This window comes from Mycobacterium sp. 4D054, from assembly GCF_052245755.1.
GTDB lineage: Bacteria > Actinomycetota > Actinomycetes > Mycobacteriales > Mycobacteriaceae > Mycobacterium.
In genome coordinates this window covers 1-111,731 of sequence record NZ_JBQQCF010000009.1, presented here as the reverse complement: position 1 = coordinate 111,731, position 111,731 = coordinate 1, and the positions used below count along the sequence as shown (strand labels likewise).

112 protein-coding genes, 5 tRNA genes and 2 pseudogenes (1 of these 119 running past the window's edge) are annotated in these 111,731 nt (G+C 67.5%); 63 read left to right on the top strand and 56 right to left on the bottom strand.

Annotated elements, in window-relative coordinates; genetic code table 11:
• The 9 genes and pseudogenes from ACTWP6_RS09525 to ACTWP6_RS09485 form a co-directional block, all read left to right on the top strand.
• A protein-coding gene (locus ACTWP6_RS09525; protein WP_443187479.1) for an MCE family protein crosses the window boundary here: on the top strand, positions 1-881 show its 3' portion. The gene continues 322 nt to the left of window position 1, outside the view; 881 of the gene's 1,203 nt are visible here — the last part of the coding sequence; its start codon lies beyond the left edge, outside the window; the stop codon is at positions 879-881.
• Complete coding sequence (locus ACTWP6_RS09520) at positions 881-1,909, top strand: MCE family protein (protein WP_443187478.1); 1,029 nt, start codon at positions 881-883, stop codon at positions 1,907-1,909. The genes ACTWP6_RS09525 and ACTWP6_RS09520 overlap by 1 nt, the downstream gene beginning before the upstream one ends.
• Entirely contained in the window at positions 1,902-2,960 is a 1,059-nt protein-coding gene (locus ACTWP6_RS09515; protein WP_260755444.1) for a virulence factor Mce family protein, read from the top strand. The genes ACTWP6_RS09520 and ACTWP6_RS09515 overlap by 8 nt, the downstream gene beginning before the upstream one ends.
• The gene (locus ACTWP6_RS09510) at positions 2,957-4,330 is read left to right on the top strand and encodes an MCE family protein (protein ID WP_260755443.1); all 1,374 of its coding nucleotides are present in this window, start codon (positions 2,957-2,959) and stop codon (positions 4,328-4,330) included. The genes ACTWP6_RS09515 and ACTWP6_RS09510 overlap by 4 nt, the downstream gene beginning before the upstream one ends.
• Complete coding sequence (locus tag ACTWP6_RS09505; RefSeq protein ID WP_260755442.1) at positions 4,327-5,481, top strand: MCE family protein; 1,155 nt, start codon at positions 4,327-4,329, stop codon at positions 5,479-5,481. The genes ACTWP6_RS09510 and ACTWP6_RS09505 overlap by 4 nt, the downstream gene beginning before the upstream one ends.
• Complete coding sequence (locus ACTWP6_RS09500; RefSeq protein WP_260755441.1) at positions 5,481-7,184, top strand: MCE family protein; 1,704 nt, start codon at positions 5,481-5,483, stop codon at positions 7,182-7,184. The genes ACTWP6_RS09505 and ACTWP6_RS09500 overlap by 1 nt, the downstream gene beginning before the upstream one ends.
• 3 nt (positions 7,185-7,187) lie before the next feature.
• Positions 7,188-7,865 (top strand): mammalian cell entry protein, encoded by a 678-nt coding sequence (locus ACTWP6_RS09495; protein ID WP_260755440.1) that lies wholly within the window; start codon positions 7,188-7,190, stop codon positions 7,863-7,865.
• Positions 7,865-8,359: a nuclear transport factor 2 family protein gene (locus ACTWP6_RS09490; protein ID WP_260755439.1), complete on the top strand. Its 495-nt coding sequence runs from the start codon at positions 7,865-7,867 to the stop codon at positions 8,357-8,359. Before ACTWP6_RS09495 ends, ACTWP6_RS09490 begins: the two co-directional genes overlap by 1 nt.
• A 121-nt stretch (positions 8,360-8,480) precedes the next feature.
• Positions 8,481-9,499: pseudogene (locus ACTWP6_RS09485) on the top strand (NAD-dependent epimerase/dehydratase family protein).
• On the opposite strand, the gene ACTWP6_RS09480 reads toward ACTWP6_RS09485, so the two are convergent.
• From ACTWP6_RS09480 to ACTWP6_RS09465, 4 genes are all read right to left on the bottom strand, one after another.
• On the bottom strand, positions 9,449-10,033 hold the full coding sequence (locus ACTWP6_RS09480) for a TetR/AcrR family transcriptional regulator (protein WP_260755438.1): 585 nt from the start codon (positions 10,031-10,033) through the stop codon (positions 9,449-9,451). The pseudogene ACTWP6_RS09485 and the gene ACTWP6_RS09480 overlap by 51 nt on opposite strands.
• Positions 10,030-10,884: an SDR family oxidoreductase gene (locus tag ACTWP6_RS09475; protein ID WP_260755437.1), complete on the bottom strand. Its 855-nt coding sequence runs from the start codon at positions 10,882-10,884 to the stop codon at positions 10,030-10,032. Before ACTWP6_RS09475 ends, ACTWP6_RS09480 begins: the two co-directional genes overlap by 4 nt.
• 67 nt (positions 10,885-10,951) lie before the next feature.
• A complete protein-coding gene (locus ACTWP6_RS09470) occupies positions 10,952-12,430 on the bottom strand; it encodes an alpha,alpha-trehalose-phosphate synthase (UDP-forming) (RefSeq protein ID WP_260755436.1) in 1,479 nt (492 codons plus the stop codon).
• On the bottom strand, positions 12,430-12,594 hold the full coding sequence (locus tag ACTWP6_RS09465) for a hypothetical protein (RefSeq protein WP_014817721.1): 165 nt from the start codon (positions 12,592-12,594) through the stop codon (positions 12,430-12,432). Before ACTWP6_RS09465 ends, ACTWP6_RS09470 begins: the two co-directional genes overlap by 1 nt.
• A 70-nt stretch (positions 12,595-12,664) precedes the next feature.
• Here ACTWP6_RS09465 and ACTWP6_RS09460 point away from each other — a divergent pair, with 70 nt between their 5' ends.
• Together ACTWP6_RS09460 and ACTWP6_RS09455 are read left to right on the top strand one after the other, a co-directional pair.
• On the top strand, positions 12,665-13,570 hold the full coding sequence (locus ACTWP6_RS09460) for an enoyl-CoA hydratase (protein ID WP_260755435.1): 906 nt from the start codon (positions 12,665-12,667) through the stop codon (positions 13,568-13,570).
• Positions 13,571-13,624: 54 nt separating this feature from the next.
• Entirely contained in the window at positions 13,625-14,470 is an 846-nt protein-coding gene (locus ACTWP6_RS09455) for an SDR family oxidoreductase (RefSeq protein WP_443187477.1), read from the top strand.
• Positions 14,471-14,475: 5 nt separating this feature from the next.
• On the opposite strand, the gene ACTWP6_RS09450 is transcribed toward ACTWP6_RS09455, so the two are convergent.
• The 6 genes from ACTWP6_RS09450 to ACTWP6_RS09425 all read right to left on the bottom strand — a co-directional run bounded on the left by ACTWP6_RS09450 (position 14,476) and on the right by ACTWP6_RS09425 (position 21,183).
• Positions 14,476-15,366, bottom strand: a complete 891-nt coding sequence (locus tag ACTWP6_RS09450) for an NAD(P)-dependent oxidoreductase (RefSeq protein WP_443187476.1) — start codon at positions 15,364-15,366, stop codon at positions 14,476-14,478.
• Positions 15,367-15,498: 132 nt separating this feature from the next.
• A complete protein-coding gene (locus ACTWP6_RS09445; protein ID WP_260755432.1) occupies positions 15,499-15,972 on the bottom strand; it encodes a (2Fe-2S)-binding protein in 474 nt (157 codons plus the stop codon).
• Positions 15,965-16,858, bottom strand: coding sequence for an FAD binding domain-containing protein (locus ACTWP6_RS09440; protein WP_443187475.1), 894 nt, complete (start codon positions 16,856-16,858; stop codon positions 15,965-15,967). Before ACTWP6_RS09440 ends, ACTWP6_RS09445 begins: the two co-directional genes overlap by 8 nt.
• The gene (locus tag ACTWP6_RS09435) at positions 16,855-17,550 is read right to left on the bottom strand and encodes an SRPBCC family protein (RefSeq protein WP_443187474.1); all 696 of its coding nucleotides are present in this window, start codon (positions 17,548-17,550) and stop codon (positions 16,855-16,857) included. Before ACTWP6_RS09435 ends, ACTWP6_RS09440 begins: the two co-directional genes overlap by 4 nt.
• 2 nt (positions 17,551-17,552) lie before the next feature.
• Entirely contained in the window at positions 17,553-19,943 is a 2,391-nt protein-coding gene (locus ACTWP6_RS09430; RefSeq protein WP_443187473.1) for a xanthine dehydrogenase family protein molybdopterin-binding subunit, read from the bottom strand.
• Positions 19,944-20,061: 118 nt separating this feature from the next.
• Positions 20,062-21,183 carry an XdhC family protein gene (locus tag ACTWP6_RS09425; RefSeq protein ID WP_443187472.1) on the bottom strand — a complete coding sequence of 374 codons (1,122 nt, stop codon included), beginning with the start codon at positions 21,181-21,183 and terminating at the stop codon, positions 20,062-20,064.
• A 28-nt stretch (positions 21,184-21,211) separates the two neighbouring features.
• Here ACTWP6_RS09425 and ACTWP6_RS09420 point away from each other — a divergent pair, with 28 nt between their 5' ends.
• A complete protein-coding gene (locus ACTWP6_RS09420; RefSeq protein WP_260755427.1) occupies positions 21,212-21,877 on the top strand; it encodes a M15 family metallopeptidase in 666 nt (221 codons plus the stop codon).
• A gap of 92 nt (positions 21,878-21,969) precedes the next feature.
• Here the strand turns inward: ACTWP6_RS09420 and ACTWP6_RS09415 are convergent, their stop codons facing one another.
• The 6 genes from ACTWP6_RS09415 to ACTWP6_RS09390 all read right to left on the bottom strand — a co-directional run bounded on the left by ACTWP6_RS09415 (position 21,970) and on the right by ACTWP6_RS09390 (position 28,414).
• Entirely contained in the window at positions 21,970-24,108 is a 2,139-nt protein-coding gene (locus tag ACTWP6_RS09415) for a DUF4185 domain-containing protein (protein ID WP_443187471.1), read from the bottom strand.
• Between the two features lie 177 nt (positions 24,109-24,285).
• Positions 24,286-24,642: a hypothetical protein gene (locus ACTWP6_RS09410; protein WP_260755425.1), complete on the bottom strand. Its 357-nt coding sequence runs from the start codon at positions 24,640-24,642 to the stop codon at positions 24,286-24,288.
• 61 nt (positions 24,643-24,703) lie between these two features.
• The gene (gene treS / locus ACTWP6_RS09405; protein WP_443187470.1) at positions 24,704-26,965 is read right to left on the bottom strand and encodes a maltose alpha-D-glucosyltransferase; all 2,262 of its coding nucleotides are present in this window, start codon (positions 26,963-26,965) and stop codon (positions 24,704-24,706) included.
• 127 nt (positions 26,966-27,092) lie between these two features.
• Complete coding sequence (locus ACTWP6_RS09400; RefSeq protein WP_443187469.1) at positions 27,093-27,500, bottom strand: HNH endonuclease; 408 nt, start codon at positions 27,498-27,500, stop codon at positions 27,093-27,095.
• 59 nt (positions 27,501-27,559) lie between these two features.
• Positions 27,560-27,634 (bottom strand) — tRNA-Thr (locus ACTWP6_RS09395).
• A 45-nt stretch (positions 27,635-27,679) separates the two neighbouring features.
• Positions 27,680-28,414 carry a hypothetical protein gene (locus ACTWP6_RS09390; RefSeq protein ID WP_443187468.1) on the bottom strand — a complete coding sequence of 245 codons (735 nt, stop codon included), beginning with the start codon at positions 28,412-28,414 and terminating at the stop codon, positions 27,680-27,682.
• 95 nt (positions 28,415-28,509) lie between these two features.
• On the opposite strand from ACTWP6_RS09390, the gene ACTWP6_RS09385 reads away from it, so the two are divergent.
• Positions 28,510-29,226 carry a response regulator transcription factor gene (locus ACTWP6_RS09385; RefSeq protein WP_260755421.1) on the top strand — a complete coding sequence of 239 codons (717 nt, stop codon included), beginning with the start codon at positions 28,510-28,512 and terminating at the stop codon, positions 29,224-29,226.
• 153 nt (positions 29,227-29,379) lie between these two features.
• Positions 29,380-30,846 (top strand): sensor histidine kinase, encoded by a 1,467-nt coding sequence (locus ACTWP6_RS09380; RefSeq protein WP_443187467.1) that lies wholly within the window; start codon positions 29,380-29,382, stop codon positions 30,844-30,846.
• Here ACTWP6_RS09380 and ACTWP6_RS09375 read toward each other — a convergent pair.
• Positions 30,829-31,233, bottom strand: coding sequence for an HIT family protein (locus tag ACTWP6_RS09375; RefSeq protein ID WP_443187466.1), 405 nt, complete (start codon positions 31,231-31,233; stop codon positions 30,829-30,831). The two genes, ACTWP6_RS09380 and ACTWP6_RS09375, sit on opposite strands and share 18 nt — an antisense overlap.
• A gap of 87 nt (positions 31,234-31,320) precedes the next feature.
• Here ACTWP6_RS09375 and ACTWP6_RS09370 point away from each other — a divergent pair, with 87 nt between their 5' ends.
• Positions 31,321-32,970, top strand: coding sequence for a long-chain-fatty-acid--CoA ligase (locus ACTWP6_RS09370; protein WP_443187465.1), 1,650 nt, complete (start codon positions 31,321-31,323; stop codon positions 32,968-32,970).
• Here ACTWP6_RS09370 and ACTWP6_RS09365 read toward each other — a convergent pair.
• Both ACTWP6_RS09365 and ACTWP6_RS09360 read right to left on the bottom strand, forming a co-directional pair.
• Positions 32,956-33,714: an SDR family NAD(P)-dependent oxidoreductase gene (locus ACTWP6_RS09365; protein ID WP_443187464.1), complete on the bottom strand. Its 759-nt coding sequence runs from the start codon at positions 33,712-33,714 to the stop codon at positions 32,956-32,958. The genes ACTWP6_RS09370 and ACTWP6_RS09365 overlap by 15 nt on opposite strands.
• Positions 33,711-35,003 (bottom strand): cytochrome P450, encoded by a 1,293-nt coding sequence (locus ACTWP6_RS09360; RefSeq protein WP_443187463.1) that lies wholly within the window; start codon positions 35,001-35,003, stop codon positions 33,711-33,713. The genes ACTWP6_RS09365 and ACTWP6_RS09360 overlap by 4 nt, the downstream gene beginning before the upstream one ends.
• A 112-nt stretch (positions 35,004-35,115) precedes the next feature.
• Between ACTWP6_RS09360 and ACTWP6_RS09355 the strand changes: the two genes are divergently transcribed.
• Both ACTWP6_RS09355 and ACTWP6_RS09350 read left to right on the top strand, forming a co-directional pair.
• On the top strand, positions 35,116-35,706 hold the full coding sequence (locus ACTWP6_RS09355) for a TetR/AcrR family transcriptional regulator (protein WP_443187506.1): 591 nt from the start codon (positions 35,116-35,118) through the stop codon (positions 35,704-35,706).
• 74 nt (positions 35,707-35,780) lie between these two features.
• On the top strand, positions 35,781-36,620 hold the full coding sequence (locus ACTWP6_RS09350; RefSeq protein WP_443187462.1) for a mycofactocin-coupled SDR family oxidoreductase: 840 nt from the start codon (positions 35,781-35,783) through the stop codon (positions 36,618-36,620).
• A gap of 53 nt (positions 36,621-36,673) precedes the next feature.
• Here the strand turns inward: ACTWP6_RS09350 and ACTWP6_RS09345 are convergent, their stop codons facing one another.
• The 9 genes from ACTWP6_RS09345 to ACTWP6_RS09305 all read right to left on the bottom strand — a co-directional run bounded on the left by ACTWP6_RS09345 (position 36,674) and on the right by ACTWP6_RS09305 (position 44,002).
• On the bottom strand, positions 36,674-37,519 hold the full coding sequence (locus ACTWP6_RS09345) for an SDR family NAD(P)-dependent oxidoreductase (RefSeq protein WP_443187505.1): 846 nt from the start codon (positions 37,517-37,519) through the stop codon (positions 36,674-36,676).
• A 4-nt stretch (positions 37,520-37,523) separates the two neighbouring features.
• The gene (locus tag ACTWP6_RS09340; protein WP_260755412.1) at positions 37,524-37,955 is read right to left on the bottom strand and encodes a nuclear transport factor 2 family protein; all 432 of its coding nucleotides are present in this window, start codon (positions 37,953-37,955) and stop codon (positions 37,524-37,526) included.
• Between the two features lie 38 nt (positions 37,956-37,993).
• A complete protein-coding gene (locus ACTWP6_RS09335; protein WP_443187461.1) occupies positions 37,994-39,127 on the bottom strand; it encodes an NDMA-dependent alcohol dehydrogenase in 1,134 nt (377 codons plus the stop codon).
• Between the two features lie 92 nt (positions 39,128-39,219).
• On the bottom strand, positions 39,220-39,759 hold the full coding sequence (locus ACTWP6_RS09330) for a nuclear transport factor 2 family protein (RefSeq protein ID WP_443187460.1): 540 nt from the start codon (positions 39,757-39,759) through the stop codon (positions 39,220-39,222).
• 2 nt (positions 39,760-39,761) lie between these two features.
• The gene (locus ACTWP6_RS09325) at positions 39,762-39,968 is read right to left on the bottom strand and encodes a ferredoxin (protein ID WP_260755409.1); all 207 of its coding nucleotides are present in this window, start codon (positions 39,966-39,968) and stop codon (positions 39,762-39,764) included.
• A 14-nt stretch (positions 39,969-39,982) separates the two neighbouring features.
• On the bottom strand, positions 39,983-41,341 hold the full coding sequence (locus ACTWP6_RS09320; RefSeq protein WP_260755408.1) for a cytochrome P450: 1,359 nt from the start codon (positions 41,339-41,341) through the stop codon (positions 39,983-39,985).
• A complete protein-coding gene (locus ACTWP6_RS09315) occupies positions 41,338-42,201 on the bottom strand; it encodes an SDR family oxidoreductase (RefSeq protein ID WP_443187459.1) in 864 nt (287 codons plus the stop codon). The genes ACTWP6_RS09320 and ACTWP6_RS09315 overlap by 4 nt, the downstream gene beginning before the upstream one ends.
• Positions 42,201-43,409 (bottom strand): cytochrome P450, encoded by a 1,209-nt coding sequence (locus ACTWP6_RS09310; RefSeq protein WP_443187458.1) that lies wholly within the window; start codon positions 43,407-43,409, stop codon positions 42,201-42,203. The genes ACTWP6_RS09315 and ACTWP6_RS09310 overlap by 1 nt, the downstream gene beginning before the upstream one ends.
• Positions 43,406-44,002, bottom strand: coding sequence for a TetR/AcrR family transcriptional regulator (locus tag ACTWP6_RS09305; protein WP_260755405.1), 597 nt, complete (start codon positions 44,000-44,002; stop codon positions 43,406-43,408). The genes ACTWP6_RS09310 and ACTWP6_RS09305 overlap by 4 nt, the downstream gene beginning before the upstream one ends.
• A gap of 175 nt (positions 44,003-44,177) precedes the next feature.
• On the opposite strand from ACTWP6_RS09305, the gene ACTWP6_RS09300 reads away from it, so the two are divergent.
• The 5 genes from ACTWP6_RS09300 (at position 44,178) to ACTWP6_RS09280 (ending at position 49,064) form a co-directional block, all read left to right on the top strand.
• Positions 44,178-45,644, top strand: coding sequence for an aldehyde dehydrogenase (locus tag ACTWP6_RS09300; RefSeq protein WP_443187457.1), 1,467 nt, complete (start codon positions 44,178-44,180; stop codon positions 45,642-45,644).
• A 31-nt stretch (positions 45,645-45,675) separates the two neighbouring features.
• Positions 45,676-46,437, top strand: coding sequence for an SDR family oxidoreductase (locus ACTWP6_RS09295; RefSeq protein WP_443187456.1), 762 nt, complete (start codon positions 45,676-45,678; stop codon positions 46,435-46,437).
• A gap of 95 nt (positions 46,438-46,532) precedes the next feature.
• Entirely contained in the window at positions 46,533-47,399 is an 867-nt protein-coding gene (locus ACTWP6_RS09290) for an NAD(P)-dependent oxidoreductase (RefSeq protein ID WP_443187455.1), read from the top strand.
• 5 nt (positions 47,400-47,404) lie between these two features.
• Positions 47,405-47,848: a carboxymuconolactone decarboxylase family protein gene (locus ACTWP6_RS09285; RefSeq protein ID WP_443187454.1), complete on the top strand. Its 444-nt coding sequence runs from the start codon at positions 47,405-47,407 to the stop codon at positions 47,846-47,848.
• Positions 47,838-49,064, top strand: a complete 1,227-nt coding sequence (locus tag ACTWP6_RS09280) for a hypothetical protein (RefSeq protein WP_443187453.1) — start codon at positions 47,838-47,840, stop codon at positions 49,062-49,064. Before ACTWP6_RS09285 ends, ACTWP6_RS09280 begins: the two co-directional genes overlap by 11 nt.
• A gap of 31 nt (positions 49,065-49,095) precedes the next feature.
• On the opposite strand, the gene ACTWP6_RS09275 is transcribed toward ACTWP6_RS09280, so the two are convergent.
• Positions 49,096-49,689 carry a TetR/AcrR family transcriptional regulator gene (locus tag ACTWP6_RS09275; protein ID WP_443187452.1) on the bottom strand — a complete coding sequence of 198 codons (594 nt, stop codon included), beginning with the start codon at positions 49,687-49,689 and terminating at the stop codon, positions 49,096-49,098.
• A 29-nt stretch (positions 49,690-49,718) separates the two neighbouring features.
• On the bottom strand, positions 49,719-50,966 hold the full coding sequence (locus tag ACTWP6_RS09270) for a cytochrome P450 (protein ID WP_443187451.1): 1,248 nt from the start codon (positions 50,964-50,966) through the stop codon (positions 49,719-49,721).
• A gap of 103 nt (positions 50,967-51,069) precedes the next feature.
• Between ACTWP6_RS09270 and purD the strand changes: the two genes are divergently transcribed.
• Complete coding sequence (gene purD / locus ACTWP6_RS09265; protein ID WP_260755398.1) at positions 51,070-52,338, top strand: phosphoribosylamine--glycine ligase; 1,269 nt, start codon at positions 51,070-51,072, stop codon at positions 52,336-52,338.
• Here purD and ACTWP6_RS09260 read toward each other — a convergent pair.
• Positions 52,335-53,159, bottom strand: coding sequence for an alpha/beta hydrolase (locus ACTWP6_RS09260; RefSeq protein ID WP_260755397.1), 825 nt, complete (start codon positions 53,157-53,159; stop codon positions 52,335-52,337). The genes purD and ACTWP6_RS09260 overlap by 4 nt on opposite strands.
• A gap of 96 nt (positions 53,160-53,255) precedes the next feature.
• Between ACTWP6_RS09260 and ACTWP6_RS09255 the strand changes: the two genes are divergently transcribed.
• The gene (locus ACTWP6_RS09255; protein WP_260757818.1) at positions 53,256-53,864 is read left to right on the top strand and encodes a TetR/AcrR family transcriptional regulator; all 609 of its coding nucleotides are present in this window, start codon (positions 53,256-53,258) and stop codon (positions 53,862-53,864) included.
• 144 nt (positions 53,865-54,008) lie between these two features.
• Positions 54,009-55,444: pseudogene (locus ACTWP6_RS09250) on the top strand (APC family permease).
• On the opposite strand, the gene relZ reads toward ACTWP6_RS09250, so the two are convergent.
• Positions 55,441-57,159 (bottom strand): bifunctional ribonuclease/(p)ppGpp synthase, encoded by a 1,719-nt coding sequence (relZ, locus tag ACTWP6_RS09245; RefSeq protein WP_443187450.1) that lies wholly within the window; start codon positions 57,157-57,159, stop codon positions 55,441-55,443. The pseudogene ACTWP6_RS09250 and the gene relZ overlap by 4 nt on opposite strands.
• A 54-nt stretch (positions 57,160-57,213) precedes the next feature.
• On the opposite strand from relZ, the gene purB reads away from it, so the two are divergent.
• Genes purB through ACTWP6_RS09230 form a run of 3 tightly spaced genes read left to right on the top strand, consistent with a single transcriptional unit; the run spans position 57,214 to position 60,445 of the window.
• Entirely contained in the window at positions 57,214-58,632 is a 1,419-nt protein-coding gene (gene purB, locus ACTWP6_RS09240) for an adenylosuccinate lyase (RefSeq protein ID WP_260755395.1), read from the top strand.
• Positions 58,629-59,861 carry a cytochrome P450 gene (locus ACTWP6_RS09235; protein WP_443187449.1) on the top strand — a complete coding sequence of 411 codons (1,233 nt, stop codon included), beginning with the start codon at positions 58,629-58,631 and terminating at the stop codon, positions 59,859-59,861. Before purB ends, ACTWP6_RS09235 begins: the two co-directional genes overlap by 4 nt.
• A gap of 11 nt (positions 59,862-59,872) precedes the next feature.
• Positions 59,873-60,445, top strand: coding sequence for a DUF1707 SHOCT-like domain-containing protein (locus tag ACTWP6_RS09230; RefSeq protein ID WP_260755393.1), 573 nt, complete (start codon positions 59,873-59,875; stop codon positions 60,443-60,445).
• Positions 60,446-60,511: 66 nt separating this feature from the next.
• On the opposite strand, the gene ACTWP6_RS09225 is transcribed toward ACTWP6_RS09230, so the two are convergent.
• A complete protein-coding gene (locus ACTWP6_RS09225) occupies positions 60,512-61,144 on the bottom strand; it encodes a hypothetical protein (protein ID WP_260755392.1) in 633 nt (210 codons plus the stop codon).
• Between the two features lie 54 nt (positions 61,145-61,198).
• Between ACTWP6_RS09225 and ACTWP6_RS09220 the strand changes: the two genes are divergently transcribed.
• The 6 genes from ACTWP6_RS09220 (at position 61,199) to ACTWP6_RS09195 (ending at position 67,747) form a co-directional block, all read left to right on the top strand.
• Positions 61,199-62,104 carry a phosphoribosylaminoimidazolesuccinocarboxamide synthase gene (locus ACTWP6_RS09220; RefSeq protein ID WP_443187448.1) on the top strand — a complete coding sequence of 302 codons (906 nt, stop codon included), beginning with the start codon at positions 61,199-61,201 and terminating at the stop codon, positions 62,102-62,104.
• A complete protein-coding gene (locus tag ACTWP6_RS09215; RefSeq protein ID WP_443187447.1) occupies positions 62,101-64,218 on the top strand; it encodes a S9 family peptidase in 2,118 nt (705 codons plus the stop codon). Before ACTWP6_RS09220 ends, ACTWP6_RS09215 begins: the two co-directional genes overlap by 4 nt.
• A complete protein-coding gene (locus tag ACTWP6_RS09210) occupies positions 64,215-64,796 on the top strand; it encodes a TetR/AcrR family transcriptional regulator (RefSeq protein ID WP_260755389.1) in 582 nt (193 codons plus the stop codon). The genes ACTWP6_RS09215 and ACTWP6_RS09210 overlap by 4 nt, the downstream gene beginning before the upstream one ends.
• Positions 64,797-64,806: 10 nt before the next feature.
• Positions 64,807-65,304 (top strand): glutathione peroxidase, encoded by a 498-nt coding sequence (locus tag ACTWP6_RS09205; protein WP_443187446.1) that lies wholly within the window; start codon positions 64,807-64,809, stop codon positions 65,302-65,304.
• 67 nt (positions 65,305-65,371) lie between these two features.
• Positions 65,372-66,076, top strand: coding sequence for a DUF2334 domain-containing protein (locus ACTWP6_RS09200; RefSeq protein WP_443187445.1), 705 nt, complete (start codon positions 65,372-65,374; stop codon positions 66,074-66,076).
• Between the two features lie 27 nt (positions 66,077-66,103).
• A complete protein-coding gene (locus ACTWP6_RS09195; RefSeq protein WP_443187444.1) occupies positions 66,104-67,747 on the top strand; it encodes an FAD-binding dehydrogenase in 1,644 nt (547 codons plus the stop codon).
• A gap of 81 nt (positions 67,748-67,828) precedes the next feature.
• Here the strand turns inward: ACTWP6_RS09195 and ACTWP6_RS09190 are convergent, their stop codons facing one another.
• Positions 67,829-68,482 carry an MBL fold metallo-hydrolase gene (locus ACTWP6_RS09190; protein ID WP_260755385.1) on the bottom strand — a complete coding sequence of 218 codons (654 nt, stop codon included), beginning with the start codon at positions 68,480-68,482 and terminating at the stop codon, positions 67,829-67,831.
• Between the two features lie 38 nt (positions 68,483-68,520).
• Here ACTWP6_RS09190 and ACTWP6_RS09185 point away from each other — a divergent pair, with 38 nt between their 5' ends.
• The 3 genes from ACTWP6_RS09185 to purQ are packed head-to-tail and all read left to right on the top strand — an operon-like array spanning position 68,521 to position 70,141.
• Entirely contained in the window at positions 68,521-69,192 is a 672-nt protein-coding gene (locus ACTWP6_RS09185; protein ID WP_396885331.1) for an ATPase, read from the top strand.
• A gap of 35 nt (positions 69,193-69,227) precedes the next feature.
• Positions 69,228-69,470, top strand: a complete 243-nt coding sequence (purS, locus tag ACTWP6_RS09180) for a phosphoribosylformylglycinamidine synthase subunit PurS (RefSeq protein WP_260755383.1) — start codon at positions 69,228-69,230, stop codon at positions 69,468-69,470.
• Positions 69,467-70,141: a phosphoribosylformylglycinamidine synthase subunit PurQ gene (purQ, locus tag ACTWP6_RS09175; RefSeq protein WP_260755382.1), complete on the top strand. Its 675-nt coding sequence runs from the start codon at positions 69,467-69,469 to the stop codon at positions 70,139-70,141. Before purS ends, purQ begins: the two co-directional genes overlap by 4 nt.
• A 126-nt stretch (positions 70,142-70,267) precedes the next feature.
• Here the strand turns inward: purQ and ACTWP6_RS09170 are convergent, their stop codons facing one another.
• Positions 70,268-71,068, bottom strand: coding sequence for a family 1 encapsulin nanocompartment shell protein (locus ACTWP6_RS09170; protein WP_260755381.1), 801 nt, complete (start codon positions 71,066-71,068; stop codon positions 70,268-70,270).
• Positions 71,065-72,090, bottom strand: coding sequence for a Dyp-type peroxidase (locus ACTWP6_RS09165; protein WP_443187443.1), 1,026 nt, complete (start codon positions 72,088-72,090; stop codon positions 71,065-71,067). The genes ACTWP6_RS09170 and ACTWP6_RS09165 overlap by 4 nt, the downstream gene beginning before the upstream one ends.
• A 50-nt stretch (positions 72,091-72,140) precedes the next feature.
• On the opposite strand from ACTWP6_RS09165, the gene ACTWP6_RS09160 reads away from it, so the two are divergent.
• From ACTWP6_RS09160 to purF, 7 genes are all read left to right on the top strand, one after another.
• Positions 72,141-73,403, top strand: a complete 1,263-nt coding sequence (locus ACTWP6_RS09160) for a M18 family aminopeptidase (protein ID WP_443187442.1) — start codon at positions 72,141-72,143, stop codon at positions 73,401-73,403.
• A 14-nt stretch (positions 73,404-73,417) separates the two neighbouring features.
• A complete protein-coding gene (locus ACTWP6_RS09155) occupies positions 73,418-73,759 on the top strand; it encodes a VOC family protein (RefSeq protein ID WP_443187441.1) in 342 nt (113 codons plus the stop codon).
• A gap of 31 nt (positions 73,760-73,790) precedes the next feature.
• Positions 73,791-76,112, top strand: a complete 2,322-nt coding sequence (gene purL / locus ACTWP6_RS09150; RefSeq protein ID WP_443187440.1) for a phosphoribosylformylglycinamidine synthase subunit PurL — start codon at positions 73,791-73,793, stop codon at positions 76,110-76,112.
• A gap of 16 nt (positions 76,113-76,128) precedes the next feature.
• Positions 76,129-77,850: an alpha/beta hydrolase gene (locus ACTWP6_RS09145; RefSeq protein WP_443187439.1), complete on the top strand. Its 1,722-nt coding sequence runs from the start codon at positions 76,129-76,131 to the stop codon at positions 77,848-77,850.
• Positions 77,850-78,473: an Rv0804 family intramembrane glutamic endopeptidase gene (locus ACTWP6_RS09140; protein WP_443187438.1), complete on the top strand. Its 624-nt coding sequence runs from the start codon at positions 77,850-77,852 to the stop codon at positions 78,471-78,473. Before ACTWP6_RS09145 ends, ACTWP6_RS09140 begins: the two co-directional genes overlap by 1 nt.
• A 58-nt stretch (positions 78,474-78,531) precedes the next feature.
• Positions 78,532-78,924 carry a sterol carrier family protein gene (locus ACTWP6_RS09135; protein ID WP_443187437.1) on the top strand — a complete coding sequence of 131 codons (393 nt, stop codon included), beginning with the start codon at positions 78,532-78,534 and terminating at the stop codon, positions 78,922-78,924.
• A gap of 123 nt (positions 78,925-79,047) precedes the next feature.
• The gene (purF, locus tag ACTWP6_RS09130; RefSeq protein ID WP_443187436.1) at positions 79,048-80,583 is read left to right on the top strand and encodes an amidophosphoribosyltransferase; all 1,536 of its coding nucleotides are present in this window, start codon (positions 79,048-79,050) and stop codon (positions 80,581-80,583) included.
• Positions 80,584-80,612: 29 nt separating this feature from the next.
• On the opposite strand, the gene ACTWP6_RS09125 is transcribed toward purF, so the two are convergent.
• Positions 80,613-81,593 carry an NAD(P)H-binding protein gene (locus ACTWP6_RS09125; protein WP_260755374.1) on the bottom strand — a complete coding sequence of 327 codons (981 nt, stop codon included), beginning with the start codon at positions 81,591-81,593 and terminating at the stop codon, positions 80,613-80,615.
• Between the two features lie 123 nt (positions 81,594-81,716).
• Between ACTWP6_RS09125 and purM the strand changes: the two genes are divergently transcribed.
• The gene (gene purM, locus ACTWP6_RS09120; protein ID WP_260755373.1) at positions 81,717-82,790 is read left to right on the top strand and encodes a phosphoribosylformylglycinamidine cyclo-ligase; all 1,074 of its coding nucleotides are present in this window, start codon (positions 81,717-81,719) and stop codon (positions 82,788-82,790) included.
• A 27-nt stretch (positions 82,791-82,817) separates the two neighbouring features.
• On the opposite strand, the gene ACTWP6_RS09115 is transcribed toward purM, so the two are convergent.
• Both ACTWP6_RS09115 and ygfZ read right to left on the bottom strand, forming a co-directional pair.
• Complete coding sequence (locus ACTWP6_RS09115; RefSeq protein WP_260755372.1) at positions 82,818-83,003, bottom strand: DUF3073 domain-containing protein; 186 nt, start codon at positions 83,001-83,003, stop codon at positions 82,818-82,820.
• A 172-nt stretch (positions 83,004-83,175) separates the two neighbouring features.
• Positions 83,176-84,276 carry a CAF17-like 4Fe-4S cluster assembly/insertion protein YgfZ gene (gene ygfZ, locus ACTWP6_RS09110; protein WP_443187435.1) on the bottom strand — a complete coding sequence of 367 codons (1,101 nt, stop codon included), beginning with the start codon at positions 84,274-84,276 and terminating at the stop codon, positions 83,176-83,178.
• Between the two features lie 51 nt (positions 84,277-84,327).
• Between ygfZ and ACTWP6_RS09105 the strand changes: the two genes are divergently transcribed.
• Entirely contained in the window at positions 84,328-85,209 is an 882-nt protein-coding gene (locus tag ACTWP6_RS09105; RefSeq protein WP_443187434.1) for an aminodeoxychorismate lyase, read from the top strand.
• 273 nt (positions 85,210-85,482) lie between these two features.
• On the top strand, positions 85,483-86,343 hold the full coding sequence (locus tag ACTWP6_RS09100) for an ABC transporter substrate-binding protein (protein WP_443187433.1): 861 nt from the start codon (positions 85,483-85,485) through the stop codon (positions 86,341-86,343).
• Positions 86,344-86,605: 262 nt separating this feature from the next.
• On the opposite strand, the gene ACTWP6_RS09095 is transcribed toward ACTWP6_RS09100, so the two are convergent.
• The 8 genes from ACTWP6_RS09095 to lmeA form a co-directional block, all read right to left on the bottom strand.
• On the bottom strand, positions 86,606-87,235 hold the full coding sequence (locus ACTWP6_RS09095; RefSeq protein ID WP_260755367.1) for an FABP family protein: 630 nt from the start codon (positions 87,233-87,235) through the stop codon (positions 86,606-86,608).
• Positions 87,236-87,415: 180 nt separating this feature from the next.
• Positions 87,416-87,736: a DUF732 domain-containing protein gene (locus ACTWP6_RS09090; RefSeq protein ID WP_443187432.1), complete on the bottom strand. Its 321-nt coding sequence runs from the start codon at positions 87,734-87,736 to the stop codon at positions 87,416-87,418.
• Positions 87,737-88,028: 292 nt separating this feature from the next.
• Positions 88,029-88,331, bottom strand: coding sequence for a DUF1416 domain-containing protein (locus tag ACTWP6_RS09085; RefSeq protein WP_260755365.1), 303 nt, complete (start codon positions 88,329-88,331; stop codon positions 88,029-88,031).
• 1 nt (position 88,332) lies between these two features.
• Positions 88,333-89,166 (bottom strand): sulfurtransferase, encoded by an 834-nt coding sequence (locus ACTWP6_RS09080; protein ID WP_260755364.1) that lies wholly within the window; start codon positions 89,164-89,166, stop codon positions 88,333-88,335.
• Between the two features lie 20 nt (positions 89,167-89,186).
• Positions 89,187-89,666: a DUF4395 domain-containing protein gene (locus tag ACTWP6_RS09075; protein ID WP_443187431.1), complete on the bottom strand. Its 480-nt coding sequence runs from the start codon at positions 89,664-89,666 to the stop codon at positions 89,187-89,189.
• Positions 89,667-89,755: 89 nt separating this feature from the next.
• A complete protein-coding gene (locus ACTWP6_RS09070) occupies positions 89,756-89,848 on the bottom strand; it encodes an Ms5788A family Cys-rich leader peptide (protein WP_396884651.1) in 93 nt (30 codons plus the stop codon).
• Positions 89,849-89,877: 29 nt separating this feature from the next.
• Positions 89,878-90,309, bottom strand: coding sequence for a thioredoxin family protein (locus ACTWP6_RS09065; RefSeq protein ID WP_443187430.1), 432 nt, complete (start codon positions 90,307-90,309; stop codon positions 89,878-89,880).
• Positions 90,306-91,100, bottom strand: coding sequence for a mannan chain length control protein LmeA (gene lmeA / locus ACTWP6_RS09060; RefSeq protein WP_443187429.1), 795 nt, complete (start codon positions 91,098-91,100; stop codon positions 90,306-90,308). Before lmeA ends, ACTWP6_RS09065 begins: the two co-directional genes overlap by 4 nt.
• A 181-nt stretch (positions 91,101-91,281) precedes the next feature.
• On the opposite strand from lmeA, the gene ACTWP6_RS09055 reads away from it, so the two are divergent.
• From ACTWP6_RS09055 to pstB, 6 genes are all read left to right on the top strand, one after another.
• Positions 91,282-92,079, top strand: a complete 798-nt coding sequence (locus tag ACTWP6_RS09055) for a winged helix-turn-helix transcriptional regulator (protein ID WP_260755360.1) — start codon at positions 91,282-91,284, stop codon at positions 92,077-92,079.
• A 32-nt stretch (positions 92,080-92,111) separates the two neighbouring features.
• The gene (mshD, locus tag ACTWP6_RS09050; RefSeq protein ID WP_443187504.1) at positions 92,112-92,993 is read left to right on the top strand and encodes a mycothiol synthase; all 882 of its coding nucleotides are present in this window, start codon (positions 92,112-92,114) and stop codon (positions 92,991-92,993) included.
• A 128-nt stretch (positions 92,994-93,121) separates the two neighbouring features.
• Entirely contained in the window at positions 93,122-94,261 is a 1,140-nt protein-coding gene (gene pstS, locus ACTWP6_RS09045) for a phosphate ABC transporter substrate-binding protein PstS (RefSeq protein ID WP_260755359.1), read from the top strand.
• A 48-nt stretch (positions 94,262-94,309) separates the two neighbouring features.
• Entirely contained in the window at positions 94,310-95,368 is a 1,059-nt protein-coding gene (gene pstC, locus ACTWP6_RS09040) for a phosphate ABC transporter permease subunit PstC (protein WP_260755358.1), read from the top strand.
• A complete protein-coding gene (gene pstA / locus ACTWP6_RS09035; protein WP_260755357.1) occupies positions 95,365-96,282 on the top strand; it encodes a phosphate ABC transporter permease PstA in 918 nt (305 codons plus the stop codon). The genes pstC and pstA overlap by 4 nt, the downstream gene beginning before the upstream one ends.
• A 23-nt stretch (positions 96,283-96,305) precedes the next feature.
• Positions 96,306-97,082 (top strand): phosphate ABC transporter ATP-binding protein PstB, encoded by a 777-nt coding sequence (pstB, locus tag ACTWP6_RS09030; protein ID WP_260755356.1) that lies wholly within the window; start codon positions 96,306-96,308, stop codon positions 97,080-97,082.
• A gap of 93 nt (positions 97,083-97,175) precedes the next feature.
• Here the strand turns inward: pstB and phoU are convergent, their stop codons facing one another.
• From phoU to ACTWP6_RS09005, 5 genes are all read right to left on the bottom strand, one after another.
• Positions 97,176-97,844, bottom strand: coding sequence for a phosphate signaling complex protein PhoU (gene phoU, locus ACTWP6_RS09025; protein ID WP_260755355.1), 669 nt, complete (start codon positions 97,842-97,844; stop codon positions 97,176-97,178).
• 86 nt (positions 97,845-97,930) lie between these two features.
• Positions 97,931-99,928 carry an LCP family protein gene (locus ACTWP6_RS09020; protein ID WP_443187428.1) on the bottom strand — a complete coding sequence of 666 codons (1,998 nt, stop codon included), beginning with the start codon at positions 99,926-99,928 and terminating at the stop codon, positions 97,931-97,933.
• Positions 99,929-100,149: 221 nt separating this feature from the next.
• Complete coding sequence (gene dusB, locus ACTWP6_RS09015) at positions 100,150-101,316, bottom strand: tRNA dihydrouridine synthase DusB (protein WP_443187503.1); 1,167 nt, start codon at positions 101,314-101,316, stop codon at positions 100,150-100,152.
• A gap of 32 nt (positions 101,317-101,348) precedes the next feature.
• Positions 101,349-102,356 carry an acyl-ACP desaturase gene (locus ACTWP6_RS09010; protein ID WP_260755352.1) on the bottom strand — a complete coding sequence of 336 codons (1,008 nt, stop codon included), beginning with the start codon at positions 102,354-102,356 and terminating at the stop codon, positions 101,349-101,351.
• A gap of 106 nt (positions 102,357-102,462) precedes the next feature.
• Positions 102,463-103,044 (bottom strand): TetR/AcrR family transcriptional regulator, encoded by a 582-nt coding sequence (locus ACTWP6_RS09005; RefSeq protein WP_260755351.1) that lies wholly within the window; start codon positions 103,042-103,044, stop codon positions 102,463-102,465.
• A 77-nt stretch (positions 103,045-103,121) separates the two neighbouring features.
• Here ACTWP6_RS09005 and ACTWP6_RS09000 point away from each other — a divergent pair, with 77 nt between their 5' ends.
• From ACTWP6_RS09000 to ACTWP6_RS08990, 3 genes are all read left to right on the top strand, one after another.
• The gene (locus tag ACTWP6_RS09000) at positions 103,122-104,189 is read left to right on the top strand and encodes an oxygenase MpaB family protein (RefSeq protein ID WP_443187427.1); all 1,068 of its coding nucleotides are present in this window, start codon (positions 103,122-103,124) and stop codon (positions 104,187-104,189) included.
• 155 nt (positions 104,190-104,344) lie between these two features.
• Positions 104,345-105,241, top strand: coding sequence for a serine/threonine-protein kinase (locus ACTWP6_RS08995; protein ID WP_443187426.1), 897 nt, complete (start codon positions 104,345-104,347; stop codon positions 105,239-105,241).
• A 123-nt stretch (positions 105,242-105,364) separates the two neighbouring features.
• On the top strand, positions 105,365-106,066 hold the full coding sequence (locus ACTWP6_RS08990; protein WP_443187425.1) for a hypothetical protein: 702 nt from the start codon (positions 105,365-105,367) through the stop codon (positions 106,064-106,066).
• A gap of 45 nt (positions 106,067-106,111) precedes the next feature.
• On the opposite strand, the gene ACTWP6_RS08985 is transcribed toward ACTWP6_RS08990, so the two are convergent.
• Positions 106,112-106,184: transfer RNA gene (locus ACTWP6_RS08985), tRNA-Lys, on the bottom strand.
• 123 nt (positions 106,185-106,307) lie between these two features.
• On the opposite strand from ACTWP6_RS08985, the gene ACTWP6_RS08980 reads away from it, so the two are divergent.
• The 5 genes from ACTWP6_RS08980 to ACTWP6_RS08960 all read left to right on the top strand — a co-directional run bounded on the left by ACTWP6_RS08980 (position 106,308) and on the right by ACTWP6_RS08960 (position 107,790).
• A tRNA-Glu gene (locus ACTWP6_RS08980) sits at positions 106,308-106,380 on the top strand.
• Between the two features lie 38 nt (positions 106,381-106,418).
• Positions 106,419-106,495 (top strand) — tRNA-Asp (locus ACTWP6_RS08975).
• A gap of 40 nt (positions 106,496-106,535) precedes the next feature.
• Positions 106,536-106,609 (top strand) — tRNA-Phe (locus ACTWP6_RS08970).
• Between the two features lie 49 nt (positions 106,610-106,658).
• A complete protein-coding gene (locus ACTWP6_RS08965; RefSeq protein ID WP_443187424.1) occupies positions 106,659-107,216 on the top strand; it encodes a chorismate mutase in 558 nt (185 codons plus the stop codon).
• Position 107,217: 1 nt separating this feature from the next.
• Entirely contained in the window at positions 107,218-107,790 is a 573-nt protein-coding gene (locus ACTWP6_RS08960) for a TetR/AcrR family transcriptional regulator (protein WP_260755346.1), read from the top strand.
• Positions 107,791-107,815: 25 nt separating this feature from the next.
• Here ACTWP6_RS08960 and ACTWP6_RS08955 read toward each other — a convergent pair whose 3' ends face one another.
• Entirely contained in the window at positions 107,816-108,610 is a 795-nt protein-coding gene (locus tag ACTWP6_RS08955) for an MBL fold metallo-hydrolase (RefSeq protein ID WP_260755345.1), read from the bottom strand.
• 77 nt (positions 108,611-108,687) lie between these two features.
• Here ACTWP6_RS08955 and ACTWP6_RS08950 point away from each other — a divergent pair, with 77 nt between their 5' ends.
• Complete coding sequence (locus ACTWP6_RS08950; RefSeq protein ID WP_443187423.1) at positions 108,688-109,293, top strand: TetR/AcrR family transcriptional regulator; 606 nt, start codon at positions 108,688-108,690, stop codon at positions 109,291-109,293.
• 123 nt (positions 109,294-109,416) lie between these two features.
• Positions 109,417-110,979, top strand: coding sequence for a phytoene desaturase family protein (locus ACTWP6_RS08945; protein WP_443187422.1), 1,563 nt, complete (start codon positions 109,417-109,419; stop codon positions 110,977-110,979).
• Positions 110,980-110,996: 17 nt separating this feature from the next.
• Here ACTWP6_RS08945 and ACTWP6_RS08940 read toward each other — a convergent pair whose 3' ends face one another.
• On the bottom strand, positions 110,997-111,146 hold the full coding sequence (locus tag ACTWP6_RS08940; RefSeq protein ID WP_260755342.1) for a hypothetical protein: 150 nt from the start codon (positions 111,144-111,146) through the stop codon (positions 110,997-110,999).
• Positions 111,147-111,179: 33 nt separating this feature from the next.
• On the bottom strand, positions 111,180-111,545 hold the full coding sequence (locus tag ACTWP6_RS08935) for a UBP-type zinc finger domain-containing protein (RefSeq protein WP_260755341.1): 366 nt from the start codon (positions 111,543-111,545) through the stop codon (positions 111,180-111,182).
• Positions 111,546-111,731 lie beyond the last annotated feature (186 nt).

Below are 111,731 nucleotides of genomic sequence, written 5' to 3'. Positions count from 1 at the left end.
TCGGCGCCAAGGCGGTCGAGTTCCTTCCTCCGGAAGACCCGGACGGCCAGTCGCTGAGAGCCGGCGCCGAGGTCAAGGCCGACAGTGTGCAGCTAGAGGTCAACACGCTGTTCCAGACGCTGACCGACCTGTTGGACAAGATCGACCCGATCAACCTCAACGCCGCGCTGTCGGCTCTCGGTGAGGGCCTGCGTGGCAACGGCGACGACCTCGGCGCACTGTTGTCGGGCCTGAACTCCTACCTGGGCCAGCTGAACCCGAAGCTGCCTGCGCTGCAAGAGGATCTGCGTCGCACCGCTGTGGTCACCGACATCTACGGCGACGCCGGCCCGGACCTGGTCCGGGTGCTGGAGAACGCGCCCGCGATCAGCCAGACCATCGTCGACGAGCAGGACAACCTCAACGCCGCACTGCTGGCCGCCACCGGGCTGGCCAACAACGGCACCGCCACCTTCGAGTCGGCGGCCGACGACTACATCGCCGCGATACAGCGGCTGCGCGCACCGCTGAAGGTCGCCGCCGAGTACTCTCCGGTGTTCGGCTGCACCCTCAAAGGCACCGCCAACGCGGTCGACCGCTTCGCCCCGATCATCGGCGGGATCCGTCCCGGCCTGTTCGTGTCGTCGAACTTCCTGCCGGGCTCGCCCGCCTACACCTATCCCGAGAGCCTGCCGATCGTGAACGCGTCTGGCGGCCCGAACTGCCGTGGCCTGCCGGAGGTTCCGAGCAAGCAGTTCGGCGGGTCGTGGTACCACACGCCCTTCCTGGTCACCGACAACGCATATGTTCCCTACCAGCCGAACACCGAGTTGCAGTTCGACGCGCCCTCGACGCTGCAGTTCCTGTTCAACGGCGCCTACGCGGAAAGGGACGACTTCTAGTGAGGCGTGACAGAACCCTCATCAGCGTCAGCGTCTTCACCGTCGCGATGCTGCTGGTCGCCGCGATACTCGTGGTGGTCTTCGGCGAGTTCCGATTCGCCTCCGAGGACAAGTACCACGCGACCTTCGACGACGCGTCTCGGCTCACGGCCGGGCAGGATGTGCGCATCGCCGGTGTCCCGGTCGGTACCGTCGAAGACGTCACGCTCAATCCCGACAACACCGTCGACGTCGCGTTCAGCGTCAACGATCGCTACCAGCTCTACACCTCGACCAAGGCCGTGGTGCGCTACGAGAACCTGGTCGGCGATCGCTACCTCGAGATCACCTCGGGCCCCGGGGATCTCGTCAAGCTGCCCAAGGGCGGCACCATTGTCAACACTCAACCCGCGCTGGATCTGGACGCGCTGCTGGGTGGGCTCAAGCCGGTGCTCAAGGGTCTTGACGGTGCCAAGGTCAACGAGATCAGCAGCGCGGTCATCGAACTGCTCCAGGGTGAGGGTGGGGCCCTGTCGGCGATGCTGGCGAACACCAGCGCGTTCACCCAGACGCTGGCCGCCCGCGATCAGCTCATCGGCGATGTGATCACCAACCTGAACACGGTGCTGGGCACCGTGGACGAGAAGGGTGAACAGTTCAACGCCAGTGTCGACCAGCTGCAGAAGCTGATCACCGGGCTGGCCGAGGGCCGTGATCCGATCGCCGGAGCCATCGGCCCGCTGGCGTCGGCCGAGAATGATCTGACCGACATGCTGGAGCAGTCCCGCAGGCCGGTGCAGGGCGTGATCGAGAACGTCCGGCCGTTCGCACAGCGCTTCGACGAGCGCAAGGCGGACGTGAACAAGGTCATCGAGCCGCTGGCGGAGAACTATCTGAGGCTCAACGCGCTCGGCGCTTACGGCTCGTTCTTCAACATCTTCTACTGCTCGACGCGGGGGAAGATCAACGGCCCGGCGGGCAGCGACATCCTGATCCCGTTCGGCGGTCCGCCGGATCCGAGTAAGGGGAGGTGTGCCGAAGTTGAGTAGTCCGGAGGGTTCGAACCCCTTGCGCACCGGGATCTTCGGGATCGTCCTGGTGGCGTGCCTGGTGCTGGTGTCGTTCGGGTACTCGAGCCTGCCGTTCTTCCCGCAGGGCAAGCCGTATGAGGCGTACTTCGCCGACGCCGGCGGCATCACGCCGGGCAACGACGTGAACGTCTCGGGCCTCGCGGTCGGCAAGGTGACCGCGGTCGAATTGGCCGGTGACGCCGCCAAGATCACCTTCACCGTCGACCGGGCCGTGAAGGTGGGCGACCAGTCGCTGGTCGCAATCAAGACCGATACCGTGCTCGGTGAGAAGTCGCTGGCCATCACGCCCAAGGGCGGGGGCGAGTCCACGGTGATCCCGTTGGGGCGCACCACGACTCCGTACACCCTCAACACCGCGCTGCAGGATCTCGGGCAGAACATCTCGGCGCTCGACAAGCCGAAGTTCGAGATGGCGCTGCAGACGTTGACCGATTCTCTGCGCGAGGCCACCCCTCAACTGCGCAGCGCGCTCGACGGAGTCGCGAACCTGTCCCGCAGCCTGAACGCCCGCGACGAGGCGCTCGATCAGCTTCTCGCCCACGCTAAGAACGTGTCGGACACATTGGCGCAACGCTCCGGTCAGGTCAATCAGCTGATCACCGATGGCAACCTGTTGTTCGCCGCGCTCGACGAGCGGCGCCAGGCGTTGAGCAACCTGATCGCGGGCATCGACGATGTCTCGGAACAGCTCTCCGGGTTCGTCGCCGACAACCGGCGCGAGTTCAAGCCGGCGCTGGAGAAGCTGAACCTGGTGCTGGACAATCTACTTGAGCGCCGCGAGCACATCAGCGAGGCACTCAGGCGGCTTCCGCCCTACGCCACCGCGCTCGGCGAGGTGGTCGGCTCTGGGCCCGGTTTCCAGATCAACCTGTACGGTCTGCCGCCCGCCCCGATCGCCGAGGTGCTCCTCGACACCTACTTCCAACCGGGCAAGCTGCCCGACAGCCTGTCCGACATGCTCCGCGGCTACATCTCGGAGCGGATGATCATCAGGCCGAAGTCGCCATGACGCAAGGGAACTCAGTGCGGCGGAGCCGCTGGATACGAACCGTCCTGGTGTGCGTGCTGGTCCTCACGCTCATTGTCGGCGCCTACCTGGTGTGGCCCAGCCGTGCCGGGCAGAAGATCACGGCGTACTTCACGTCGGCGGTCGGCCTGTACCCCGGTGACGACGTCCGGGTGGTCGGTGTGCCGGTCGGCAAGATCGACTCGATCGAGCCGCGTGCCGGCGACGTGAAGATCACCATGACCGTCGACGGCGACGTCAAGATCCCCGCCGACGCCAAGGCCCTGGTCATCGCGCCGAACCTGGTGTCTGCCAGATTCATTCAGCTGGCACCCGCCTACACGGGCGGGGCCGAACTGGGCGACGGCGCCGAGATCGGTCTGGACCGCACCGCCGTGCCCGTGGAGTGGGACGAGGTCAAGGAGCAGCTGACCCAGCTGAGCGCTCAGCTGGGCCCGCAACAGGGTTCGTTGCAGGGCCCGCTCACCTCTTTCGTCAACCAGGCCGCCGACACCTTCGACGGCAACGGGGACACGTTCCGCCGTGCGCTGCGTGAGCTGTCCCAGACCGCGGGGCGGTTGGGCGATTCCCGCACCGATCTGTTCGGCACGATCCGAAACCTGCAGATCTTGGTCGATGCGCTGTCGAACAGCAACGAACAGATCGTGCAGTTCACCAACCACGTCGCGTCGGTGTCGCAGGTGCTGGCCGATGCCACCACGGATCTCGACGTCACGTTGGGCACCCTCAACCAGGCGCTCAGCGACGTGCGCGGCTTCCTCGGGGAGAGCAACGAGGCGCTGATCGGTCAGGTCAACCGGCTGACCGACTTCACCAACATCCTCACCGAGCACAGCGACGACATCGAACAGATCCTGCATGTCACACCGAACGGCCTGAGCAACTTCTACAACATCTACAACCCGGCGCAGGGCACCGTCGGCGGTCTGCTGACGCTGCCGAACTTCGGCAACCCGGTGCAATTCATCTGCGGCGGCACGTTCGACGCGGCCGCCACCCCGGACAACTACAAGCGGGCCGAGATCTGCCGCCAGCGGATGGGCCCGGTGTTCAAGCGCATCACGATGAACTACCCGCCGCTGTTGTTCCACCCGATCAACAGCATCACCGCCTACAAGGGGCAGATCATCTACGACACCCCTCAGACCGAGGCCAAGGCCGAGACCCCGGTGCCGTACCTGCAGTGGCAGAACGCCCCCGGCGTCACGCCGCCGCAGGTCGCCCCGGACGCCGACCTGAGCTCGCTGCTGGTCCCGGCCGAGGGCCCGGAGTCGTCGACCTCGCACGCCGGTGGACCCGAGACCGGACCGTCGACCGCCGGACCTGCCGCACCCGCGGAGGCGGGCCGATGATCCGTCGCGCATTGGGTCTCTCGTCGGTCACGCTGCTGTTGGCCGGCTGCCAATTCGGTGGCCTGAACTCGCTGAACATGCCCGGCACCGCCGGTCACGGCGAGGGCTCGTACACGATCACCGTGGAATTGCCCGATGTTTCGACGCTGCCGCAGAACTCGCCGGTGATGGTCGACGACGTGACCGTCGGCAGCGTGTCGGGGGTGGACGCCGTGCAGCGCCCCGACGGCACGTTCTACGCGAAGGTCCAGTTGTCCCTAGACGGCAACGTCAGGCTGCCGGCCAACGCCACCGCGAAGGTCGCGCAGACCTCGCTGCTCGGTTCGCAGCACATCGAGCTGGCGGCGCCGGCGGACGGCACCGGCATCCTGGCCGACGGCGGCGAGATACCGATGGACCGCACCGGTAACTATCCGACCACCGAGGAGGTGCTGTCGTCGCTCGGCGTGGTCGTGAACAAGGGCAATCTCGGTGCGCTGCAGGACATCACCGATGAGGCCTACACCGCCGTCGCGGACCGGTCCGGCACATTCGCGGGTCTGCTGCCCAGGCTTGCGGAACTGACCGCGTCGTTGGATCGACAGACCGGTGACATCATCGCTGCGGCCGAGGGCCTGGACCGGTTCGCCGCAATCCTGGCTCGCAGCAAGGACGGTCTGGGCCGCACGCTGGACACGCTGCCCGAGGCGCTGGCGGTGCTCAATGACAACCGCGCACAGATCGTCGAGGCGTTCACCGCGCTGCGCAGCTTCGCCACCGTGGCCTCCCGGGTGCTTCAGGAGACCAAGGACGATTTCGCCGCGGACTTCAAGGACCTGTTCCCGGTCATCAAGTCGCTCAACGACAACGTCGACTACCTGATCAAGGACCTTGAGTTCCTGCCGACGTTCCCGTTCCACTACAAGTACCTGCGCAACGCGGTGCGCGGTGACTACCTGAACGTGTACGTCACGTTCGACCTGACCCTGCGCCGCGTCGGTGAATCGGTCTTCACCACCTCGTTGGGTCTGGACCCGAACATGAAGCGGATGAGCGAGGTCGTCAACCCGCCCGACTTCCTCACCGGTGCGATGGCCAACCTGTCCGGCCAGGCAGCTGATCCGTTCAAGATCCCCCCTGGCACGGCCACGCAACACGAGGGGGCGCCGTAATGCTGGATCGCCTGACCCGTCTCCAACTGACGATCTTCGCGATCGTCACCGTGCTCAGCGTCGGTGCGGTGGCGCTGTTCTATCTGCACGTGCCCGCGGCCGTCGGAATCGGCGCCTACAACGTCACCGCCAACTTCGTCGCCGGCGGCGGGATCTACGAGAACGCCAACGTGACCTACCGCGGCGTCACCGTCGGCCACGTCAAGTCGGTCGGCCTGTCCGACCGCGGTGTCGTCGCACACATGCAGTTGAACAGTGGCACACCGGTTCCGGAGAACGTGACGGCGACCGTCAAAAGCGTCTCGGCGATCGGCGAGCAGTACATCGACCTGGTGCCGCCCGAGCACGCGTCCGAGGCGACGCTGCGTGAAGGCTCGGACATCGGCATGGACCGCACCGCGATCGGGCAGGACATCGCCGGGCTGCTGTCGGAGGCCGACGCACTCGTGCGCAGCGTCAGCAACAGTCGCCTGCAGGACCTGCTGCGGGAGGCGTTCAAGGCGTTCAACGGTTCCGGCCCCGAACTGGCCCGGTTGATCCAATCGTCCCGCCTGCTGGTCGACGAGGCCAATGCGAACTTCCCGCAGACCGCGCAGTTGATCGACCAGGCCGGACCGTTCCTGGACGCGCAGATCCGCGGCGGCGACGACATCAGGTCGCTGGCGGAGTCGCTGGGCCGGTTGACCACCGAGGTGGCGGGCGCCGACCCGCAGCTGCGCACCACGTTGCAGACCGTGCCCGGCACCGCCGCCGTCGCGAACGAGACGTTCGACGGCATCCGGCCGTCGTTCCCGATGCTCGCCGCCAACCTGGCCAACTTCGGCCGGATCGGGGTGATCTACAACAAGTCGCTCGAGCATGCGCTGGTGGTGTTCCCGGCACTGCTCGCCGCGCTGAACACCGTCGCCGGCGGCGTGCCCGCCGACGAGGGCGGCAAGCTGGACTTCAAGATCCATCTCCAGGATCCGCCGCCGTGCGCCACTGGGTTCATCCCGGCCACGCAGATCAGGTCCCCGGCCGACACCACGCTGCGCGACCTTCCCACCGATCTGTACTGCAAGGTGCCGCAGAACGATCCGAGCGTGGTGCGCGGTGCACGTAACTACCCGTGCCAGGAGTTCCCCGGCAAGCGCGCGCCCACCGTGCAACTCTGCCGCGACCCGCGCGGGTACGTGCCGATCGGCAACAACCCGTGGCGCGGACCGCCGGTCCCGGTCGGCACGCCGATCCAGGACGGCCGTAACATTCTGCCGCCCAACAAGTTCCCGATGATCCCGCCGCAGGTCGATCCCGATCCGGGTCCACCTGCGGTGCAGCTGCCCCCGGGGGTGGCGCCCGGTCCCGGACCGGCGCCGCACGCGCCGTTCCCCCTACCGGTCCCGCCGAACGAGCAGGGCCCCCAGCCGGCCCCGTGGCCGTACTTCGCCCCGCCGGACCAGGTGGTGCCGCCGTACGGGCGCCCGCCGCTGGCGCCGCCCGCGCCGGCACCGGCCCCCGCCGCGCCCGCACCGGCCCCCGCCGCGCCCAGCGCGCCACTGCCCGCCGAGGCCCCCCTGGCGAGTGGGACCTCGACGGCGACCTACGATCGGAACGGCAAGTTCGTCGACCCGGCAGGTGGCGTCGGCGTGTACGCGCCCGGTTCGGACAAGCTGGCGCCGGCAGAGAACTGGGTCGATCTGATGTTGGCGCCGAAGCAGGTGTAGGTAGTGCAAGAGTCTGTTCCCACCCCGCAGCGGGTGCGCCGCCGGGCGTCGCGCGCCGCGGGTCCCGCCAAGGCCGAGGCCACGCCCTCGCCCGCCGGGCTGAGCGTCGAAGTGTCCGCGCCGGTGCGCTCCGCGCGGCCCGTCGGCCCTCCACCGCGGCGGCGGCCACACCGGCAGATGGTGGCGATCCTGTCGATCGCGATCACGGCGGTCGCGGTGGGCGCACTGGTCGCCGCGGTCGTGATGATGGTCGGCCAGCAGAGCGCCATCGAGGCCAAGCAAGACCGTGAGCGCCGGTTCGTCGACACCGCGGCGCAGTCGGTAGTCAACATGTTCAGCTACACCCAGAACACGATCGACGAGAGCGTGGACCGGTTCGTCGACGGAACCAGCGGCCCGTTGCGCGCGATGATGACGCAGGAGGGCAACGTCGAGAACCTCAAGTTGCTGTTCCGCGACACCAACGCCAGTTCCGAGGCGGTGGTCAACGGTGCGGCGCTCGAGGAGATCGACGAGATCGCCCAGAACGCGAAAGTGATGGTGTCGGTGCGCGTTACGGTGACCGATCTGGACGGGAACAACGCACCGTCCGAGCCGTACCGGATGCGCGTCATCGTCCATGAGGACGACAACGGGCACATGACGGCCTACGACCTCAAATACCCCGACGGGGGCAACTGATGCGAGACTGGCCCGCCAGGCTTCTCGGGGCGCTCGCGGTGCTTCTGGCCACCGGTTTCGTCGCGCTGTCCGCTGTCGGCGGCTGGCTGTACTGGAATCGGGTGGAGCTCAACGGCGAAGAACAGGCTCGTGCCGAGTTGCCCTCGCTGGCGCAAGAGCAGATTCCGCTGGTGTTCGGCTTCGACTACCAGACCGTGGAGCGCAGTTTCGCCGAGGTGTATCCGATGCTGACCCCGGAATATCGCCAGGAGTTCCAGGACCGCGTCACCAACGAGATCATCCCGCAGGCACGCGACCGTGAGCTCGTCAGCCAGGCCCACACGGTCGGAGCGGGAATCCTTGACGCAGCGCGCACCTCGGCATCGGTGATGGTCTACATGAACCGCACGGTGACCGACAAAGGCAAGGAGTCCGTCTACGACGGCAGCCGTCTGCGGGTCGACTACAAGAAGGTCGACGGCAAGTGGCTGATCGCCTACATCACCCCGATCTGAACCGCCCCTACGTTCAGGCCGGCGCCGACACCTGACCACCGGTCTCGACCCTGGCCGCCCCTGATCACCGTTTCGATGCCATTGGTATCGTAATGTCATGGCGGGCGACGAGGAGATCTCCATGCAGATCGCGGTCACCGGGGGCATCGGCTGTCTCGGCGCGCACACCGTTCGGGCGCTCCTGCAGGCGCGGCACCGGGTCCGACTCCTGGTCCTCCCGCAGGAACAGGACGCTGCGGTGCTCCGTAGCCTCCGGGATCTGGGCGAGGTCTCCGTCGTCGTCGGCGACATCCGCGACGAGTCCACCGTTACCGCGCTGTTGACCGTGCCGACGCGGTGGTCCACGCCGCCGGTGTGGTCGGGACCGACGAACGTCGCGCACAGCTGATGTGGGACATCAACGCCTACGCGACCGAACGAGTCCTGACCCGGGCCGTCGACCTCGGGTTGGATCCCGTCGTGTCGGTGAGCAGTTACAGTGCACTGTTCCCACCGCCGGACGGCGTCATCTCGGCTGACTCGCCGACTTCCGATGGGCGCAGCACCTACGCCAAGACCATAGGTTATGCCGACCGGGTGGCGCGCCGCCTGCAGGAGGCGGGCGCACCGGTCGTGGTGACCTACCCGTCCAGCGTGGTCGGCGCCGCGTTCCACACCGCCGCGGGAGTCACCGAGCGCGGATGGGCGCCCATCGTGCGGTCCCGGGTGGCGCCGAGGGTGCGCGCGGGCATGCAGATGATCGACGTCCGGGACGTGGCCGATGTGCACACCGCGCTGATGCGGCCCGGCCGCGGCCCGCGCCGCTACGTCTGCGGCGGTGTGATGCTGACTTTCGACGAGATGATCGACGCACTGGAGGCCGGGTTGGGGCGGCCGGTCCGCCGAGTTCCCTTGCCGCCCGGGGTGCTGCTGGCGCTCGGCCGGCTCTCCGACGCCGTCGGTCGCTACGTCCCGCTGGGTGACGGCCTGAGCTACGAGGCCGCATTGCTTCTCACCTCGGCCACACCGACCGACGACCGCGCCACCACCGACGATCTCGGCCTGCGCTGGCGCTCGCCCAGGCAGGCCATCATCGAATCCTTCTCCGCCTCAGCGGTTGCCGACAGCATCGCTCAGCAGTTGGGCGATCCTGCGCCGTAGCGCGTCGGAGTCGTCGTCGGTGGCGACCGTGGTCAGCAAGAGCGCCGAACCGGCCGCCATCACCAGCGCCGCGCGGGCATCAAGCTCGGCGCGTCGGCGCTGGGCGGGGGTGCGTGTCGGGACGTGCTCGGTGTACAGCGCCACCGCCGGACCGCTGAAGCTCTTCCACAGCCTGTCGCGCAGTTCGTCGTTTTCGGCCAGCGCCAGCAGCAGGCCCGGCACCGCGGCACGCACGTCGCTGCGGGCGAACAACTCGTGGCTGCCGCGCACCACCCACTGGATCCACCCGTCCAGGTCCGTCCCGGAAAACGGTGACATGTCCGGGGTTTCGCCGAGAACGGCCTGCAGCACGAGCTCGGCCTTCGAGTTCCACCGGCGGTTCAGGCTCGACCGGCCGACTCCGGCGCGCGCCGCGACCAGGCGCACGCTCAGTTCGTCCCAGCCGACCTCCGCCAGCAGCTCGCGGGTGGCCGCAAACACCCGGTCGTCGATCGACGAGTCGCGGGGGCGCCCGGTGGGCCTGCCGTCACTCACGCCGGTCGGCTTCGACCGCGGTACCGCCGCAGGTACCGTACGACCCGGCGCAACGGATACGGACGCGGCCAGTCATCGCCACGGAAAAGTGCATCAGTGCCCCCGTCAACGAAAACCACGCTGCCACAGGAGAAATCGGCGGCATCGGAGAGCATGAAACACATCCAGCGGGCCAGCAGTCCGGGCTCGCCGTAGCCGCCCACGGGCACCGGGAAGCGTTCGACGAGCTTGCCCTGACGCTTGTCGGCGAGCTGCTCCTGTAGCAGCGGGGTCAGGACCGCGCCGGGGGCGAGGACGTTGAGCCGGATGCCGGCGCCGGCCCACTCGGGCAGCACGGCGGTACGCCGGGCCCAGCGGGTGACCGCGATCTTGGAGGCCGCGTAGACCATGGCGGGCCGGCCGGGACCGTAGAGTCGGGTGGACCGTACGGCGCCGTCGACGTCTCCGGCCAGCAGTGCGCGCACCGCGCGTCCGGGTACCCCCGGCGTAGTGGTGGTCGAATTGCTGCCCACGACAACGACCTTCGCGTGCTGCGCGACGGCAAGTGCGGGGCGCCAGCGTTGCAGGAGATCGACGACGCCGAGGTGGTTCACCGTGGCGATCAGCCGGAGACGGTCTGCGCCCTTGCCAGGGCCCAGGCCAGCCGCCATCAGGGCTCCGTCGAGGCGACCGGCGCACGCGGTCAGCACCTGCTCTGCGGCGTGGGCCCGGCCATCGACGCTCGACAGGTCGGCCACAACGTCGGCGTCCTTGATGTCGACGGTGATCACGGTGTGGCCGTCGGCCCGGAGCTGGGCCACCGCGGCGGCGCCCATTCCCGATGCCGAACCGGTGACTGCGTAGGTCGCCATCGATGTGCCTTTCGCCGCGCGGCGGAATCCGATTCCACTGGTATCGGAATGCTAGCGGAGCTCGACGTCACTCCTGGCCGGACGGTTCCTTGGATGCGAGGGCGTCGAGGAACGCCCGGGCCCAGCGGTCGACGTCGTGGGCGAGGACCTGCCGGCGTAGCGCCCGCATTCGGCGCCTGCCCTCCTCGGGGGCCTGGTTCAGCGCCGCCTCGATGGCGTCCTTGACCCCTTCGAGGTGGTGCGGGTTGGTCAGGTAGGCCTGACGCAGTTCGGCTGCGGCGCCGGTGAATTCGCTGAGCACCAGCGCACCGCCGAGGTCGCTGCGGCAGGCGACGTACTCCTTGGCCACCAGGTTCATCCCGTCGCGCAGTGGCGTGACCAGCATGACGTCGGCGGCGACGAAGAACGCGACGAGGTCCTCGCGGGGGATCGGGCGGTGCAGGTAGTGCAGGACGGGGTGGCCGACCTCGCCGAACTCCCCGTTGACATGGCCGACCTGGCGTTCGATCTCCTCGCGCATCGCGATGTAGCTCTCCACGCGCTCCCGGCTCGGCGTGGCGAGCTGCACCAGCACGGTGTCCTCGGGGTTGATGCGGCCTTCTTCGAGCAATTCGGAGAACGCCCTCAGCCGCACGTCGATGCCCTTGGTGTAATCCAGCCGGTCCACCCCGAGCAGGATCTTGCGCGGGTTGCCCAATTCGGCGCGGATCTCGCGGGCGCGCTGCCGGATGGTCCGGCTTCTGGCCTGCTGGTCGAGGTCGGCGGAGTCGATCGAGATGGGGAACGCGCCGACCTTGACCGTGCGGAACCCGAAATGCACCTCGCCGAACCGCGAACGCACGCCGACGGTGGCGCGGGAGGTGGTCGCGCCGACCAGCCGACGGGCCAGGATCAGGAAGTTCTGTGCGCCGCCCGGAAGGTGGAAGCCCACCAGGTCGGCACCCAGCAAGCCCTCGGTGATCTCGGTGCGCCACGGCATCTGCAGGAACAGCTCCACCGGCGGGAACGGGATGTGCAGGAAGAAGCCGATGGTCAGATCCGGGCGCAGCATCCGCAGCATCTTGGGGACCAGCTGCAGCTGGTAGTCCTGCACCCAGACCGTGGCGTTCGGTGCCGCGGCGCGCGCCGCGGCCTCGGCGAACCGCCGGTTGACCTCGACATAGCGGTCCCACCACTGCCGGTGGTAGATCGGCTTGACGATGACGTCGTGGTAGAGCGGCCACAGCGTGGCGTTGGAGAAACCCTCGTAGTATTCGGCGACGTCCTCGGCGCTGAGCCGGACCGGGACCAGCGTCATCCCGTCCTGCTCGATCGGCTCGGTGGACGCGTCGGGGTCATCAGCGTCCTCGGGGACACCCGGCCAGCCGATCCAGGCTCCGTGCCTGCGCCGCAGCAGTGGTTCCAGTGCGGTTACCAGCCCCCCGGGGCTGCGCTTCCACTCGACGGTGCCGTCGGGTTTCCGCACCATGTCGATCGGCAGCCGATTGGCCACCACGACGAAGTCGGCACCTCCGGAGCGGGCCTCGGCACCGCTCTCGGACGTCATTAGGCGTCGAGCTTCGCCGGTCCGATACCCAGCATCGACAGGAAGACGCGGCACTCGTCGGCGTCGGTGGCGTAGGCGGCCACGACGCGACGCGCCTGGCGCTCGGTGCTGTCAGCGATAGGCTCGACGTCGCCGATCTCGGCGGGATCAGATTTCGCAGGCATGGATCAACTCTAGCCAACTACCGGGACTGTTCCGGGGTGCTGTACTCGGACGTGACACTTCCGCCGTAATGTGTATCGCGTGGCGAACCCTGAGCAGGTGACATACGAGACCCTCGACGAGGGTCGCATCGCGCGGATCTGGCTGAACCGCCCCGAGGCGCAGAACGCACAGTCCCGCACGCTGCTGGTGCAACTGGACGAGGCGTTCGGGCGGGCCGAGGCCGACGACAACGTCCGGGTGGTCATCCTGGCCGCGCGGGGCAAGAACTTCTCGGCCGGGCACGACCTGGGCTCGGAGGAGGCGCTGGCCGAGCGGGCCCCCGGCCCGGACCAGCACCCGACGTTCACCTGCAACGGCGCCACCCGCGACGCCGTGATCGAGCGGACGTACCTGCAGGAGTGGCACTACTTCTTCAACAACACCAGCCGCTGGCGCGACCTGCGCAAGATCACCATCGCGCAGGTGCAGGGAAACGCGATTTCGGCGGCGCTGATGCTGATCTGGGCGTGCGATTTGATCGTCGCGTCCGACGACGCCAAGTTCAGCGACGTGGTCGCCGTGCGGATGGGGATGCCGGGCGTGGAGTACTACGCCCACCCGTGGGAGTTCGGCCCGCGCAAAGCCAAGGAGCTGCTGCTCACCGGCGATGCGATCGACGCCGACGAGGCACACCGGCTCGGCATGGTGTCGAAGGTGTTCCCGCGCGCCGAGCTCGAGGACAAGACGCTGGAGTTCGCGCGGCGGATCGCCGAGCGGCCTACGATGGCCGCGCTGTTGGTCAAGGATTCGGTCAATGCGGCCAGCGACGCGATGGGCTTCGCCGAGGCGCTGCGGCACGCGTTCCACATCCACGAACTCGGGCACGCGCACTGGGCGGCTCACAACGAGAACCGGTTCCCGGTCGGCCTGCCGCCGGATGTGCCGGACTGGCGCACCCTGGGTGCGCCAAAGCTGTCCCGCCGCGACGAGCCGTGACGTATAACTGGAACCTGTTCTAGTTAGCCTGACTACCCGTCGGAGGGACTTCCCATGTTGCTGTCGCTGTCAGAACGCACGTACCTGATCACGGGCGGTGGCAGCGGGATCGGCAAGGGCGTGGCAGCCGCCGTGGTCGCCTCCGGGGGCAACGTGATGCTGGCCGGGCGGAACGCCGACAAGCTCGCGGCCGCCGCCGAGGAGCTCAAGACGGTGGCCGCCGGCGACGGCGCGGGTGAGGTGAACTACCAGGCGGCCGACGTGACCGACGAGGACGACGCGGCGCGGCTGGTGGAGGCGGCGACCGCGTGGCGCGGCCGACTCGACGGTGTCGTGCACAGCGCAGGCGGTTCGGAGACCATCGGACCGCTCACCCAGATCGACTCCGCCGCGTGGCGGAACACCGTCGACCTGAACGTCAACGGCACCATGTACGTGCTCAAGCACAGCGCGCGGGAGATGGTGCGCGGCGGTGGGGGAGCGTTCATCGGTATCTCGTCGATCGCCTCGAGCAACACCCACCGCTGGTTCGGCGCCTACGGGCCGAGCAAGGCCGCGCTCGACCATCTGATGATGGTGGCCGCCGACGAACTGGGCCCGTCCTCGGTCCGGGTCAACGGCATCCGCCCGGGGCTGACGCGCACCGACATGGTCGCGCCGATCATGGAGTCGCCGGCCATCAGCGAGGACTACCGGGCCTGCACGCCGCTGCCCCGCGTCGGCGAGGTCGAGGACATCGCCAACCTGGCGGTGTTCCTGCTCAGCGACGCGGCCAGTTTCATCACCGGGCAGGTCATCAATGTCGACGGCGGGCACGGCTTGCGCCGGGGCCCCGACCTGTCCAGCATGCTCGAGCCGATCTTCGGCGCCGACGGGCTGCGCGGGGTCGTTTCCAGCTAGCGAGGTCAGGCACCGGGTTTTCTGCCGCCGGCCTCCCAGGCCGCCAGCGCGCCGAGCGCGGACCAGTCGAGGTCGCGGCCGCCGCCGGCGAGCAGCGTCAGGAACCGGTCGCGGATCAGGCTGGCAACCGGCAGCGGCACCTGAAGTTCTTCGCCTGCGGTCAGCACCAAGCGGATGTCCTTGAGACCGAGATGCGCGGCGAATCCGGCGGGCTCGAACTCCTCGCGCGCCAGCAGCCCGCCGTAGGTCTGGTAGGCAGGCGCGGCGAACAGCGTGGATGTCAGCAGCTCGAGGTACTGCTGCTTGTCGACGCCGGCCTTGTCCACCAACGCCATCGCCTCACCGAGCGATTCGATGACCGAGGCGATCAGAAAGTTGCCCGACAGCTTCACCAGGTTGGCGACCTTCGGGTCGTCGGACACGACGAACGAGCGCTGGCCGATCGCGTCGAACACCGGCTGCAGAGACTGCACGGCATCCGCCGAACCCGCGGCCACGACGAACAGCTTGGCCGCGGCGGCGGCCTCCGGCCTGCCGAATACCGGTGCCGACACGAACACCTGCCCGGCGTCGGCGTGCGCGGCGGTCAGCCGGTCGGCCAGGGCGACGCTGATGGTGCTGGAGGACACGTGGACCGCGCCGGCGGGAAGCGACGCGAGAATGCCGCCGTCGCCGAACGCGACTGTTTCGAGGGCGGTGTCGTCGGCCAGCATCGAGATCACGACCTCGGCGTCGCATGCGGCCGCGACCGTCGGCACCGGCGTGGCGCCACGCTCGGCGAGAGCGGCGGCCTTCTCGGGCGAGCGGTTGTAGGCGAGGACCTCGTGCCCCGCCGCCAACAGATTGGCGGCCATGGCTGAGCCCATGTTGCCTAGCCCGACGAACCCGATCCTCATGCCCAACCCCTTCGCCGAACGTGCATTCCACGCGCCAGTTTCGCGTATTGACGCGCGCTACGTGCGATCTCGGTGGGCTGGGTCGCCGGGAAACCCCGTGCTCCGGTGCGGCCGCGGAGGCGAGGCAGGGCGTCAGCTGGTGGTTTCGGCCGCGCGCTTGACCGCGTTGACGATGCCCTGATAGCCCGTGCACCGGCAGAAGTTGCCGGACAGGCCCTCACGGATCTCCTCGTCGGTGGGGCTGGGGTTGTCCCTCAGCAGCGCGGTGATGCTGGTGACGAATCCCGGGGTGCAGAAGCCGCATTGCAGTCCGTGGCACTCGCGCATCGCGGCCTGCACCGGCGAGAGTTCACCGTCCTTGCCGGCGATGCCCTCGACCGTGGTGACCTCCTGGCCGTCGACCTGCACCGCGAAGATCAGACACGACCGGACAGCCTGGCCGTCGAGCAGCACGGTGCACGCGCCGCAGGCACCGTGTTCGCAGCCCAGGTGCGTGCCCGTCAGCCCGCAGTTCTCCCGCAGGTAGTCGGCCAACGTCAGACGTGGCTCGACGGTCCCTGCGTAGCGGCGGCCGTTGACCGACACCTCGACGGGATGTTCATGCATTGAGGGCCTCCGTCGTTTCAAGAGCAGCAGTGGTTGCCTGTGACCATGCCCGCGCGGCCATCGTGGCGCCGACCTTGGTGCGGTACGCCGCGGTGCCCTGCAGGTCGGACGGAACATCGTCGAGCGCGGAGACGGCCAGCCGGCCGAACTCCTCGGCGGTGATGTCGCTGACGGGTCGTCCGACGACGGCCTGTTCGGCCGGGGTGCCGCGCTCGGGGGTGGACCCGAGCCCCAGCAGCCCGATCCCGCAGCGGGACACCGTGCCGTGATCGTCGAGCTCGACGGCCACCGTCGCGCCGGCGATCGCGAAATCGCCGTGACGCCGGGCGAATTCCTGAACGGCGAAGCCGCATCGTCGCGACCACACCGGGAAGGTCACCGCGGTCAAGATCTCGTCGGAGGCCAGCGCGGTCTCCCACAGGCCGGTGAAGAACTCGGCCGCCGCGATCCGTCGCGTCCCGCTCGCGGAGGTGGCCTCGATCTCGGCGTCCAGTGCCAGTGCGACCGCCGCGTACTCGGCCGCCGGGTCGGCGTGGGCGATGGCGCCGCCCAACGTGCCGCGGGTGCGGATCTGGAAGTGCCCGATGTGCGGGGTGGACAGGGTCAGCAGCGGAACCGATTCCGCCACTTCGTCATCCATACCGACCAGGGCGTGCGGGGTGCCGGCTCCGATCCGGACCGCGTCGCCGCGCAACTCGATGTCGCGCAGATCATCGATCCGGGAGATGTCGATCAGGTTCTCGAAGTGCGTCAGCCTCATCGCCAGCATCGGCACCAGGCTCTGTCCACCGGCGAGGATCTTCGCGTCGTCGCCGAATTCACCGAGCAGCGACACCGCGTCCGCGACCGTGTCGGGGCGGTGGTAGGCGAAGGGAGCAGCCTTCATGAGGACAGCAACCGGGCCAACAGGGTCTGTAGATCGTCGGCGAGCACGGCCGCGGCGGGTGCGGAGCGCTTGCGCCGCCCGAGCAGGAAGCCGAGCGCGCCCGCGGCCGCGGCCGCGGCGATCACCGGGGCGAACCGCTTGGCCATCGGCACCGCGACGACCTTCAGCAGGTCGACGGAATCACCGGCCGGCTGGGCCGCCGCCGCGGCCGCCTCGGCGGTCGGCGCCGTCGTTGCGGTGGCCGGGGTATCGCCGAGCAGTTCGGCTTCCAGACTGCGGGCGAACTGCGCGATCAGGTTGCCGGACACGTCGGCCAGTACCCCTCGGCCGAACTGCGCGGCCTTGCCGGAGATCGCCAAGTCGGTGGTGATGCCGACATAGGTCGACTCGCCCTCGTCCTTGAGCTGTGCGGTGACGGTGGCCGCCGCGGTCCCGCTGCCGCGGGTCTCCTTGCCCTCTGCGCGCAGCACGATCCGCCGTGCCGAAGCGTCCTTCTCCTGATAGGACGCGATGCCTTTGTAGGACACGGTGATCGGACCCACCTTGACCTTCACGGCGCCGTGGAAGGTGTCACCGTCGACGGACAGCAGTGTGGCGCCGGGAAGGCAGGGGGCGACGCGCTCGACGTCGGTGAAGACGTCCCAGACCTCGGTGGGCGGGACCGCCACCCGGAATTCGTTGTTCAGTTCCACCGTCAGTGGTCCTTTCCTGCTAGTCCTGCGCGCTCGATGAGCTCGACGATCGTGGCCGGTGTTGCGGGTAACTGGGTCAGGGTGACACCGAGCGGGGCCAGCGCGTCGTTGATCGCGTTGATGACCGCCGGCGGTGAGCCGATCGCCCCGCCCTCACCGGCACCCTTGTATCCGCCCACTCCGGGTCCGGGGATCTCGACGTGGCCGAATTCGATCGGCGGCACCTCGGTAGCCGTGGGTAGCAGGTAGTCGACGAATGTCGACGCGATCGGATTGCCGGCTTCGTCGTAGGCGAGCTTCTCCAGCAGCGCCCCGCCGATGCCCTGCACAGTGCCGCCGGCGACCTGGCCTTCGACCACGTTCGGGTTGATCATCGGGCCGACGTCCTCGCTGACGATGTAGCGGGTCAGTGTGACCTGACCGGTCTCGATGTCCACCTCGCAGGTGCACACGTGAGTCGCGTTGGCCCAGTGGATCATCGCCTGTGAGTTGAACCGTGCGGTGGCCTCCAGGGTCGGCGGGACACCGCCGAGCTGGGCGGGGTCGTAATAGGAGCGGTAGGCGATGTCGGCGAAGCTGACGCCCTTGTCGGGGTCGTTGCGCACGGTGGCCTTTGAGTTCGCGAGCACGACCTCGGACTCCTCGACTCCGAGCATCTGCGCGGCGATCGCGAGGATCTGCCCGCGCAGGATGGAGCCGGCCTCGTTGACCGCGCCCGCGGTCATCGGCCCGCTGCGGCTGCCCTGGGTGCCCGCTCCATAGGGTGTCACCGCGGTGTCACCCTGGATCGTGGCGACATCTTCGATGTTGGCGCCCAACGCATCCGCGGTCAGCTGCACCACAGTGGTCTCGATACTGTTACCTGCGGACCCGCCGTTGACGTAGACGTTGATCTTGCCGGTGGACTCCATCCGCACCGTGGCGCCCTCGGTCGCGAGGTTTCCGGTCGCCGCGCCGGTCGGCTCTATGTAGGCGGAGAACCCGAGCCCGATGTAGCGCCCCTCGGCCAGCGCCTCGGCCTGCTCCTTGCGAAAGCCCTCGTGGTCGAGGATCTTGACGGCCTGTTCGAATGTGTCTGCGGGCGCGCAGTTGTCGTAGGGCATGCCGTTGGGATTGAAGAACGGCATCTCATCGCCGCGCAGGATGTTGATCCGGCGCAACTCGACCGGATCCATTCCCATCTTGCGAGCCGCGCAGTCGAGAAGTATTTCCCGCGTGAGGGTTTCGTATTGCCAGGGGCCGCGGTAGGCGTGCAGTCCGGGCGTGTTGGAGAACACGGTCTTGTAGTTGAAGCTGGCTTTGGGCACCCGGTACGGGCCGGGGAAGAACATGCCGATCGCGGCGGTGGTCAGCACCGGATACGGCGTGGGGTAGGACCCGACGTCCTGGATGAAGTCGATGTCGGCGGCCAGGATCTTGCCGTCGTCGTCGAACGCCATCCGCACCGTGCCGTCGACGTGGCGGGATTGCCCGGCCGACATCAGGTTCTCGCGGCGGTCCTCGATCCATTTCAGTGCTGCGCCCGATTGCGCGTTCGACGTCGCGGCAGCCACCTTGCGCGCGGCGAGCAGGATGCACATGTCCTCGCGCATCGGGACGACCTTCTGCCCGAACGCACCGCCGGTGTCGCGCATGATGACCCGCACCCCCTGGGCCGGGATGCCCAGCAGCCGCGCGGCGAATGCGCGCAGCTCGTGCGGTGTCTGCGTCGACGCCCACACGGTGAGTTCGTCGGTCGCCGCGGTCCACTCCACGACCATGCCGCGGGTCTCCATCGGCACGGGTACGTACATCTGCTGGTAGATGTGCTCGGAGACGACATGGGGCGCCGAGGCGAACAACTCCTCATCCGGCGGCATGCCGCCCATCCCGCCGGCGACGTTGTCGGGATATGCCTCGTGCACCACCGGTACCCCGGCCTCGGCGCCGCCGACGGCGGTCCGGAAATCGGCCACCGCGGGCAGCGGTTCGTAGTCGACCTCGACGAGGTCGACGGCGTCCTCGGCGAGGTAGCGACTGTCGGCGACCACGAGTGCGACCGGGTCGCCGACGAACTTCGCCTCGCCCTCGGCCAACGGCGGCCGCGGGGTGTCCGGCACATCCTTGCCGGCGACCGCGTGCCAGGCCTCTTTGACGTCCGGGTTGAGATCGGCCGCGGTGAACACGGCGTGCACGCCGGGCAGGGCGAGCGCTGCGGACGCATCGATGCCCCGGATGGTCGCGCGCGCGAACGGGCTGCGCACGAAGCACGCGTGCAGCATGCCCGGGCGGTTGATGTCGTCGACGAAACGGCCGTGACCGGTGAGAAGGCGGCTGTCCTCGACGCGAGGGATGCGCTGTCCGGCGTAGCGCGGGGCGACGGCGTCGGCAGCGTTGACGGCGGTGTCGGTCACAGGGGATCACACTCCTCGGGCTGTGAAGAGTGACGTTATCGCATCCGAGAGCGACATTTCCACCACTACTGTCTCACTGCCCGCGGTGGTCGTTGTCTCACCGCATCGCGGGGCTGCGTCAGGTCTGGTGGTGGATTCGTCCCCGGGTCTCGGTCAGGGGTCGGCCCTCCCCGCCCCACCTCCTCGCGATGATCTCTGCGGCGATCGACACCGCGGTCTCCTCCGGGGTCCGGGCGCCCAGGTCGAGGCCGATCGGGCTGGCCAGCCGGGCCAGTTCCGTGTCGGTCAGGCCCGCCTCACGCAGCCTCCCGATCCGGTCGTCGTGGGTGCGACGCGATCCCATCACGCCGATGTAGCCGACCTCGGGCAGGCGCAGGGCCACCTGCAGGACGGGCACGTCGAACTTCGGGTCGTGCGTCAGCACGCAGATCGCGGTGCGGGAATCGATCTCGCCGCCTTCGGCCTGGGCGCGCAGGTAACGGTCCGGCCAGTCCACCACCACCTCTTCGGCAGCGGGGAACCGTGCCGTAGTGGCGAACACCGGCCTGGCGTCGCACACGGTCACCCGGTAGCCCAGGAAGGCCGCCTGCGTCGCAAGCGCGGACGCGAAGTCGATGGCGCCGAACACCAGCATCCTCGGACGGGGGGCGTGGCTGGAGACGAACACCTCCATGCCCGACTCCTGACGCTCACCGTCCGCGCCGTAGGTCAGCGTCGCCGAGCGGCCCGCCAGCAGCAGCCCCCGCGCGTCGTCGGCCACCGCGTCGTCGGTGCGCGCGGACCCGAGCGTTCCGTTCCGCGCATCGGGTCCCACGACCATTCGCAATCCCACGCGCAGCGGATCAGGGTGTGTGATCACCGTGGCCACCGCCACGGCGCGGTGCGCGGCAATGTCGTCAGCCACCTGATGCAGTTGCGGAAACGTCTGGCGCGACACCGGTTCGGTGAAGATGTCGATGATCCCGCCGCAGGTCAGGCCGATGGAGAACGCGTCATCGTCGCTGATGCCGTACCGCTGAAGCTGCGGCGTCCCGCTGGCGACGACCTCGTTGGCGGTGTCGTACACGGCGGCCTCGACGCAACCCCCCGACACCGATCCGGCCACCGATCCGTCGGGGGAGACGACCATTGCCGCGCCGGGCGGACGGGGCGCCGACCGGATGGTGCGCACCACCGTGGCCAGACCGGCCGTCCCGCCGGACCGCCAGATCGTCAGCAACTCGTCGAGGACGTCGCGCACGAGCGAAGTGTATGCCTACCCTTGCGGGATGAGCGTTGTCGCACTGCGCTGCTTGATCATTGGCGCCCTCGCCGCGGTGGCCGCGGTCGGACCGTCCGCCACCGGTGCGGCGTCGCCGGTGCCGCCGGTGTCGGACTCCGCCGGTGCGGCCGGCCTCGTCGACGTGCGCAGCGTCGTCCCCGATGCGGTGATCGACCTGCGGTACGCGACCACGGACAACTTCGTCGGTATCCAGCTGTATCCGGTCGGCGCCCGCTGTATGGTGCACGAATCGCTGGCGCCCGGCCTTGCGGTCGCGGCGGATCTGCTGCGTGCGGGCGGGGAGCGGCTCGTTTTCTGGGACTGCTACCGGCCGCACGCCGTACAGGTCCGGATGTTCGAGGCCGTGCCGGATCCGTCATGGGTGGCGCGGCCCGGTCCGTTCGCGCGCAGCCACGTCGCGGGCCGTTCGGTGGATGTGACGCTGGCCGGTGCCGACGGGCTGGTGGACATGGGCACGGGGTTCGACGACTTTTCGCCGCGCAGTTTGGCCTACGCGGCCGACGGCGTGAGCGCGGCCGCGCAGGCCAACCGGGCCCGGTTGCGTGACGCGATGGTGGCCGGCGGATTCACCGTCTACGCCGGGGAGTGGTGGCATTTCGACGGGCCGGGGGCGGCCGTTGAACGGCCGATCCTCGATGTCCCGCTGGTCTGACCGCGCCCAGGATTCCGCCGAAATCGCATTCCACGCGGCCCTTTTCGTGTGTAGGCCGCGTGGAATGCGATTTCGGCCGGGGGAGTGGCAGTTCAGAGCTTGGTCAGGTCGGTCTTCATCAGCATGACGTTGTACTCCGACCACAGCGACAGGTTCCAGTACAGGTCTGATCCGGTGCCCAGGGTCGACGGCGACCACGGATGCAACATCGGCGCGTAGATGCCACCGCTCTGCTGACCCATCAACACCGTCGCGTCCGACCAGGTGCCCTCGGGGGTGTCCGAGGTTCGCATGACGATGTTGTTGAACTGATCACCGTAGAGCACGACGTACTTCTGCAGATACTCGTTGTACTGCACCGACATTTCGCTGACGGTGTAACCGGGCTTGGTCGACCCGCAGGCGCCGCCGGTTTTGCCGATCACCGCCGATGCGGAGGACGGGCTGCCCTTGACCCACTTGGCCGCCGAGCCGCCGAACCAGCCGGTGGATGCGGCCTTGTAGTACTCGTACTTCGACACGTTGAGGATGTCGTCGGGGGCGACGCGGGCGACATACGCCGCGCCCTGCCGGCCGTTGGGGGTGCCGTAGACGTACACGTAGCCGTCGTCGCCCTTGACGAACGCCGATTGCTGGAAGTTGCGGTTACCGCTCAAAAACGAGTTATAGCGCACACTTTCAGGCGCGACCTTGAAATTCTCGCCGTTGTCGGTCGAGTACGCGATCGCCGAGTAGTTGGTGGTCCAGCGGCCGGCCTGGCCCCACTTCGACACCGACATGAAGCTGACGTACTGGATGGTGCCGAACGGCGTGTCCTTGGTGACCTCTGTGGGCAGTGAGACACCGGCGGTCGGGATCAGCGTCACCGAATTCGGCAGCCACGAAGGCCGATTGATGATCGGCCGGGCCTCTGTCGGACCGGACAGCGGAGCGCCGCCGAACATGTTGCCGTTCTTCCATTCGCCGTCCGGAATGGTCAAGCCGTCGGACAGGTCGGTGTCGGAACTGCGGAACAGCGTGTTGTAGATCCACCGACCGGTCATGCCCTGTGCGCCGAAGGTGTCTCCGACCGCGATCAGGAGCTGATGTTCGTTGATGTCGGGTGTGGACGGATCGTCGACCATGCCGTTGTCCCACATGACGCCGACGTCGGTGCCGTGGACGGCGAACCGCTTCAACGTGTTGGCCAGCGTCGGGTCGCCGAGATAGACGTTCTTGCCGGTGACCCAGCTGATGAACCGTGTCGACGGGCTCACCTGCGGGTTCAGCCACGGTGAGTAGGACGGGATCAGCGCTGCGGTGCTCACGTCGTCGGTCAGGGCCAGACTGGTCGGCGTCACCACGGTGGTGCGCGGGGCGTTGCTGGTGCTGCGTGCGGCGAACAGGTTGTCGAGTTCGCGCCGCGCGAAGGCCAGCAGCGCCCACAGGAACGGTGGCTGCGGGGCGTCGCCGGGCTTGACATCGGCCTTCTGGCGGGCCCAGTCGAGCATGCTGGTGACGACGTTGACCACCGCGGTGATCAGGTTGGGTTTCTTCGCCATCGCGGCCTGGTCCCGCTCGGTGGTCAGCAGCGCGGCCACCGTCGGGGAGAGCGGCCTCGGGCTGGCTTCGGCCAGCTTGGTCGCCGATGCGAACACAGCGACCTTCGTGCTCTGCTGCGGCGGCACCGCGGGGTCATCGACCGCGTCGGCGACGTTCGCCGTCGTCTTCTCGACGGTCTTGTCGGCCTCGGACTCGGTCCCGGCTTCGGGCCCTGTATTGCCATCAGGCTTGGCGCCGGTGTTGTCTCCGGCACCGGTGCTGGGCGTCGTCTCGTCGTCGGCGGTTCCGGATCCGGCCGCAGGCTCGTCCACCGGTTCAGCCTCGTCCACCGGGGCGGCGTCCTCGTCCGGCTCCGCGACGTCGACCGGGCCGGCGTCCTCGTCCGGCTCTGGCTCCGGCTCGGCGTTCTCGTCAGTGTCACTGTCCGGATCGTCCTCGGGCTGGGCCTCGAGCTCGTCCTCCGGCCCGGGTTGACCGTCCGCCTCGGTCTCACGGGTATCCGAGGCCGACCCGGCGGCGCCGGGCGAGTCCTTCTGACCGGTATCGGAGGTTGCTGCACTCGTCGAACTCGACGGGGCTGAATTGGTGTCGTCGGCCCAGGCCACACCCTGACCTGCAAAGACTGTCGATCCGACGCCCAACGCGACGGCGAGGCCGCCCACCCGACCGACGTACGCTGCGGAACCCATGAAACCCCTTTGACAAAGCCGTGACCGTCCCCCGGTGTGGCGACCATTGAATCGCACCACCAACAGACCAGCGAGCAAATGGTCATATCGTCACAAATATCGTTTCGTTACCGTGACCACGCGGTTTTCCGCGCTATGCGCCGCAGCGGCGGCGAACGGCAAACTCAGCGCCGTTGCTCAGTCAAGGTTCTCCAGCGCCTTTCGGTAAAGGCTGACCGCTTCGGCAATGCCGTCGCCGAGCCAGGCGTCGGCGACGCCGACCTGGTCGGCGACCAGTTGCACCCGGGTGAGCCACAGCTCGAAATCATGATCGCGACGGAGGTCGTCGATCTGGGCCTTGGTTCCCCGGATCAGGATGAACCCGCCCAGCTCGATGCTTTGCGGTTTGAGGACGACCCGGTCGAAGCCCTCGATCCGATCCCGGTCCCGGAGTCCGGACAGATAGCCCTCGGTCTCGACGAGCAGATCCAGTGCCTGGTGTTCTCGTCCGCGGGTCGGGACGCCCCATGCGACCCACAGTCCTGCTTCGGCCATGCCCGAACGCTACTGCAGCGATGCTCGCTCCACGCGCACCCCACCCGCCGCGTGGAAGCGGTCAGCCGCCGTCGCGGGCGTCGTCCTTGACGGGTGCCTCGACCAGCAGGGACAAGCCCTGGTGCGCGGCCAGCTCGACCCCGAAGCTGTGCAGATCGTCGACGGTGGCCAATGACTTGCCCGAGAACATGTCCGATACCTCACTGCCGGGCGGCAGCTTCAGCGAACGCACCGTTCCGGCCACGTGTTCGTTGGCGAAGTTCAGCACCGTCAGTTGGTACCGGCCGACGTCATCGAGCTGATGCACCAGCACCAACATCCCGCGGTGGGACACCTCGGGGATGTCGATCTGGCGGCTGGTGGCGATTCCGTAGTGCGACCGCACCTTCAGGATGGCCTGCAGCTGGCGCAAGAAGCTGGTGTCATCAGCGAGCTGCTCCGGGATGGACCCGTAAAGGCTACGGCCCCTGGGCATTCCGGCCGGCGACTGGGTCGCGGTCGGGTTGACGCCCATCAGGTCGTGGGCGGCGCGGTGGATCCACCGGGTGTCCCCGCCGCGCAACAGTTCGGAGATCTGCGCCGGTGGCAGCGTGAGCATGCCGCAGACGTCCCAGCCCGACAGCGCGAACACTCCCGGCTGCAGCGCGTTGAACATCGCCAGCAGCAGGTGGGCCCGGCGGATCCGGTCGATCTGCTCGTCGTCGACGACGTCGTCCAGCGACGTGATGCCCAGGGTCGCGGTGATGACCGTCGCGGTGGTGCAGGCGATGCCGTTGGTGGTGAACACCAGGTTGTATGGCGCGTTCTCACCCGACAACTTCTCGCGCAGGTCGGTGCGGACGGTTTCACCGAGCTCCTCGCCGGTGATCTCCTCGCCCTTGTAGGTGTACACGTCGTCGCGGTGACCGGTCGACCAGTGCACCAGCTCGTAGGTGAGCTCGTCGTGGTTCTGCAACGCGTGCACCAGAGATGCGGGATCGACGCCGAGCTCAAGGGTGGTGCGTAACGTCAGGCGCAGGAACTCGGTGTCGGCGGTGGCCAACGCGTGGTGCGCCGCGGGACGGGTGATGAAGTCGTAGGACAGGTCGGCACCGGCCTCACCGATCTCGCGGATGTCGTCGATGGTGAGGTTGAGCTCCTGGAAGGTGAAGCCGCCGACCTTGCGCACCATGCTGGCGATCAGGTGGTTGGCCGCCTCCGAGAGCGGATGGCCCTCCGACCACGCGGCGCTGTCCTCGGCCGCTGTCTTCTCGGCACCGAGAAAACCGTTGGCGTCCAAGCGGAGTCCGCCCGTTCCCAGATCGGCCAGCGAGTGCAGCGCGTCGCCGATGACCAGCCGCATGCCCGCGAACGACGGATCCAGCCAGTTGATCGACGGCTGACCGTCCTTGAAGTAGTGCAGGTACACCCAGCGGCGTTCGACGCCGTCGATACCGACGACGGGGCGGGTGACACTCCAGTTGGTCTCCTTGATGCCCTCGGCGTAGAAGATCACCCGCTGCAGCCGGCCGATGATGTAGCCGGCTTTGGCCAGCCACTCCTCGGTGGCGGGATCGATGTTGACCGAGTCGGCGCCGGGCGGCACCTCCGGCAGGTGCTCCCAGTCGCGCGGGTCGACCTCGACCATGTGATAGATGCCGGGGTAGTCCGCGTACTTCATCTCCGCGAGCCGGAAGTCGGCGCCCTTGCCGGTATGGCCCGGCACGATGTCATCGATGATGGTGCCGCCGTACCAATTGGCAGTGCCGCACATTTGGCGGAATTCGTCCTCGGTGCCGAACGCGGGATCGATCTCGGTGCTGATGCGGTCGAAGTGGCCGTCCACGCTGGGCGTCAGTTCCCACCCCGAGATGCCGCCGGCCCGCTTGACCGGCCCGGTGTGCACGGCCTCGATCCCGATCTCCGCGAAGGCCTTCCACATGTCGGCGTCGGCCATCGCCTTGAGAAACGACTCGTTGGACCGGGTGATCAGCGACAGCGGGTAGGCGGTGAACCACACCGAGGCGGTCTCGACGGCGCCGCGAGGGCTCGGGGTGGCGTACGGGTTCTGCCACATCGAGCCCTGGCCGGAGAACTGCTGGCTGATCTGGTTGGCGTCGGCCAGCATCGACTGGCTGATCAGCCAGGACACATAGGCGGGATTGTCGCCCGTCGGTGAGCCGTCGCGTGCCAGCGAGCGCCGCGTGAACGGCTGGCGGACCCGCGGCCGGAACCGCAGCGACCGAGGCCGGGCGGGGTGCAGGTGTTCGTCGAACGTCAGCTCGGGCGTCTCATGAGAATCACTGCCCTGGTCTTCGGGTTCCGATTCCACGGCTTGGGACAAGGTTCCGCCTTCGCAAGGGTTGGGTTCGTTAGCGACCGCTATCGAGTATTGCCGTGTCGGGGCAAGGTTGAAACTGGGCGGCGAAAGTCATGGATCAACGACCGGGAATGTGGCTGTGCAGCACGGCCTAAAAGGACCGGCCGCCGGCGTATCGCTGACGGCGGTAATGACGGCCGCTGCCGCGGTTGCGGCTCTTGTACGTCGGCAGCTGAGAGTCGCAGTTCGGGCAGATCGCCCGCAGATTCTCGCGTTGATTGTTCGACGGATTGCCGTCGATGTGGTCCACGACGAAGGCAAGGGGCCGACCGAGCCATTCGGTGATTCCGCCGCATATTGCGCAGCAGCCTGATTGTGCGGCGATCAGATGCCGCCGGATGAAGTGACCGCGGCGGGTGCCGACCCACGGCGCCTCGCCGGATTCCAGCCAAAGTCGGGTGCTGGTGGCCTGGCGCGTCGACGCCTGGCAGGCGTTACTGCAGTAGACCTTCTGGCTGCGCTTGACCAGTGGTGAACCGCAGCCGCGACACTGTCTCATGCGTCGGACGCTACGGCCGGCCTGTGACAAGCCGGCCACGCTGGACCGCCGGGTGAGCGTGGAGCCCCCTATCGGGATTGAACCGATGACCTGCCGCTTACAAGGCGGCTGCTCTACCACTGAGCTAAGGAGGCGTGCCCCGGCCGCAACAGGTTCGGGACGTGCCAGATCCTATCGGCTCACTCTTCGGCTTCGATAATCCGCTGCGACGTCACCGGCCGCGATGTCGGGCGGGGACGCATGCGCCGCCCGGGCAGCGGGATGCGGTCGGCGATGTTACTCAGGGGGTTGACCACCTGGCTGAGCACAATGACGGCCTCGCGCAGCGCCTCGATCGTCGGCTCGAGTGCCTCCAGCCCGGGGGCGAGCCGGTTGAGAGTGTCGGCGACGGCGGCCAGCTGCTCCAGCGGGCCGTTGCGCGCGGTGAGCGTGTCGACCACTCCGCCCTCGGCGAACAGCCTGTCGGCGACGCCGTCCTCGGCCAGCAGCCGGTCGATGAGGCCATCCTCGGCCAGCAGCTGGTCCACCAGCCCACCCGGTTCGAGGGTGCGCATCAGCCCGCCCTCCTCCTGAGTCAGCCGGTCGAGCGCGCCGCCCGGCGCGGTGAGCCGGTCCACCACCCCACCGGGACGCAACAGCCGGTCGATCGGGCCGTCAGGGGCGAGCGCGCGGCCGAGCGGCTGGTCCTCGTCCATCAACCGGGCCAGCCGGTTGGCGCGCTCGACGGCGTCTTGCACGCCGAGCATGGACGCGAATGACGTCGGCTCCCGCCGGACCCCGTCCTTGGACTCGCCGAGCGTGCGGTTGGCGATGTCCAACGCGCCGCTGGCCATGCCCAGGCCGGCTTCAGCGACGGCCAGCCCTGCGCGCACCGGTGTAAACGCGAGATCCGTCAGGGATTTGCCGAGGTTCATCCGCCCAGTCTATGGACCGCGCAAGCACAAACTCACAGGAAGTGCACAGCCAGCGGGCAGTACATTTCAAGCGAATCGGTGGACAGTTGAGGGCTATGGCCATGCCGGTACCGGAGAACGTCCCAGAGGCTCGCGTTCTGGTGGTCGACGACGAAGCGAACATCGTCGAACTGCTCTCGGTGAGTCTGAAATTCCAAGGGTTCGAGGTGCACACCGCGTCCAACGGCCCCGCAGCCCTGGACAAAGCGCGGGAAGTGCATCCGGACGCGATCATCCTCGACGTGATGATGCCGGGGATGGACGGTTTCGGTCTGCTGCGACGGCTGCGCGCCGACGGCATCGACGCCCCGGCGCTGTTCCTGACGGCGCGCGACTCGCTTCAGGACAAGATCGCAGGTCTGACCCTGGGCGGCGACGACTACGTGACCAAACCGTTCAGCCTCGAAGAGGTGGTGGCCCGGCTGCGGGTGATCCTGCGCCGGTCCGGCCGCGGCCACGACGAGCCCCGCACGTCCCGGCTCACGTTCGCCGACATCGAACTCGACGAGGACACCCACGAGGTATGGAAGGCCGGCGAACCGGTGTCGCTGTCGCCGACCGAGTTCACCTTGCTGCGCTACTTCATCATCAACGCCGGCACGGTGTTGTCGAAGCCCAAGATTCTCGACCACGTGTGGCGCTATGACTTCGGCGGCGACGTCAACGTCGTGGAGTCCTATGTGTCCTATCTGCGTCGCAAGATCGACACCGGCGACAAGCGCCTGCTGCACACGCTCAGGGGCGTGGGGTATGTCCTCCGGGAACCGCGATGAGCGCTTGCGCGAAGAGCCGTGGGTTGAGATGAGCGCTTGCGCGAAGAGCCGTGGGTTGAGATGAGCGCTTGCGCGAAGAGCCGTGGGTTGAGATGAGCGCTTGCGCGAAGAGCCGTGGATGGCGTTAGGCGCTCGACCCTGAACAATGGTGGTGTGCCGGGTCGGTTCAGGAGAGGCATTCCGCTTCGTGTAGGCCTTGTCGCCGCCACACTGCTGCTGGTGGCGTGCGGTCTGCTGGCCTCAGGGATCGCGGTGACCACGATCATGCAGCACAGCTTGATGAACCGCGTCGACGACACCCTGCTCGACGCGTCCCGCGGGTGGGCGCAGGTGCCGCGTAGGCTTCCCACCGTCACCGTCGAGGATCCCAACCCGGCACGGCCGCCGTCGGACTTCTTCGTCCGCGGCATCGATCCCGACGGACACATCTGGATGGCCGTCAATGACCGCGATCACGAACCGGCGCTGCCCGCCGACAACGATGTGGGACCGGTGCCGGTCACCGTAGGCTCCGTCGACCACTCCGATGTGCAATGGCGCGCGATGACGGTGCGTGGTCTGCGCGGCGAGCTCACCACGGTGGCCATCGACCTGTCCGACGTGAAGTCCACCATGCGGTCGCTGGTCTACACCCAGCTCGGCATCGGAACAGCGGTGCTGCTGGTGCTCGGCATCGCCGGCTACGCCGTCGTACACCGCAGCCTGCGCCCGCTGTCCGAAGTGGAGAAGACCGCTGCGGCGATCGCCTCCGGCCAGCTGGATCGCCGTGTCCCCGAACGCGATCCGCGCACCGAGGTGGGCCGATTGTCGTCGGCGCTCAACGGGATGCTCGCTCAAATCCAGCGCGCGATGGCGTCCTCGGAATCCTCTGCCGAGCAGGCGCGTAGCTCCGAGGAGCGGATGCGGCGTTTCATCACCGACGCCAGCCATGAACTGCGCACCCCGCTGACGACCATCCGTGGCTTCGCCGAGCTGTACCGGCAGGGCGCCGCTCGCGACGTCGAGATGCTGATGAGCCGCATCGAGAGCGAGTCACGCCGCATGGGCCTGCTCGTGGAGGACCTGCTGCTGCTGGCGCGCCTCGACGCGCAGCGCCCGCTCGACCAGCATCGGGTCGACCTGCTGGCGTTGGCCACCGACGCGGTGCACGACGCGCAGTCGATCGCACCGAGGCGCAGCATCCGGATGGAGGTGTTCGACGGCCCCGGCACGCCCGAGGTGCTCGGCGACGAGCCGCGGCTCCGTCAGGTGCTGTCCAACCTGGTTGCCAACGCGCTGCAGCACACCCCTGAGTCGGCGGCGGTCACGGTGCGGGTGGGAACCGAGGGCGACGTCGCCGTCCTGGAGGTCTGCGACGAGGGTCCCGGTATGCGCCCGGAGGACGCTCAGCGCGTCTTCGAACGCTTCTACCGCGCCGACTCGTCACGGACGCGTGCCAGCGGCGGCACCGGTCTGGGGCTGTCGATCGTCGACTCGCTGGTCTGTGCGCACGGCGGCCGGGTCAGCGTGACCACCGCCCCGGGCCAGGGCTCGCGGTTCCGGGTGACGTTGCCGCGGTTCGCTGACGCCGGCCCTGACGCCGAGTCGGCGGTGCCGGCCAGTTCAGCGCAGGTCGGCTAGCGCGGCCTTGATCTTGGCCTGAGCCTCGTCCAGGGACTCCGGGGACGGGTTCTGATCGAGGTTGGCGAAGCCGAAGTCCGACAGGTTGCGGGCCGGGAATACGTGCACGTGCAGGTGCGGCACCTCCAGCCCCGCGATGATGACCCCCGAGCGTTCCGTGTCGAACGCCTTGCAGACCGCCTTGCCGATCAGCTGCGACACCTCCATCACGCGGGCGAACTTCGCCGGCTCGACATCCTGCCAGTTGTCGATCTCCTCGCGGGGCACCACCAGCGTGTGGCCCTGCGTCATCGGCTGGATCGTCAGGAACGCCACGATGTCGTCGTCCTCGTAGACGAATCGTCCGGGCAGTTCGCGATTGATGATCTTGGTGAAGACGGTCGCCATGCGTCGAGCATTCCAGTCGGCGGATTCGGCACGCAACAGTGCCGGAAGAAGCGCCCCTGCGCACCCGATCCGCTCTAGCCTGGCCAGATGTTCGGATTGATGCAGGACCGGCCTTTGATGATCTCCTCGCTGATCGAGCACGCGGCGGCATTTCACGGTGACACCGAGGTGGTGTCGCGGCTACCGGAGGGGCCGGTGCGGCGCACCACGTGGCGTGGCGTCAACGAGCGCTCGAAACAGGTCGCCAACGCGCTCGGCGAGCTCGGCATCGAACCGGGTGACCGCGTGGCGACGCTGGCGTGGAACAGTGACCGTCACCTCGCGCTGTATTTCGGTGTCTCGGGATCCGGTGCGGTGATGCACACCGTCAACCCGCGGCTGTTCGCCGAGCAGATCGTCTACATCGTCAACCACGCCGAGGACCGGGTGTTGTTCTTCGACATCACGTTCGCGCCGCTGGTCGACAAGTTGGCCGCCGAGCTGACCACTGTCCAGACATACGTGGTGATGACCGACCGCGACCACATGCCCGAGCTTGCGCATATCCCCGCCGGGCGGGTGCTCTGCTGGGACGAGCTGGTCGGCAAGCAGTCCACCCACTACGACTGGCCGGAGTTCGACGAACGCACCGCCTCGTCGCTGTGCTACACCTCCGGCACCACCGGAAACCCGAAAGGTGTTCTCTACTCCCATCGTTCGACGGTGCTGCACGCGATGCTGTCGTTGTCGCGCGACACCTTCGACATCAACAGCGGGACCACCTTGTTGCTCGTCGTCCCGATGTTCCACGCCAACGCGTGGGGCACCCCGTACTCGGCGGCGATGGTCGGCGCCAAGCTGGTGTTGCCCGGGCCGCACCTGGACGGCGAGAGCGTGTACCGACTGATGCGCGACGAAGCAGTCACCATCATGCAGGGCGTGCCGACGGTGTGGCTGATGTTCTTCTCCTACCTCGACGAGCATCCCGAGATCGACCCGCGCGAACTGAAACTCGAGTGGGCCGGGATCGGCGGATCGGCGCTGTCGCAGTCGATGCTGGAGCGCATCGAGGACGACCTCGGTGCCGAAGGCGGTCAGGGGTGGGGGATGACCGAAACCAGTCCGATCTGCGTGGTCGGCCGGCTGCTGCCCAAGCACGCCGCGCTGAGCGCCCAGGAGCAGCACAAGGTCAAGCTCAAGCAGGGCCGGGGTGTGTTCGGGGTGGAACTCAAGATCGTCGACGAGTCCGGTAATCGCCTGCCCTGGGACGGAAAGGCTTTCGGTGAAGTGTTCGTCCGCGGCCCGTGGATCGCCAGCGGCTACTTCAAGGGTGAGGGCGGTGAGAAGCTCGACGCCGAGGGGTTCTTCCCGACCGGTGACGTCGCGACGATCGACCCCGACGGTTATCTGCAACTGGTGGACCGCACCAAGGACGTCATCAAATCCGGCGGCGAGTGGGTCAGCTCGATCGACCTGGAGAACGCCGCGATGGGCCATCCCGCGATCGCCGAGGCAGCCGTCATCGGTGTGCCGCACCCCAAGTGGCAGGAGCGGCCGCTGCTCATCGCGGTACTGCGCAAGGGCCACAACGCCACTCGTGATGACGTTCTGAAGTTTCTGTCCGGTGAGGTCGCGAAGTGGTGGCTGCCCGACGACGTGGTGTTCGTCGACGAGTTGCCGCACACCGCGACCGGCAAGGTGCTCAAGGTCAAACTGCGTGAGCAGTACCGCGATCGTCAGCCGTCACAGCCCGAATGAGTACCCGCCGTTGACGCAGATGGTCTGACCGGTGATCCACGACCCGTGGTCGCTCGCCAGCAGCAGCGCCAACTCGGTGACGTCCTCCGGAACGCCCGGACGTCGGATGGCGTAGTTGCGCAGAATCTCCTTGGCCTGAGGCGAATCAGGCTCGGTCCACAGCGGTTCGGTCATCGGGGTCCGCATCGTCCCGAGCGAGATGTTGTTGGCGGTGATGTTGAACCGACCGTTCTCCAGCGCCAGCGACCGGGTGAGCCCGGCGGCCCCGGCCTTCGCGGCGCCGTAGACGGCGCCACCGGGGTCGCCGGTGCGCCCGGCGTCGGAGACGACCGTGAGGATCCGGCCCCACGTGTTCGCGATCATCGACGGCAGGACCGCCCGGGCACAGTGCAGGACGCCGTAGAGGTTGACGCGCAGAAAGGACTCCCAGTCGGCCGGCTGTGTCTCGGCGAACCTGGCCCGGCCGCCGAACCCTTCGGCGCCGGCGTTGCCCGCGTTGTTGATCAGCACGTCCACCGGTCCGGCCTCGGCAATCGCGGTGGTCACCGACACGTAGTCGCAGACGTCGAACGGGACCGGCGTACCAGAGCCGCCCGCGGCGCGGAGCTCACCGGCCACCTGTTCGCTGCGCTCCCGTTGGAGGTCGTTGACGAGCACCTCGGCCCCGGCGCGGCCGAATGCGAGGGCAAGACCGCGTCCGATGCCTTGGCCCGCGCCGGTGATGAGCACCCGTCGAGATGTCATCGGGCAGCGGTGAATTCGATCTGCAGCTCGGTCAGCCCCCTCAGCAGGAAGGTGGGATCGTAGGCGAAGTGATGCGCCCCGGCGGGCCCGTGGGCCGATTCGTCGAGGTGGATCTCACTGGTGCGGTCCAGCCACCGGCGGACGGTGATCTGTCCCTCGACCCGGGCCAGCGGGGCGCCCGCGCAGGTGTGGATGCCACGACCGAACGCGATGTGCTCGCGAACGTTCTTGCGGTCCGGGCGGAACTTGTGCGGATCCTCGAATTTGCGCGGGTCGCGGTTCGCCGCGCCGAGGCAGAGCATGACGATCGTGCCCGCCTTCAAATGCACGCCGCCGAGCGTGGTGGTCTTGCGGACCAGCCGGAAGTCGACCTTGGTCGGAGAGTGCATCCGCAGCGACTCTTCGATGAACGTCGGGATGCGGTCCGGGTGCCGGCGCAGAATCTGTTGGTACTCCGGCTGTTCGGCCAGTGTCTTGACGGCTGCGCTGAGCAGTTTGGTCACGGTCTCCTGCCCCGCGGCGAACAGGAACGTGGCCGGCTTGACGACCTCGATGAGCTCCGGTATCGAACCGTCCGGGTACACCGCCGTCGCCATGCCCGACAACACGTCCCCGCGTGGCTCGCGGCGACGCTCGGCGAGGTACCCCGCGAACTTGTCGTCAAGATACTGCAGCGGATCCGATCCCACCGGCTCCCCGTCCAGGGCGCCCACCCTGGCCCCGTCCGGCTGCTCGGCACCCAGCGCGGCCAGGAACTCCGGCCGGTCCTCCTCCGGGACACCGAGCAGGTCGATGATCGCGGACGTGGCAAAGGGTTTGGCGTACTCGGACAGGAACTCACAGCGTCCCTGGGCGGAATCCGGGTCCATCACGCGGTCGATCTGGCTGTCGACCAGACGCCACATGTAGTCCTCGTTCTCCTTGAGGCGCCGCGGCGTGAGCAACTTGTTGAGCAACGATCGGGCCCGCTCGTGGGCGGGCGGGTCCATCACCACCATGTGCTCGTGGATCGGGAACAGGTGGCGGTGTGCCTCGATCTGCTCGGTGATGTCGTCACCCTCGGGGGTGAACGGCAGCGGCGGGAACGGTCCGCCGATCGCGTTGACCGCGGAGAACGAGCCGTGGTCCTTGAACGCTGCCAGCACTTCCTGGTAACCGGTGACGGCGACGACGCCGTAGTGCGGTTCGCGGTAGACCGGATTCTGCTCGCGCAGATGATCCCAGTAGGCATAGGGGTCCTGGCTGAGCGCGTAGTCGGAGAAGAAGTCCGCCGATGCGAGGTCGGTCATTTGGGCAGCCGTCCTTTCGCTTGCCTGATCGATCGATCAGACTGCTAGAATGCGCCATGCTTACCACGGTGCTCGAGACACGGTCAAGCGGCGCGTGTGCGAGAGCCCGCTGATGCCGGCTGCAGCCAAGGCCCGCGGCGGGGACGTCAGCGCACGGGCGCGCTTGATCGAGGCGACGGCAAAGATCATGCGCGACGAGGGATATGCCGCAGCGACCTCGCGCCGGGTGGCCGCCGAGGCCGGCGTCAAACAGGCGCTGGTCTACTACTACTTCCCGACCATGGACGACCTGTATGTCGAGGTACTGCGAGCGGGCGCGGAGAGTTCGCTGGAACACATGCGTGCCGCCTTGGCCAACAGTGATCCGCTGCGCGCACTGTGGCTGATCAACAGCGACGCCAGCAGGACCGCGCTGAACACCGAGTTCATGGCGCTGGCCAACCACCGCAAGGCGATTCGGGTCGAATTGCGTGCCTATGCCGAGCGGGTGCGTGACATCGAGACTGCCGCCGTCACGGTCGCGCTGCGCGCCAACGGTGTTGACCTGCAGCAACATCCACCGGTGGTGGTCTCGATGCTGATCGCCCAGATCGCCCGGAGCCTGTGTAACGAGAGTGCGGTCGGGGTCACGCTCGGCCACGACGAGATGCGCGCCTACGTCGACCGCCAGCTCAAGTCACTGGCCCCCGCGCCGGGTGGTTGACAGGTCCCGCGATCGGTGTCACGCTCCTGATCGATCGACAAAAGTCGACTATCGGGCTGGAATTGAGGTGGCACATGGATGGTCGTGTGGAGGGCAAGGTCGCGTTCATCACGGGCGCGGCGCGCGGTCAGGGCCGTAGTCATGCGGTGCGGCTGGCCGAAGAGGGCGCCGACATCATCGCGATCGACGTCTGTGCAGCGATCAGCAGCAACACCGAGATCCCGCCGGCGACACCCGATGACCTGGCCCAGACCGTCGATCTGGTCAAGGGGACCGGTCGCCGGGTCGTCGCCGCCGAGGTGGACGTGCGTGACTACGCCGCGGTGAAGGCGGCGGTGGACTCCGGGGTGGAGGAGCTGGGCCGGCTCGACATCGTGGTGGCCAACGCGGGCATCGGCAACGGTGGGCAGACGCTGGACCACACCAGCGAAGATGACTGGAACGACATGATCGACGTCAATCTGTCGGGCGTCTGGAAGTCGGTGAAGGCCGCTGTGCCGCATCTTCTTTCTGGCGGCCGCGGCGGATCGATCATCCTCACCAGCTCGGTCGGCGGCCTCAAGCCGTACGCGCACACAGGTCACTACATCGCCGCCAAGCACGGCGTGATCGGGTTGATGCGCACCTTCGCCGTCGAGCTGGGCCAGCACTCGATCCGGGTCAACGCCGTCTGCCCGACCAATGTGAACACCCCGCTGTTCATGAACGAGGGCACGATGAAGCTCTTCCGGCCGGACCTGGAGAATCCGGGGCCAGACGATATGGCGGTCGCCGCCCAGTTCATGCACGTACTGCCGGTTGGCTGGGTCGAGCCGGTGGACATCAGCAATGCCGTGTTGTTCCTGGCCTCTGACGAGGCGCGGTACATCACGGGCCTCTCGGTCACCGTGGACGCGGGCAGCATGCTCAAGTAGTCGGGCGTGCAACTCGGTCGGTGAACGAGGAGACCAGACCGCAGGTGCCGTGATCAGTTGACCCGGGCTGCGATCTCCTCGACCGTCCACGGTGGCTCGTTCTCGTGGCCGCGGTAGGCCACGATCGCGGGGGGCTGCCGATCGAAGCGGCCGACGAATCCGCCTGCGGCCACGAAGATCTGTCCGGTGATGTCCTTGGCGAGGTCGCTGACCAGGTAGCAGTAGGTCGGTGCGGCGTACTCCGGCGGCGCGGCGTCGAGGGCGCCCTGGTAGCTGACATCGTCGAGCAGGCCGCGGCGGTTGAGTTCGGCGATATGCGCTTGGTAGTCCGACCCGGTGGACAGCCGGGTCTTTGCGCCCGGACACACCACGTTGGCGCGCACGCCGTGCTCCTTCAGTTCGGCCGCGATCGCCAGCGTCAGGCTGTTGACCGCGCCCTTGCCAGCGGGGTATCCGGTGCCGCCGTAGTCGCCCAAGAACGCGAACGAACTCGTGTTCACGATCGCGCCGGAGCCCTGCTGCACCATCCGCGAGGCGGCCGCGCGGCAGGTCTGGAAGACGGTGCCCAGATGGGCATCCATCAGGCTCTGGAACTGCTCGGTGGTCACGTTGAGGATCGACGAGCCGGCGGGTTCGGCGGTGCCGGCGCAGTTGACCAGGATGTCGATCGACCCGAACTCGCGGACGCAGGTGCCGATCAGCGCGTCGGCGACCGCCGAATCGGCGGGTGAGCCCGGGTGGGCGACCGCACCCGGAACACGTTCGGCCGCTTCGTGCGCTGCGACGTCGTCGCGGCCGTTGACCACCACCCCGGCGTCGAGAGCGGCCAATAGTTCGGCGACGGCCAGGCCGATCCCGCGTGTGCCGCCGACAACGACGGCTCCGCGGCCGGACAACAGTCCGCTAATCCGCGCTTTCCTTCTGCGAGAAGCTCATCGCGTCCATGTTCCAGTAACCGCGCAGGTTGGTGATGAGGCCGGCGTCGTCGACGCGGTAGGTGAACACACCGCGTACGGTGGCCACGAACCCGTTCGGGAAGGTCGTCTCCAACACGAGGATGTAGGCGATCTCGGTCGGACTGCTGGACGGGAACGTCTCCTCACAGGTGACGCGCAGCTGGTTCGGGCCGATGTTGGCGTCGTAGAACGCGGCAACGGCGTCCTTGCCGCGCACCCCGGTGCCGTCGGGGTTGGTGACAGCCTCCCCGATGGGGTCCTCGATGACGATGTCGTCGGACATCAGGGCCAGCCAGCCTTCGCGGTCGCCGGATTGCACGCAGCGCCACGAGTTCCGCGACGCTGCGACCACCGGTGTCAGTTCGGCCGTCTCTGTCATGTGACTCCTTCAGCAAGACCCTCGCGGGAGCTCTGGGGTTACCGGTCGGCGTCGGTGTAGCGGATGACGCCGCGGATGTTGCGGCCCTCGAGCATGTCCTTGTAGCCGTCGTTGATCTGCTCGAGCTTGTACTGCCGGGTGACCATGTCGTCGAGGTTGAGCCGGCCCGCCTTGTACATCGACAGCAGCTGGGGGATGTCGTGGTGCGGGTTGCCGCCACCGAAGATGGTGCCCTGCAGGTTCTTCTGCAGCAGCGTCAGCATCGACAGGTTCAGCGTCACGTCGGAGCTGGCCATGTTGGCCACCGCGGTGACCACGCAGGTGCCGCCCTTGGCCGTGATGTTGAGGTAGTTGTCGATCTCTTCGCCGTGGAGCTCACCGGTGGTGATGATGGTCTTGGCCGCCATCCGGCCCGCGGTGACCTCGGCGACGCCCATCATCGCGCTGGCGATGTCGGGATAGGCGTGGGTGGCGCCGAACTTGAGCGCCTGGTCGCGCTTCCACTCCACCGGGTCGATCGCAAAGATGTTGCGCGCGCCGGCGTTCAGGGCGCCCTGAAGCGCGCCCATGCCGACGCCGCCGATGCCGGCGATGACGACGTCGTCGCCGGGCCGGACGTTGGCGCTGCGGACCGCGGAGCCGTAGCCGGTGGTGACACCGCAGCCGACGAGGCAGGCGACCTCGAACGGGATGGACGGGTCGATCTTCACGACCGAGCTCTTGTGCACGACCATGTACGGGCTGAAGGTGCCCAGCAGGGTCATCGGGATGACCGGCGTGCCGTCCTTGGCTGCGTGGATGCGGTGGGTGTTGTCGGAGACCGCGGTGCCCTGGAGCAGCATCGCTCCGAGGTCGCAGAGGTTGCGCAGACCCGACTGACACGATGGGCACGCGCCACACGACGGGATGAAGGACAGCACGACGTGGTCACCGGGCTCGAGGCCTTCGACGCCGGGGCCCACCTCGGTCACGATGCCGGCGCCCTCGTGGCCGCCCAGCACCGGGAAACCTGCCATCGGGATGTCGCCGGTGACCAGATGGTGGTCGGAATGGCACATGCCCGAGGCTTCCATCTGGATCTTGACCTCGTCCTTGACGGGGTCGCCGATCTCGATCTCCTCGATCGACCACGGCTGGTTGAATTCCCAGATCAGAGCGCCTTTGGTCTTCATTTCTCCTGCTTTCGACTAGAGCCCCTAGTTCCAGACTAGAGGCTCTAGTTAGCCACATCACAGGCCCCCCAAGCAACCGCTTGGTGGTGTCCTCACCAGATGGGAACCGGGGCCTCGCCGATCGGGTAGTAACCCGGCAGTTTCTCGCCGGCCAGCGAGCGCTCGATGCGCTTCTGCATGGTGGGCGTGAGGTCTCCCGACTCGATCAGCTTCATGAACGCCTTCTGCACGTGGCCGAAGTCGAAGAAGTCGCGCTGCCATTCGATGAGCAGCTGGTCGTTGAGACGGAACCAGCTGCCGCCGATGCCGTAGATCTCATCGCGGGTGCCGTCGCTCTTGTTGGCGATCTGCTTCCAGAAGCCGACGATCTCGTTCTGCTTCTCGTCGATGAGCACCTTCTGGTACTCGTAGACCCAGTTCTCCAGGCCCTCCATCTCCAGGCCCAGCGCGACGTCGCGGATTTCGTCCTTGTTCACGCACATGACGTCTTCCTTGGGCCCGATGTTCCAGCCGTAGGTGGCGTCGTCGGTGTAGAAGTCCGCCAACGGCTTCCAGTCACCGGCCGCCTCGGCCTCCTGATTGGCCTTGAGCCAGCGCTCTACCCAGTCCTCAAGTTGCTCCCGTGACGCCACATTCACTCCTTCTCTGTGATGGAAAGTGCCCTGGTGGGGCACATGTCGACAGCAAGTTCGACGGCCTCGCGAAGTTCGTCGGGGGGCTCATGGTCGAGGATCTCGACCACTCCGCGCTTGGGCACCCTGAACACATCGGGTGCCTCCAGCTCGCACATGGCGTGGCCCTGGCACAGGTCCTCGTCGAGTTCTACTCGGTAGCAACCCATCTCGACAGACTCCGTCAGTTCTTGGCTCGCTTGCGGTATTTGACCTTCGCCGGTCGCGCCAATTGCACGACCATCTTCGAGTGGTCGTTCTGATAGCTCTCGGGCGGCTGCGACATCTCGAACTCGTACTCGCGCAACAGCACCGAGAAGATCGCCTTGATCTGCATCTGCGCGAACGCCGCACCGACGCAGCGGTGCTTGCCTGCGCCGAACGGAATCCAGGTCCAGCGGTTGATGAGGTCCTCTTGTCGCGGCTTGTCGTAGCGGTCGGGGTCGAAGGCGTCGGGGTCAGGGAAATCCTCGGGGATCCGGTTGGAGATGGCGGGGGAGGCCGCCACCATCTGGCCCTTGTGGATCGGATATCCGGCGACCTCGAACTCGTCCTGGGCCACCCTCATCAGGATGATCAGCGGCGGGTGCAGCCGCAGCGTCTCCTTCAACGCGTTGTCCAGATTCGGGATCTGGCGCAGCGCATGGAAGCTCACCTCCTGCCCGTCGGCATAGAGATCGTCGAGTTCCTGCTGGACTTTGGCGTAGAACTCCGGATTCCGGAGCAGCTCGATCAGCGTCCACGACGACGTGCCCGAGCTGGTGTGGTGACCGGCGAACATCAGCGAGATGAACATGCCGGTGACCTCGTTGGCCGAGAAGCGCGGGTTGCCGTCCTCATCCTTGATCGAGACCAGCACGTCGAGCAGGTCGCGATCGCTCTTGTCCTTGGGCGGGGTGGCGATTCGGCCGTGCATGACCTCCTGCACCAGTTCGACCAGACTGGCCCGCGCCTCGTCGCGGATGCGGAAGCTCTCGATCGGCAGATACGGGTCGACGTAGCAGAGCGGGTCGGTGCCGCGCTCGAGGAGGTGGTAGTAGTTGGCGAACCGTGAGTCCAGCTGATCGCGGAACTTCAGCCCGATCAGGCAGGCCGTCGAGGTGTAGATCGTCAGCTCGGAGAAGAAGTCCAGCAGCTCGATCTCGCCTTCGTCGCCCCAGTCGGCGATCATCTTGCGGACCTCCGCCTCGATCGTCGCGGCATGGCCTTTCATCTGCTCGCCGCGCAACGCGGTGTTGTGCAGCATCTCGGCCCGGCGCTCCGGGTCGGCGTCGAACACCACGCCTTCGCCGAAGATCGGCGTCATGAACGGGTAGGCCTCGGCCTGGTTGAGTTCGCTGTCGCTGGACCGGAAAAAGAACTCGTTGGCTTCGGCACCCGAGAGCAGCACCACCTGTTTGCCGGCCAGCTGGAACCAGCCGACGTCCCCGCACTCCTCTCGAATGCGCTTCATCAAACCGATCGGGTCGGTGCGGAACTCTTCGAGGTGGCCGTGCTCTTCTTCCCCGCCGGAGACCCGCTGTACCTCTGTAAGAGCCGTCATGATTTCAAATCCCTCCCTCGGGTCGCTTCGCTCCTGCTCCCAGGAAGCGCCTCCTCATCGACTTTCAGTTGCTGACGGTCCTTGACCGATGCGAGCGGAGCTTCTGGCTGCAGCTCCATGCTGGCGATGAACCCGCCGCGCGGGGTCTCGGCGACGAACGTGATGGCGCGGGCCAGATCGGCGGCACGCAGAAAGTAGTCGTGGCGGGCCTGGCCCCACTTGGCCCAGTCCTCCAGGGCCGGTCCGATCAGTTCTGCCGGCAGACTCCAGCCCATCGAGGTCTTGGTCGGGCCGGGGTGCACGATCGACGCGCGGACGCCGGTGCCCTCGAGTTCCATCTGGTAGTTGGTGACCATCGCGACCAGCCCCGCCTTGGCGGCGCCGTAGGCGCCCATGTGCGGCCGTTGCCGCAGCGCCACATCGGATCCGACGAAGATCAGGTCGCCGCGCCGGCGTTCGAGCATGCCGGGCAGCACTGCGGTGGCAACCCGGTTCGCGCCGATCAGGTGGATCTGGATCTGTGACTCGAACTGTTCGGTGCTGATCGAATCGAGCTTGCCGAAGTAGGTGTCGCCGGCGCCGGCGACCAGGATCTCGATCTCCCCGAGCTCGGAGACGGTCTGTTCGACGCACGCTTTCACCGAATCGGGATCGGTGACGTCCAGATGTACGGCGACCGCCTCACCGCCGTCGGCGCGGATCTTGTCGACCGTCTCCTGGCATTTCTCGACACGGCGTGCCCCGAGCGCCACCGGAAATCCCCGCGAGGCAAGCTCGATCGCGGTGGCTTCCCCGATTCCGGACGAGGCGCCGGCGACCAGGGCGGGACGCCGGTCGGGCAGAGGATCAAAACGAGGCATCAGCGAATCTCCACATGAATCGGAAGGTGAGCGAACCCGCGGACATTGCTGGAGTGGACTCGGACGGCGTTGGCCTCGTCGACTTCATACCCGCGGATTCGCTTGAACAACTCGGCCAGTGCCACCCGTGCCTCCATGCGCGCCAGATGCGCGCCGAGGCAGAAGTGTGCGCCACTGCCGAAACTCATGAGCTTGGAGCCGATCTCACGCCCGATGAGGTAGTCATCGGGGTTCTCGAACACCCGCTCGTCGCGGTGCGCCGAACCGGGCAGGAGCAACAGCACGTCGCCGTCGGGGATCCTGGTGTCGTAGAGCGTCAGCTCACCCGACACGGTGCGGGCCAGGATCTGGCTCGACGTGTCGTAGCGCAGCGTCTCCTCGACCCACAGCGGCACCCGCTCCAGGTCGTCGTAGACCGGTGTCAGCTGGTCGGGATTCCGATGTCCCCAAAAAGCGGCATTGGCAAGTAGTTTCGTGGTGGTCTCGTTGCCGGCGATCACCATCAGGAACATGAAGCCGATGATCTCGTCGTCGGTGAGCCGGTCCCCGTCGATCTCGGCCTCCAGCAGAGCCGACGTCAGATCGTCGGTAAGCTTCTTGCGGCGCTCGGCCACCATTTGCTGGTAGTACACGATCAGGTTCAGCGACGCCTCGATGGCCGATTCGGGCACATCGGTGACGCCCTCCTCACGGTGCATCACCGCATCCGCCCACGCCCGCACCTGGACGCGGTCGGCTTCGGGTACTCCCATCAATTCGGAGATCACATCCATCGGGAGCTTGCCGGCGAATTCGTCCACGTAATCAACGGTGGCACCGGTTCTCGCGATCTCCAGCATGCTGTCCAGATGCGCTACCGCGATCTCGGTGACGCGCGGTTCGAGTTCGCGGATGCGCCGCGGGGTGAAGCCCTTCGAGACCAGCGTGCGTAGCCGCAGGTGGTCGGGATCATCCATGGCCAGGAAGGACATGGTCTTCGACGCATGCGGCCCGCGCGACGCCGGATCCAGTGAGACGCCGAACTTGTTGGACAGCGTGGTGCTGTTGCGGAAACCCTTCAGCACGTCCGCGTGGCGGGACAGTGCCCAGAACCCGAGTTCCTCGTTGCGGTACAACGGGGCTTCGTCGCGCAGCCGCCTGTAGTACGGGTAGGGGTCCTCATGGAAGTCGTAGTCGTACGGGTCGAGCCGTACCTCGCTGATTGTCAACGGTCCTCTCCGACTATGAGGCCGACCACGTAGCTCAGCCGGTCGGCGATCTGGTGATAGGTGAAGGCGCCGCTGCCGGCGTTGACGAGGGCGCCGAAGAACGTCATCTCCAACGCGGCCAGCGTGCGATGGTCCGGATCCGGGCCGACCGCGGCGCGGATTCGGCGGTGGATCTCGGCGCCGATACGCTCGCGGACCGCACGGACGGCGGCGTCGTTGCCAGAGAGCAGCGCTGTGGTGCAGGCCGCCGCCACCTCGGGTTCGTCGGCGACCATGAGGGCCATGGTGCGCAGCGTCTTCTCGACGCGCGTGACGGTGCTGTCGTTGACGTCGGTGAAGTAGTCAACCTGGCGGATGAGATCGAGGTAGATCTCGGCGATCAGATGATTCTTCGACGAGAAGTACGTATAGGCGGTGGCCGGCGCCACCTTGGCCCGAGCCGCCACCGCGCGCACCGTCAGGTCGGCATAAGAGGACTCGCGCAGCATCTCCAGACCGGCGGCCAGCACCTTACGGAAGGTCTCTTCCTGCCGACGGTTGCGTGGCGGATGCGTCGAGCCATCTGTGAGCGCGGCAACAGCATCACTGGACACCTGTCCAAGGTATCCGACCGCACATGCATGAGGCAAGCGGCGAACAAAAATGCCAGCGCATACCGCCTCTGCTGGAAGTGCCGGCCGCCGATCCTTGCTTGAGGTCGATGCCTGAGGCTATGGTTCGAAAGAACTATTTCGGACAGTTGTCCAGCAATCAGACACAGGAGGTCGGATGCCAGTCCTGGCCGATCGCGAAAGCCGGCTGCTCATCGACGGAAAGCTCGTCGCCGGAAGCGCGGGCACGTTCCCCACCGTCAATCCCGCCACCGAGGAGACACTCGGTGTGGCCGCCGACGCGAACGCCGAGGACATGAGTGCGGCGATCGGCGCTGCCCGCCGCAGCTTCGACGAGACGGGCTGGGCGACCGACACCGAGCTGCGCGTGCGCTGTATCCGGCAGTTACAGCAGGCGATGCGCGACCATGTCGAGGAACTGCGGGAGTTGACGATGGCGGAGGTCGGAGCGCCGCGGATGCTCACCGCGGCCGCCCAACTCGAAGGCCCTGTCGAGGACCTGACGTTCTGCGCGGACACGGCAGAGTCCTACCGGTGGTCCACCGACTTCGGTACCGCGTCGCCGATGGGCATCAAGACTCAGCGCACGATCGCACGCGAAGCCATCGGCGTGGTCGGCGCGATCACCCCGTGGAACTTCCCGCACCAGATCAATCTGGCCAAGATCGGCCCGGCGCTCGCCGCCGGAAACACGTTGGTGCTCAAGCCTGCTCCTGACACACCCTGGGCGGCGGCGGTGCTCGGCGAGCTGATCACCGAGCACACCGACTTCCCGGCCGGGGTGGTCAACATCGTCACCTCCAGTGACCACGGTGTGGGTGCGCTGCTGTCGAAAGACCCACGGGTGGACATGGTCTCGTTCACCGGGTCGACGAACACCGGGCGGGCAGTGATGGCCGACGGGTCGGCCACCCTGAAGAAGGTGTTTCTCGAGCTCGGCGGCAAGTCGGCGTTCCTGGTACTCGACGACGCCGATCTTGCCGGTGCCTGTTCGATGGCGGCGTTCACCGCGTCGATGCATGCCGGGCAGGGGTGCGCTATCACCACCCGCCTGGTCGTTCCCCGCGCCCGGTACGACGAAGCCGTTGACGCCGCTGCGGCCACCATGGGTGGCCTCAATCCCGGGGATCCGACCAACCCGGGCACGGTGTGCGGACCTGTGATCTCGGCGCGACAGCGCGATCGGATCCAGGGCTACCTCGACTCCGCCATCGCCGAGGGCGGCCGGTTCGCCTGCGGCGGTGGACGTCCCGCCGACCGCGACACCGGCTTCTTCATCGAGCCCACCGTGATCGCGGGCCTCGACAACAACGCCAAGGTCTCTCGCGAGGAGATCTTCGGTCCGGTGCTGACCGTCATCGCCCACGACGGCGACGACGACGCCGTGCGCATCGCCAACGACTCGCCGTACGGATTGTCGGGCACGGTGTTCTCACCCGATCTCGACCGCGCCAACGCCGTTGCCGCCCGACTTCGGGTGGGGACGGTCAACGTCAACGGCGGTGTCTGGTATTCCGCCGACATGCCTTTCGGGGGCTACAAGCAATCCGGCATCGGCCGGGAGATGGGGCTCGCCGGTTTCGAGGAATACCTCGAGATCAAGGCGATCGCCACTGCCGTCTGACATGCCGGGCCGGTCAACCAAGGAGACGTCAATGGGACTTTACGGAGATCAGTTCAAGGAGAAGGTGGCCATTGTCACCGGCGCCGGGGGCGGCATCGGTCAGGCCTACGCCGAGGCACTGGCCCGTGAGGGCGCGGCGGTCGTCGTTGCCGACATCAACACCGAAGGCGCGCAGAAGGTCGCCGACGGTATCAAGGGCGAGGGCGGCAACGCGCTGGCCGTCCGGGTCGATGTATCCGACCCGGACTCGGCCAAAGAGATGGCGGCGCAGACACTCTCGGAGTTCGGCGGCATCGACTACCTGGTGAACAACGCCGCGATCTTCGGCGGGATGAAGCTCGACTTCCTGATCACCGTCGACTGGGACTACTACAAGAAATTCATGAGCGTGAACCTCGACGGTGCGCTGGTGTGCACCCGGGCGGTCTATCGCAAGATGGCCAAGCGCGGCGGCGGCGCCATCGTCAATCAGTCGTCGACCGCAGCCTGGCTGTACTCGAACTTTTACGGGTTGGCCAAGGTCGGGATCAACGGGCTGACCCAGCAGCTGGCCACCGAGCTTGGCGGGCAGAACATCCGCGTCAACGCGATCGCGCCGGGGCCGATCAACACCGAGGCGAACCGGACCACCACGCCGCAGGAGATGGTCGCCGACATTGTCAAGGGAATCCCGTTGTCGCGCATGGGCGAACCCGAGGACCTGGTCGGCATGCTGTTGTTCCTGCTATCCGACCAGGCCAAGTGGATCACCGGGCAGATCTTCAACGTCGACGGCGGACAGATCATCCGGTGATGAGCGCCTGCGCGAAGAACAGAGGACACGGATGAGCGCCTGCGCGAAGAACAGAGGACACGGATGAGCGCCTGCGCGAAGAACAGAGGGCACGGATGAGCGCCGACGACCTGAAGCTGGGTTACATCGGTCTGGGAAACCAGGGCGCGCCCATGGCCAAGCGGCTGGTGAACTGGCCGGGCGGGCTGATCGTGTTCGACGTCCGCACCGAGGCGATGACCCCGCTGGCCGAATTGGGCGCCACGCTGGCCGACAGCGTCGCCGATGTCGCGGCCGCCGACGTGATCAGCGTCACGGTGCTCAACGACGAGCAGGTGCGCGACGTCGTCGGTGAGCTCGCCGCGCACGCCCAGCCGGGCACAGTCATCGCGATCCATTCCACCATCGAGCCCGAAACCGCGCCTGAGTTGGCTGGACAGTTGCGGCCCAAAGGGATCAGCATTGTCGATGCGCCGGTCAGCGGCGGCGCCGGCGCCGCCGACAAGGGCGAGCTTGCGGTGATGGTCGGTGCAGACGACGAGGCCTACGAGAAAGTCAAGCCGGTGTTCAAACGGTGGGCGTCGCTGGTGGTCCGCGCGGGGGAGCCGGGTGCCGGCACGCGGATGAAGGTGGCGCGCAACATGCTGACGTTCATCGGATTCGCCGCGGTGTGCGAGGCGCAGAAGCTCGCCGAGGCGGCGGGCATCGACCTGCAGAAGCTGGGCCGGGTGGTACGCCACAGTGATGCGCAGAGCGGCGGACCGGGGGCGATCATGTTCCGCGACGATACCAAACCTCTTGCCTCCGAACACTTCTTGCACGACATGTTCGTCCACACCCGTGGCCTGGCCGAGAAGGATCTGCGCCTGGCGCTCGGCCTCGGTGAGACCACCGGGGTGGAACTGCCGCTGGCCGAAATAGCCTTGCGCGATCTGGCCGCCGGACTCGGTGTCCCCCACACCTCGCCAAGCATTAAGGAGTAGCCGACATGGATGACGTGCGCCGTAAGGGCCTCGAGAAGATGAACGAGGTGTACGGGTGGGAGATGCCCGACATTCAGGGCGACCCGTACTTCGACCTGACCGTCGAGCATCTGTTCGGGACCATCTGGACCCGGCCCGGCCTGTCGATGCGGGAAAAGCGGATGCTGACGCTGACCGCCGTGACTGCAGTGGGGAGTTCGGACCTGGCGGAGATCCAAGTCAACGCAGCGCTGGCCAACGGCGAACTCACGGTCGAGGAACTCAAGGAGATGGCGGTGTTCCTCACCCACTATCTGGGTTTCCCGTTGGGCTCCAAGCTGGACGGGGCAGTGTCGAAGGTGGCGAAGCAGCGTAAGAAGGCAGCCGAACGCGGCGAGGGTGAGGACCGGAAAGCGAACGTGAACGCGGCCCTGCAGATGCATTCGGGTGGCACGCTCGATGATGAGTAGGTACGCCGCGCTGACGCGCGAGGAACTGGCCACGCTGGTGCCCGAACTGCTGCTCATCGGTCAGCTGATCGACCGTTCCGGGATGGCCTGGTGTATCAGTAATTTCGGCCGAGAGGAGATGCTGCAGATCGCGATCGAGGAGTGGGCCGGCTCCAGCCCGCTCTACACCAAGCGGATGCAGAAGGCCCTCAGGTACGAAGGCGACGACATCATCACGATCTTCAAGGGCCTGCAACTGGATATCGGTGCGCCGCCGCAGTTCATGGATTTCCGCTACACCGTCCACGACCGGTGGCATGGCGAGTTCCACCTGGATCACTGTGGCGCGCTGCTCGATGTCGAGCCGATGGGCGAGGACTACGTCCGCGGAATGTGCCATGACATCGAGGACCCGACGTTCGACGCCACCGCTCTGGCCACCAACCGCAGGTGCCAGGTCCGTCCGATCCACCGTCCGCCGCGGACTCCGGCAGACCGCCACCCGCACTGCGCGTGGACGGTGATCATCGATGAGTCATACCCCGAGGTGGACTTCATCCCGCAACTCGACATCGTCGCAGCCAGCCACGCCTACAACACCGAGCTGGAGCCGATCGATCGCGACGACGAAGGTATGGCGGACTATTCGGGCCCGCTGGTGTCGGACGTCGACTTCGGCGCGTTCTCGCACTCGGCGCTGGTCCGTATCGCCGACGAGGTGTGTCTGCAGATGCATCTGCTGGTGCTGTCGTTCAACCTCGCCGTCGAGGCCCGCGCCAAGGACGACGCCGCGCTGGCGCGGAGCATCCGCACCAAACAGCTGATCGGCATCGCCGGTGTGGCTGCGGAGCGGATCCATCGGGCGCTCAACCTGTCCACGGACGCCAGGGGGGCGCTGCGGGTGCTCGAGCTGCACCCGCTGCTCAATCCCGCCGCGTACGTCAGGGCCGACGTCGATCCCGGGTTCGTGCACGTGCGTTCGTCACCGGCGCACGAGGACGGGTCGTGGATCTCGCTGGTTTCGCCCGTGGCGGATCTACCACTGCAGGCGATCGTGGCTGCGGTGGACCCGCATCTGCGGGCCGAGGTCTCGGGTACCGAGAGCGACTGGACCGTCCGCGTCATCGAGACCGACACCGCGGCCAAGGAGCTGCCCGAGGTCGAGGTGTGCAAGTTCAGCCGGGGTGCGTCCTGGCAGTTCGAGGACCGGAAGTCACTGCCGCTCACCGTCGTCTGACCCCCAGGGCCGTGCCGCGCGTTCCCGGGCGTCAGCGGGGCAGTACCGCGTTGCCGACCCACCGACGCAGGTAGGCCCGCAGCTCGTCGCCGCTGCGCGGGGGCCGGCCGGGGTCGATCACGAAGGACTGGATGATGCGCAGCAGGTGCTCGGAGAGCTGATCGAGACCCGGGTCGTCGAAACCCGCGGCCGCCCAGTCCACGTCGAGACGGCCCACCATGTCGCGCGCGAACCGCAGCGCGATGTCGGAGGTAACCGACTGCACGTGACTGGAGCCGCCGGGCACCATGATCAGCCCGATGTACTTTTCGCGGGGCAACCACTCCAGCGCGGTCGCCACTGCCTCGGCGACCGCCTCGGCCGGATCGGTGATGCCGGTCAGGTGAGCGGCCAGCCGCTGGAGGAACCCATCGACGGCGTGCACCGCGGCCGTCACCAGCAGGGCCTCGGTGCTGGAGAAGTACCGGTACACCGTCTGACGCGTGACGCCGACGGTGCGGGCCACGTCGGAGATGCTGAAGTCGGCGCCGCGTTCCTCGATGACCTTGCCCGCGGCCGCGAGGATGCGTGCAACGGCCTCCTCGTCCGAGGCAGGCTTGGCTCCTGACCAACCGTGGGTGCGCACGAACGAACTGTAGGCCACCCGTGATCGGGCTACTGGTAGGCGACCTGCAGGTCCTTGACCCCGTTGATCCAGCCGGATCGCAGCCGCTGCGGCTCGGCCACCTTCGAGATGTCGGGAATCTGGTCGGCGATCTCGTTGAACATCAACTTGATCTCCATGCGGGCCAGGTTCGCGCCGATGCAGAAGTGTGCGCCGTTGCCTCCGAAGGCCAAGTGGGGGTTGGGGTTCCGACGAATATCGAAGGTGAACGGGTCGTCGAACACCGCCTCGTCGAAATTCGCCGAGCTGTAGAACAGTCCGGCCCGCTGCCCCTTGGCAATCGTGACACCGCCCACCTCGACATCCTCGAGTGCGGTGCGCTGGAAGCAGTGCACCGGGGTGGCCCAGCGGATGATCTCGTCGATGGCGGTGTCGGGGCGTTCCCGCTTGAACAGCTCCCATTGGTCGGGGTTGTCGAAGAAGGCGTTCATTCCGTGCGTCATCGCGTTGCGGGTCGTCTCGTTACCGGCCACCGCGAGCAGGATCACGAAGAACGCGAATTCGACCTCGCCCATCGATTCGCCGTCCAGGTCAGCCTGGACCAGTCGGGTCACGATGTCGTCGGCAGGGCACCGGCGGCGGTCCTCGGCCATCGTGTAGGCGTAGCCCATCAACTCGGCGTTGGCCATCGTGGGATCTGAGTCGAAGTCCGGGTCGTCGGTGTTCATGATCGCGTTGGACCAATCGAACAGCCTCTCCCGGTCCTCTTCGGGGACGCCGATGAGGTCGGCGATGGCCTGCAGCGGCAGCATCATCGCGACGTCGTCCACGAAATTGCCGCTGTCCTTCGCGGCGGCGCCGCGGACGATCTCGCGGGCGGCGTCGGCGAGCTTGGCTTCCATTCCTGCGATCGCCCTGGGCGTGAACAGGCGCGACACGATCTTGCGCAGTCGGGTGTGCTCGGGGGCATCGTGGTTGATCAGCAGCGCCTTGGTCAGGTCAAGCTGTTCGGCGGTCACCCCGTCGGGAAGGCGCATCACCGCTCCCTTGGCGTTGGTGGACCACTGCGCGCTGTTGCGCGAGATCGCCTTGATGTCCTCATGTCGCGAGATCACCCAGTAGCCGCCGTCGTCGAAGATCGACTCCGCCTGTTCGTTCCACCACACCGGGGCGGTCTTGCGTAACTCCGCGAACTCGGTCGCCGGGATGCCCTTCCGCAGCACATCAGGGTCGGTGAAGTCGTAACCGGGGGGCAGGAACGGGCAGCTCTGGGTCGCGGTCAAGGGGAATCTCCTCATGGTGTGACGTGCAGCACTCAACCTCGACCATACACTGCGGCGCTAAGATGTATGGCCGACGATGTAGAGAGTCCGGCGCTCGGTGCCACTAGGGTGTCCATCTGTGCACGTCCTGGTGGTTGGATCCGGAGCCCGTGAACACGCGCTGCTGCTCGCACTGCGCCGAGACCCGGAGGTCGACGCGCTGTCGGTGACGCCGGGCAACCCGGGCACCGCGGCGGTGGCCGATCAATACGACGTCGACGTCACGTCGGGAGAGGCGGTCACCGCGCTGGCCCGTCGTATCGGGGCCGACCTGGTGGTCATCGGGCCCGAGGTGCCGCTGGTGCTCGGTGTCGCCGACGCGGTCCGCGCGGCCGGGATCGCCTGCTTCGGTCCGACGAAGGATGCCGCCCGCATCGAAGGGTCGAAGGCGTTCGCCAAAGACGTGATGTCGGCTGCGGGCGTGCGCACCGCGGGCAGTGAGATCGTCGACAACCCCGGCCACCTCGATGAGGCGCTGGACCGGTTCGGTCCTCCCGCCGGGCAGGCAGCCTGGGTGGTCAAGGACGACGGGTTGGCCGCCGGTAAGGGTGTGGTCGTCACGCCGGACCGCGACACCGCTCGCGCGCATGCGGCCGGGTTACTCGACGCGGGACACCCGGTGCTGCTGGAATCGTTCCTCGACGGACCCGAGGTGTCACTGTTCTGCGTCGTGGACGGCGAGACGGTGGTGCCGCTGCTGCCCGCCCAGGACTTCAAACGGGTCGGCGACAACGACACCGGACCCAACACCGGCGGGATGGGCGCCTACACGCCGCTGCCGTGGCTGCCGGCCGAGATCACTCGTCAGATCGTCGACGAAATCGTCAAACCCGTTGCCGCCGAACTGGTCAGGCGGTCAAGCGCGTTCTCGGGTCTGTTGTATGCCGGGCTGGCGATCACGTCGGCCGGGCCGGCGGTCGTGGAATTCAACTGCCGCTTCGGTGACCCGGAGACCCAGGCCGTGCTCGCACTGCTGGAGTCGCCGCTGGGTCAACTGCTGCGCGCCGCGGCCACCGGTGAGTTGGCCGGCCACCCGGCGCTGCAATGGCTGGACGGTTCGGCGGTCACCGTCGTGCTGGCCGCGGAGAACTATCCGGGACGACCGCGGGTCGGTGACGTGATCCACGGCGCGGACCAGGACGGGGTGCTGCACGCGGGCACCGCCCGGCGCGAGGACGGGAGCCTGGTGTCCTCGGGTGGCCGGGTGCTGTCGGTGGTCGGGACGGGGCCGGATCTGAACGCTGCCCGTGAAGCCGCCTACGCGACGATCGGTGCGATCCGGTTGCCGGGCAGCCACTTCCGGCATGACATCGGACAGGCGGCGGCCGAGGGCCGGATCTCGCTCTAGACCAGTAGCGGTGCCGCCCAGCTCAACTCGGCGGTCAGCTGCGAGGACCAGAACCCCGCGTCGTGGCCACCGGGGGAGAAGCCGCCCGCCGGGGGCGTCGGTAGCTGGGCGACGAACTGCCGGGTGGCGGCGTAGAAGGGATCGTCGAACCCGCAGTCGATGCGCAGCGGTATCTCGTTGAGGGCGGGCAGACCCCACACGGTGTTCGCCTCGTAGTCGGCGGCGCCGTCGAACGCGCCCGGCGCTGCGGCGCCGGGCGAGGTCCACAGCGCGGGACTGACCGCACAGATCGCGGCGGTGCGGGCGGGGCCCAGACGCGAGCCCAGCAGCATCGCTCCGTAGCCGCCCATCGACCACCCCAGGAACGCGACCCGCGAGATGTCCAGTCCCTGTTCGGCGAGCAGCGGCAGGAATTCGTCGAGCACCATCGCCCCGGAGTCGTCACCGGAGGCGCGCCGGTGCCAGTACCCGTTGCCGCCGTCGACGGCGGCGATCGCGAACGGCGGCAGGCCGGCCCGGACCGCATCGGCCAGGAACTGTTCGGCCCCCATCGACATCACGGTGTGCGCCGAGGAGTCCTTGCCGTGCAACAGGATCACCGGGCGCAACGGTGCGGTCTGATCCGGCGGGCGCGCGACGGCCCAGTTGGTGACCGCGCCGCCGCGGGCCGCCGAGATGAAGGAGCCGGTCACGTAGGTGGCCGCGGGCGCTGCCGAGGCCACCGCGTCGCCCAGCATCGACGCCCCGGCGGCGACCAAACCCGCGCGCAGTCCGAACGCCAGCATCTCCCGGCGGTTGAGGGTCGGCATGCGCGACATCATGCCATCGACGGCGCCGGGCCACGCCGTGCCCAACGCGGGGCGGGAAAGCCTGGTGATTCGCCGAAAAACCGATGCCGGAACCCCGTGGCTGGCAGGATTCTCTGGGTGACGGCAGCGGTCACTCCCAAGGGAGAACGTCGGCGGTATGCGCTGGTCAGCGCTGCCGCGGACCTTCTCTGCGAAGGTGGCTTCGATGCGGTGCGCCACCGTGCCGTGGCGCGCCGCGCCGGGCTGCCGCTGGCGTCGACGACCTACTATTTTTCTTCGCTGGATGACCTCATCGCCAAGGCGGTCGAGCATGTCGGCAGCCGGGAGAGTGAACAGCTGCGGCGCCGCGTGCAGACGTTGTCACGACGCCGTCGCGGCGCCGAATCCACCGCCGACATCCTGGTAGACCTTCTCGTCGGCGAGAATCCCGAACGCGTCACCGAGCAGATGATCTCCCGCTACGAGCGCTATATCGCCTGTGCCCGTCAGCCAAGTCTGCGCGACATCCAGCGGCGCATCCTCAAGCAGCGCAGCGAAGCCGTCGTCGAAGTCGTCGAACGGTCGGGACGGTCGGTGCGCGCCGAACTGGTCACCGCGCTGGTGTGCGCGGTCGACGGTGCGGTGGTCGCGGCGCTGGTCAGCGAGGGTGAGGGGCCGCGCGCCACCGCCAGAGCCACCCTGATCGACGTCATCGATGTGTTGGCCCCGTTCAACTAGCGTTTGCTTCTCGTCGCCGGTGGTTACTTGGGATTGGGCATGGTCGCGGGAGCGGCACGGAATCGGGTCGGATCCTGCGGTGATGCTGCGGTCCCGGCCCGACTGGCCGATGATGAGGGTTTCGACGGATTTCAGGGAGGCGTGATGTCGGAAGCGGTGGCCGGGCCGAACACGCGTCCCAAACAGCCTGAGCTCAAACGCGTCATGGGCCCCGGTCTGCTGTTGCTGTTCATCGTCGGCGACATCCTGGGCACCGGTGTCTACGCCCTTGTCGGCGATGTCGCCGGTGAAGTCGGTGGGGCGGCGTGGCTTCCGTTCCTGGTCGCCTTCGGCGTGGCCACCGTCACGGCGTTCAGCTACCTCGAGCTGGTGACGAAGTACCCTCAGGCCGCCGGCGCTGCGCTGTACGCGCACAAGGCTTTCGGGATCCACTTCATCACCTTCCTGGTCGCGTTCGTCGTGATGTGTTCCGGGATCACCTCGGCGTCAACGGCTTCGAGGGCGTTCTCGGCGAACTTCTTCGAAGGCGTGGGAATGGACGCGCCCAAGGTCGGTGTCGCGGTGCTGGCGCTTCTGTCATGGCCGCGCTGGCCGCGATCAACTACCGGGGCGTCGGGGAGAGCGTCAAGCTCAACGTGGTGCTGACCATCGTCGAGATCACCGGCCTGGTGGTGGTGATCCTCGTCGGGCTGTGGGCCTTCACCGGTGGCGGCGACGTCGACTTCTCCCGGATCACCGCGTTCGAGACCTCCGAGGACAAGAACACTTTCATGGCGATCTCGGCGGCGACCTCGCTGGCGTTCTTCGCGATGGTCGGGTTCGAGGACTCGGTGAACATGGCCGAGGAGACCAAGAATCCGGTCAAGACGTTCCCGAAGATCCTGCTGTCCGGTCTGTCGATCGCCGGCGTTGTCTACGTTCTGATCTCGATCGTCGCGGTGGCGCTCGTGCCGGTCGGCAAGCTCGAAGCGAGCGACACCCCGCTCGTGGAGGTCGTCAAGGCCGGCGCTCCCGGGCTGCCGATCAACGCGATCCTGCCGTTCATCACGATGTTCGCGGTGTCGAACACCGCGCTGATCAACATGCTGATGGCCAGCCGGCTGATCTACGGCATGGCGCGCCAGCACGTGCTGCCGCCGGTGCTCGGCACCGTGCACCCGACGCGTCAGTCACCGTGGGTGGCCATCGTGTTCACCACGCTGATCGCGTTCGGTTTGATCCTCTACGTGTCGGCGTTCGCCAGCAGCAACGCGATCGCGGTGCTCGGCGGCACCACCAGCCTGCTGCTGCTCGCGGTGTTCGCCGTCGTGAACGTGGCCGTGCTGGTGCTGCGCCGCGACGTGCGCCAGGCCGGCGGGCACTTCAGGACCCCGACGGTGCTGCCGGTGATCGGATTCCTGACCTCGCTGTATCTGGTCACGCCGATGTCGGGACGGCCCGCTCAGCAGTACATCGTGGCCGGCGTCCTGGTCGCGATCGGCGTCGTGCTGTTCTTCATCACCCAGCAGATCAACAAGCAACTCGGCATCCGGGACGGCCACATCACCGACCCGACCCACCTCGGTTCAGGCCCGAGCTAACCGAGCCTTTCGGTGAGTCGCTGTAAGCGGTTGTCCAGCAACGTGGTTCGGTGAGCATTGCCGTCCAGCTCCAGGTAGCGACGGCCGAATCGGGCCAGCAGCGCATCGTCGAGCCGGCGCACCGCGCCGGCCGGGTAGCGGTAGTCCATCGCGGCATTCACCGCGCCGGTGTCCACTCCGTGGAGCTGGGCGTCCAGCGCCTCGATGGACTCGATCCCCAGATCGAGAAGCAACCCGGCGATCCATGCGTAGTGGTCGGTGCGCGACCAACCGGCGTCGGGGAACCGATTCCCGAGATAGGTCGCCAACACCGCCGTCGGGATCCTCGGGTCGTCGGTGATCTCGGTGACCTCGGGGGTGGCGGTGCGCAGCCGTTCCCGCACGGCGGAGAATTCGCGGTCGGCCAGCTCCAGCAAGCCGGCAGCCAGGGTGAAGCGGCGGTCCAGATCGGGGGCGTGCGCGGCGGGAATCGAGCCCTTGTACCGGATTTCATGTTCGAACTCCGCCCACGCGTGCTGGAGCACGGTGCGCACCTGGATCGACGCGGGCTGCTGCACTCCTTCCACGCCGACGAGCAGATGTCTGCTGGCGTAGCCCCACCGGCCCTCGCGGGCGGTCTCCTGCCCCATGTCGCGGTCGTCGAGCAGTCGCATTTCCTCCGAGAGGAGCTCGGCCACCGAGGCGACGTCCTCACGCAGATAGGTGATGACCCGCAACCCGATCAAGTCGGTGATCTCGACCAGTGGCTCGGCGAAGACGGGCCGGCCGCCCGCGGTGCGTCGGTCGGCCTTCGCGGCGAACGACTCCACGGTCTTGGTGCGCGCCGTGACCGACAGGTAGTTGATGCCGGCCTCGTCGAGCAGGCCGGTGACCAGACCGAGGTAATGCTCGGTCGCGGCGACCAGTGCGGGACGCCGGGACTCGTATTCGGCGACGGCCGGCGACACCGCGACCGACTGCCTCGGCCGTTGTGCCCGAGCCGATTTCGGGCGCCGGTCCGGCGGCAGTGACGGGGTGACGATGTAGCCGGAGCCTGCGTCGCCGTAGATCGTGACATCCTGCGGGCGGTGATACCAGTAGAGCCCGACGTAGGCACACAGCACCGCGTCCACCGGGTCCTCGTCGCGGTCGAGGTGGCTCGGTTTGACCGCGGCCTCGATCCGTTTGCGCAGTTCGACCCATGCGACGCTGCGGTTGACGCGCAGCCGCGGGGAGGCGTCGTCGAGACCCTCGATCAGCGTCATCAGCCGCAGCAGTTCGCGCTGCCTGTCCTCGAACGGGCCACGCTTGTACTTCAGCGTCTTCTCCAGTTCGAACAGCACGATGGTCGCCGGATGCGGATACACCTCGATCGCGCGCCGTGGCGAACCAGAGGACGGATCCATGTCGAGTCCCAGGCGTTCGGCGATCCGGGCGGCCCGCGGTTCTTTGAACTCGGGCCGGTCGGTGAACGCGGGGCGGGCACCCGCCTCGAAGCGCTGGAAGTCGCGGTTGTAGGCAGTCTCGGCGGGCCGGTGACCGGTCGCGTTCTTGACGATCAGCGGCGCGTCGATCGCGACCAGGCATTCGCCGTCGGTGAAGGGCGCGAGGGCCGCGACGATGCTGTCGTCGTCCTGGGCCGCCCCCACATGCAGGAGCCGACCGCCGGCGTCGACCACGGCGAGACCGGTCTGGTTCTTCTCACCCCAGGCGAGGTCGAGCCCGACGAAGTGCATGGGGCTACTGTGCCTCATTCTGTGCCGGTGCAGCGGCCGATAGGCTGTGTGTTCGTGAGTGTCCCCAACGTCCTGGCCAACCGGTATGCCAGCGAAGAGATGGTGGCGATCTGGTCGCCGGAAGCCAAGATCGTCGCCGAGCGGCGGTTGTGGCTGGCGGTGCTCAAAGCCCAGGCCGAGCTCGGTGTGAACGTGCCCGACGGTGTGGTCGCCGACTACGAGCGGGTGCTGGAGAACGTGGATCTGGCCTCGATCGCCGCGCGGGAGCGGGTGCTGCGCCACGACGTGAAGGCGCGGATCGAGGAGTTCAACGCTCTGGCCGGCCACGAGCACGTGCACAAGGGCATGACCAGCCGCGACCTCACCGAGAACGTCGAACAGCTGCAGATCCGCCGCTCGCTGGAACTGGTGCGTGACCACTCCATTGCGGTGCTGGCCAGGCTGGCCGAACGCGCCGCGCTTTACCGCGACCTGGTGATGGCCGGGCGCAGTCACAACGTCGCCGCGCAGGCCACGACACTGGGCAAGCGGTTCGCGTCGGCCGCCGAGGAGCTGCTGGTCGCTCTGAACCGGGTGATCGAGCTGATCGACCGGTACCCGCTGCGCGGCATCAAGGGGCCCATGGGGACCGCGCAGGACATGCTCGACCTGTTCGACGGGGACACCGAACGGCTCGCCGACCTGGAGCGACGGGTCGCCCAGTTCCTCGGCTTCTCCCAGATGTTGACCAGCGTGGGTCAGGTCTACCCGCGCTCGCTCGACCACGACGTGGTGTCCGCGCTGGTCCAGCTGGGGGCCGGCCCGTCGTCGATGGCGCACACCATCCGGCTGATGGCCGGGCACGAACTGGTCACCGAGGGCTTCGCACCGGGCCAGGTCGGATCGTCGGCGATGCCGCACAAAATGAACACCCGTTCGTGTGAGCGCGTCAACGGACTTCAGGTGGTGCTGCGGGGATACGGTTCGATGGCCGCCGAGCTGGCCGGCGCGCAGTGGAACGAGGGCGACGTGTTCTGCTCAGTGGTGCGCCGCGTCGCGCTGCCGGACGCGTTCTTCGCCCTCGACGGCCAGACCGAGACGTTCCTGACCGTCCTCGACGAGTTCGGCGCCTACCCGGCGGTCATCCAGCGCGAACTTGACCGCTACCTGCCGTTCCTGGCCACCACCCGGATCCTGATCGCCGCGGTGCGCGCCGGCGTCGGACGCGAGACGGCCCACGAGGTCATCAAGGAACACGCCGTCGCCGTGGCGCTGGCGATGCGTGAGAAAGGCGCCGAGCCCGACCTGCTGGACCGGCTGGCCGCCGACCCGCGACTGCCGCTGGATCGAGCCGCGCTCGACGCCGCGCTGGCCGACAAGCAGGTTTTCACCGGTGCGGCCGGCGACCAGGTCGACCGGGTGGTCGCGGCCGTCGACGACCTGATCGGGCGGTATCCCGAGGCGGCCAAATACACCTCGGGCGCCATTCTGTGACGGTCCCGGGAGCCCTGGCGGGAGTCGACCTCACCGATCTCGACAACTTCGCGGCCGGGTTCCCGCACGGGCTGTTCGCGGTGCACCGCCAACACGCCCCCGTCTACTGGCATGAGCCGACGGAGAACACCCCCGACGGAGAGGGCTTCTGGTCGGTGGCGACCTACGCGCAAACCCTTGCGGTCTTTCGCGACCCGGATACCTACTCGTCGGTGACCGGAGGGGAGCGCCCGTTCGGCGGAACGCTGTTGCAGGACCTGCCGATCGCCGGTCAACTGTTGAACATGATGGACGATCCCCGCCACGCCGCGGTGCGCCGGCTGGTCAGTTCGGGTCTGACCCCCCGGATGATCCGCCGGGTCGAGGACGACCTCCGCGCCCGGGCCCGGCGCCTGCTCGACGATGTCGAACCCGACACCCCCGTCGACTTCCTCACCGACATCGCCGCCGAGGTGCCGATGCAGATGATCTGCATCCTTCTCGGTGTGCCTGAGTCCGAACGGCATTGGCTGTTCGAGGCGATCGAACCCAGCTTCGACTTCGGCGGCGCGCGCAAGGCGTCGATCACCCGGCTCTCCGTGGAGGAGGCCGGGTCACGCATGTTCACGTACGGTCAGGAACTCATCGCGGCCAAGCGCGCCGAACCCGCCGACGACATGCTCTCGGTGGTGGTGAACTCCGGCGACCCGCAGCTGACCGACCTGGAGAGCTACCTGTTCTTCAATCTGCTGTTCAGCGCCGGCGCCGAGACCACCCGCAACGCCATCGCCGGCGGCCTGCTGGCACTCGTGGAGAACCCGGCCGCCTACCGCGAGTTGCGTGCCGACCCCGGCCTGCTGCCCACGGCCATCGAGGAGATGGTGCGGTGGACCTCGCCGTCACCGTCGAAGCGGCGCACCGTGACCCGCCGCGCCACCCTGGGCGGGCACACCGTCGAGCCCGGACAGAAGGTGCTGGTCTGGGAGGGTTCGGCGAACCGGGACGCGGCCGCCTTCGCCGCGCCGGACCACTTCCAGATCACCCGGAAACCTAACCCGCACTTGGGTTTCGGTCAGGGTGTGCACTACTGCCTGGGAGCCAACCTGGCGCGGCTGGAGCTGCGGGTCATCTTCGAGGAGATCCTGCGGCGCTTCGACGCGGTGACCCTCGCGCGTCCGGTCGAGTGGACACGCAGCAACCGGCACACCGGCATCCGGCACCTGGTGGTCGAGTTCAGCGCTTCACCCTAAGCTCGAACCACATGGACCCTCGACAACCGGACATCAGGGCTTCGGATGCCGATCGCGCAGCAGTGACACAGATTCTCGAGCACGCCGTGGGGCAGGGCATGCTGACCCTCGACGAGTACACCCAGCGGGTGGACGTCGTGCTGGCGGCCCGGACCCGCCGCGAACTCGACACCGTGATCGCCGATCTGCCCCACGTCCGCCGTCAGCCGGCGCCCGCCCCGCCGGAGGTGCTGCGGAGCTGGATGTCGGGCATCTCACGCAAGGGTCCGTGGACCGCACCCGCGCGCCTGCAGCTGGTCACCCGGATGTGTTCGACCACTTTGGATTTCACGTCGGCAGTGCTGCAGAGCCCGGTCGTGCACATCGACATCGACGACTACTTCAGCTCCACCGAGCTGATCCTGCCCGACGGCGCCACCGCCGACCTGAACCGGGTCGCCAACGTCGCGTCGTCCACGTCGGTGAAGGTGACGACCAGCCCGCCGTCGGGCCGCTTGCACGTCGTCGTCGCCGGCCGGGTGCGGTTCGGGTCGCTGACCGCGCGACACCCGTTCGGAACCTCGCTCAAACGCCTGCTGAGGTAAACCGCCGAAATCGCATTCCACGTGGCGGATCGGCGGTGCGGACCGCGTGGAATGCGATTTCGGCGGTTACTCGGCGCGCTTCAGATTGGCCGCGCGGATACCCGAGGCGCGCAGTTCGAGTGCGGCCAGCCCGCGGATCGCGACCCGGTCCTGCTCACGCCATGCGCCCACCGGGTCGGTGCTGATCGCGGCGAGCTTGGGCAGCGGACGGTTGGCCAGCGCGCGCAACGCCAGCAGCTGCTCCCCGGCCCAGGTGGACGACAGCGTGACGGCGGTCCATTTGCGGCGGAAGAAACGCAGCCGCAGAAACAACCACGGCATCATCAACGCCAGGATCGGCGGCGCGGCGACCGCGAACGCCAGCAGCCACGCCAGCCAGCCGGCCGTCACTCCCAGCGATTGCCCCGCACCGGCGATCTCGCGCGCGGCGTCCCCGGCGCCTCGCAACGGCCCGGCCAGCGCGCCGCCGATCAGCGGCACGTCGTCGGCGCTGTTGCCGGCATTGTCCAGGTTGCCGGCCACGCCGTTGGCGCCGCTCTCCACCTGATAGCCGAACTCGGCGAGCGTCGACACCGCCGAATGGACCGCGGCGCCCACCCAAACCCAGATCGCGGTCCAGGCGAGCACGACGACGTCGCTGACCAGTTGCCACAACAATCGGCCGGGGGTCGTGGCGTAGGGGATCCACCGAGAGCTCATGTGCTCGATCACAGCACACACAGAGCGGCTCCGGCGGCCCGATAGGCTGGGCCGATGCGTCCCGCTCTGTCCGACTACCAACACCTGGCCAGCGGCAAGGTCCGTGAGCTGTACCGCATCGACGACGGGCACCTGCTGTTCGTCGCGACCGACCGGATCTCGGCCTACGACCACATCCTCACCTCCGAGATCCCGGACAAGGGGCGCGTGCTGACCGCGATGAGCGTGTTCTTCTTCGACTACCTCAGCCGCACGGCCGAGGTGCCCAACCATCTGGCCGGTCCGCCCGACGACGAACGCATCCCCGGAGAGGTGCTGGGCCGGGCGCTGGTGGTCGAGCAACTGGAGATGCTGCCGGTGGAAGCCGTGGCCCGCGGCTACCTGACGGGGTCCGGACTGATCGACTACCAGCAGACCGGCACCGTCTGCGGTATCGCGCTGCCGTCGGGGCTGGTGGAGGCCAGCAGGTTCGACGAACCGCTGTTCACGCCGGCCACGAAGGCCGAACTCGGCGAGCATGACGTGAACATCAGCTTCGACGACGTCGTCGAGCTGATCGGCGCCGAGCGTGCCGAGCAACTGCGTGAACGCACGCTGCAGACCTACAGCCAGGGCGCCGCGCATGCGTTGACCAAGGGCATCATCGTCGCCGACACCAAGTTCGAGTTCGGCGTGGACGCCCAGGGTGAGCTCAAGCTCGCCGACGAGGTGTTCACACCGGACTCGTCACGCTACTGGCGCGCCGACGGCTACACCGAGGGACAGGTGCAGGACAGCTTCGACAAGCAGTTCGTCCGTAACTGGCTGACAGGTCCCGAATCCGGGTGGGACCGGCACGGTGAGCAGGCCCCGCCGCCGCTGCCGCCCGACATCGTCGACGCCACCCGAGCGCGCTATATCGAGGCCTACGAGCGCATCTCGGGCCTCCGTTTCGACCGATGGATGGGGGCTGCCGCGTGAAGCTCGAACCCACGGTCGGCCCGCCCATCGCCAAGCGGGTCTACACCCGCCGCGAACACCACGGCGACGTGTTCCTCGACCCGTACGAATGGCTGCGCGACAAGTCCAATCAGGATGTGATCGATTACCTGGAAGCCGAGAACGCCTACACCGAGCATGTCACCGAGGATCTGGCGCCGCTGCGGCAGACGATCTTCGACGAGATCAAAGCCCGAACGAAAGAGACCGATCTGTCGGTGCCGACGCGTCGCGGCGACTGGTGGTACTACGGCCGCAGCTTCCAGGGCAAGCAGTACGGGGTGCAATGCCGTTGTCCCGTCACCGACCCCGACGACTGGACGCCTCCGGTGTTCGACGAGAACACCGAGATCCCCGGCGAACAGGTGCTGCTCGACGAGAACGTCGAGGCCGAGGGTCACGATTTCTTCTCGCTGGGCGCCGCGACCGTCAGCGTGGACGGAAACATCCTGGCGTACTCGGTCGACGTCAAGGGCGACGAGCGGTACACGCTGCGGTTCAAGGACTTACGCACCGGGCAGCGCTACGACGACGAGATCGCCGGTGTCGGGGCCGGCGCCACCTGGGCAGCCGACAACAACACCGTCTACTACGTGACCGTCGACGACGCGTGGCGGCCCGACACCGTGTGGCGGCACCGGCTGGGTGCCGGGCAGCCCGATGAACGCGTCTACCACGAACCGGACGAACGGTTCTGGGTCGCGGTGGGGCGCACGCGCAGCGACAAGTATGTGATCATCGCCGCAGGAAGCGCGATCACCTCGGAGCTGCGTTACGCCGACGCCGCCGACCCGCAGGCCGAGTTCACCGTCGTGTGGCCGCGCCGCGAATCCGTCGAGTACTCCCTCGACCACGCCGTCGTCGGCGGTGAGGACCGCTTCCTGATCCTGCACAACGACGGCGCCGAGAATTTCACCCTCGTCGAGGCGCCCGTGGCCGACCCTACCGACGTCCGCACGTTGATCGGGCACCGCCGTGACGTCCGGTTGGACGCGGTCGACGCGTTCGCCGGTCACCTCGTGGTCAGCTATCGCAAGGACGCGCTGCCCCGGATCCAGCTGTGGCCCCTCACCGACACCGGATACGGTGAGGCGCAAGACATCAGGTTCGACTCCGAACTGATGTCGGTGGGGCTGTCGGCCAACCCGAACTGGAGCGCGCCCAAACTGCGGATCGGCGCGACCTCCTTCGTGACCCCCGTGCGGATCTACGACCTCGACCTGGGCACCGGCGAACGCACGCTGCTGCGTGAGCAGCCTGTGCTGGGCGACTATCGCCCAGAGGACTACGTCGAGCGCCGCGACTGGGCGGTGGCGCACGACGGTGCGCGAGTGCCGATCTCGATCATCCACCGGGCCGGCCTGAGATACCCGGCGCCGGTGCTGCTGTACGGATACGGCGCCTATGAGTCCTGCGAGGATCCGCGGTTCTCGATCGCGCGGCTGTCGCTGCTCGACCGCGGCATGATCTTCGCGGTCGCCCATGTCCGCGGCGGCGGCGAGTTGGGGCGGCCGTGGTACGAGCACGGGAAGCTGCTGGAAAAGTGCAACACCTTCACCGACTTCATCACGGTGGCAAGCCATCTCGTCGGCACCGACGTCACCAGGCCGGAGAACCTGGTGGCCTACGGAGGCAGCGCGGGCGGTCTGCTGATGGGCGCGGTTGCCAACATGGCGCCGGAGCTGTTCGCCGGAATCCTGGCCGCGGTCCCGTTCGTGGATCCGCTGACCACCATCCTGGACCCGTCGCTGCCGTTGACGGTGACGGAATGGGACGAGTGGGGCAATCCGCTGGAGGACCCCGAGGTGTATCACTACATGAAGTCCTACTCGCCGTACGAGAACGTCGAGTCCAGGAATTACCCCGCGATACTGGCGATGACGTCACTCAACGACACCCGGGTTTACTACGTGGAGCCGGCGAAATGGGTTGCCGCGCTGCGTCATGCGCAGACCGACCCGGCCCGCGACGCGCCCCGGGTGTTACTCAAGACCGAGATGAACGCCGGGCACGGCGGCATCAGCGGACGCTACGAGCGGTGGAAGGAGACCGCGTTCCAGTATGCGTGGATGCTGGACGTCGCCGGCGAGAGATGACCCGGGGCTCCTACCACCACGGCGACCTGAAGGCCGTCATCCTCGCCCAAGCCGCCGTCCTCGTCGCCGAACGCGGTGCCGACGGCGTGTCGCTGCGCGAATTGGCCCGCACCGCAGGGGTTTCCCATGCCGCGCCGGCGCATCACTTCACCGACCGGCGCGGCCTGTTCACTGCGCTCGCCGCGCAGGGCTGGCGGATGCTGGCGGCCGCACTGGCCGGTGCACGACCTGAATTCCTGGACGCCGCACTGGCCTACGTGCGTTTCGCCGTGGAGAACCCGGGTCACTTCGCCGTGATGTTCGACCGCTCGCTGATCGACCCGGACAACACGGAGCTGATCGCGGCCCAGGCCGCCGCCGGCGCCGAATTGGCGTCGGGGGTAGGAACGCTCGACGACCCGCGCGCCACCGAGGATCCGCAGGCCGCGGCGCTCGCGGCGTGGTCGCTGGTGCACGGTTTCGCGATGCTGTGGCTCAATCGGGCCATCGACACCGACGCCGACCCGGTCGCCACGGCCGAGCGCGTGGCGCGGATGCTGTTCACCCCGAACCGGCCCTCACAGACCGCCGACGAGTAGCGTCGGCGCCATGACTGACGCTGCGATCACCGACATCCCGCTCACCACACTGGACGGCCGATCCACCACTCTCGGCGAATTGGCCGACGGCGCCGCGCTGGTGGTCAACGTCGCCTCCAAATGTGGACTGACGCCGCAATACACCGCGCTCGAACAGCTCGCGAAGGACTACGGAGGCCGTGGACTGACCGTGATCGGTGTTCCGTGTAACCAGTTCATGGGTCAGGAACCGGGCACCGCCGAGGAGATCCAGACGTTCTGCTCCACCACCTACGGTGTGACGTTCCCGCTGCTGGAGAAGACCGAGGTCAACGGATCCGGACGGCATCCGCTGTATGCGACGCTGACCCAGGCCGCCGACGACGCCGGTGAGGCCGGAGACGTGCAGTGGAACTTCGAGAAGTTCCTGCTCGCGCCCGGCGGCGCAGTGGTCAGACGCTTCCGCCCGCGCACCGCGCCCGACGCTCCCGAGGTGATCTCGGCGATCGAGGATGTCTTACCCCGATAGCCGAGACGACACCTGCCTGCGCAGTGTCGTCCACCTGCGAGACACCTGACATTGCGACACTGCCCGTGTGGCAGGACAACTGATCGTGTCGATCTCGGGGATCAGCGAACGCACGCTGGGCGACGTCGCAGAGTTCCGCGATTCGCTCGCAGACCGCGGTGTACCGGTGTCGTTCCTCGTCGCGCCGCGCCTCAAAGGCGGTTACCGACTCGACCGCGACGCCACCACCGTGGACTGGCTCATCGACCGGCGTGCGCACGGTGACGCCGTCGTGCTGCACGGCTTCGACGAGGCCGCCACCAAGCAGCGCCGCGGCGAGTTCGCGACGTTGCCGGCCCACGAGGCGAACCTGCGGTTGATGGCCGCCGACCGCATCATGGAACATCTGGATCTCCGGACCAGGTTGTTCGCCGCGCCCGGCTGGAACGTCTCCCAGGGTGCATTGACTGCGCTGCCCCGCAACGGGTTTCGTCTGCTGGCCGGACTGGCGGGCATCACCGACCTGGTGGGCGGAGGCACCGCGCGGGCCCGGGTGCTCGGCATCGGAGAAGGGTTCCTCGCCGAGCCGTGGTGGTGCCGCACCCTGGTGCTGGCCGCCGAGCGTACGGCCCGCCGGGACGGGATCGTGCGACTGGCGGTGGCGGCCCGGCACCTGCGCCGGCCAGGCCCGAAGCAGGCGATGCTCGACGCCGTCGATCTGGCGATGATGCACTCGTGTGTGCCCGTGGTTTACCGGTGGAGGCTCCAACCTGCGCTGACCGACGCCGCTTGACGCCCTTTTCTGGCTAGATTGGCGTCCATGGCTGACGCTGCTGATGTCATCGTGGTGGGCGCCGGGCTGGCCGGTTTGGTCGCGGCGTGCGAACTGGTCGAGCGTGGGCGGAGCGTGCTGATCGTCGATCAGGAGAATGCGGCCAACATCGGCGGCCAGGCGTATTGGTCCTTTGGTGGGCTGTTCTTCGTCGACAGCCCCGAGCAGCGGCGGATGGGGATCCGGGACAGCCACGAGCTCGCCCTGCAGGACTGGCTCGGCTCGGCCGGATTCGACCGGCCCGAAGACCACTGGCCCCGGCAATGGGCCCACGCCTACGTCGACTTCGCCGCCGGTGAGAAACGCAGCTGGCTGCGTGACCGCGGCCTGCAGACCTTCGCACTGGTCGGTTGGGCCGAGCGCGGCGGTTACGGCGCCAACGGTCACGGCAACTCGGTCCCGCGGTTCCACATCACCTGGGGCACCGGGCCCGCGCTCGTCGACATCTTCGCGCGCCGCCTGGTCGGCGCCCCCAGGCTGCGGTTCGCCCACCGGCACCGGGTGGACGAGTTGATCGTCGAATCCGGCGCGGTGGTGGGGGTGCGCGGAGCCGTGCTGGAGCCCTCGTCGGCGGTGCGCGGCGCAGAATCCTCGCGAAATGTGGTCGGTGACTTCGAATTCCGGGCCCAGGCGGTGATCGTGACCAGTGGCGGGATCGGCGGCAACCACGAACTGGTCCGCAAGTACTGGCCCAAGCGGATGGGGCGGGTGCCCGAGCAGCTGCTCAGCGGGGTGCCCGCGCACGTCGACGGGCGCATGCTGGAGATCTCGGCGACCGCCGGCGCCAGCGTCATCAACAGCGACCGGATGTGGCACTACACGGAAGGCATCACCAACTACGACCCGATCTGGCCGCGGCACGGCATCCGGATACTGCCGGGGCCGTCGTCGCTGTGGCTCGATGCCAATGGCAAACGGCTTCCGGTGCCGCTCTATCCGGGATTCGACACACTGGGCACGCTGGAGTACATCGCGCAGACCGGTCAGGACTACACGTGGTTCGTGTTGAACTCCCGCATCATCGCCAAGGAGTTCGGCTTATCGGGCCAGGAGCAGAATCCCGATCTGACCAACCGCAGTATCCGCGAGGTGCTCGAACGCGGGCGCAAGGGCCCCGCACCGGTGCATGCGTTCGTCGACAAGGGCGTCGACTTCGTCACCGCGACCTCGTTGCGGGAACTGGTGACCAGGATGAACGCGGTTCCCGACGTCGTGCCGCTGGACTTCGACGTGGTCGAGGCCGAGGTCACCGCCCGCGATCGGGAGGTGAGCAACCGGTTCACCAAGGACGGACAGATCACCGCGATCCGCGCCGCCCGCGCCTACCTGCCCGACCGGATCAGTCGGGTCGTGGCTCCGCACCGGCTGACCGACCCGAAGGCGGGCCCGATGATCGCGGTCAAGCTGCACATCCTGACGCGAAAATCGTTGGGCGGGTTGCAGACCGACTTGGAAGCGCGCGCGTTGCGAGGTGACGGCTCGGTGCTGCCCGGACTGTATGCCGCGGGGGAGGCAGCCGGGTTCGGCGGTGGTGGCGTGCACGGCTACCGCTCGCTGGAGGGCACCTTCCTCGGCGGGTGCGTGTTCTCCGGTCGTGCCGCTGGCCGCCACGCCGCGCTGTCGGTCGGATAGGCTCGCACCTCCCGTTCGCGAGCAGACGGAAAGTCGCGCGACACGCCCGCGAATCGTGCGAGTTTGTGTCTGCTCGCAGTGCTAGAAGTCTGTGGCGTTCTCCTGATCGAGCACCTGGAAGTCGGTGTCGGTCATCTCGGAGAGCCGGCCGTAGAAGATCGGGCGGCCGATGGGGTCGATGATCGCCTGGTGGATCGGCACGGCGCGGGCCGGTGCGACCGCGCGCAGATAGTCGACGGCCTCGGAGATCTTCAGCCACGGGGCCGCCGCCGGGGTCGCCAGCACATCCACCGGCTCACCGGGGACGAACAGCGCGTCTCCGGGATGCATCAACTTCGCGGGATGGTCACCGTCACCGACGAGATACGAGATGTTGTCGATGACCGGGATTTCCGGGTGGATCACCGCGTGTCGGCCGCCGGCGCCACGCACCGTCAGATGACCGATCGACAGCTCGTCGCCGGCGTTGACCGCCTGCCAGGACCCGCCGAGCTGGGCGGCCGTCTGCGGGTCGGCGTACAGCGCGGCCTGCGGGTTGGCCTCGATCAGCGCGGGCAACCGTTCGGTGTCGGCGTGGTCAGGGTGCTGGTGGGTGATCAGGATCGCGTCGAGTCCGGTGATGCCCTCGAAGCCGTGCGAGAAGTTCCCCGGATCGAAGAGCACCGTGGTTTGTTCGCCCGAGTCGGTCTCGAAGCTGGCGAGAAGGCATGAATGGCCGAAGTGTGTGAGCTGCATCCCTATATTGTGGCGCTCAGGGGCAGGTTGGGGTGGTGGTGTACGCACGCGTGGTATTGGCACTGGCGGTCGCGGTGTCCGGAATGGTCCTGACACCGGGACAGGGACGGGCGGTGCCGGGGGTGTGCCCGCCGATCTGCGATGCGATCCCCGATGCGGCGTGGATCGAGTCGAGCTCGGTGCCGCTGTACCCGATGTACCGCTGGCCTGGGCTGGCAGGTCTAGCGGTGACGGTGGCTGCCCCTCGGTTCGAGTTCGAGTCGTGGTGTGCCAGCCCGGTGCGTGAGTCCGATCCCCGCGACTACGCCGTGGCCGCGCGGGCCCGTGTGACCAACCCAGCGGGGCAGTGGAACTTGCACGCGCAGGTGTTGCACTGGCGCGGCGACGTCGTCACCGGTGGCCGGACGGCCCTGCAGACACTGGAGTGGGCCCGCATGGCGTTGGCGTCGTGCCACCTGACCGCACCCCAGGTGTCACCATCGCTGACCACCAGCGACGCCATGGACTTGGTCGGCGTGATCAGCGACGTCGGCCGTCGCGTGATGCACACCTATTTCCTCGTCGACCCGGCCAACAGCTCCCTGGTCGAGCTGACGCTGTGGACGACGCTGCCCACCGCGGTCGAGTGGCGAGGCGTGGCATCGGACACGCAGGTGCTCGACGCGATGGCGGTTCCACTCTGCGCCGCCTACGTGGGCTCGTGCCGGTGAAGCGGGGCCGGTGTCGCCGCAGGTAGAGTGTCGCCGTGGCAAAAGTGGTGGTGAACGTCATGCCGAAGACCGAGATCCTGGATCCGCAGGGCCAGGCAATCGTCGGCGCGCTGGGCCGGCTCGGGTTCGACGGGATCTCAGATGTGCGGCAGGGCAAGCGATTCGAGCTGGAGGTCGATGGCGAGATCGATGACGCCAAGCTGGCTGAGATCGCCGAATCGCTGCTCGCCAACACCGTGATCGAAGACTGGACCGTGAGCCGGGAAGACCAGGCATGACCGCCAAAGTGGGGGTCATCACATTCCCCGGCACGCTCGATGACATCGACGCCGCCAGGGCGGTCCGGCTGGCGGGTGGCGAGCCGGTCAGCCTGTGGCACGCCGACGCCGACCTCAAGGGCGTCGACGCTGTCGTCGTCCCCGGCGGCTTCTCCTACGGCGACTATCTGCGAGCCGGCGCCATCGCCAAGTTCGCGCCGGTCATGGGTGAGGTCATCGCGGCCGCCGGTCGTGGCATGCCCGTGCTCGGGATCTGTAACGGCTTCCAGGTGCTGTGCGAAGCCGGTCTGTTGCCGGGAGCGCTGACCCGCAACGCCGGACTGCACTTCATCTGCCGTGACACCTGGCTGGAGGTGGCGTCCAACACCACCGCGTGGACCAGCCGCTATGAACTGGGCGCCGACCTTCTCGTGCCGCTGAAGTCCGGTGAGGGACGCTACGTCGCCGGTGAGAACGTGCTCGACGAACTGGAGGGCGAGGGCCGGGTGGTGTTCCGCTACCGCGAGAACCTCAACGGCTCGATGCGCGGGATCGCCGGCATCAGCTCGGCCAACGGACGCGTCGTCGGCCTGATGCCGCATCCCGAGCACGCCACCGAGGCGTTGACCGGCCCGTCCGACGACGGTCTGGGGATTTTCTACTCGGCACTGGACGCAGTTTTGGTGTCCTGACCCCTTGCCATGGGAGACGCAGTGCGTTGACTCACCCGCGCGAGCGTGCGTGAAATAGCCTGAATTACAGGCGTTTCGCCCGCAGACACGCACGGTCGCGAGAGGAGGGAGGGAGGGGGGACAGGGTTAGCCGGCGCTCAGCGCGACCGAGGCCTCGGCGGTGTAGCACAGGAACGTGAAGGTTTCCTGCAGGTACAGCTGTACGGTCTCGGCATCATGCGACAGGTAGCCGATGCACACGTCGGTGCCCAGCTGCAGATCGAAATCGCCGCCGCGAGTGGACAACACGATCGCGCCGTCGATGGCGGGAGCCCAGATGATGTCGCCGTCGACGAGCCGGTTCAGATGCTCACGCACCGGATATCCGTGCGCGGTCGTCTCGCTCACCTTGGTATAGACGTCGGCCGACAGCAGCACGCTGTACGGTCCATCCACGCCGGCCAACCGCAGTTCCGACAGTGCCTGGCTGATGACATCGGGAATGTCGCGCGGGTCGTCCGGCAGCACCAGATTCGGGCACGAACTCGACCTGCGGATGCCGTTGATGTGCGCAGCCTCGTAACCCTCGAAGATCGCCCGGTCCTCGGCGAACGCCAGCTTTTTGGCGGCCTCCTTGACCGGATCCCAGTCGGAGTCCTGTGAGCCCCGCTCGACGTCGTCGATGTCGATCCGCCTGATGGTGAACGGGACTCGGAGCCGTACCAGCGGTCGGGCGTCGCGCAGGTGGGCGATCACACCGTCGCCCGGCGGTGCGACGTCGAGCAGGTGGCCGGTGCTCACCGCGGCTGTCACCGGTCCGCCCGGCTCACTGACGTCGACCACGCGACGGCCCGCGATGTTCCGCTTGAAGGTGCGCGTGGCCTCCTCCTCGATCTGCGCCCACGCCGCGTCGGTGATCGGAGCCAGGTCCCGGTAGAGGTTGTTCATTGCGGTTGTCCTTTCAGGCTGCCGATCGCGAGTGACCCCGCGTAGCCGGCCGGCGGCACACTGGAGGGCTGCGCGGAGTCCGTCGCCGAATCAGGGAGTGGCGGAGCGTTGTTGAGGAAATCGGTGATCGGCGTGAAGAACATCGAGCCCGTGACGGCCCGCGAGAAATCCAGCACCCGGTCGGTGTTGCCCGGCGGGTCGCCGAGAAACATGTTGCGCAGCATCCGTTCGGTGACCGCGGCGGTGCGCGAGTAACCGATGAAGTACGTGCCGAACTCGCCGGTCCCGACCTCTCCGAACGGCATGTTGTGCCGCACGATTTTGAGTTCGTTGCCTTCTTCGTCCTCGATCACATTCAGCGCCACATGGGAATTGGCGGGTTTGACCGCGTCGTCGAGTTCGATGTCGTCGAGTTTGGTTCGGCCGATCACCCGCTCCTGCTCCTCGGTCGGCAGCGCGTTCCACGCGTCCATCAGGTGCAGGTACTTCTGCACGTGGACGTAGCAGCCGCCCGCGAAGTCAGGGTCCTCGTCTCCGATCTGGGTGGCGCTGTCGGCCAGCGGTCCGTCGGGGTTCTCGGTGCCGTCGACGAACCCGAGCAGGTCCCGGTTGTCGAAGAAGCGGAAGCCGTGGGTCTCGTCGACGACGGAGATCGCACCCATCGCCGGGACCAGTTTGGTCGCCAGCTCGAAGCAGACGTCCATCGTCTCGGCGCGGATGTGGAACAGCAGATCGCCCGGTGTGGACGGGGCGCGGTGCACGCCGCCGTCGAGCGCGATGAACGGATGCAGCTCGGCAGGCCGGGGGCCGCTGAACAACCGGTCCCAGGCGTCCGATCCGATCGAGGTCACCACCGACAGCCGCTTGGCCGGGTCGCGGAATCCGATCGCGCGCACCAGCCCGGCGATGTCGCCCAGCGCGTCGTGCACCGCCTCCTCGCCGCCCTCGTCGATGGTGGCCACCAGAAAGATCGCCGCCGGCGTCAGCGGCGCCAGCACCGGCTGCGGCAGGGGAGCGGGCACGGTTCCACCCTAAATCAAGATCGGCTGGCGTGGTCGACGAAGATGGAAAGATGCCAGCCAGTCCCCAGGGTCTCTGTGAGTTCATCGACGCGGCACCGTCGCCGTTCCATGCCTGCCGCACGGCTGCGGACCGGTTGCTCGCCGCCGGCTTCACCGAGCTCGCAGAAAGCGACCCGTGGCCCGCCGCCGGTGACCACTTCACGGTGCGCGCCGGATCACTGATCGCGTGGCGGTCTCCCGAAGACGACACCGCCCTGCCGTTTCGAATCGTCGGCGCCCACACCGACAGCCCCAACCTGAGGGTCAAACAGCACCCCGATCGGTACGTCTCGGGCTGGCAGGTGGTCGCGCTGCAGCCCTACGGCGGCGCCTGGCTGAACTCCTGGCTCGACCGCGACCTCGGCATCAGCGGGCGGTTGTCGGTCCGCGACGGCAACGCGGTCCGGCACACCCTGGTCCGGATCGATGAGCCCATTCTTCGGGTGCCGCAGCTGGCCATCCACCTGTCCGAGGACCGTAAGGGCGTCGAGCTCAATCCGCAGCGGCACGTCAACGCCGTATGGGGGACGGGAACCGGTGCGCGATCGTTCCTCGACTACGTCGCCGACCACGCAGGCGTCGCCGGTGACGACGTGCTGGGCTTCGACCTGATGACCCACGACCTCACCCCGTCCCGGCTGACCGGGGCCGCGGCCGACCTCGTCAGCGCGCCGCGCCTGGACAACCAAGCCACCTGCTACGCCGGGCTGGAGGCGTTCCTGGGAGCCGGCCGCGACGCCGGCGTCGTGCCCGTGCTGGTGCTCTTCGACCACGAGGAGGTCGGTTCACAGTCCGACCACGGTGCCCAGTCGGAGCTGCTGCTGACCGTGCTGGAGCGCATCACACTGGCCGCAGGTGGGGGCCGCGAGGACTTCCTGCGGCGGTTGCCCACCTCGATGGTGGCGTCGGGTGACATGGCCCACGCCACCCACCCCAACTACCCGGACCGCCACGAGCCCGGGCACCTGATCGAGGTGAACGCGGGCCCGGTGCTGAAGGTGCAGCCCAACCTGCGTTACGCCACCGATGGCCGGACCGCCGCGGCCTTCGCGCTGGCCTGCGCGCAGGCCGGGGTGAACCTGCAGCGCTACGAACACCGCGCCGACCTGCCCTGTGGATCCACCATCGGGCCGATGACCGCGGCCAACACCGGGATCCCGACCGTCGACGTCGGCGCCGCGCAGCTGGCGATGCATTCGGCGCGCGAGGTGATGGGCGCCGCTGATGTCGCCGACTATTCCGCGGCACTTCAGGCGTTTCTGTCACCGGGCTGAACTACCGTCGAGCCATGCCACTGAAAACTGAGATGGTGACGTTCGACTGCACGGATCCCGACACCCTCGCCGACTGGTGGTCCAGGGCCGCCGGAGGCAAGGTGAACGCCGTCGCTCCAGGCGAATTCGTGATGGTGGTCCGTGACGGTGAGGCCAACCTGGGCTTTCAGCGGGTGCCGGACCCGACGCCGGGCAAGAACAAGGTGCACCTGGATTTTCACGCCCAGGACCGTGAAGCCGAGGTGGCCCGGCTCGTCGCACTCGGCGCCACCGAGACCGGGCGGAACAACTTCGGACCCGAGTTCGAGTGGGTGGTGTTGGCCGACCCGGAGGGCAACGCGTTCTGTGTGGCCTGAGTCGCATGACGGTGCTGGCTAGACTGGCGCGGTGACGTCTGGGTTGACCCAAGAGGTAGATACCGTCGAGCGGGCCGCCGCCACTCCCGACCAGCCCCAGCCCTTCCGGGAACTCGGGCTCAAGGACGACGAGTACGAGCGGATCCGTCAGATCCTCGGTCGCCGTCCCACCGATGCCGAGCTGGCGATGTACTCGGTGATGTGGAGTGAGCACTGCTCGTACAAGTCCTCCAAGGTGCACCTGCGCTACTTCGGGGAGACCACCACCGAGAAGATGCGCGAGACCATGCTGGCCGGCATCGGAGAGAATGCCGGCGTCGTCGACATCGGTGACGGCTGGGCGGCCACCTTCAAGGTGGAGTCGCACAACCACCCGTCCTACGTCGAGCCGTATCAGGGCGCGGCGACCGGCGTCGGCGGCATCGTGCGCGACATCATGGCGATGGGCGCCCGCCCGGTCGCGGTCATGGACCAGCTGCGCTTCGGCGCGGCCGACGCTCCCGACACCCGTCGCGTCCTGGACGGCGTGGTGCGTGGTGTCGGCGGCTACGGAAACTCGCTGGGGCTGCCGAACATCGGCGGCGAGACGATCTTCGACGCCAGCTACGCCGGCAACCCACTGGTCAACGCGCTGTGCGTCGGCGTGCTGCGCAAAGAAGACCTCAAACTGGCGTTCGCGTCCGGCGCCGGCAACAAGATCATCCTCTTCGGCGCCCGCACCGGCCTCGACGGCATCGGCGGCGTGTCGGTGCTGGCGTCGGAAACCTTCGGGGGCGACGAGTCGGGCAGTGCCGGCAGGAAGAAGCTGCCGAGTGTGCAGGTCGGTGATCCGTTCACCGAGAAGGTGCTCATCGAGTGCTGCCTGGAGCTCTACGCCGACGACCTGGTGGTCGGCATCCAGGACCTCGGCGGTGCCGGATTGTCCTGCGCCACTTCCGAACTCGCCTCCGCCGGCGACGGCGGCATGCGGGTCGAGCTGGACCGGGTGCCACTGCGGGCGGCCAACATGACCCCGGCGGAGATCCTGTCCAGCGAGTCGCAGGAGCGCATGTGCGCGGTGGTCACGCCCGAGAACGTCGACGCGTTCATGGCGGTGTGCCGCAAGTGGGACGTGCTCGCCACCGTGATCGGTGAGGTCACCGACAGCGGACGGCTGGAGATCACCTGGCACGGCCAGACCGTCGTCGACGTGCCCCCACGCACCGTCGCCCACGAGGGCCCGGTCTATGAGCGCCCGGTGCAGCGGCCCGACAGCCAGGACGCGCTCGTCGCCGACACCTCGGCGTCGCTGAAACGGCCGGTTACCGGAGACGAACTGCGGGACACGCTGCTGCAGCTGGTGGGAAGCCCGCACCTGTGCAGTCGCGCGTTCATCACCGAGCAGTACGACCGCTACGTGCGCGGCAACACCGTGCTCGCCGAACACGCCGACGGCGGCGTGCTGCGCGTCGACGAACAGACCGGCCGGGGAATCGCGATCTCCACCGACGCGTCCGGTCGCTACACCGCGCTCGACCCCTACGCCGGCGCGCAGCTCGCACTCGCCGAGGCCTACCGCAACGTCGCAGTCACCGGCGCCACCCCGGTCGCGGTGACCAACTGCCTGAACTTCGGTTCCCCCGAAGATCCCGGCGTGATGTGGCAGTTCTCCCAGGCTGTCCGTGGACTCGCCGACGGCGCTGCCGCCCTTGGTATTCCGGTGACCGGCGGCAACGTCAGCTTCTACAACCAGACCGGCAGCACCGCGATCCTGCCCACCCCGGTCGTCGGTGTGCTCGGTGTCATCGACGACGTCAAGCGCCGCATCCCCACCGGGTTCGGCAACGAACCGGGGGAGACGCTGATCCTGCTCGGCGACACCCACGACGAATTCGACGGATCGATCTGGGCCGAGGTGACCGCGGGCCACCTGGGCGGGGTGCCGCCGAAGGTGGATCTGGACCGTGAACGTCTGCTCGCCGAGGTGCTCACCGCGGGCTCGCGCGACGGTCTGATCTCCGCGGCGCACGACCTGTCCGAAGGCGGCTTGATCCAAGCTGTGGTCGAAGCGGCGCTGGCCGGCGAAACCGGTTGCCGCATCGTGCTTCCCGAAGGCTGGCAAGAAGGTACGGCGCCGTTCGTCTTCTTGTTCTCCGAATCGGCGGGCCGGGCGCTGGTCGCCGTGCCCCGCACCGAGGAGAGCCGGTTCACGGCCATGTGCGAGGCCCGCGGGCTGCCCGCCACCCGCATCGGCGTGGTCGATCAGGGTCCCGAGGGCAGCGAACCGGCCGTCGAGGTGCAGGGCCAGTTCACGGTGACGCTCGGCGAGTTGCGGCGCACGTCGGAGGGCGTGCTGCCCGGGCTGTTCGGGTGACGGGCCCAGATTTCGGGTGACGGACGCAGATGCCGAGAAAAACCCCGCGTATCTGTGGGCGTGGCGAGTGCTACGCCTGGACTTCACCGGCGTCGCGTTCGGAGCATTGTTCTTCTGCCTGTCGCTGACGCCGTCGTTGTTGCCCCGGGACTGGTTGTTCCAGGGGCTGATCGGTGGCCTGAACGCCGCGATCGGCTACGGCATCGGCGTGTTCGTCGCGAAGATGATCCGACGCTTCGTGCTGGCCAACCGTCCGTGGTGGCCGCCGCCGCGCCGGGTGTCCTCGACGCTGAAGATCCTGACCGTCGCCGTTTCCTTCGGTGCCTGCGTGCTGATGGTCATCCCCGCGGCGGCGTGGCAACGCCAGGTGTCGGCGCTGATGGGACTGGAAGGGCCGGCGACGTCGAGCTATCTGCGCACCCTTCTGCTGGCCGCGGTGATCGGCGGTCTCTGTGTGGCGGTGGCCCGGGTGCTGCTCGACCTCATCAAGTCCATGGCCCGGTATCTCATCCGGCGCTGGCGACTGTCCGACGAGATCGCGTTGTTCATCGGCACCGCGGTCGTGGTGGTGTTGGTGATCACCCTCGTCAACGGCGTGCTGCTGCGCGGGTTCCTGGCCGGCGCCAACCGGATCTTCCAGCCGCAGAACTCCACCACCGCCGACGGGGTGACTCAGCCGGAACGCCCCGAAAGATCCGGTAGCCCCGGATCTTTCGCCGCATGGGACACCCTTGGTTACCAAGGCCGCAGTTTCGTCGGCGGCGGAGCGGACGCCGACGAGCTGTCCCGCATCAACGGCAGGCCGGCGCGGGAACCGGTGCGGGTCTACGTCGGTCTGCAGACCGCCGACACCGATGAAGCGCGGATGGCCGTGCTGCTCAGCGAACTCGAACGCACGCGAGCGTTCGACCGTGAGGTACTCGTCCTCGCGCCGACTACCGGGACGGGCTGGATCAATCCGATCGCGGCGGAGTCGCTGGAGATGATGTACAACGGCGACACCGCGATCGTCGGATCCCAGTATTCCTATCTGCCCAGCTGGATCTCTTTCGTCGGCGATCAGCAGAAGTCGATGCACGCGGGACGGCTGATGATCGACGCCGTCCAGCAGCGTTGGGCCGAACTGCCCCCCGACCGGCGCCCCCGGCTGCTGCTCTACGGCGAGAGCCTGGGCTCGATGGCAGGGCAGGGCGCGTTCGGCTGGCTGCCCGACATCTCGCGGATGGGATTCTCGTCGGTGCTGTGGGTCGGTCCGCCCAACGCCAGCCCGCTGTGGCGTGGCATCACCGTCCGTCGCGACCCCGGCACACCCGAAGTGGAGCCGCGGTACGACAACGGGCGCACGGTGCGGTTCTCACAGGGCAATGATGCCGCGCGGATCGCCGCCGATGCGGCGCCGCCGTGGGAGGGCACCCGCGTGCTGTTCCTGCAACACTCGTCCGACCCCGTCGTCTGGTGGTCGGACGAGTTGCTGTTCACCCGTCCGGACTGGCTCTCGGAACCGCCGGGCCGGGACCGCACCGCCTCCATGCGGTGGTATCCGATCATCACGTTCTGGCAGGTGGCCGCCGACATGACCAATGCCGCCTCGGCGCCGGCCGGTCACGGACACAACTATGGGGACTACATCCTCGACGGCTGGGCGGCCGTCGCGCCGCCGCCCGGCTGGACCTCGGCGGACACCGACCGGATCCGGCCCGCGCTGAAGGAGTCCGAGTCCGAGACCGGGGACGCCTAGTGCGGAGCGGTGTGCGCGCCGCGGCCGCCGCCGGGGTCCTGCTCGTCTGGAGCGCGGTAGCGCCACGGATCCCCCCGCGCTGGAATCCCTTGCCCCAGGCGGCCTTCGGGGTAGCCGTCGCCATGCTGGGCAAGGCCCCACTGGGGTTGCGGCCGCCCGCACTGCGGGAGGGCTTACGGTGGGGGAGTGCGGCCGCGGTGCCGGTGGCGCTGACGGTCGCGGCGTCGACGGTGTCGCCCGCGGTGCGGGCGGGCATGGCCGGTCGGGAACTGCCCGCGCCGGCCGCGCCCTGGCTGCTGATGCGCATCCCGTTCGGCACGGTGTGGTCCGAGGAGGTCGCGTTCCGGGCAGCGTTGGGCGCGGCCGCTGAGCAGGCCTACGGCAGGGTCGGCGGACAGGTGTTCGCCGCCGTGGTTTTCGGACTGTCCCATATCCCCGACGCCCGTGCCGCGAAGGAGCCGCTGCTCGGCACGGTGCTGGTCACCGGCGCCGCCGGATGGGTCTTCTCGTGGCTCTACGCGAAGTCCGGCAGTGTGGTCGCCCCGATGTTGGCGCACCTGGCCGTCAACGAAGCCGGGGCTGTCGCGGCGCTCGCCGTCCAACGGCGATCCACGCGGAGCTGACCATGAGGCTGAACGCAGGCGGCCGTCCGCGGGCGGCACGGCTTTGAGACGCTTGGGTATGGCCGCCCGACGCAGCGTCGATCCCGCGACGACCCGCGCCGCGGTGGCCGCGGTCCATGGATGGCTGCGCGACGAGAACTCGCCCGCCCCGGACCGCGCCCAGCTCGCCGACGCGGTGCGCACCACCGCGCGGACACTGGCCGCTGTCGCACCCGGATCAGCCGTCGAAGTCCGGGTTCCGCCGTTCGTCGCCGTGCAGTGCATCGCAGGTCCGACACACACTCGTGGCAATCCGCCCAACGTCGTCGAGACCGATGCACGGACGTGGCTGCTGCTCGCGACCGGCTTGCTGTCGGTGGAGGATGCCGCCGCGGCGGGCGCGCTGCAGATGTCCGGATCGCGCGCCGCCGAGATCGCCGCGGCGCTGCCGTTGGTGACGATTGCCGGCTGATGGAATGCCCGAACCGCGAATCCCCGTTGTTCCCTGTACACATCGTCGCCGGATTCCGCGATTTGCCTGCGCGCCCCGTAGACTGGCCGACGTCACCCCCAGCCCCCAGGGAGCAGCCTGATTGTGACCGCCGAGACGCTTGAAAACGAGCCGAAGGAAGAGTGCGGAGTATTCGGGGTCTGGGCCCCCGGCGAGGAAGTGGCAAAGCTCACTTACTACGGCCTGTATGCGCTGCAGCATAGAGGCCAGGAAGCCGCGGGTATCGCGGTCGCCGACGGCTCGCAGGTGCTGGTGTTCAAGGACCTCGGGCTGGTCAGCCAGGTCTTCGACGAGCAAACGCTCGCGGCGATGCAAGGTCACGTCGCGATCGGCCACTGCCGCTACTCCACCACCGGCTCCACCACATGGGAGAACGCCCAGCCGGTGTTCCGTAACACCGCGGCGGGCACCGGGGTCGCGCTCGGGCATAACGGCAACCTGGTCAACACCGCCGAACTGGCGGCCCGGGCCCGCGACGAAGGGCTGATGAGCAACCGCGGCGCCGCCACCGCCACCACCGATTCCGACATCCTGGGCGCGCTGCTCGCCCACGGCGCGGCGGACTCCTCGCTCGAACAGGCCGCGCTGGAACTTCTGCCGACCGTTCGCGGGGCGTTCTGCCTGACCTTCATGGACGAGAACACCCTCTATGCCGCGCGCGACCCGTACGGTGTGCGGCCCTTGTCTCTCGGCCGGCTCGACCGCGGCTGGGTCGTGGCCTCCGAGACCGCAGCCCTCGACATCGTCGGCGCGTCGTTCGTCCGTGACATCGAACCGGGCGAACTGCTCGCGATCGACGCCGACGGGGTGCGCTCCAGTCGGTTCGCCCCGCCCTCCCCGAAAGGGTGTGTGTTCGAGTACGTCTACCTCGCCCGTCCCGACAGCACGATCGGCGGCCGCTCGGTGCACGCCACCCGCGTCGACATCGGCCGTCGGTTGGCCCGGGAGAAGCCGGTCGACGCCGACCTGGTGATCGGCGTCCCTGAATCGGGCACCCCGGCCGCGGTCGGGTACGCCCAGGAATCCGGAATCCCGTTCGGCCAGGGCCTGATGAAGAACGCTTACGTGGGCCGCACCTTCATCCAGCCTTCGCAGACCATCCGGCAGCTCGGCATCCGGCTCAAGCTCAACCCGCTCAAAGAAGTGATTCGCGGCAAGCGGCTGATCGTCGTCGACGACTCGATAGTGCGCGGCAATACCCAGCGCGCGCTGATCCGGATGCTGCGCGAGGCCGGAGCGCTCGAGGTGCACGTCCGGATCGCGTCACCGCCGGTGAAATGGCCGTGTTTCTACGGCATCGACTTCGCCACCCCCGCAGAGCTGATCGCCAACGCCTCCAACGCCGAAGCCGACGAAGACGAGATGCTCGAAGCGGTGCGTCACGCGATCGGGGCCGACTCGCTGGCCTACATCTCCCAGCAGGGCATGATCGCCGCCACCGAGCAGCCCGCGTCACGGCTGTGTTCGGCGTGCTTCGACGGCAACTACCCGATCGAGCTGCCCGGCGAGACCGCGCTCGGTAAGAACGTCATCGAGCACATGCTCGCCACCGCCGCGCGTAACGGAATCCCGCTGCAGTCGGCCGACAACGACAACGCCTCGGCGCTTCGGCGTCCTTGACGCCTCCGGCGTCGTGGCGTCCCTGACCGTTACTGCCCCGCCGCGGGACTGAACCTCAACAGGTGCCGCCTGCCGCCCTTGGCGGCGGTGCCGTCCTGTTCCAGTGCGGTCCCGACCGCGTCGCGGTATCCGGTCAGCCCTCCCGGCGGCGGCGGGATCACCGAATCGATGTCGTGGTCGTGCATCACCGCGTCGCACTCCAACGATTCGACCAGCGGCCGTGCCAGGCCCGACGGAATGGGAGTCACCAGCCCCACCCAGCGGCTGGCCAGGGTCGGCGTCAGCCATGGCAGCACCACGAACCGTCGGGGGTGCAGGCCTGCGATATCGGCATACACCTGCATGGCGTCGCCGTACTCGAGCACATCCGGCCCGCCGATGTCCCACGTGCGTGACTTCGGTACCGCCGCGGTCGCGGCTTCCACCAGGTAGTACAGGGCGTCGTCGATCGAGATGGGCTGGATCTTGTTGTGCACCCACTTCGGCGTCGTCATCACCGGCAGCCGGTCGGTGAGATGGCGGATCATCTCAAACGATGCCGAGCCCGACCCGATCACGATGCCTGCCTGCAGCACCACGGTCTCGACGCCAGAGTCGATCAGGATGTCACCGACCTCGGTGCGAGACGCCAGATGTCGCGACAGGTCGACGCCCTCGGGGTGCAGCCCGCTCAGGTACACCACCCGCCGGACCCCGGCCTTCTTCGCCGCGTCCACGACGTTACGAGCCGACTGGGCCTCCTCGGCAACGAAGTCCTTGGACGTTCCCATCGAGTGCACCAGGTAGTAGACGACGTCGGTGTCCTCGAACGCCTCGGCCAGTGAGCCCGGGTCGGTCAGATCCCCGCGTACCACCTCGGCACGGTCGCGCCACTCGGCGCGATCCAGCTTCCCGGGCGTGCGCGCCATGGCGCGCACGGTGTGGCCGCGGTCGAGGAGCCGCGGGATCAGAAGGCCACCGATGTAACCGGTCGCCCCCGTGACGAGGCAGCGGACATGCTCAGCAGGCATGGCGCCGGGATGACCGCTTCCGGTCCGCGGCAAACCCAAGATCACACTTTCCGGGCACCACGGAGCCCCTCCAACCGAGACTGGCAGCGATTTGCCGGGTCCACGCGGGTAGCCTTGCATCCGATGACCGAGCGCGCCGAACAACACGGCATTTCCTATGCGTCGGCAGGTGTGGACATCGAAGCCGGTGACCGCGCCGTCGAACTCTTCAAGCCTCTCGCCAAGAAGGCCACCAGGCCCGAGGTGCGAGGTGGCCTGGGCGGCTTCGCCGGAATGTTCGCCCTACGCGGCGGCTACCGTGAGCCGGTGCTGGCCTCGTCGACCGACGGAGTCGGCACCAAACTGGCCGTCGCCCAGGCGATGGACAAGCACGACACGGTGGGCATCGACCTCGTCGCGATGGTGGTCGACGATCTCGTCGTGTGCGGTGCGGAGCCACTGTTTCTGCAGGACTACATCGCCGTCGGGCGAACGGTGCCCGAGCGGGTCGCCGAGCTGGTGTCCGGCATCGCTGACGGCTGTGTGCTCGCCGGATGTGCGCTGCTCGGCGGCGAGACCGCAGAGCACCCCGGGCTGATGGCCCCCGATCACTACGACATCTCCGCGACCGGCATCGGCGTCGTCGAGGCCGACGACGTCCTCGGGCCCGACCGGGTCAGGCCGGGCGACGTGGTCATCGCGATGGCCTCCACAGGTCTGCACTCCAACGGCTACTCGTTGGCCCGGCACGTGCTCCTGGAGATCGATCACATGAACCTCGCCGGCCACGTCGAGGAGTTCGGCCGCACGCTCGGCGAGGAACTGCTCGAACCCACCCGGATCTACGCCAAGGACTGCCTCGCGCTCGCCGCCGAGACCCAGGTGCGGACGTTCTGCCACGTCACCGGCGGCGGACTGGCCGGCAACCTCGAGCGTGTCATCCCGCACGGGTTGATGGCCGAACTCGACCGGGGTACTTGGACGCCGGCACCGGTGTTCGGGATGATCGCCCAGCGCGGCCGCATCGAGCGGGCCGAAATGGAGAAAACCTTCAACATGGGCGTCGGGATGGTGGCTGTCGTCGCGCCGGAGGACACCGATCGCGCGCTGGCCGTCCTGACTGCTCGTCACCTGGACTGCTGGACCCTCGGAACCATCAAGAAGGGCGGCAAGGAGGGGCCGCGAGCTACGCTCGTGGGCCAGCACCCCAGGTTCTGACGCTCCCCGAACAGGGGACCGGCGGACTCAGCGTCGCCAGTCGTCCTCGTCGGCCCAGCCGTCATCGGACAGCGTGTCGCTGCCGTTGAGGCGGTCGTTGTCGGGAGCGTTCGACAGCTCGCGCTGAAGCCGCTCGAAATCGGTTTGGGGTGAGCTGTATTTCAGTTCACGTGCAACCTTGGTCTGCTTTGCCTTTGCCCGGCCGCGGCCCATGGGGGAACCCCCTCGCGCAATAACGGAGCGGCCCAATTACTAGGCGGCTCCGATCTGAGTGTGTCTATTGTCCTGCGGTCAGCTTACCGTGCTTCACGCCGTGGCGCTGGCAGGCCCTGAGTGAGCGCCGTCATTCGCGCGTGTCAGGCCTTGACGGCTCCTCGCGTCCGCTTCACCTTGACGGCTCCTCGCGTCCGCCGGCGCGCAACCGTTCCACCGCCAGCCGACCCGCACCCACCGCGTCACCGGACGGCACGGAGTCCGGGTCGATGGTCACGGCGACCTGGACGTCCCCTCCGGTGGTCAGCGGGGTGTCGGCCGGCAGGCCGCGTTTGAGCAGGGCCAGCGCGATCACACCCTCGTCGACGTGGTCGACCACGGTGCCCAGGCGGCCCACGGCACGGCCGCCGGCCAGCAGCGGGTCTCCGGTGGAGGGCCGGTCGACGGAGCCGTCGAGATGGAGCACGACGAGCATCCGGGGCGGTTTGCCCAGGTTGTGAACCCGGGCCACGGTCTCCTGGCCCCGGTAACAGCCCTTGTCGAGGTGCACGGCACCGACGCCGGGACCCCCGATCCAGCCCACTTCATGTGGGATCGTGCGCTCATCTGTGTCGACGCCGAGACGCGGACGTCGGGCGGCCACCCGATGAGCCTCGTAGGCCCACACACCGGCTGGACGGATCCCGGCGGCGACCAGCTTGTCGCGCCACGCGGGCAGCTCGCTACGCGGCACCACGACGTCGACCTCGACCGTCGCACTCGGCAGTCGCCGGACGAAGCCGCCGCCCGGCAACTCGACCGCGGTGGCCTCGGCGGGCAGTTCCGTCAGCCCGAGCACCGCCAGCACGGCGGGATCGGTGAGAGCGGGGCCGATCAGCGACAACACCCCGAGATCAGCCGGCTCGACGACCACGTCGGCCCAGAAGATCATCTTGTGCAGGAAGACGCGCAACGGTTCGCCGCGCCACGGTTCGGTGTCGATCACGGTGCGCCCGGCGAGCTGAGTCTGCACCCAGTGATCTTCCACACGCCCCTGCCCGTCGAGGCTCAGGTTCTCGGTCACCGCGCCGTCGGGGAGTTCACCGACGTGCTGGCTGGAGATGGTGTGCAGCCAGGACTTCCGTTCGGACCCGGTGAGCGTCATCACCGCGCGATGCGACCGGTCGATCACGATGGCGCCGTCAGCGGCGGCGCGCTGTTCGCCGAGCGGGTCGCCGTAGTGCCAGACGGCGCCGGCGTCGGGTCCTGTGTCGGGAGCGGGAACGGCGGACATGACCCAACTGTACGAGTCACCGGTAGCGGAGCGCGGCTACGCTGATGCCCCATGGCTGACCATCCGGGCGTCGTCGTCACCCTCGACGGGCAGCTGCACGATGCGCAGGCTCCGCTGCTTCACGCCGACGACCTCGCCGCGGTGCGCGGCGACGGCATCTTCGAGACGTTGCTGGTGCGCGAGGGCGGCCCGTGCCTGCTCGACGCCCACCTGAACCGGCTGGCGCACTCCGCGCGACTGCTCGACTTGCCCGAACCCGACGCCGCGCAATGGCGGACCGCGGTGGGCATCGCCGTGGACACCTGGCTCGCAGGGACCGCCGACGAGGGAGTGCTGCGGCTGGTGTACAGCCGGGGCCGCGAACACGGATCCGTTCCCACGGCCTACGCCACGATCGGCCCGGTGCCGGCGCGGGTCGCCAAGGTGCGTCGTGACGGCGTGGCGGCGATGACACTGCAACGCAGCCTGCCGGCCGAGGGCATCGACGAGATGCCGTGGCTGCTGGCCGGCGCCAAGACACTGTCCTATGCGGTGAACATGGCGGCGCTGCGGCACGCTGAGCGGCACGGGGCCGGTGACGTGATCTTCGTCAGCATCGACGGGCACGTCTTGGAGGGGCCACGTTCGACTGTCGTCATCGCGACGACGTCACCGGACGGCAAAACCTGCCTGCTCACCCCGCCCCCGTGGTATCCGATCCTGCGCGGCACCACCCAGCAGGCGCTGTTCGACGTCGCCCGCAACAAGGGCTACGACTGCGATTACCAGGCCCTTCGCCCCGCTGATCTTGTTGCCGCCCAAGGAGTCTGGCTGGTGTCCAGCATCACGCTGGCGGCACGGGTGCACACCCTCGACGGTGAGTTCCTGCCCGCGGCTCCGCTCGCCGACGAGATATCGGCGTTGGTCGACGCCGCCATACTCAGCGATCGCTGAGCGCTAAATCGGTTGTCGCCCACGCCAACCCCGAGTACGGTCGCCTGTACACAGGGAAGGAGGTGGTCCGACAAATTGAGTGACATATGGACATGTGAGGTGGCTGCGAGCTAGCAGCGCCGGGAAGCGCTTCACGCACCTGTGCGCGCTGGCGAATTCCCCGCAGTCACCCGGCCCCCGAGCCCCTAGGTCTTGTCCGACCCAGGAACAACGGCTCGGGGGCCGCTCCATGTCGGTACCTGCAGAAAATTCAAGATCTGCAATGATTCGGCTATGTTCCGGGCCCCCTTCGTCGGCCGCAGGACGGTGGCTCTGACGCTCGTCGCGCTGACCGTCCCGGCATGTGCGCCTCCGGTCGCCGTCACCGCGCCGACTCTGGACGCGCGCAAATGCACCAAGGATGCGCTGTCCACCCTGTATCCGGGGATCCTCACCTTCGGCGCCGACCAGCCCGTCTACCCGCCTTGGTACATGGGCGACGACCCGGCCAACGGGGAGGGCTTCGAAGCCGCCCTCGCCTACGCGATCGCCGGGAAACTCCACTACACCCCCGACGACGTGCGCTGGGTGCGGGTCCCGTTCAACGCCGCCTTGGCGCCGGGCGCCAAGTCGTTCGACGTGAACCTCTCCCAGTTCTCCATCACCGAGCAGCGCCGGGCCGCGGTGGATTTCTCGACGCCGTATTTCAACGTCACCCAGGCGGTCGTGACGGTGCGCAGTTCCCCGGCCGCCGGCGTTACCACCCTCGACGGCCTCCGTCCGCTGCGGCTCGGCGCCGAGGTCGGCAGCACCGGCCACACCGCCGCGACCGAGTTGGGCCACCCCGTCGCGGTGCAGGCCTACCGCACCACCGCCGCGGCCAAGATGGCACTGGTGGAAGGGGAGATCGACGCGTTAGTCGTCGATCTACCAACGGGATTCGCGTTGGCATACGAACTCCCGGGCGGTGTTCTCGTCGGTCAACTGCACAACCCGGGCAACGACATCGAGCAATTCGGGGTCGTCCTTGCGCATGGCAGTCCGCTGACGCGGTGCGTGTCATGGGCCGTCGATGAACTCCGCGAAGACGGCACACTCGACCGGCTGGATCATCGGTGGCTGGCCGGGGCGGGACGTGCGACCGTATTGAACTAGCCGGCGGGACCGGGTGCCAGTTGCGAGCACTCCGCCATCGCCACCTCCCAGGTGGCTCGGTCGATCCCGGGGGGCGGTTCGGACGTCGGCCCTGGAGGGGCCGGCACCCCGTGCTGGCTCAGGCAGTAAGCGAACGAACCATGACCCACGCTCGGCACCGCGGAGCTCGGCGTCGACGGCGCAGGAGAATCCGCAGGCGCCGCGCACGCGGCCAGCACCGCACCCGCGGCCGTGATCACCGTAACGGCCATGACGCGTCGCACTAGCCGATAAACCTCGACAGCCGCGCGGACAGATGGGGAACCAGGCCGCCGTCGGCGTCGACGCGCTCCTCCACGTACGCCAGGTCGCCGCCCTCGATGATCCCGTAGAGGCGCTTGGCGCCGCCCACGAGCATGCCGGACTTGCTGCGTGCCAGCGCGTCGGTGACCAGCTCCCAGGACGACTGATTCAGCGGACGGCCGTAGAACAACTCGATGTAGCCGGCCGAGTGCGCCAGCAGCAGCTCGATGGCCTGCGACTCCTCGGGATCGGCGGGATCGGTGACGAAGCGCCAGAACCCGGTCTCACGCAGACCTGGCCGCTCGTACTCACCGTCCTGGGTCAATCGCCACGAGCGGGCTTCCCAGTTGAGGTAGTCGCCGCCGTCGTGAGAGACCACGATCTGCTGGCCGAAGCGGTAGTCGCCGTGCGCACCACGACCTTCGCCCTCACCGCGCCACACCCCGACCAACGGCAGCAGGGCCAGCAGGGAATCGTCGAGGTCGGCACCCTCCCGGAGGTTGGCAGTGTCAGCGGGCAACGGAAGATCACCGAACGCCGGGATGTTGCGGGCGGCGGTCACCCTGGCCCGTTCGGCGGCAGCGGCGACAGCCTCGTCGCCGGAAGTCATTTCGTCGTCCGCCCGGTCGGTGTCACGACTCGTCGGTGACGAGGCGGTACACCGCGTACAGCGCGAACCACGTAATCACCACAACGGCCGCGACGAGAAGGAGTTCGAAGAAGAGCACCACGCCGCAAAGTTTAACCGCCGGGAGAAATCATCTCTCGCCGGCCGGTGCGGATCGGAGGGTCAGCTGACCTTCCACTCGTATTCAGGGCAGAACGCACCGGTAGCGGCGCCGATGAAGTAGCCGGCCTGGTAGTCGGACCAGTCGGTGACACTGGTCAGGTCGGCGACTTCCTGCTCGAAGGATGCGCCGTTGTCCCAGTCCTGGCAGACCGCGTAACCGGTCTCGATCACCTGCTGGGTCTTGTCCGAAGGCCAGGTGATACCGCCGTTGCCGATCACCGTGAGGAAGTCGCCCTCCGGATCGGCGAAGGCCGCAGGAGCACCGATCAGAGCAACTGTGGCGAGCGCCGCCGAGGCGGCACAGGCAATCGTGATCTTCATTGTCGGTCCTAGGAGGTAGCCGCGGCGAGCCGCGAGGTGGACCCGCGCCCGTCGGCGCGAGGGATGACCATATTTTCACCGACAACAGCAAATCTTGCAGCGTTTTCACAGCCGCGATCCGCACGATGCCGCCCCACCGGGCCGCTAAGCGCGACCACCCCGGTCGGGCACCGCAGGGCGCCCCACCGGGGTTGTCTGCCTGACTCCGTCAGGCGTGGCCCGATTGCCTGACTCCGTCAGGCGTGGCCCGATTGCCTGACTCCGTCAGGCGTGGCCGGATTGCCTGACTCCGTCAGGCGACCTTGACGTCGACCTCGTGGATTCCCGCGCCGGACGGCGCGATGCTGGCATCGCCGTTGCCCGCGGGCGACAGCGCGCGCAGGGTCCAGGTACCCGGGGCGGCGAAGAACCGGAAATCACCGGTGGCCGACGCGACGACCTCGGCGGTGAACTCGTCCGAGCTGTCCAGCAGGCGCACGAAGGCGCCACCGACAGCCTGGCCCGAACCGTCGACGACCCGGCCGGTGATGACCGTTTCCTTCTCCAGATCGACGCCGGCCGGCAACGTCAGTCCTTGCTTAGGCGCAGAGCACATATCAACTTCCCAACTCGATCGGGGCACCCACCAGGGAGCCGTATTCCGTCCAACTACCGTCGTAGTTCTTGACGTTCTTGTGTCCCAGCAGCTCCTGCAGCACGAACCAGGTGTGCGACGAGCGCTCACCGATGCGGCAGTAGGCGATGGTCTCCTTCTCGCCGTCCAGACCGGCCTCGGCGTACAGCTTGGCCAGTTCCTCGTCGGACTTGAAAGTGCCATCCTCATTGGCGGCCTTACTCCACGGCACGTTGATGGCCGTCGGAATGTGGCCGGCCCGCTGGCTCTGCTCCTGCGGCAGGTGTGCCGGGGCCAGGATCTTGCCGGAGAACTCGTCAGGGGAACGCACGTCGACCAGGTTCTTGGACCCAATCGCGGCGATCACCTCGTCGCGGAACGCGCGGATGCTGTTGTCGGGGTCCTTGGCGGTGTAGCTGGTCTGCGGACGCTCGACGGTGTCCTTCGACAGTGGCCGGGCGTCGAGCTCCCACTTCTTGCGTCCGCCGTCGAGCAGCTTGACGTCCTGGTGCCCGTACAGCTTGAAGTACCAGTACGCATACGCGGCGAACCAGTTGTTGTTGCCGCCGTAGAGGATCACGGTGTCGTCGTTGGCGATGCCGCGTTCGGAGAGAAGCTTGGAGAACTGCGCAGTGTCGACGAAGTCGCGCTTGACCGGATCCTGCAGATCGGTCTTCCAGTCGAGCCGGACGGCACCCGGGATGTGGCCGGTGTCGTAGGCGCTGGTGTCCTCGTCGACCTCGACGAACACGGTCTTCGGCGCGTCGAGATTGCTCTCGGCCCAGTCGACTGAGACCAAGACATCGGAGCGTGCCATGTGGTGGATCCTTTCGATTGCTATCGGGTGGGGGTCAAGCGTGTGAAGAGCGGATAGAGCTGGCAGCCGAGACAGATCCCGAAGGCTGCGTTGAGAAGTGCCGCCACAAGCGCAAAGCCCGTGGCCACCAGGCCAACCGGTGTGAGACCGACGGCGAAACCTACGGTGCCCACAACCGCGAAGACGAACCCGACCCCTTGCGCGAACTTCACCGGTGCGACCGGCTCACGCTCCGTGGTCGGCGACAGACGCGGAGCGATCAGCGCAGCGAAGACCCGGCCATAGGGGTGCCGGCGCGGGCCCAGCGTGGCGCCGATCCCGAAGACGACGGCTTGCACACCGAGGATCAGGGCTGCCGCGACCAGACTCTGGGTCGACGCGAGGAGCGCCGCGACGAGGACCGCCGTGGTGACCCAGGCGGCGAATCGCGGCCCCCGGACGTCCACGACGTCTCGCACGGCGACGGGCGCGGACGCGCCTGCGTGTGTGACATTCGACATAGATGTGCTCCTGTTGTCTGGTGTGGCTGGGTGCGGCGGGCCCGATCAGGCCGGTCGCAGAGTGCGGCGCGAAAATTAGGCGCGGCGACTCAGCAGCTGCAACAACAACAGCAACAACCCGCGATGCGGCACAGATCGACTGCGCGGCGCTTGGTGAGCGAAAGCTCGAGGCGGGCGGACACGGCTGACAGCTTACCCAACAAGAGGGTGATCAGGCCAACAGCGGTTCAAGCGCCGACCGCAGGTCAGCGGCCGTCGGTACGCCGGAGGTGCGATACCGCTGCCGACCCTCCGCGTCGAAGATGAACGTCGTGGGCAGCGACATCACCGAAAGCTTGCGCCCCGCCTCCGGATTCGCGTCCAGATCGATCTCCACGTGCGTGACCTGAGGCAGGTCCGCGCACACCTGGTCGACCACACGCCGCACCCCCGCGCACGGACCGCACCACACCGCGCTGAAATGCAGGACGGTCGGACCGGTCCGTGACAGGCCCAGGTCCTCGATGTCGCTCTCCTGGAGAGCGGGCCATTCCGCGGCGCCCTTGATCAATCCGGACCGCAGAGTCAACAGCCTGCCGATCACGAAGGCCAGCCCGAATGCGGCGATCAGCACCGCGGTGACGGCGATCCACGACGAACTCATGACAGCCGGAACTGGTCGAGGTTCACGGTGATTCCCTCGGTGATGCCCTCGATGATGATGTCGGAGCCGCGCGCGCCCTGCGTGGTGGGTGCCACTCCGAACGGCAATTTTTGGCCGGGCAGTGAGGTGGAGAACGCGGCAAGCACCGCGGGAAGCTGTTCGTCGGGAACAGCCTGATCGGCGGTGCCGGGTTCGGTGAGCACGCCGGTCGCGGTTACCACCAACGTCGTGGAGTCCGCTCCGGCGACCGTCAGATCGACCGCGATGCTGACCCGCTCGTCGAAACCCGCCTTGCTGGGGGTTCCGGTGAACACCACCCCGCGGTTGCTCGAAATGCCCGACTCCGTGGTACCGCCGGTGGAGTCCTCGGTCTCCCTGGTGGGCGCCTCGATCAGCAGGTCCGGTATCCCCATATAGCGGCCCATATGGGTGGAGTCGATGATGATCCGGCTCTCGAGTTTCCCGACGGTGAGTTCGGCGCCGGGCTGCACCAGCCACGAGTCGTCGAGACCGACGGAGTGCATGGTTGCCTCCAGCGAGGCCTTGCCGACCACGCCGTGATCAACGCCACTCGCCTTGATCTCCACCTCCTCGTAGTGCCGGCGCTGTGCCTGCGGAATGAACGGGAAACCCAGGATCGCCACCGACGGGTCCCAATTCAGGTCGGCGGAGGCGCGGACGCTTCTGGCCAGGCGATATTCGGCGTAGATCGCGGCTCCGAAGTCGGCGCCGACCACCCCGACCAGAACGGTGACGAGGGTCGCGAGGACACCTGTGAGGAGCTTGCGCACCCCGACATTGTTGCCGACGCCGTCGCGAAGCGAGGTTCAGCGCGGCTTACGGGCAGGTAGCACGCTATCGTTAGGTGTCTATCGGCCGGGTAACGGCCGTGTGTCATGCATGAATCTGGAAAGTCACCACGCGACATCGTTGTCCGGGAGAAAAGAACTCCACAGCAGCTGGAGGGGTCAGTTGGATCTTTTGCTACTGACGGTCGACCCGCACCCGGAATTGGTTCTGCCCTCGTTGTCCCTGCTGGCCCATAATGTGCGGACCGCGCCCACTGAGGTGTCGTCCCTGCTCGAGGCCGGGACCGCGGACGTGGCGATTGTCGACGCGCGCACAGATCTGGCCGCCGCGCGCGGTTTGTGCCGCCTCCTGGGCACCACGGGAACATCGGTGCCGGTGGTGGCGGTGGTCAACGAAGGCGGGCTGGTCGCCGTCAACGTGGAATGGGGCCTCGACGAGATCCTGCTGCCCAGCACCGGGCCCGCGGAGATCGACGCTCGGCTGCGGCTTCTGGTGGGTCGCCGCGGCGGCATGGCCAGCCAGGAGAACGTCGGCAAGATCAGCCTCGGGGAGCTCGTCATCGACGAAGGCACCTACACCGCGCGGCTGCGCGGGCGTCCACTCGATCTGACCTACAAAGAGTTCGAACTACTCAAGTACCTCGCTCAGCACGCCGGCCGCGTCTTCACCCGCGCGCAACTGCTGCAGGAGGTGTGGGGTTACGACTTCTTCGGTGGCACCCGCACCGTGGACGTCCACGTGCGACGCCTACGCGCGAAACTCGGCCCCGAATACGAGTCGCTCATCGGCACGGTGCGCAACGTGGGCTACAAGGCGGTCCGTCCGGCCCGTGGCCGCCCGGCGGCCGCCGGCGCGGACCTCGCCGAGGAGCTCGATGACGAGGATGCCTACGACGACGTCGGCTCGTTGGATCCGGACGGGGTACCGGAGGCGCTCGGCGACGCGCTGCGCAGTCAGTGACATCGCCGGTTTCGGTCGGCTGGCAGGACGAGATGTCCGGTGCCGATCAGCAAAATGTCCGTGACCTGATCTCCGAGGCGACCGTCCTCGACGGCGTGGCACCCGTCGGTGACCAGGTGCTGCGTGAACTCGGCCAGCAGCGCACCCGCCACCTGGTGGCCACCGAGGACGGCCGGATGCGCGGCTACCTCAACCTCGCACCTGCCGACGGCGACGCCCCACCGATGGCAGAGCTCGTGGTCGCGCCCGAGGCGCGTCGCCGGGGAGTCGGATCGGAGCTGATCCGCACCGCCCTGGCCGCCGGCGGACCCGAGACCCGCATCTGGGCCCACGGCAACCTCGCCCCGGCACGGGCCACCGCTGCGGCGCTGAAACTGGTGCCGGTCCGAGAGCTTCTCCAGATGCGTCGCTCTCTGCGCGACCTTCCGCCGACGCCTGCCGCCGACGGTGTGCGTTTCGCCACCTACGGTGGCCCGCGCGACGACGCCGAGGTGCTGCGCGTGAACAACTCGGCGTTCTCCTGGCACCCGGAGCAGGGGGGCTGGACCGAGGCGGACATCGCCGAACGCCGCAACGAGCCGTGGTTCGACCCGACCGGTTTTTTCCTGGCGTTCGACGAGGCCGACGGCCGGTTGCTCGGATTCCATTGGACCAAAACGCATTCCGAGACTCTGGGCGAGGTTTATGTGGTCGGGGTGGCCTCCGACGCGCAGGGACGGGGGCTCGGCGGCGCGCTGACACTGATCGGACTCCACCACCTCGCCGAGCGTCTCCTGTCCGACGGTGGGCAGGCCGACGTCATGCTCTACGTCGAAGCGGACAACACCGCCGCGGTGAAGACCTATCGTCGGCTCGGTTTCGACGTGGCCAACTCGGATGTGGCCTACGCCAACGCCGCGCATGGCGACCTGTGAAGTCGCTGAACCTGTTCACTTCTCGTTAACCCGCCATCCCTGATCCGTCCACCCCGGGCGCATACGTTGCCGATGAGTTTGCAGCCGTCTGGGCAAGTGATCGGGTCAGTGGAAAGAAAGTGGGATCAGTGAAGCTCAACATCATCGGCAAGTCGTTCGGTACGACCGTCTCGTTCGCAGCGATTGCCGCGATGGCCCTCGCCGGGTGCGGCAGCGACAACAATGCCGGCACCTCGGGCACCACCGGCGACACCGGAACAGCAGCTGCCGGATCCGCCGAGTGTGGTGGGAAGAACTCGCTCACCGCCGAGGGCTCGACCGCCCAGCAGAACGCCATCGCGGTCTTCAACCAGGCCTGGGGTCAGGTTTGCTCGGGCAAGAATCTGTCCTACAACCCGACGGGTTCCGGCGCGGGTCGGGAGCAGTTCGTCGCGGGCAACGTGGACTTCGGTGGAACTGATTCGCCGATCAAGGACGAGCAGGCACAGCAGGCTGCCCAGCGGTGTGGCGGTAACGAGGTGTGGAACCTGCCGCTGGTTTTCGGTCCGGTCGCGATGGCCTACAACATCGAAGGTGTCGATGGCCTGGTGCTGAACGCCGACGTGCTGGCACGCATCTTCCAGGGTCAGATCACCAACTGGAACGACCCGGCGATCGCCGCCCTCAACGAGGGTAAGACTCTGCCCGACCAGGCGGTCACGCCGATCTACCGCTCGGACTCCTCGGGCACCACCGACAACTTCCAGAAGTACCTTGCCGCTGCGGCACCCCAGACGTGGACCAAGGGTGACGGCAGTGAGTTCCAGGGCGGCGCCGGTGAAGGCGCGCAGAAGTCCGCCGGCGTGGCGCAGGCGGTGCAGGCCACTCCGGGCGGCATCGGCTACGTCGAGAAGGGTTTCGCCGATCAGGCCGGGATTCCCTACGCCCAAATCGACAACGGCAGCGGTCCGGTGGAGCTGACCAACGAAACAGCCGGCAAGGCCATCGACGCCGCAACGTTCGCCGGCGAGGGTAACAACCTGGTGCTCGATCTCCAGTCGCTCTACGGCACCACAGAGCCTGGCGCCTACCCGCTGGTGCTGGCCACCTACAACATCGTCTGCTCTCAGGGCTACGACGCCGAGACTGCAGCCGCGGTGCGCTCGTTCATGACCGTCGCAGCGAACCAGGGTCAGCAGGGCCTGCCGGAAGCCGGTTACGTGCCGCTTCCGGATCGCTTCAAGGAGCGGTTGTTGACCGCGGTCGAAGCCATCGGCCCGGCTGACTAGGTTTCATTAGCGCAACCGCCACGCAGCGGCGAGGATGGGTTTGACCGAATGACCGACAAGCTCGATGGAACCGCATTGACAACGCCTAACCCATTGGACGCAGGGTCGGGAGAGGCCTTGGCCACTCCTTTCCCTGAGCCCACGCCGATCTCGACCGACCCATCGCGGCATGCCAAAGAGCGGCTGGGGGACCGCATCTTCCGTGGGCTGTCCGAGGGCTCGGGTGCTCTCATCGTGGCGATCATCGCCGCGATCGGCATCTTCCTGCTGTGGCGGGCCATCCCGGCGCTGGCCCGTAACGAGGAGAATTTCTTCCTCTACGGCGGCACCTGGAACACCTCCGACACATCGGCGATGAGCTTTGGCATCCTCGACCTGCTGCAGGTGACGGTGTTCGTGTCGGTGTTCGCGCTGGTACTGGCGATGCCCATCGCACTGGGAATCGCCATCTATCTGACGCAGTACGCGCCACGGCGAGTGGTGGGGCCACTGGCCTACATGGTGGATCTGCTCGCCGCGGTGCCGTCGATCATCTACGGCGTGTGGGGCCTGTACGTGCTCGCTCCTGTGCTTCGGCCGTTCGCGTTGTGGCTCAACGAGAATCTCAGTTGGCTCTTCCTGTTCGCCACGGGTAGCGCATCGGTGGCCGGCGGCGGCACGATCTTCACAGCCGGCATCGTGCTGGCGGTGATGATCCTGCCGATCATCACCGCGGTGACCCGCGAGGTGTTCGTCCAGACCCCTCGCGGCCAGATCGAAGCTGCGCTGGCTCTGGGCGCGACCCGGTGGGAGGTGGTGCGCACCACCGTGCTGCCGTTCGGGATGTCCGGGTACATCAGCGGCGCGATGCTCGGTCTGGGCCGCGCCTTGGGCGAGACCATCGCATTGCTGATCATCCTGCGCGGTACCCAGGCGGCGTTCAGTTGGTCGCTATTCGACGGCGGCTATACGTTCGCCAGCCTGATCGCCTCGGCTGCTTCAGAATTCAACGACCAGTACAAGGCGGGCGCCTACATCGCCGCGGGCCTGGTGCTGTTCATCCTGACGTTCGTGGTGAACTCGCTGGCCCGTGCCGCAGTTGCCGGAAAGGACCGGTCCGCCTCATGACATCGGCCGCGCTGGATCAGCCTGTCAAGCCGACGACGTTCCAAGGTGTCGGCACTCGTCGCAAGTTCACCAACAATCTCGCCACCGTGTTGGTCACCGCATCGGTGGTGATTGCGATCGTGCCGTTGGTGTGGGTCCTCTACACCGTGCTCGCCAAGGGCATCGGCGTTGTCACTTCCAGTACATGGTGGTTCAACTCGCAGTCGGGGATGACCGCTTTTGCCGCCGGCGGCGGCGCCTATCACGCCATCGTCGGTACCCTGCTGCAGGGCTTGGTGTGTGCGATCATCTCGATCCCCGTCGGCGTGTTCGTGGGCATCTATCTGGTCGAGTACGGCGGCGGTACCCGGCTGGGCAAGGTCACCACCTTCATGGTGGACATCCTCACCGGTGTCCCGTCGATCGTGGCCGCCCTGTTCATCTATGCGCTGTGGGTGGCCACGATGGGCTTCGAGCGGTCGGGCTTCGCGGTGTCGCTTGCCTTGGTCCTGCTGATGATTCCGGTGATCGTGCGATCCACCGAGGAGATGCTGCGAATTGTCCCGATGGATCTGCGAGAGGCAAGCTACGCGCTCGGTGTTCCCAAGTGGAAGACCATCTCTGCCATCGTGATTCCGACCGCACTGTCCGGCATCGTCACCGGCGTCCTACTCGCCCTGGCACGCGTTATGGGAGAGACCGCGCCGCTGCTCATCCTGGTGGGGTACTCGCAGGCGATCAATTTCGACATGTTCGGCGGGTTCCAGGGCTCGCTTCCGGGCATGATGTACGACCAAACGTCGGCGGGCGCCGGAGCGAATCCGATACCGACCGATCGTTTGTGGGGCGCCGCCCTGACCCTTGTCGTGCTGATTGCCGTACTCAATGTCGGTGCCCGATTCATCGCAAAGTTCTTCGCCCCTAAAAAGGTCTGAGCAGGTTTAGGAGACTGATCCACATGGCCAAACGTTTGGATCTCAAGGACGTCAACATCTATTACGGCGCGTTCCACGCGGTGGCAGGAGTCTCGCTGTCGGTCGAGCCGCGCAGCGTGACCGCGTTCATCGGCCCGTCCGGCTGCGGCAAGTCGACCGTGCTGCGCACGCTCAACCGCATGCACGAGGTTATCCCCGGTGCTCGCGTCGAGGGTTCGGTGCTGCTCGACGGTGACGACATCTACGGCGCCGGTGTCGATCCGGTCGGTGTCCGCAAGACCATCGGCATGGTGTTCCAGCGGCCGAACCCCTTTCCCACCATGTCGATTCGCGACAACGTGGTGGCCGGGCTGAAGTTGCAGGGGGTCCGAAACAAGAAGACTCTCGACGAGGTGGCGGAGCGGTCCCTCAAAGGTGCCAACCTGTGGACGGAGGTCAAGGACCGGCTCGACAAGCCAGGCGGCGGGCTGTCCGGCGGGCAGCAGCAGCGTCTGTGCATCGCCCGCGCGATCGCGGTGCAGCCCGACGTGCTGTTGATGGACGAGCCGTGTTCGGCACTCGATCCGATCTCGACGCTGGCGATCGAGGATCTGATCTCGGAGCTCAAGCAGGACTTCACCATCGTGATCGTCACGCACAACATGCAGCAGGCCGCGCGGGTCAGTGACCAGACCGCGTTCTTCAATCTCGAAGCCACCGGCAAGCCGGGCAGGCTGATCGAGATCGACGACACCGGGAAGATCTTCTCCAACCCCGCCCAGAAGGCCACCGAGGACTACATCTCCGGGCGGTTCGGCTGACCGTTTCGTCGCGCGTACGAAGAAGATCGCCCCAGTCCCTTTCGGGTGGGGCGATTTCTCTGTCTTGGTGCGCAGGCGGTGGCCCGCGGGCCGTCAGCGGGGAGTGGAGATCTCCGCTTCTTCGGGCGTGTGACCGGTGACCTGGAAGATCACCCGACGGGCCACCTCGACGGCGTGGTCGGCGAACCGTTCGTAGAACCGGCCCAGCAGGGTCACGTCCACCGCAGCGGCCACACCGTGCTTCCACTCGCGGTCCATCAGGACCGTGAACAGGTGCCGGTGCAGGTCATCCATCGCGTCGTCCTCTTCGCGGATCCGGGCCGCCTTCTCCGGATCCCGGGTGCGCAGCACCTCCTGGGCGCTGTGGCCCAGCTCGACGGCAACGCGGCCCATCTCGGCGAAGTAGCCGTTGACCTCTTCGGGCAGCGCGTGCTGGGGGTGTCGACGGCGGGCGATCTTTGCGACATGCAACGCCAGCGCCCCCATCCGGTCGACATCGGCCACGATCTGGATGGAGCTGACGATGGCCCGCAGATCGCCGGCAACGGGGGCCTGCAGCGCGAGGATGACGAAGGCTTCTTCTTCGGCGCGGGCGCTGAGCGCGGCGATCTGGTCGTGGTCGGTGATCACCTGTTCGGCCAGGGCGAGATCAGCCTGCAGGAGCGCCTGGGTGGCGCGCTCCATCGCGTCGCCGGCAAGCCCACACATGTCGCCGAGCCTGCTGGACAGGGCTTCCAACTGCTCGTGGTACGCGGTACGCATGTGACAACCCTACCGGGGTCGTTTGTCTGTCGTCACGAGCCGACGGTGAACGAAAGGTGAATGCCACCTGCCTAAACGAGGGCCGGCTACTCGCAGCTGGTGTCCGCGGCGTTGGTGACGGTCAGATCCTCGGGCAGCGCGGTGGCCGGCGATTTCGTCCCGCGGATCAGCCGAACCTGCACCGCGGAACCGCTGGGCGACGGGGCAGTGACCGCATCGAAGTCGGTGCCCAGCACCACCTGGACCGTATCGCCCATACCGGTGACCCGTTCCACGGTGGCGTTGCCGAACGCCGACGCGACGGTGGCCGCCGCCTCCTCGTTGCCAGGGGAGAAGAACACCGTGGTGCGGGCCAAGGGTCCCGGATAGTCGTCAGGGGTCGTCACGTTGAAGCCGTAGGCCTGCAGCGCGCCGGCCGTGTCGGCGCCGAGACCGGCGGAACTCGTGGAGTTGGACACCTGCACGGTGACACTCTGCGGTTCGGTCGCAATGGTATCGACGACTTCGCCGCCGTCGGGCTGACCCGGCTGCGTCGCGGAGTTCGCGAGGGTGTCGGGAGCGTCGGCCACCGGGGTGTTGTCGGCGTTGCGCTCCTCAGGCAGCGGGTCGTCGTTGATGATCGCGTCGAACAGCGCCCGCATGTCGTCGGTGCGGGGGATCTCGTTGCCCCATTCGTCGGCGTAGCCGACCGTCGGCACCGTCACGAACGTGATCCGGCCGGCCGTCACGCCCTGCACCGACTGGCCGAGGTCTACCAGATCCTTGGTGTCGAGGTTGTCGACGTAGCTGTCGCCGATGAACATGTTGACCACGTTGTTCAGCTTCGACAACGAGAAGAACGTCTCCTTGGAGATGAGCGAACGCAGCAGCGACGACAGGAACAGCTGCTGCCGTTTGATGCGGCCGTAGTCGCCGTTGGTCTCAGTGGTCACCTGGCGGGCGCGCACATAGTTCAGCGCGGTGTGGCCGTCGACGGTCTGACGTCCGGCGTTGGCCAGCACGGTGCCCAGTTCGTAGTCCTCGATCGGCGTGGTGCTGCACACCTCGACACCGCCGAGCGCGTCGACCATCTTGGAGAACCCGGCGAAGTCGACTGCCATGAAGCGGTTCACGTGCAGGCCGGACAGCTTCTGAATCATCTTGACCAGACACCTCGGGCCACCGACGGCGAAGGCCGAGTTCAGCTTGTACTCGGTGTAGACCTCCTCCATGCCGTACATCGGGGACTCTTCGTCCGTGATCGGCCCGTACTCACGCGTCTCGGGGTTCCACGGTTCGCACTTCATCGGTTCGATCTCGAGGTCACGCGGGAACGACACGGCCACAACGCGTTTCCGGTTCGCCGGGATGTTCACCAGCATCACCGTGTCGGAGCGGGCACCGGCCGCATCCTCGGTAGTGCCCGCGCCCATGTCGCTGTTCTCGCCGATGCGGCTGTCGGTGCCGACGATGAGGAAGTTCTCGTCACCGAACTGGGCGTTGGGATCGACGATGTCGCGGGAATCCGGGTCCAGCGCCGAAACCCTGTTGAGCAGATTGTTCTTGGCCGACTGCCACTGCCACGCGCCGCCGGTCAACACCAGCGCGAGCACCGCGACCAGCGCGGCGGCGACCCGGCCGGCAACGGTCAGCCGGTGCGACGGCCGCAGCCGCGGCTTCGCCGGCACGTGCGCCGGGGCCCGCGCAGTGGTCAGGTTGGGAAGGTCGGCGCGGGTCAGGTCCACGGCCGGCAGGATCGCGGTGTCCAGCTCGTCGGTGTCAGGGTAGGGCTCGGGCTCGGCGTCGTGCGCCGGTCGGGCTCGGCGGCGCCTGGGCGGGGGAGCGGTCGCGCCGTCCCCGTGGAGTTTGGCGATCAGGTCTGCGACGGTGATCGGGGCGGACGTGTCGTCGGACGGCCCGGGTTCGGCGGCGGCGCCGTCGGCGGCCGGCGGGGTGTCGATCGCGCGCTCCCACGGCGCGGCGCCTGGCTTCGGCTGCCGGGATCGGGTAAGCCAGTCACCATCGGACCGTTCGCCCGTTCCGTCGGCGCCAGAACGGGGGCGGCCGTGAGTGGCAGCGGCATCCTCGGTGTCGCCGTCGCTCATGTTCCTACCGGCCTTCCAGCGTTCACAGCGTCGTATGGACCGTGCGCGTCGTTGCGCATCGGCCCGCAGACTGCCGAGTGCCTGTTCACTGTCTAGAGCACCACGCCCGGCTCCGTCACTGGAGACAGGCAGTTTGATCACTCATCGTACTGAGACATCCTGAGAGACATCCAGCCGAACCCGGGTGTCAGAACTGTTTCAGAAGTGTCTCGGTCCGTCGATCAGCCGCCCGAATGCATCACATCGGCACCTGCGGGCACCGTGCAGTCGTCCGGGTCGTTGAGCCAACCCTCGGGCAGGGTGACCGACGCGGCGGACCCCTGACGGCCCCGTGGCCCGTTGGCCGCCGGCGGGAACGGGACATCCGGATCGAGCTGATCGAGCAGCTCGTCCAGCTCGGAAATCGTCTTCACAAGGGCAAGCGACCTGCGAAGGTCGGCTCCGGCGGGAAAACCGTGCAGGTACCACGCGACGTGCTTGCGGATGTCCCGCATTCCCTTGTCCTCCCCGAAATGAGCTGCGAGCAGCTCGCCGTGCCGACGGATGATCTGCGTGACCTCGCCGAGGGTGGGCGGGGTCGCTGGTGCCGCGCCGGTGAACGCGGCGGACAGCTCGGCGAACAACCACGGCCGACCCAGGCAGCCGCGGCCGATCACCACCCCGTCGCAGCCTGTCGCGTCCATCATCGCCAGCGCGTCACGAGCGTCGAAGATATCACCGTTGCCGAGCACCGGAATCGTCGTGACGTGCGCCTTCAGCGCCGCGATCTGCTGCCAGTCGGCGCTGCCCGAATACCGTTGGGCCGCAGTGCGGGCATGCAGAGCGACGGCCGCCGCACCCTCTTCGGCCGCGATCCGGCCGGCGTCGAGGTGCGTGTGGTGGTCGTCGTCGATCCCGATTCGGAACTTCACGGTGACGGGAATGTCGGTGCCCTCCGTGGCTCGGACAGCGGCGGCCACGATCTGGCCGAACAGCCGGCGCTTGTACGGGAGTGCGGCGCCGCCGCCCCGTCGGGTCACCTTCGGCACCGGGCAGCCGAAATTCATGTCGATGTGGTCGGCGAGATTCTCCTCGACGATCATCTTGGCCGCGGCGTAGGTGTTGGCCGGATCGACGGTGTACAGCTGCAGCGAGCGCGGCGACTCCTCCGGGGCGAAGGTCGTCATGTGCATGGTCACCGGGTGACGTTCCACCAGGGCGCGCGCAGTGACCATCTCGCAGACGTACAACCCGCTCACGGTGCCGGCGCGGGCGAGCTCCAGTTCCCGGCACAACGTGCGGAACGCGATGTTGGTCACCCCCGCCATCGGTGCGAGGACGACGGGGCTGCGAAGGTCGAACGGCCCGATCCGCACCCCGGGGGCAGGAGCGAAGCGACCGGGGGAAATGTCCGGGGACCGGGCCGATCGGGGGGCGTCCGTTACGAGGCTGATGATCCCACCAGCTGATCTTTGGCCGCCTTCTTCTTGGCCATCTGGGCCAGCCGCTCTTCGCGGCGCTGCTTGGCGACCTCGAACTTGTCGACCGCGTCCTGCAGCTCCTCGACAAGCAGACCGAGGTCGTCGCGCATCCGTGCGCTCTCGCCGTTGAAGTCCTCGCGCTCGAAGATGCGCCACTTCTTCAGCACCGGCATCACGATGTCGTCGAGGTGAATTCGCGGGTCGTACACACCGCCCGAGGCGATGGTCACCGCACGGCGGCGGAAGTCGGGGATGGTGTACCCGGGCATCTTGAAGTTGCGCAGCACCTTGTGCAACGACTTCATCGCCTGATCGGGTGCGATCTCGAAGCCCGCTTCGGACACGTCGCGGTAGAAGATCATGTGCAGGTTCTCGTCGGCTGAGACCCGCTGCAGCAGCTGGTCGGCGATCGGGTCGTTGCACGCCTTGCCGGTGTTGCGGTGCGACACGCGGGTGGCCAGTTCCTGGAACGTCACGTAGATGACGGAGTCGAACAGGCTCTCGGCGAACAGGTCTGCCTCCACCTGCTGGTTCTGGCCCGGGCTGAAGCCGCGGGTCATCTGCTCCAGGCGCAGCATCTCCAGTTCCACGGGGTCGACGTTGCGGGTGACGACGAGGTAGTCACGCAGCGCGATGCCGTGCCGGTTCTCCTCCGCGGTCCACCGGTTCACCCAGAAGCCCCACGGGCCGTCCATGGTGAAGTTCATCGCGATCTCGCGGTGATAGGCGGGCAGGTTGTCCTCGGTCAGGAGGTTGACCAGCATTGCGACACGAGCGACCTCGGAGAGCTTCGACTGCTCGGGATCCCAGTCCTGGCCGCCGAGGGCGTAATAGTTCTTGCCGTCGGACCACGGGATGAAGTCGTGCGGGTTCCAGTCCTTCTTCATCCGCATGTGGCGGTTGACCAGGGGCTCCACGACGGGCTCGAGTTCGGTCAACAGTTGCAGGTCGGTCAGGTCTTTCGACACGACACCTCCCAGTTATCTGTACCTGATGGTTGCAGTCAATATATCTGTGTAAGTCAGTGACATTCAAGCCGCCGCGCCGCCGCTCACATCCAGGTAGAGGCCACTTTTAGGTCACGGCCCTGCTGAGCAGTAGCTCAGCACAGTGGTCGATGAACTGCTCGCGGGTTACCTCCAGTCGACCGTCCAGGTAGGCCGTGAACAATGCAGTGAGTGCCCCGATCAGCCCCGTGGCAACCATCGCCTGGGTGGTGGGGTCGCTGATCTGGGTGAGGTTGCGCTGCAACAATTCGATGAAATTGGGCATCCACCGCGCCCCCGAGCGCGCGAGGACGGGTTCCGCTTCGGGGGCGAGCAGGAGTACCCGGCCGCGTGCGGGATCGTCGATCATCAGTGCCACGAACCGCTCGACGGCATCGCGCATACCCTCGGCCTTCATCAGCGCCGACATGGCCGCGGTGCACACGTCGTCGTACACCGCTGCGACGTACTCGTCCCGGTCGGTGAAGCTCTCGTAGAAGTAGCGCTCGGTCAGGCCGGCCGCCTTGCACACCGCGCGCACGGTCAGGTGCGGTCCGGCGGGGCTGCCGAGGAGCCCGATGCCGGCGGCGACCAGTTCGTCGCGTCGGAGCGCCTGGCGATCCTGCAGCGGAACGCCCGACCACCTACCGCGTCGTTGACCCGACGCCACAGCCCTCCTAAGCTTCGCTACTGACAACGCATGTAGTCAGAATGTCGTGCGGCACCACTTCGGCAGGAAGAGCACCAGTGACTCAAGATACGTCTGCGGCAGGCCCCGTCACCAGCGGATCCGCGGCGGAGCCCGAGGTCGCAGCGCCCGGCTGTCCGGTCGGCGTTGAACCGGTGCCGCACGCCGACGTCGTGGCGGCGGGCTGCCCTGTCGCCGGTGGCTATGACGACGTGCCGGCGCCGCTGGGTCCCGACTCGCTGACGTGGAGGTACTTCGGGCAGTGGACTGGACTGTTCCAGGGCACCTGGGCCGGGTCGATGCAGAACATGCATCCCCAGCTCGGTGCGGCGGTCAAGGAACACTCGATCTTCTTCATGGAACGCATCCCACGGCTGCTGCGGTCGATCTATCCGATCGGCGGCGTGGTGTTCGACGGCGACCGTGCGCCCCGGACCGGAGCCCAGGTTCGCGACTACCACATCGGGATCAAGGGCGTCGACGATCAGGGGCGTCGCTACAGCGCGCTGAATCCGGAAGTCTTCTACTGGGCGCACGCGACGTTCTTCAAGTCCACCCTGCTGGCCGCCGAGAAGTTCGGCGGCGGGATCAGCGAGGCCGACAAGCGCCAACTGTTCGACGAGCACATCACCTGGTACCGGATGTACGGGATGAGCATGCGGGTGGTGCCCAAGACCTGGGAGGAGTTCGAAGAGTACTGGGACCACATGTGCACCGACGTGCTGGAGAACAACTGGGCCGCGCGCGAGGTCATGGATCTGTCCACGATGCCCAAACACCCGTCGCTGGAATGGGTTCCGGATCCGTTGTGGAAGTTGAATCTGGCGGTCTTGCAACGCTTCCTGACCTTCATGACCGTCGCGCTGTACGACCCGCCGGTGCGCGAGCTGATGGGCTACACCTGGTCGCCGCGCCAGGAGTTCCTGCACAGGCGATTCTGCGATGTGGTGACCATCGCGACCAAGGTGCTGCCCAAGCGGTGGCTGATGCATCCGCGTAAGCGTTCGGCGTGGGACCGGGCCACCGGCCGGCTCCCTGCCGATTCCCCGCTGGTGGAGACCCCGGCACGCAACCTGCCGCCGCTCGCATACCGGGACGACCCGCACTTCTACTGCCCGAAGGTCTGACCGGCGTTTCGCGAGAGCGCCACCACGGTAGCCCTGAGCCCGCCGGCGCTACCGTGGTGGCGCTCTCGCGAACGGCCACGCCATGTCGCCTCGGCGGTGCCACGGTGCCTGCGTGTCAGGTTTGCGCCTGCCGAAGAAGGGCTAGCTTTGGAGGCATGCAGGCGCCGGAGCTCATAGGCGGTCGCTACGAATTGCGAGGCGTGCTGGGTCGCGGCGGGATGGCCGAAGTCCGGGATGCCTGGGACAAGCGGCTCGGACGCCCGGTCGCGGTGAAATTGCTCTATCCGGCGGTCAGCACGCAGCCGGACACCCGGCGGCGATTCGCCACCGAGGCCCGCGCCGCGGCCGCGCTGAACCATCCGCATGTGGTCGCCGTGCACGACACCGGAGTCCACCACGGCAGGCACTACATCGTGCTGGAACGGCTTCCGGGTCAGAGCCTCGCCGATGTCGTGGCCCGACACGGGCCACTGCCCGCCGAACATGTGCGCGCGATCATGCGCGACGTGCTCTCGGCGCTGAGCGCGGCGCACACCCGCGGGGTACTGCACCGCGACATCAAACCGGCCAACATCCTGTTCACTCAGCAGGGCGGTGTGAAGATCGCCGACTTCGGGGTGGCCAAGAGCGCGCACACCCCGCAGACACTGACCAACCGGGTCTTCGGGACGATGGCCTACCTCCCGGCCGATCGCATCGCCGGCCGGCCTGCGACACCCAGCGACGACCTCTATGGACTCGGTCTGGTCGCGTACGAGGCGTTGACCGGCCGACGCGCCTACCCGCAGGACAATCTGGCGGCATTGGCCGAGGCGATCGCCGTCAGTCGTCTGACGCCGTTGAGCTCGATGCGTCCTGACGTGGACCCGGCATTGGCGACGACGATCGAGCGGGCGATCGCCCGCGACCCGCGGTGGCGGTTCTCCACCGCTGAGCAGATGTTGACCAGCATGGACGCCCCGTACGAGCCACCGCAACGCGCCGGCGGAGTGCTCGCCGCGGTGGCGTTGACCGTGGTTCTGGTTCTCGCGGCGCTGCTCGTCGTGGTGTGAGCCGAAAATAGCTGGCTGACCAGCGCATATACGACCGCTAACCGGCTGATCCCGGTCATGTAACAATCCGCGAGTCGAGTTCAGATTTCATGATCGATGCTGTACATTGCGGCAATTTTCGTTATGTTGCAGGGCGTGGGTCGGCACTCCATCGCCAAGAAGCGGCGCAACCCCTCGGTGTACGTGGTGTCCGCGCTCGCCCCGGCAGCGGTTTTCTTCGCGGTCAAGGGCGACACCGGACCGGTCCCTCTTCCCGCCGAGGAAGAGCGGGTGGCTTCCCCGGCGCCCGCCGCCGTCACCGAGCAGTCTCCGCCGTGCTGCCTGGAGGTCGTTGCCGCGCCCGCGACCGGACAGGCACCCGAACGGCTGATCGACAGGGGAGCCGCCCCTGACCCCGAGCAGGCATCGTTGGTGTCCGCGTCGCGCTGGCGGGTGGTCAGTCGCACCCTGCCCGCCGGGGTGGCGCCCGAGCGCGGGCTGCAAGTGCGCACCATCCTGACCGCCCGCAGCATCAGCGCGGTCTTCCCGGAGATCAACAACATCGGCGGTGTCCGCCAGGACGCGCTGCGCTGGCATCCCAACGGTCTGGCGCTGGACGTGATGATCCCGAACCCGATGTCCGAGGCCGGCATCGCGCTGGGCAACCAGATTGTCGCCTACGTCCTGGAGAACGCGGAGCGCTTCGGCATCCAGGACGCGATCTGGCGGGGCGTGTATTACACGCCGGGCGGCGCGCGGGCCGGCGGGTACGGCCACTACGACCACGTGCACGTGACCACCACCGGCGGGGGTTACCCCGACGGTGACGAGGTCTACCTTCGCTGACGCCGCCGTCGGATCCGCCGGCGCGAAGACTTGATTCCTGCTTTGTGCCCCCACCAGGGCTCGAACCTGGGACCTGCGGATTAAAAGTCCGTAGCTCTACCAACTGAGCTATAGGGGCGTGGGTGTGTAACCCCGGAAAGAATACTGCACGCTGCTCATTTGAGGATTCGGGTGTCCGTACCCTAAGCTATCGAAGCTCCCAACGAACGAGTGTTGTGAGTACCCCGGAGAGATTCGGCTGGCCCCCTTCGTCTAGCGGCCTAGGACGCCGCCCTTTCAAGGCGGTAGCGCGGGTTCGAATCCCGTAGGGGGTACGCGCAGCGACCACGTGAGTGGGAGTTGCACAGAGTAAGGCCCTGTGGCGCAGTTGGTTAGCGCGCCGCCCTGTCACGGCGGAGGTCGCGGGTTCGAGTCCCGTCAGGGTCGCCATCACGGCGAGGCACTCACAACAGAGTGGCTGGTGCCGTCCGGCCAGGTAGCTCAGTTGGTACGAGCGTCCGCCTGAAAAGCGGAAGGTCGCCGGTTCGATCCCGGCCCTGGCCACCGCAACCCGGCTTGGCTCCGGGCCTTCCGTCCATGGATGATGTTCCCGATGATCCGCCTCTCCGTTCTGGCCGCCGCAGCGGCGATGCTGATGTTGTTGTTCGCGCCGCTCGCCGCGGCCCAACCGGACAGCACTCTGGTCGATCTCGTCGACGCGGCCACCCGCCGTCTTCAGGTTGCCGAACCGGTGGCGGCCAATAAGTTCCACACCGGCGGGCTGATCGAGGATCCCGTCCGCGAACAGCAGGTGCTCGAGGCGGTGTCGGCGGAAGCGGCGGCACTGCAACTGGATCCGGCGTACGTGTCGGCTGCCTTCCGCGACCAGATCGACGCCACCGTGGCGATCGAGTACACCAGGCTGGCGCAATGGAAGTTCGACCGGGCCGCGGCTCCCGTCGATGCTCCGGATCTTGCCTCGTCGCGCGGGATCATCGATGCGCTGAACCGCGAGATGGTGACGCTGATGGCCGACGAGTGGGGCAAGCTGCGCGGGCCGGCCTGCCGGGCCGAACTCGACCAGGCCAAAACGGTGGTCGCCACACGGCGCGGGCTCGATCCGCTCTACCGGCAGGCGTTGGATCACGCGACGCGCAGCTACTGCCGCTGACATGACCGACTTTCGGCAGCGGCTGCTCGACGCCCTGGAGGCCTCGATCGCCGAGGACGGCTATGCCAGGACGACGGTGGCCGACATCGTGCGGCGGGCCAAGACCTCGCGGCGCACCTTCTACGAGCATTTCGACAGCAGAGAGGCGTGTTTCGTCGCCCTGCTGTCGGACGCCAACGCCGAGCAGATCAGGCAGATCTCCGAGGCCGTCGACCCCAGCGCACCCTGGCAGAAGCAGGTCCGGCAGGCGATCGAAGCGTGGATCTCGTCGGGTGAAGCGCGCTCGGCGCTGATGCTGAGCTGGATCCGCGACGTGCCTTCCCTCGGCGCCGCCGCCCGGGGCCTGCAGCGGGACGCGATGGAACACTTCATCGACATGGTCGGGGCGCTCGGCGCCACCGACGAGTTCCGGGCCGCCGGCGTCGGCCCCGTGTCGCGCCGCCGCATCATCATGCTGCTCGGAGGACTGCGCGAGCTCACGGCCATCACCGTCGAAGAGGGCGGAAGCATGGGTGACGTCACCGACGAGGCGGTCGACGCGTCGATCGCACTGCTGAGCCCGCCCGGCCACTGAGGCGTCCGTCCTCTTGGCGTCCCGCTCAGACCAGCGCGGTGGCCTTGGCCTCCTCGAAGAGCGTGGTGTCATGCGAGCACAACATCATCAGGTCGGGGTGCCCCGCGCGATACAGCTCGGCGAGCCGGTCATGGTTCTGCCTGACCTTCTCACGGTCGGCCGCGACGAGCTTTTCCAACAGTGCGGTCAACCTCGGCATCGGCAGCGCATCGGCGATGGTGCCGGGGTGATAGAAGGAGTCGCCGCCGTGCAGAACCCAGCGGTGTCCGGCGTCGACGGCGACACACGCGTGCCCCTCCGTGTGGCCCGGCAGCGAGACGAGCACGAAACCCGGCCCGATCTCGGTGAGTTCTTTGGCGGCCGCGAAACCGCGCCATGCCTCACCGTCGACATGGTGTTCGACGATGTGGGGTCCGTGCGCCCACTGCGGAGGCCGGAAGCGGATCCGGTTCTGGATCGAACGCGACCGCATCGCGGCGAAGGCCTCCTCGGAGGTGACATGCACCTGGGCGTCGGGAAAATCGGCCAAACCGCCGATGTGGTCGGCGTCGAAGTGGGTCACCACGATGTGACGGACATCGGAGCGGTGGAAGCCGAGCTTCTCGATCTGACGGATCGCGGTCTCGTCGGGATCGAATCGGGGTCGGATCAAGTGGCGCCTGATGCGCCCGAAACGGCCCGGGTCGGCACAGTCGCGGGTGCCGAACCCCGTATCCACCAGCACTAGTCCCGCGTCGGACTCGACCAGCAGCACATGACACACCATCATGCCGACGCCCGGCGGATGAAGTGTCCCGCAATTGAGGTGATGAACTTTCACATGTACCCCCGAGTAACAAGTCAAAGGTACGTGCGCAGCACCGTCAAGCGATGTGGCCGCTGCGGTACCTTACGCACATGGTCCGGCCTGCTCAAACGGCGCGCAGCGAACGCACTCGGGAGGCGCTGCGGCAAGCGGCGGTGGTGCGCTTCCTGGCGCAGGGCGTCGAGGACACCTCGGCCGAGCAAATCGCCGCCGACGCCGGGGTGTCCCTGCGAACCTTCTACCGGCACTTCGCCTCCAAGCACGACCTGCTGTTCGCCGACTACGACGCGGGCCTGCACTGGTTCCGGGCGGCGCTCGCCGCCCGCTCGCCCGAGGAATCGATCTTCGAATCGGTGCAATCGGCGATCATGGCGTCGCCCTATGACGACTGGGCGGTCACCAAGATTGCGGCGATGCGTGCGCAGGAACTCGACGCCGGACGCATCGTCCGGCATATCCGGCAGGTCGAGGCGGACTTCGCCGAAGCCGTGGAGGAGCACATGATCTCGACCTGCGCGGCGCGTGCCGGCAGCGATGAGCGGATGCGCATCACCGTCACCGCACGGTGCATCGCCGCGGCGGTCTTCGGCGCCATGGAGGTGTGGATGCTGGGGGAGGACCGCTCGCTCCCCGAATTGGACCGTCTGTGCCGGCACGCGCTTGAGTTGCTGCGCTCCGGTATCGGAGACCGGGTCTGATCAGCGCCGAAATCGCATTCCACGCGGCGCATCGTCGCGTTCATGCGCTTGGAGTGCGATTTCGGCGGCCGACATGTTTTGTCAATATTGACAAAACATTGACCGGCGTGACAGCCTCAGCCGATGGCGGACTTCGACGCGATCGTCGTCGGTGCCGGACATAACGGGCTGACCGCGGCGGCGCTGCTGCAGCAGGCGGGTCTGCGCACGCTGTGTGTGGAGGCCAAGCTCTATGCGGGCGGCATGGCCTCGACCGTCGAACTCTTCGACGGCTTCCGGTTCGAGATCGCAGGCTCTGTGCAAGTACCGACCTCGGCGGTGGTGAGCGAGGCGCTCGGACTGGGTGACCTGCCTACCGTCGACCTCGACGTGATGTCGGTGCAGTTGCGCGGCGTCGGCGACGATCCGCTCGTCTACTACACCGATCCGGTGAAACTACTGACCCACCTCAACGACGTGCACGGCGCCGAGGCGGTCAACGGCATGGCCGGGCTGATGGCGTGGTGCCAGGCGCCCACCCGGGCGCTGGGGCGGTTCGACGCGGCGCGGCCGTCCAGATCACTCGATGAGATGTTCGCCTGCGCCACCAGCGAATTCGAGCGGCAGGCGATCAGCGACATGTTGTTCGGATCGGTCACCGAGGTGCTCGACCGGCACCTGCCTGACCGCGAGAAGCACGGTGCGCTGCGGGGAATGCTGGCCTTCCTCGCTGTGAACACCACCTACCGCGGACCCGCCACGCCGGGGAGCGCGGCCGCACTGGCCTTCGGGCTGGCCGTCCCCGACGAGAGCGCCACACTGATCAAGAAGTTCCGCGGCGGCATGGGCGCGGTCACGGACCATCTTCAGCAGATGTTCGCCGCAGCGGGCGGTGAACTCCGGCTGCGCACCAAGGTCGCCGAAATCACCGCCGACGCAGGCGCGGTCACCGGTGTCAGGCTGACGGACGGGTCGACCGTGGCCGCTCCGGCGGTGGTGTCGGCCCTCGCTCCGGACGTCACGGTCAACACGCTGGTCACGCCGACAGCGGTTCCCTCGCAGCTGCGGGACCGCTTCTCGCATATCGACCACCGCGGCAGCTATCTGCAGATGCACTTCGCGCTCGATGCGGCGCCCACGTTCGCTGAGCCCTACACAATGCTGAACGAACCCGGATATCAGTCCGCCATCGGTATTTTCGTGACACCGGAGGAACTGCACAAGCAGTGGGAGGGTGCCCGCGCGGGAGAGGTGCCCGCCGATCCGGCCATCGCCTTGCAGATACCGTCTGCCAACGACCCGAGCCTGGCCCCGCCGGGCAAGCACGCCGTGTCGGCGTTCTCACTGTGGTTTCCGCTGACCGAGGAACGCGCGAGCTACGGACAGATGAAAACTGAGATGGGGAAGCGGGTGATCGACAAGATCACCAGGCTGGCACCGGATTTCGAGAGTCTGATCCTGCGCCACACCACGTTCACCCCCAGGCACATGGGCACGATGTTCAATGCTCCCGGCGGTGACTACTGCCACGGGCTGATCCACCCCGAGCAGATGGGGCCTAACCGTCCGGGCCCGAAAGGCTATGTCGACCAGCCTGTTCCGGTTGAGGGACTGTACCTGGCCAGTGCCGGGTGCCACGGCGGTCCCGGAATCACGTTCATTCCAGGCTACAACGCCGCCCAGCAGGTGATCGCCGACCTGCACTGATCCGGTCCGACGTGATGTCAGGTCGCGGGACCACTCTCGGTGGCGCCACCCTCGTCGGCCCAGTCCACGCGATCCTCGTCGCCCTTCGAAGGATCGCTGATCACATCATCGTCGGCCTGCTCGGAACCGGCTTCGGTCTGGGCGGTGTTCGGCTTGTCTTTCGTCACGGCGCTGGGTTACCCCTAAGGATGGAGGTTCATTCAGCGTCGGCGATTCTGCAACTGTGCCAACCAGTCCGCAGGCACCCGGCCGCGTGGCCCCGGCGCGGTCTCGTCGACCGGTCTGCTCCGGGGAGGGGCGAGCTCGGGGCCGTCATAGTACTGATCGGTGTCGTAGTTCCAGAACCAGTCTTCGCCCGGTTCGAACGACCGGATCACCGGATGTCCGGTGGCGCGCCAGTGCGCCGACGCGTGCCGCTGCGGGGAGTCGTCGCAACAGCCGATGTGGCCGCACGCGGCGCACCTCCGCAGATGCACCCACCAACCGCCATGCGCGTCGCACTCGACGCAGCCCGTGCCGCTCGGGGGAACGGAAGGATCGACTGCGCCGTCGCGAACGTCGCTCACGAGCGAAAGCGTACGCCCAGTCCGATGATCCCGATACGAATCGTGACGGCGGTGGTCTAAGCCTCGATCCACCGATGTATCGGCTGGTCGCAGGGTGTCGGAATGAGGAAAGTGCCCTTTGAACTGGGAAGATTGGTGTTCTCTACGCACTAATCAGTCCAGGTCAGAAAGGCACTTCCGGTGAAA

What these genes read in the sequence shown, in the direction of transcription:
- ACTWP6_RS09510 (WP_260755443.1), top strand. Translation starts at nt 2,957, where the DNA reads ATGACGCAAGGGAACTCAGTGCGGCGGAGCCGCTGGATACGAACCGTC.
- ACTWP6_RS09505 (WP_260755442.1), top strand. Translation starts at nt 4,327, where the DNA reads ATGATCCGTCGCGCATTGGGTCTCTCGTCGGTCACGCTGCTGTTGGCC.
- ACTWP6_RS09500 (WP_260755441.1), top strand. Translation starts at nt 5,481, where the DNA reads ATGCTGGATCGCCTGACCCGTCTCCAACTGACGATCTTCGCGATCGTC.
- ACTWP6_RS09490 (WP_260755439.1), top strand. Translation starts at nt 7,865, where the DNA reads ATGCGAGACTGGCCCGCCAGGCTTCTCGGGGCGCTCGCGGTGCTTCTG.
- ACTWP6_RS09475 (WP_260755437.1), bottom strand. Translation starts at nt 10,884, where the DNA reads ATGGCGACCTACGCAGTCACCGGTTCGGCATCGGGAATGGGCGCCGCC.
- ACTWP6_RS09470 (WP_260755436.1), bottom strand. Translation starts at nt 12,430, where the DNA reads ATGACGTCCGAGAGCGGTGCCGAGGCCCGCTCCGGAGGTGCCGACTTC.
- ACTWP6_RS09465 (WP_014817721.1), bottom strand. Translation starts at nt 12,594, where the DNA reads ATGCCTGCGAAATCTGATCCCGCCGAGATCGGCGACGTCGAGCCTATC.
- ACTWP6_RS09455 (WP_443187477.1), top strand. Translation starts at nt 13,625, where the DNA reads ATGTTGCTGTCGCTGTCAGAACGCACGTACCTGATCACGGGCGGTGGC.
- ACTWP6_RS09450 (WP_443187476.1), bottom strand. Translation starts at nt 15,366, where the DNA reads ATGAGGATCGGGTTCGTCGGGCTAGGCAACATGGGCTCAGCCATGGCC.
- ACTWP6_RS09445 (WP_260755432.1), bottom strand. Translation starts at nt 15,972, where the DNA reads ATGCATGAACATCCCGTCGAGGTGTCGGTCAACGGCCGCCGCTACGCA.
- ACTWP6_RS09440 (WP_443187475.1), bottom strand. Translation starts at nt 16,858, where the DNA reads ATGAAGGCTGCTCCCTTCGCCTACCACCGCCCCGACACGGTCGCGGAC.
- ACTWP6_RS09420 (WP_260755427.1), top strand. Translation starts at nt 21,212, where the DNA reads ATGAGCGTTGTCGCACTGCGCTGCTTGATCATTGGCGCCCTCGCCGCG.
- ACTWP6_RS09415 (WP_443187471.1), bottom strand. Translation starts at nt 24,108, where the DNA reads ATGGGTTCCGCAGCGTACGTCGGTCGGGTGGGCGGCCTCGCCGTCGCG.
- ACTWP6_RS09410 (WP_260755425.1), bottom strand. Translation starts at nt 24,642, where the DNA reads ATGGCCGAAGCAGGACTGTGGGTCGCATGGGGCGTCCCGACCCGCGGA.
- ACTWP6_RS09400 (WP_443187469.1), bottom strand. Translation starts at nt 27,500, where the DNA reads ATGAGACAGTGTCGCGGCTGCGGTTCACCACTGGTCAAGCGCAGCCAG.
- ACTWP6_RS09390 (WP_443187468.1), bottom strand. Translation starts at nt 28,414, where the DNA reads ATGAACCTCGGCAAATCCCTGACGGATCTCGCGTTTACACCGGTGCGC.
- ACTWP6_RS09385 (WP_260755421.1), top strand. Translation starts at nt 28,510, where the DNA reads ATGGCCATGCCGGTACCGGAGAACGTCCCAGAGGCTCGCGTTCTGGTG.
- ACTWP6_RS09375 (WP_443187466.1), bottom strand. Translation starts at nt 31,233, where the DNA reads ATGGCGACCGTCTTCACCAAGATCATCAATCGCGAACTGCCCGGACGA.
- ACTWP6_RS09370 (WP_443187465.1), top strand. Translation starts at nt 31,321, where the DNA reads ATGTTCGGATTGATGCAGGACCGGCCTTTGATGATCTCCTCGCTGATC.
- ACTWP6_RS09365 (WP_443187464.1), bottom strand. Translation starts at nt 33,714, where the DNA reads ATGACATCTCGACGGGTGCTCATCACCGGCGCGGGCCAAGGCATCGGA.
- ACTWP6_RS09360 (WP_443187463.1), bottom strand. Translation starts at nt 35,003, where the DNA reads ATGACCGACCTCGCATCGGCGGACTTCTTCTCCGACTACGCGCTCAGC.
- ACTWP6_RS09355 (WP_443187506.1), top strand. Translation starts at nt 35,116, where the DNA reads ATGCCGGCTGCAGCCAAGGCCCGCGGCGGGGACGTCAGCGCACGGGCG.
- ACTWP6_RS09350 (WP_443187462.1), top strand. Translation starts at nt 35,781, where the DNA reads ATGGATGGTCGTGTGGAGGGCAAGGTCGCGTTCATCACGGGCGCGGCG.
- ACTWP6_RS09340 (WP_260755412.1), bottom strand. Translation starts at nt 37,955, where the DNA reads ATGACAGAGACGGCCGAACTGACACCGGTGGTCGCAGCGTCGCGGAAC.
- ACTWP6_RS09335 (WP_443187461.1), bottom strand. Translation starts at nt 39,127, where the DNA reads ATGAAGACCAAAGGCGCTCTGATCTGGGAATTCAACCAGCCGTGGTCG.
- ACTWP6_RS09325 (WP_260755409.1), bottom strand. Translation starts at nt 39,968, where the DNA reads ATGGGTTGCTACCGAGTAGAACTCGACGAGGACCTGTGCCAGGGCCAC.
- ACTWP6_RS09320 (WP_260755408.1), bottom strand. Translation starts at nt 41,341, where the DNA reads ATGACGGCTCTTACAGAGGTACAGCGGGTCTCCGGCGGGGAAGAAGAG.
- ACTWP6_RS09315 (WP_443187459.1), bottom strand. Translation starts at nt 42,201, where the DNA reads ATGCCTCGTTTTGATCCTCTGCCCGACCGGCGTCCCGCCCTGGTCGCC.
- ACTWP6_RS09300 (WP_443187457.1), top strand. Translation starts at nt 44,178, where the DNA reads ATGCCAGTCCTGGCCGATCGCGAAAGCCGGCTGCTCATCGACGGAAAG.
- ACTWP6_RS09295 (WP_443187456.1), top strand. Translation starts at nt 45,676, where the DNA reads ATGGGACTTTACGGAGATCAGTTCAAGGAGAAGGTGGCCATTGTCACC.
- ACTWP6_RS09290 (WP_443187455.1), top strand. Translation starts at nt 46,533, where the DNA reads ATGAGCGCCGACGACCTGAAGCTGGGTTACATCGGTCTGGGAAACCAG.
- ACTWP6_RS09285 (WP_443187454.1), top strand. Translation starts at nt 47,405, where the DNA reads ATGGATGACGTGCGCCGTAAGGGCCTCGAGAAGATGAACGAGGTGTAC.
- ACTWP6_RS09280 (WP_443187453.1), top strand. Translation starts at nt 47,838, where the DNA reads ATGATGAGTAGGTACGCCGCGCTGACGCGCGAGGAACTGGCCACGCTG.
- ACTWP6_RS09270 (WP_443187451.1), bottom strand. Translation starts at nt 50,966, where the DNA reads ATGAGGAGATTCCCCTTGACCGCGACCCAGAGCTGCCCGTTCCTGCCC.
- ACTWP6_RS09260 (WP_260755397.1), bottom strand. Translation starts at nt 53,159, where the DNA reads ATGATGTCGCGCATGCCGACCCTCAACCGCCGGGAGATGCTGGCGTTC.
- relZ (WP_443187450.1), bottom strand. Translation starts at nt 57,159, where the DNA reads ATGCACTTCGTCGGGCTCGACCTCGCCTGGGGTGAGAAGAACCAGACC.
- ACTWP6_RS09230 (WP_260755393.1), top strand. Translation starts at nt 59,873, where the DNA reads ATGGACCCTCGACAACCGGACATCAGGGCTTCGGATGCCGATCGCGCA.
- ACTWP6_RS09225 (WP_260755392.1), bottom strand. Translation starts at nt 61,144, where the DNA reads ATGAGCTCTCGGTGGATCCCCTACGCCACGACCCCCGGCCGATTGTTG.
- ACTWP6_RS09220 (WP_443187448.1), top strand. Translation starts at nt 61,199, where the DNA reads ATGCGTCCCGCTCTGTCCGACTACCAACACCTGGCCAGCGGCAAGGTC.
- ACTWP6_RS09210 (WP_260755389.1), top strand. Translation starts at nt 64,215, where the DNA reads ATGACCCGGGGCTCCTACCACCACGGCGACCTGAAGGCCGTCATCCTC.
- ACTWP6_RS09205 (WP_443187446.1), top strand. Translation starts at nt 64,807, where the DNA reads ATGACTGACGCTGCGATCACCGACATCCCGCTCACCACACTGGACGGC.
- ACTWP6_RS09195 (WP_443187444.1), top strand. Translation starts at nt 66,104, where the DNA reads ATGGCTGACGCTGCTGATGTCATCGTGGTGGGCGCCGGGCTGGCCGGT.
- ACTWP6_RS09190 (WP_260755385.1), bottom strand. Translation starts at nt 68,482, where the DNA reads ATGCAGCTCACACACTTCGGCCATTCATGCCTTCTCGCCAGCTTCGAG.
- purQ (WP_260755382.1), top strand. Translation starts at nt 69,467, where the DNA reads ATGACCGCCAAAGTGGGGGTCATCACATTCCCCGGCACGCTCGATGAC.
- ACTWP6_RS09170 (WP_260755381.1), bottom strand. Translation starts at nt 71,068, where the DNA reads ATGAACAACCTCTACCGGGACCTGGCTCCGATCACCGACGCGGCGTGG.
- ACTWP6_RS09160 (WP_443187442.1), top strand. Translation starts at nt 72,141, where the DNA reads ATGCCAGCCAGTCCCCAGGGTCTCTGTGAGTTCATCGACGCGGCACCG.
- ACTWP6_RS09155 (WP_443187441.1), top strand. Translation starts at nt 73,418, where the DNA reads ATGCCACTGAAAACTGAGATGGTGACGTTCGACTGCACGGATCCCGAC.
- ACTWP6_RS09135 (WP_443187437.1), top strand. Translation starts at nt 78,532, where the DNA reads ATGGCCGCCCGACGCAGCGTCGATCCCGCGACGACCCGCGCCGCGGTG.
- ACTWP6_RS09125 (WP_260755374.1), bottom strand. Translation starts at nt 81,593, where the DNA reads ATGCCTGCTGAGCATGTCCGCTGCCTCGTCACGGGGGCGACCGGTTAC.
- purM (WP_260755373.1), top strand. Translation starts at nt 81,717, where the DNA reads ATGACCGAGCGCGCCGAACAACACGGCATTTCCTATGCGTCGGCAGGT.
- ACTWP6_RS09115 (WP_260755372.1), bottom strand. Translation starts at nt 83,003, where the DNA reads ATGGGCCGCGGCCGGGCAAAGGCAAAGCAGACCAAGGTTGCACGTGAA.
- ygfZ (WP_443187435.1), bottom strand. Translation starts at nt 84,276, where the DNA reads ATGTCCGCCGTTCCCGCTCCCGACACAGGACCCGACGCCGGCGCCGTC.
- ACTWP6_RS09105 (WP_443187434.1), top strand. Translation starts at nt 84,328, where the DNA reads ATGGCTGACCATCCGGGCGTCGTCGTCACCCTCGACGGGCAGCTGCAC.
- ACTWP6_RS09100 (WP_443187433.1), top strand. Translation starts at nt 85,483, where the DNA reads ATGTTCCGGGCCCCCTTCGTCGGCCGCAGGACGGTGGCTCTGACGCTC.
- ACTWP6_RS09095 (WP_260755367.1), bottom strand. Translation starts at nt 87,235, where the DNA reads ATGACTTCCGGCGACGAGGCTGTCGCCGCTGCCGCCGAACGGGCCAGG.
- ACTWP6_RS09090 (WP_443187432.1), bottom strand. Translation starts at nt 87,736, where the DNA reads ATGAAGATCACGATTGCCTGTGCCGCCTCGGCGGCGCTCGCCACAGTT.
- ACTWP6_RS09085 (WP_260755365.1), bottom strand. Translation starts at nt 88,331, where the DNA reads ATGTGCTCTGCGCCTAAGCAAGGACTGACGTTGCCGGCCGGCGTCGAT.
- ACTWP6_RS09080 (WP_260755364.1), bottom strand. Translation starts at nt 89,166, where the DNA reads ATGGCACGCTCCGATGTCTTGGTCTCAGTCGACTGGGCCGAGAGCAAT.
- ACTWP6_RS09075 (WP_443187431.1), bottom strand. Translation starts at nt 89,666, where the DNA reads ATGTCGAATGTCACACACGCAGGCGCGTCCGCGCCCGTCGCCGTGCGA.
- ACTWP6_RS09065 (WP_443187430.1), bottom strand. Translation starts at nt 90,309, where the DNA reads ATGAGTTCGTCGTGGATCGCCGTCACCGCGGTGCTGATCGCCGCATTC.
- mshD (WP_443187504.1), top strand. Translation starts at nt 92,112, where the DNA reads ATGTCCGGTGCCGATCAGCAAAATGTCCGTGACCTGATCTCCGAGGCG.
- pstC (WP_260755358.1), top strand. Translation starts at nt 94,310, where the DNA reads ATGACCGACAAGCTCGATGGAACCGCATTGACAACGCCTAACCCATTG.
- pstA (WP_260755357.1), top strand. Translation starts at nt 95,365, where the DNA reads ATGACATCGGCCGCGCTGGATCAGCCTGTCAAGCCGACGACGTTCCAA.
- pstB (WP_260755356.1), top strand. Translation starts at nt 96,306, where the DNA reads ATGGCCAAACGTTTGGATCTCAAGGACGTCAACATCTATTACGGCGCG.
- phoU (WP_260755355.1), bottom strand. Translation starts at nt 97,844, where the DNA reads ATGCGTACCGCGTACCACGAGCAGTTGGAAGCCCTGTCCAGCAGGCTC.
- ACTWP6_RS09020 (WP_443187428.1), bottom strand. Translation starts at nt 99,928, where the DNA reads ATGAGCGACGGCGACACCGAGGATGCCGCTGCCACTCACGGCCGCCCC.
- ACTWP6_RS08995 (WP_443187426.1), top strand. Translation starts at nt 104,345, where the DNA reads ATGCAGGCGCCGGAGCTCATAGGCGGTCGCTACGAATTGCGAGGCGTG.
- ACTWP6_RS08990 (WP_443187425.1), top strand. Translation starts at nt 105,365, where the DNA reads ATGTTGCAGGGCGTGGGTCGGCACTCCATCGCCAAGAAGCGGCGCAAC.
- ACTWP6_RS08965 (WP_443187424.1), top strand. Translation starts at nt 106,659, where the DNA reads ATGATCCGCCTCTCCGTTCTGGCCGCCGCAGCGGCGATGCTGATGTTG.
- ACTWP6_RS08960 (WP_260755346.1), top strand. Translation starts at nt 107,218, where the DNA reads ATGACCGACTTTCGGCAGCGGCTGCTCGACGCCCTGGAGGCCTCGATC.
- ACTWP6_RS08950 (WP_443187423.1), top strand. Translation starts at nt 108,688, where the DNA reads ATGGTCCGGCCTGCTCAAACGGCGCGCAGCGAACGCACTCGGGAGGCG.
- ACTWP6_RS08945 (WP_443187422.1), top strand. Translation starts at nt 109,417, where the DNA reads ATGGCGGACTTCGACGCGATCGTCGTCGGTGCCGGACATAACGGGCTG.